Below are 115000 nucleotides of genomic sequence, written 5' to 3'. Positions count from 1 at the left end.
AATCGCATCATGGCTAAACTATAGGGTTCCTCCATTTCTGGGAAGCTATCAATGTCTGCAATTTGAGGAAGGGTAAGATTTTTTTGCGCGAATTCCTCGATTTTGGTTAGCGATAAACCCAACATTTCCAGTCCTTCAAACCCGGTGTCGAGGGCGCGGGGCATTTGAAAATGATTGATGTAAATTTGGGTTTTAATTTCCCAAACTTTAACAATATCGAGTTGCTGGATCGCTTGTTGTTGAACGATATCGGCAAGAGATTCGGCTTCCTGGATATTGCCTGTGATGTATTCAACCTCTAGGGTTTCTATATGGAGGTTTAATGTTAAAGCATATTGGGTTGTCCAACTATCGCTCTCTAACAGTTTTAATCCCGTTTGCAGGTAGGCGATCGCCCCTTGATATGCAGTAGATAGTTTGGCTTTTTGTCCGGCTTGTAAATTTAAGCGTGCCAATTCTTCCCGTTGAGCAGGTCGCTTGATTAAATCCGCACCATAGTTTAATTGATTGACAATGGCAAAAATCTTCCCGTCTCGCGAGCTTTCTGGGGTATTTTGCAGTAACAATTGTCCAATTTTTAGATGAGTCTTTTGCTTATGCTCTTCGGGAATAAGAGAATAAGACGCTTGTTGAACGCGATCGTGCAAGAAGTCATATTCCACTACAATTCCCTTGGCTTGATCTTTGTCTTGTCCCCATTCTTGGAAAAACTTGTAGGCTTGACTCCGGGGTAAAATAAGTCCTTCTCCCAGAGCGCTCCACAGAGTAGCGGCGACTTCCTCAGAACTGGTTTGGCAGATAATGGCTAAAGTTTCTAAGTCAAATTGATTGCCGATGCAGGCGGCTAATTTCAAGATTTTTTGCGTATCTTCAGGCAATTTTTGCAAACGCCCCGCCATAAACTCCACTACATCATCCGTCAGTGCTCGTTGCCTCACCTCGATAATATTGCACTCCCAATACCCCACTTCCCGATTAAACTGAATCAATTCATCCTCATACAAACCCAACAAAAACTGAGTCGTAAAAAACGGATTTCCCTTGGTCTTCTGATACACCAACTCTGTTAACGGTTTTGCCACCTCCTCATCACAACTCAGGGTATCTGCTACTAAACAATTAATATTATCCACAGACAAAGGTGCTAAGGTAATAGTATTAATCGTGGCTTGTGCTTTCCCCATTTCATCCAGGGTTAACATCAACGGATGAGCAGGAAATACCTCATTATCCCGATATGCTCCTATCATCAACAAATAGGAATTGGAGGCTTCACTCATCAACAGTTTCATCAAATTTAGAGAAGCTGAGTCTGCCCACTGTAAATCATCTAAGAATATTACTAAAGGATGTTCTTTTGTAGTGAAAACTTGAATAAATTTACCAAACAGTAAATTAAAACGATTTTGTGCTGCATTACCGGAAAGTTCTGGTACAGGAGGTTGCTTGCCAATAATTTTTTCTAACTCCGGAATTACCTCTATAATTACTTTTCCATTTTCTCCTACTGCATCCAGAATTTTATCTTTCCATTCCTGTAGTTGAGCATCACTTTCACTCAATAATTGCCCCATTAAATCTCGCAGAGATTGCACTAATGCTGAGAAAGGAACGGAGCGATTAAACTGGTCAAATTTGCCTTTGATGAAATAACCCCTTTGCCTGACTATGGGTTTGTGAACTTCGTTAACAACTACTGTTTTACCAATCCCAGAGAAACCTGCTACCAAGATTAGCTCTGAACCTCCCCCTTTGCTAAGGGGGGATTGAGGGGGGATTACTACTCTCTCAAATGCTCCTAATAACTGTTGCACTTCTGCAACTCTTCCATAGAGTTTTTCCGGGATACAGAAGCGATCGCTTATATCCCGCTCTCCCAACTCAAAATACTCTATTTCTCCCTTATACTCCCATTGCTGCCGACATTTTTCCAAGTCATATTTTAAACCCAAAGCACTTTGATACCTATCTTCCGCGTTTTTCGCCATCAACTTCAGGACAATATTTACCAGGGCCGTCGGTACTTGAGAGTTTGACTTCGCAGGAGTTTTTGTCATATGACAATGGACTAATTCCATAGGATCGGTAGTTTCAAATGGTAAGACTCCATTTAACATCTCAAAAAAGGTTACTCCCAAGGAATAAAAGTCGCTGCGATAATCTATGCCTCGATTCATCCTTCCAGTTTGCTCTGGGGAAATATAGGCTAAAGTTCCTTCTAGGACACTGTAGTTTTGAATAGTTTGAGTTTCTTTTGGCAGTAAGCTAGAAATACTAAAGTCAATAATTTTTACTTGCTTAGTTTCTGGATTAATTAGTATATTTGCGGGTTTAATATCTTTATGAATAATTCGATTTTGGTGTAATTTATAGACAATTTCTGCTATTTGAATAGCTATGTCTAAAAATCTGGATATGTCTTTTGCACCAGGTGATAATTTCTGATAATATTGACCTAAAGAAATGCCACCAAAGTCTGGCATAATTAAGGCATAGCGATTCTGATAATTTAACAGAGCTAATGGTTTGAGTATACCTTCAACAGATAGATTTTTAGCAATGGTGTATTGGTTGCGAAACTGGACTAATTCCTGAAAAGAAGGAAAGTCATTGCGCATCAGTTTAATAACTACTGGTTGAGTATCTACTTTAGCCACTCCGCGATAAACAATAGTGCGCTCGCTCTCATGTATTAAGTCGCCGATTTCGTAATCTGTTAAGGATGTTATATTTAAGTTCATGGCCAGTTATTCAAAACACTTTTTTATAACTTTACTCTAATTATAATTCTCAAGGTCAAAAATCTTCTCCTCCCTTCCAGCATAGTACCTTGAAAAATTCTCCTACTCCCTATTCCCTAAAATTTTTATTGTAGGTATTCAAACAGACATGATATTAGCCTGAATTTAAAGGTAAAGTAATGATAAATTTTGTGCCTTTACCGAATTGTGAAATACAATCAATTTTACCTCCATGTTTTTCTTCAATAATTTGCTTGGCGATCGCCAGCCCCAATCCAGTTCCTTTTCCTACTCCCTTCGTAGTAAATAAATGTTCAAATATCTTAGATTTGACCTCATCTGGTATCCCTTTGCCATTATCTGAAATCTGAATCTCCACGACATTTTGTTCCGTTAAATTCGCAGTTTGAATTGTGATTTTCTGAGGATTACTCTTCAAATCCTCCAAGGTCATTTGTTGAGCGACTTCATCGAACATATCAATAGCATTAGCTAGAATATTCATAAATACTTGGTTAAGTTGTCCCGGAAAACAGTTTATATCAGGCACATCACCATAGTTTTTAACCACTTCAATTCCCGGACGTTTCTCCGACGCTTTGAGGCGATATTTCAGAATTAACAGAGTGCTATTGAGTCCTTCATGCAAACTAGCGCTGACTTTATGTTCTGTATCAGCACGGGAGAAGGTGCGGAGACTGGTGCTGATGCCTTTGATGCGATCGGTTGCATTTTGCATTGAGTCCAGTAGCTTAGGCAAATCTTCCAGGATAAATTCTAGCTCAATCTCTTCAGCACTGTCTTGCACCACCTCATTTGGAGGTTGTTGGGATTGATAGGTATCTAGATGTTCAAACAGATATTGCACATAGTCTTTGGTGTTTTCGATGCTGCCGTTGAGGAAGCCAATAGGGTTATTGACTTCATGGGCGACACCCGCGACTAAGTTGCCTAGAGTTGCCATTTTTTCCCCTTGGATCATTTGCAGATTGAGTTGCTGTAGCTCAATATCGGCTTGGTGACGTTCAATAGCAATGCGCGCCAGGTAGGTGGCAACTTCTATTAACTGGCGATCGTGCAGGGTAAATTCACCAGGTTCAGGTAGGTACATAGCTAGGGTAGCTAGCACTTGCCCATCTGCACCTAAAATCGGCGTAGACGCGCAGGCACATAGGCCAAAATATAAAGCAACCTGTAAATTAGCCCACAGGGGATCGGTGGCAATATCGGTCACTGTGACCGATGCCTTGTAATAGGCAGCTCTTCCACAAGAGCCAACCTCCGGGCCAATTGCAACGCCATCAATCAAAGCACAGTAGTCGGCTGGTAAACTAGGAGAGGCGAGATTGCGCAGCCGTTCTCCGCCTTCAAGCAACAAGAAAGAACAATAAGCGGCATGGCGGCTCTGACTTTCAATGTATAGGGATGTTTCTTCCAACATTTGAGTTAGAGGTAATCCTTGGGCAATGAGTGCCAAAATTTGCTGTTGTCCTTTAGAAATAGCTACAGTTTCTATCAGTTCCTGGGAAGTTTTTTGAGCTTTTAGGAGGGAATGCTCCAACTCTTTGTAAAGCAAAGAGTTTTGGATAGAAATTGCTGCTTGGGTGCAGAGAAAGTTCAGGAGCAGGATGCGATCGCGTGTAAATACCCCACTGGTGAGGTGGTTTTCTAGGAATATTGTGCCGATGCAACGACCTTGGTTCAGCATTGGTAAGGCCAAAACACTCTTAGGTTGATGTTTCTTAAGATAATCGTCTACCACCGGCAAATCTGTCTCTAAGTCATCAATAACAACTGTTTCGTAGGTGTTTTTAACATACTGAATCAGTTTGACAGGCAGATGTCGATCGTTATTAAGTGGCTCAGTGCATAGCTGTATCTCCTTGGGTGTGGTGATCGCCTGTACCTGCCATTCTCCAGTTTCATCAGGAAGGATTAAGGCACAGCGATCGCATCCTGAATGTTGTAAGATAATTTGAGTTAGTTGGCGCAGTAATTCATCAAGCTCAATAGTTGCTGAAAGGGTTTGCTGGGCTTTGAGTACAGTAGCAAAGTCGAGAGCGCTATTGATACTGCTAGTAGAGGGATGGGTAGCAGTGATGGAATTATGAATTGAAATACTAGATTGGGTAAAAGTTGATAGAGTTTCAAGGAAATTGAGGCTTTGTGCTGCCTGTTTTAAAATTGGAGTGAGTAAGTCAGGATAGCGTTTTTCTAAGTCGTCGGTTTTAGCTTTGGCTCCCCAACGAGCATAACAGTAATAGGCTTCTTGCATGTAGCCCGCAGCAACTTTTTCTTTGCCCCAGTCGAGGTAGAATTTGGCTGCTAGTTCGTTGCCTAATGCTTCTTCTGGCAGGTATTCGTTGATTTTAGCTCCAGAAATTGCGCGATCGTACAGTTCGAGTGCTTGAGCATTTTGTCCTAATACGCGATGTTTTTCTGCTTCAACTAAATCATATTTATGTTGAAAATTCATTGGTGCATGATGCGCCCAATTTTTTATTTTATCTTGATTAGAATTTACATATTGGAAAATATCTATTTGCTCGTTCTCTGAAACTGATGTAAATTTTTGTAACCTAGACAGAGAGTCATAAAAATAAAATATGGATACAATGTACATCGCTGCGATCGCATACAAATACTTTTTGACATTTTCGGCATTTTCTATAGCTTGATGGAAATTTCCAAAAGTATAAGCTAAAAATAATTTATTAATAAATAAAAATGCTAAACCTTGTCCGTCATTAGCATTTTCCAGTATAGGTAATTGACTTTTTTCATCGCAAGCTTGACCAATTAATAAAACCGGATTTTCGACGTCACCCACTAAATTAAGTATCGTTTGTCGAAAAATTTCATTGTAGCTAAAAGTATTTATTTGATTAATTTTTTGCAAAACCTCGCTGTAATTAGCTGTCATCAAAGCTAATTCATCCAAAGGTTTACCAATGTACAATGCTTGACGAGTTCGGGTATTAGCACAATAGCCTGCAAATGCCAAATCTCCAACTTCCAAGCTATTAGAATAAGATAACTCTAAAGGTTGTAAACTTTGACTCAAATGCTGCTTCCAATGCATGGAAAAGCAATAAGCTACAAAGACTGTTCTTGGTTTTAAGTTGTTTTGTGGAGATCGCGATGATAACTCTAATCCCAAGCAAGCAAATTCGTATGCAGATACAATATCGCCAACAGCGTCCCATAATAGTATTGCATAAACCGTATAAGCAAAGCTCGAAGCTGGTGCATTACCGTAACTCAAGGATAAATAAATCAGCTTTAAGATAGTTAGAGGAAAAAGTAGGGGCTTTGCCATGTGAGTGCATGGTATTAAGTTCATCATAATTTGCATCCCATTGACATATTCAGCTTTTTGCATTTGTGGCAATTCTAAAAGTTCAGATGGTTTTCTATTTGCCATGGCGATTGCAGTTTCTTTAAATGCAGCATCAATATCAGCAGGGGATGGTTCATTGGGAAATTCTACTCCCAACATTTTTAAAATCTCTAATCCAGAATTAATTGCACCAAGCATATCTTTTTGAGCGGTCAGAGCTTCAATCTTGATTTCATAAATTTTGACTTTATCAAGAGTCGTTTTGCTTTTTTGTAAAACTTGCTTGGCTAATTTTTCCATCCCAATAAAATTACCAGTTAGATATGCTATTTCTGCTTGTAATTGATGTAATGAAAGAGTTAATTCATACTGATGATTCCAACTATTTTCGGGAAGTAAGCGTTGGCAATTATCTGCATACTTAGCAGCAGAAACATATGCAGTTGCATCCTTAGCTTTACGGCTAGCAATAAAATTTAATTTGGCTAATTCATCTTTTTGAGCAGGTTTTTTTATTAAATCTAATCCAAAATTTAATTGATTTACGATATCAAAAATTTTATTTTCTTGTTCCTGTTGTGGAATATTTTTTAATAAAATTCGACCTATTTTCAAATGCGTTTTCTGTTTATGTTCATTGGCAATCAAAGAATAAGCTGCTTGTTGAACCTGATCGTGCAAAAACTTATAATTAACAACCTGAGAATTTCCCTCTCGATTATCTTGTTTGTTTAGTCCAAGATAAAACTTATAAACCTGACTTTGAGGCAGTATAAAACTCTCCTGCAAAGCCCTCCACAAACTATCTGCTGTATCTTCCTTTGATTGCTCACAAACTACTGCTAATGTTCCTAAATCAAACTGATTACCAATACAAGCAGCTAACTTCAACACTTCTTGAGTTTCCGTCGGCAACTTCTGTAACCTCTGTGCCATAAACTCCACCACATCATCCGTCAGCGCTCGTTGCCTCACCTGAGCAATGTCACACTCCCAATACCCCACTTCCCGATTAAACTTAATTAATTCATCCCCATACAAACCCAGTAGAAACTGAGTCGTAAAAAACGGATTTCCCTTGGTTTTCTGATACACCAACTCTGTTAATGGTTTCGCCACCTCTCCATCACAACTCAGGGTATCCGCCACCAAATGATTAATATTATCTACCGACAAAGGTGCTAAAGTAATAGTATTAATCGTGGCTTGTGCTTTCCCCATTTCATCCAGGGTCAACATTAACGGATGAGCAGGAAATACCTCATTATCCCGATATGCTCCTATCATCAACAAATAGGAATTGGAGGCTTCACTCATCAACAGTTTCATCAAATTTAGAGAAGCTGAGTCTGCCCACTGTAAATCATCTAAGAATATTACTAAAGGATGTTCTTTTGTAGTGAAAACTTGAATAAATTTACCAAACAGTAAATTAAAACGATTTTGGGCTGCACTTCCTGATAATTCTGGCACAGAAGGTTGCTTGCCAATAATTTTTTCTAACTCCGGTATTACATCAACAATTACTTGCCCATTTTCCCCCACTGCATCCAGAATTTTATCTTTCCATTGCTGTAGTTGTGCATCCCTTTCGCTCAATAATTGCCCCATTAAATCCCGCAGAGATTGTACTAATGCTGAGAAAGGAACGGAGCGATTAAACTGGTCAAATTTTCCTTTAATGAAATAACCCCTTTGCCTGACTATGGGTTTGTGAACTTCATTTACAACCACCGTTTTTCCAATCCCAGAAAATCCTGCCACCAGCATCATTTCTGAACCCCCCCCCTTTCCCAGGGGGGATTGAGGGGGGATTGCTACCCGCTCGAAGGCATCTAGTAAAGTTTGTATTTCTATTTCTCTACCATACAACTTTTCCGGGATGAGAAAGCGATCGCTTATATCCCTACTCCCTAGCTCAAAATATTCTATTTCTCCCTTAAACTGCCATTCCTGACGGCATTTTTCCAAATCATATTTTAAACCCAAAGCACTTCGATAGCGGTTCTCGGCATTTTTCGCCATCAACTTCATCACTATCTGTGACAAGACTTTAGGAATCTCTTCGGTGTTACCTAATACAGGCATCTTCGCCAAATGACAATGCACCAATTCCATGGGGTCAGTAGTTTCAAATGGTAATGTTCCATTTAAGATCTCAAAAAAGGTTACTCCCAACGAATAAAAGTCGCTGCGATAATCTATGCCTCGATTCATCCTTCCAGTTTGCTCTGGGGAAATATAGGCTAAAGTTCCTTCTAGGACACTGTAGTTTTGAATAGTTTGAGTTTCTTTTGGCAGTAAGCTAGAAATACTAAAGTCAATAATTTTTACTTGCTTAGTTTCTGGATTAATTAGTATATTTGCGGGTTTAATATCTTTATGAATAATTCGATTTTGGTGTAATTTATAGACAATTTCTGCTATTTGAATAGCTATGTCTAAAAATCTGGATATGTCTTTTGCACCAGGTGATAATTTCTGATAATATTGACCTAAAGAAATGCCACCAAAGTCTGGCATAATTAAGGCATAGCGATTCTGATAATTTAACAGAGCTAATGGTTTGAGTATACCTTCAACAGATAGATTTTTAGCAATGGTGTATTGGTTGCGAAACTGGACTAATTCCTGAAAAGAAGGAAAGTCATTGCGCATCAGTTTAATAACTACTGGTTGAGTATCTACTTTAGCCACTCCACGATACACAACAGTGCGCTCGCTCTCATGTATTAAGTCGCCGATTTCGTAATTCGTTAAGGATGTTACAATTATACTCATAGCTATTTTATTAATTTTATTTAAACATTTTATCAAAAATTTTCTCTAATACCAATTACCGAATAATTAAGGTTTAAAGCCTCTCCTTAAACCCTATTTAACTTAAGAATGAAACACTTTTTCTGCTGAAATCCTTTGAGAGAAAGAAATGTCTGTCTCAATCTCAACTTAAACGACTATAGTTATAGTAAATGTTTGACTCTTGTCACCAGATGTCTATTGTACCGATGCTACCAGATTCGACCTAATTATTAATTATTTGGTAAACTAATCACAAACTCCGTTCCTGTTCCTAATTCTGAAGTGCAAGTTATTTTGCCTCCATGTTTTTCTACTACTATTTGCCGAGAAATTGATAAACCTAAACCTGTTCCTTTTCCTACTCCTTTTGTGGTAAATAAATGCTCAAATATTTTCTGTTTTACTTTCTCAGAGATTCCCTGGCCATTATCTCTAATCCTGATAATTACTTGTTGTATTTCATCCTCAATTTCTGTCGTAATCCTAATCTGATTTGGTGCGGCTTTGATATCGGCGAAATTTTTCCCTGAATTACTTTCATCTAAAGCATCAATAGCATTAGCAATTAAATTCATAAACACTTGATTTAATTGTCCTGGATAACAGTTAATTTCTGGCAAATTTCCATAGTTTTTAACTACTTCTATTTCGGGGCGAACTTCATTAGCTTTGAGTCGGTGTCTGAGAATTAATAAAGTGCTGTCAATACCATCATGGATATTGAATGGAACTTTCGCTATTGTATCGCCACGAGAGAAAGTTCTCATTGATTTACTAATCTCGGCAATACGTTCTGTTCCTTGTTTCATAGAATTTATTAATTCTGGTAAATCTTTTCTCAAATAATCTAATTCTATCTCTTCTATTTTGTTTTTAATTGTTTGACTATTATGTTCAAATCCTTGTTGATAAAGATCCAACAAATCCATTAAATCCTGAATGTATTCGGTGGGGTTGCACATTAAAGAATGATAATAGACATCTCCAGAAAAGAAGGAACAGGGAACACTTAACTGGGAACAGGGAGAAATAATTAATAATTTATCCATAATAATTGATTTTATTTTTGATTGTTGGAGATGTCTAATAGATTTTAAACTGTACATATATTAAGGAAAGAATTATCCAAAATATCAAATGTTCGGATTTCATCATTCCTGACTGTGCAACGCCATCCATCAAGTGCGTAATTATGAGGAGACTTCAGAATTTCAGCAATTAACAATGAACAATTAATAATTAATAATTACCCCTTCTTAAAACGGATAGGATTGACTAAAAGGAAAATTTTTGATTTATCCCCTATCCAAGGGGAGACTTCAAGGCTTGAATTGTTGAATGAATAATTAATTGACTATCAACTCTTAATTATTCATTATTAACTATTAATTATTAATTATTCGGTAAGACGCACTCAAGACAGTTAAAAATTAAAAGTAAGATTTTGTCGGGTCAAAACTTTGACACTACAGTAATTTCAGGAAATTATTTTACATAGGGGGTTTGAAACTATTTGTGATATCTCTAAAGTGAATTGGTATAATAGTAGGTAATAGGGATAGAAAACTATTAGACCTCTCCAGAAAATAAAATTGCTCTTTATTTACTATAAGCTAAAGTTGTAAAATTTTCTGACAAAATCATTTTCTGCCCATTTTTACTGCAAATATATTTTCTTTTCCCTGTTTCCTGCCTTGAAAAAAAGTCTATATCTTTTTCACACCTATGTCTATTTAAGACAAGCTAGAGTTGTCAAATTCACTCTCTGAAATCATTTTTCGTATCTTTTTCGTGAAAATATCTTCCCAGTTAAGTATTCCCTACTAGCCTCAAAAAATCTATATCTTTTTCACCAGATGTCTATTTGTGAAATCTATAAAGTGAATTGATATAAACTAGAAAAGTTTACCTAACACATAATACCTAATACCCTATGCAGAAAGTTGATATTGTAATTCTTTCAAATGGTCCGGGAGAATTAGTTACCTGGGTAAGACCTGTTGTACAACAGTTGCGACGACAGGCAAATGTCGATCTAAGAATCTCTGTTATTCTTTCTCCTTGTCCTCATGCTACAGGAAAAGAAGTAGCGATCGCTCGTTCCTATCCAGAAGTAGACCGGGTACAACCACCAGAATATTTTTGGCGGTTTTTGCTCTGGGGTAAGACGGCAGAAAATTGGCATTGGCATCCCCAAGGAGTAGTTTTATTTCTGGGAGGCGACCAATTTTTTACTGTTGCGGTGGGAAAACGTTTGGGTTATCGCACTGTTATCTATGCTGAGTGGGATGCTAGATGGTGGCGTTGGGTAGATAAATTTGGGGCTATGAAGCAGGAAGTAGTTGCTCAAGTGCCTCCAAAATATGCTGACAAATTTACAGTCGTGGGAGATTTGATGAATGAAGTCAGAATTCTAAATTTAGAATTCAGAAGTGGTTTTTCTACCGAGGAAAGCAACGTAGAGTTAATTGGGTTATTACCTGGATCAAAACCTACTAAGTTGTCTTTAGGTGTACCTTTAACTTTGGCGATCGCTCAACATATCCACAAAATTCGTCCGCAAACTAGATTTATTATTCCAGTCGCTCCGACTCTTGACTTACTGACTTTAGCTAATTTTGCCGACTATCGCAAAAATCCGGCAATTGAAAAAATGGGTGGTGTAGGAGCCAAATTATTAATGCCTTCTTTGGATAGGAAGGAAACACAGAGTAGGGAGCAGGGAGCAGGTTTTGAAATTAACAATCCCAAACTGGTGACAACTGAAGGAGTAGAAATAGAATTGATAACTAACACTCCTGCTTACGATCTACTTTCTCAATGTCGTCTTTGTCTGACTACTGTTGGTGCCAACACCGCTGAACTAGGTTCCTTGGCAGTACCTATGATTGTATTATTACCCACTCAACAATTAGATATTATGAGAGCGTGGGATGGTTTACCTGGATTACTCGCAAATTTACCAGGAGTTGGTGCTGCTTTTGCTGCCGGAATTAATTGGTTAGTATTGCGCAAGGGGCAACTGTTTGCTTGGCCAAATATTTGGGCAAAAGAGGAAATAGTCCCAGAGTTGGTGGGAAAATTAAAACCTGAAGTTGTAGCGGAGTTAGTGTTAGACTTTTTAAGTCATCCAGAAAAGTTGGTAGAAATGAGCGATCGCCTCCGAAGTTTACGGGGTAAACCAGGAGCTGCACAAAAATTAACAGAAATTGTATTATCATTAAAGAGGGAGTAGGGAGTAGGGGGAAATAATTGATGATTTATGTACGATAATTAAGGCGTTGCTGAAACACGGTATGATTTGATAATTTGGGATTGTTTGAACTACTTGTTAATATTAACTGTTCCCTCCATACCTGTTCCCTGTTCCCTATTACCTATAAACTTACTTTCATACCTTAATTCAGCAATACCCGATAATTAATTTGATTTTTTATTATTGGAGATGTCTATTAATGTAAGTTAGAAAAAATTAAAGTAATAGCAATTTCATTAACTTAGGCTATAGTATTCTTATACTGAAACGTGAAATAATTTCCTGAAATTACTGTAACGTTAAAGTTTTGAGCCTATAAAATCTGACTTTTGACTTTTGACTTCTGTGAAACGGTATAAACTATGGCATTAACAATAAACGAATTATTTGACGAACAATTCTATCTCGAAGCAAACCCAGGAGTAGCTGAAGCAGTTGCCAATGGTACTATCAGCGATGGTTTTTTCCACTTTATTAGGTTCGGTCAATTTGAAGGTCGTGACCCCAGTGCCATTTTCAATACCGACTTTTATCTCGCTAATAACCCTGGCGTTGCAACTGTTGTAGAACAAAATATTCTCACCTCGACAGAACACTTTATCAACTTTGGTCAGTTTGAACAACGAGACCCCAGTGCTTTACTCAACACCAGTTTTTACCTAGACCGTTATCCAGGTGTTGCTGAAGCAGTAGTAACTACCCCACTTACTGCCACAGAACACTTTCTTAATTTTGGTCAATTTGAAGGTCGGTTACCACGTCTATTATTTAGCGATATTTATGTATTTGGCGATAGTTTGTCTGATACAGGCAATGCTTTTGCAGCTACTGACGGTCTGTTGCCACCAAGTCCTCCCTATTTTCAGGGGCGTACCAGCAACGGTCCCCTATGGGTAGAAACTCTCGCGCCTCAGTTAGCAGTAAGATCTGACCCTAACCTCAATTTTGCTGTCAATGGAGCAACCACAGGAATTATCAATACTTCCAACAACTTATTACCAGAGGGATCGCCCCCAGTATTGATAGGTTTACAAACACAAATTGATAATTTTATTGGAGAAACTCCTGCCACCGATCCAGATGCTTTATATGTAGTGTGGGCAGGATCTAATGATTATTTAGGCAATGTTCCTCCAAATGTGCAGTCAAGTGTAGGTAATTTATCAGTGGCAGTAAATAAACTTGCTAGTATTGGAGCCAGAAATTTTGTTTTACCAAATATACCAGACTTAGGAGTAACTCCACTTGCACAGACTCTTCCTCCTGAACAACAACAGGCATTAACTTTATTAACTGAAGGTCATAATAGTGCCTTAGCAGCAGCTTCCCAAATATTAGAACAAGACCCAAATATTAATATTATTAATGTTGATATTCGGACTATAGTTGATAATATAATTGCTAATCCTAGTGATTTTGGTTTTACAAATGTCACAGATAGTTTCTTGGCTTCTGGTCCTAATAACCCTGATGATTTTCTATTCTTTGATCTGATACATCCTACAACTAATGCTCATAGTTTTGTAGCAGATGACGCAATAAAATCAATTACAGAAATTTCTGAATTGCTCAGTATTTTGGAAATATCTCCTGGTTTTTGACTGAAAAACATAGGATTCAAGTATCATCAGATAGAAACTTAGAGTTGCTGAAGCACGGGTATAATTTTTAAATTAGGGAGTAGTTCGTTCTCAATAGGAACGGGGACAAGTAGTAATATTATCTCCGGATAAACACTAACTTTAAAGTCCGCAGCGACTGGAACTCGTGGAAGGAAGTAATCTCATGGGTTTTAGATATTTGTTCTATTTATTCCTTATGATAACTATTCAACCGGACATGATATTATATGATGTCCGCTGGTATCGTTTGTGTAAAAGTTAGCGTGAATATCTACAGGAAATTTAAGTTTTTTCAAGCTTTTAAGTATTATTTTCTCTCTCCTAGATAACCAAAGCCTTCTTCCTTACTTACCGAAAAATTTTGGTTTAAAGTCTCCCCTTTTAAGGGGATAATAAATAAAAATTTTCATGATTAGTCAATCCTATCCGTTTTCAATAATTAATTATTAATTATTGAAAATACCGATGCTACCGGACTTGATATAAAAGGGGGTGAATATTTATAACTCATATCTTAGATTATCCTACACCAAATTTTGAGTAACTAGATAGTTAACTTTCTAGGCCGATCGCTACCAGGGAAAAACGAATTTCCATCACCTGTTTTCCCGCTGATCAAATACTTCAACGTTGCGATCGCTCTGATTTTTTTTTCACCACAACGAACCTGCTGATATTGTTATATCCTCCATTGTAATACCCAATGCCTCATCACGACATAGAAAAACAGCGAGTTCGCCAACTTCTTGTGGTTGTATGAGTCTCTTCTGAGGATAGCTTTCCTTGATTTCCTCTAAATATTCAGCGGCAGTTCGGCCTTCAGTTTCAGCAAGTCGCATAGCCACTTCTGTAGCCATCTTAGTTTCCACCCAACCAGGACTAATTGAGTTACAAGATACTCCGTGGGCTGCTCCTTCCAAGGCAACACAACGAGTTAACCCTAGAATTGCTGCTTTGGAAGTGCAATAGGCAGCGTGCAGTGGAACACCCACTGAAGCATAAGTAGAGGCAATATTAATAATACGACCCCATTTGCGTTCGATCATTCCCGGAAAACATAGTTTGGTAGTGCGATAGATACCGTTGAGGTTAATATCTATAACTTTATACCACTCTTCGTCTGGATGATTGGAGATTGTATGCTCACAGGCTATTCCCGCAGCATTGACAAGAATATCAACTTTGCCGAATTCCTTCATTGTCGCATTATAAAAAGCCTGAACTGAATCAGTTGAGGATACATCCAGGTTCATTACTAGAGCTTTGACTCCTTGTGACTCAATTTCAGCTTGGCATGAACTTGTGCTAGCGGAACGAGAACCGACTGCAACATTAGCTCCACTTTGAGCTAGTGCAATAGCAATAGCTTTACCTATGCCAGATGTACCACCTGTTACTATTGCTATGCGATTTTGAAGAAATTTTGTTTGACTCACATTCCTCACCAACTATAAGCCTAAGAAGCTAATTTTACAGAACTTTTGACGATAATCAGGTACACTTTAATACTAATCTTAGCGTTGCTGATTTTAGGCATGAAATTCCTATATTTAAGTGTAAATCAGAGCTTTTTCCGTGCCTTAAAGAGGGGAAACAGCTCCTTTCTAGCTCTTGACAATCTATTATATTCAGCAACGCCCTAATCTTCTATTACTTATTCCTTAAAGTCCTCAAATTTTGTACCCCATTAACTTGAAAACTGCCGTAATAATACAAATAGAAAATCAACTATAGCAATCCGCGCATAGGTTGCGGGTAATCAAAAAGTAGATAAAAAAAGCGAAACTCCCACCTGTTCCCAGTTAAGTGTTCCCTCTCTTGGTGCGCGTTCCCTTGCGTCTGTCGCCGACGCGGGGTCGCACCGCTGTTCCCTAAAAGCGGTGAGATTTTTATACACAAATATACAGGGGATTGCTATAGTTAGTATGTAGAGCGAAAAATTGTTATTCAATCCGCAGTCGATATTCATAAAGTTTTTGGTAGTAAGGTAAACAAAATTCATAGGCTTTCTTTAAATGTTCGTTATCTTCAATCCTCACATAATCTTTTTTTTCTCTTTCTTTAAATCCTTGACTAGATAATACATAATTATGCCATCCCCCTTCCCATTCATTGATTGCAGGTTGAGGTTCAGCTTTCCATTCTAGAGCTTTTTCAATAAATGGTATGCCTATAACATTACAATAGGCTTTAACAGTTGCTTCGGTTTTTTTTACTAGATCATCTGAATCAATTACTACTGGCAGTTTTCCACTAATTTCTTGAGCCATTTCAAACAGCTTATATAGTTCAGCATATCCAGTTTCTTCTAAGGTAAAATCAGGCCAATTATTAAAAAGAGATGGCAACATTTTTTCTGGATGTCTAATCAGAAAACTATTATTAAAATTAGACAAAAACTCTTGATTAGCGACAGGTGCAACCTGGTAACTCATATCTTTAATAAAAATTGGTTGCTTTTCATTTTCTTGCTTTAATTTTTCCAAAGTAAAATCAAAATTGTATTGGGGATCTGGCTCTATGTCTGGATAACGGGTAGTATTACGACGCTCTTGGGAGTAGTAAAAAGATTTTCCAAAAGGTTCGTCATGTACGCAAAAATCTCCTCTTTCCCGCATCATACGCTCAAATGCAGTGGAAGTTGAGCGTGGTACTGCCCATAAAGCTAATATTTTTTTCATTTTTTCAGTTCCTACTTAGTTTACTTTAGTTTAATATCTCTCAATTTTGTTTGTGATTTTTGAAATCCCTTTGCTTATATCATTTTTCTAACAGAGCAATTATCTTATTAATTGTGGGTATCTTTGCTGTTTGATCGAAGTTATAGTCTTTAAATTTGGCGATTATTCTATCATTAGGTTGATAGGAATTTTCATTATCAGACACCCAACTACTTCCACAACCCCAGCGAATAACATTAACTAATAAGTCTTGGGTTAATCCTATATTCTGACCTAATTTATAAGACTCCTGTAAAATGAGGTAATTGATATATGCCATAAACTCTGTCAGAGTTTGAGCAATTTCTTCTAGGCAATTTTGTAATTTCTGCTTAGGTCTATCATAGTTAAATTGATAGGGGTGAGGTTTGATTCGACCAAAATCATCTTTAACAAACTTATGAGAATAAACATAGTTCCGATTTAAACCGTAGGGGGAAGGTGCTGTAAATTCTGGTATTCTCAAATCTAAGTTATTCTCATCTTCAACTAATTTAGTCACAATGATGTAATTATCTGCAGATTTATATTTCTCTCCAGCTTGCCGATATCTGGCTTCAATGATTCTCCCCAAAGGTAAAGGAACATTGAATTCCTCAGCTAATTTCACAGTTAAATCAGTATCCTTAACTGCTATTTCTAAACTACAGGAATAGTCGTAACTACCATCAAAGACAAATGGAGATATTTGTTCGGCTGCAAAACTATTGCCTTGGGATGCTTTGATAAATTCCCACATCCAATCTAAGGGTATTTCATGCTTTTTAGCAATCACCAGTACTTCGCCCAAGATAACTATAGCAGTATAACACAGTAAGTTAGTCAACAGCTTAACCCCTTGTGCTTGCCCTATTTTATTGAGAACAAAAAATGAGATTTTACCGATGCCATTTAAAACTGGATGACAGCTATCAAACCCTTGTCGATCTCCACTAACATAAAAACTTATGTTACCAAAATCTACCCCCATGTGGGATAAATTACTCACAGGAACTTCTAGACTATAAACACCTTTTTTCTTAGCTTCCCCAGCAATATACTGGGTATTATGATAATCTGTGGTTGAAAAATCAATCCAAGTCGATCCAGTTTTCATTCCAGCCAAAGCCCCATTGTCCCCTAACATATTCTCTGTAACATGATGGGGTAAAGGTAGATTCGTCATCACAATATCAGCATCTTGAGCAACTTCTTTTGGACTATTATACCAAACTGCTCCTGCTTCAATTACTGTTTTAGCTGCTTTGACATATTTATCATAAACTTGCACGCGATACCCTAATTCTAAGAGTTTAAAAATCATGGGTCGTCCCATATAACCTGTTCCAATATAAGCAACTGTAGCCTTGTTTTTCATCTAATTTTTTTCCCTACAAAATAATAGACATCTTTGATAATAAAAAATAAAATCAATTATTGCCAAGAAATAATCAAATTTTTTCCCCTACTCTGTAGAAACGTTGCATGGAAGGTCCCTACCTACTCCCTCTTTTCCAGACAGGTCTAATAGACTTGTTGCTTTATAACTAAAAAACACTGGCAAACCATTGTCATGTAAGGATTTTAGCTATTCCTTGTTTAAAACGTCTGGAATTACTACTGTATCTTAATTTGAGCGATTTTTTCCATCTATTTAGCGACAACTCTAATATATCTAGAGAGTACAAAGTTCTGCTAAAAAACGATTTGCTTTCAAGACTGAAAGTATTACTGGCAAAGGCTTAGAGCACCTAAAGTTCGTTTGGGGAAAGTTTCTTACCTTAAGATCCCTGAAAGCCTGAGATAGCAATAGTTATTCCAAGAACTTTCCACTGTCTAGTAATAGATATAAAGATTGGTTAAGCAATAAAACTATTGGTTAAGTAAGTCACGAGCTAGCTCATCATTAGACAATTATTCATAAACAGCGATCGCTTCACCCAAAACATCCATTTTCGGTTCTACGTCAACCCTGGAGTGTCTGGGGCAAAAGTCTTACCCCCTTGATTCCTCGCACCACCTGTAGCTGTCTCCACAGTTAACATTTCATGGTATACAAAGTTGCCCCTAAGTGAGTTGCTAGCGACTTTGTCCTTTTTGATGCTTGCTATTGTTGCCATCTTGGTTTTGATCGTAAGCATAAGTTATCAACCATTCAATGGGAAAGATGCTCCGATGTGGAGGGTGTTCATCCCAGTCAATTATCAATTCCTTATCTGTTAACTCTACAAATTTTGGCTTTGGGATTTCTTTTCCTTTGTTGAAGTCATAGAGTTTCTGAAAATAGCTAGGATGGCGACTTTTCTCAGACAGACAATTATCGCGTAACCAAATGTAGTGAAAGCGTTTGTTTTTAACTGCCATCAAAGATTTATTTTCTTTCATTACTGGCTCAGATTAGATAATAATGTTGTCAAAAAAAGTTTACACTGAAAAAAACTTCTAAGGTTCAAACAAATAAAGTAGATCGACCTCAGATAATGAACTTAGGAGTCGTGTAAGAATAACCTGAACAGTTTTTTTGATGGAAGCTAGATTTCACAATCTATTTCAGATAAAATTTGTAGAACTTATTTTTACATGATGCCTTAGTCTCGCAAGCCTAAATACATATAAAAATTATTGGTAGTCCTGTAGATGTAGTGATATTTATAAGTGAACTCCTTTGACTGTCAGGAGCCTAACTGCAAAAATCACTACTTGTACACCACTACCAAATTATTTAAACTCGCTTCAAAATAGAGTTCCAGTTTTTAGAGCCATTGTAACCAAATAAATCTTGATAGTAAGTATCAACTAAGTATTCATCTTCATGGGAATACAACCATTTTTTCATATTTCTTAACTTCTCTAAACCTTCCTCCATTTCTTGCTTCTCTTCCCAAAATGGATTGTCCCAAAAAGTCCAAAGTGATGGATTAGTGTCTTCTACAATAAAGTAGTCCCCTGTTTGTAACCCATTCTGATGAAAGTAGTCACAAATTCCTATGGTATTAATATGGACATCATCAATTAACAGCCAAGGATGGGGTAAATTAGCTAGAAGACTAGGAGGTAAAGCTGTTTCTATATGGTTACAATCTCCTTGGATAAAGTGAATGTTAGGCATTAATTTGGCTTTTTCATCTAACAAGCTGAGATCAATATCCACAGCATAAATTTCTCCTTGAATACCAAAAATTTCCAAGTTATCTGCTAACCACAGGGCACTTCCTCCATTGAGTGCCCCCAGTTCAATAATTGTTTTAGGTTGCAACTCAGACAGAATCATGGGATAGGTGGCAATCTCAGTACACCCTTTATTCAAGATAATCCCTTTCCAGGTTTGCAAATAAGTATTTTTGAGCAAAGTTGGCCATACAGAACTAGGAATATCACTTCGTTCCTCTCGCTGTGATATTTTGACAAAGCGATCGCTTTTAGATAATACTGTTTGATGTTTGGCCTCTTTGATAATATCTGTATATTTCATATTATTATTCTGGGATAATGTTGTATACTTAAGGTTTTATAGACAAAAAAGTGACAAATCCAATTCTAGCATTTATGATTTCTATTTGAGAAAAACCAGTTTGAGTTAATAAATCTAGATTTTGTGTGACAGACAGAGGATTTAATACACCTTCTAATTGTTGTTTCTTCCGTTCAATTTCTTCATTACTTAATCCTTTGTCTTGTTTAAAAAGTATATATTTATTTTCTATTATTTTACTTTGAAGTGTTTTTTCTGTCAGGATAAATAATCCTTTACTAATTAGAGAATCAAAAATATCTTTTAAGTATTTTTCTCTTTCTTTGATGAAATGAAGAGTCCAATTACAAATTATAGCATTAAAACTCATATTTTCAACGAATGTTTTCGTTTGAAATAATCTGGAAGGAAAGTCTTTGTCAACTTTACTCAAGTTTTTATAAGCTACTTTTAGCATTTCTGGAGAATAATCTATCCCAAACAAATTTGTGAAACCCTGTTTGTATAAATACAACAATGTATTACCACTAGCACATCCCACATCAATGATATACCCATCTTTAGGTACATTATCTTTAAGTATATTAATTGTTAACTCTATTACTTTCCAATAATCAGGTATATGTTTTTCCGCCTCATCAGTAAACCTATTAGCTATTTCAGCACCAAAAATCCAATCTTGCACATCATTAGATTTTTTTTCTGGATCTTCTTTATTTTTGTGCATATAAAAAATATTGAACCTAAAAATTATAGGTTATTATACTATTTCTAAATAACAATGTGTTGATATTAACACTTAATAGTTTGCTCATTTTTTAATTAAATCATGTCCGGTAGAACAATTATAATTAGGCTTGTAGTTGGACTTTAGCCCAGACATAAATATTTTACAGCAGTTTTCATTTCAATAGAGCGCAGTAGGGACGTTGCATGCAACGTCCCTACAACGTTTTGGTTATGGCGATGTGGTTCATCAATTTGAAAAGGACTTTAGGGGCTAAAGCCCAACTACAAACAAAAAACTGCTTTTAACGACTCAGATGTGCCAGCATCTTTGTCATAACTGGAAGTTTCACTTTGTTTCCAAAATCAAAGGATTTAATCTTCTCAACAATCTCTGGGTTTGGTTGATAAGTATCAATATTATCAGATACCCAACAGGTTCCAACACTCCAACGAATCACATCCACTAATAATTCATCAGTTAAGCCCATATTTTTCCCTAGATCATTAGCTTCTCCTAAGACTAAATAATTAATATAAGCCATAAAATCTGTTAGAGATTTAGCAATATCCATTAACTTTTCATCTTCTAATGGTTCCGGTGCTGCATATTCCAGTTGATAAGGCAGAGGTTTAATGCGCCCAAAACTATCAGTTACTCTTTCTTCAGAATGAACGTAACTCCGATCTAAACCATAAGGAGAAGGAGCGGTAAAATCAGGCAACCGCAAATCTAAATTATTGTCTTCTTCAATTAATTTAGTGACTTTCACATGATTATCATGAGCATCATATTTCTGTCCAGCTTCTCGATATCTTTCTTCAACAATACGCCCTAACGGTAACGGAATCTTCAATTCGTCAGCTAATTGAACTGTTAAATCAGTATCTTTTACCGTAATTTCTAAGGAACAGGAATAATCATAACTGCCATCAAAAATAAAGGGACTTACTTGCTCTGTCACTACACTATTTCCTATGGAAGCTCGAATATAATCCCACATCCATAACAAAGGAATGCCATATATTTTGCAAATCATATAAACTTCCCCTAATATCAACATTTGTGAATAAAACAACAAGTTGGTTAACAATTTTACGGTTTGAGCTTCACCTATAGTTTTACTAACAAAGAAGGAAATTTTGCCTATAGCATCAAGGGTTTCTTTGCTCAGATCGTAGCCTTCCCGGTCTCCACTAATATAGAAACTGACATTACAAAAATCTATACCCATGTGAGAGAGATTACTCACGGGAGATTCTAAACTGAATAATCCTTTTTTGGCAGCTTCTCCTGCTATATGTTGGGTATTATGGTAGTCGGTTGTGGAAAAATCCATCCACGTTGCACCAGGTTTCATCCCTTCCACTGCACCAGTTTCCCCTAACATATTTTCTGATACATGATGGGGTAAGGGTAAATTGGTAATCACCAGATCTGCCCCTTGAGCTGCTTCCTTGGGACTATCTTTCCAAATTGCCCCTTTGGCAATGACTGTTTTTGCTGCTTCTGGATACTTATCATAAACTTGAACTTCATACCCATCATTCAGCAGTTTGTAGATGTGCTGTTTGCCCATTGCACCGGTGCCGATGTAGGCAATTTTCTGTTTAGTCATAATTTCCTTTTGATTTTTTAATCTGTACAAATATAGCAATGTGCTCTGGTATATTTACACATTATTTTTCGTACATCTTTATATAGACTGCACTTAATAGCTCTAAGTTGTAAATGCCCGATCGCGCATTGCTATAGTTTTGATGGTAAATTTAATTATACAAATCGAGTTTATGCATTCATTAATTATGTCATAATTGCTGTATTATTTGTAGCTGACTAAAAACTTGCCATCAATAATCTGATATTCTTGCTTAAATCCTGCATCAATCAGCGCTTGAGTTGTCTGTAGTTCATCAAAAACATAAAAACGGCAAAATTGTTTGCTCTTTATTTCTCCATTAGCTTCAGAAAACACGTAGCACTTATCAATATAATTTCCCTCCTTCTTAATTTTCTGCTCATAAAAAATCTCATCTTTAATTTCCTTTTTATAGTTGGTATGACCTCCCTGAATTCCCAATGCTAATAATCCACCCTCGTCTAAATGACTGTGTAACTTTGCCAGCAACTGCTGATTTTTTTCTGGATCAATTATGTGGCTAGAAATCCTATATTCTCCATCTTCTTCCAATATACAAATAACACCTCCAGTTGAAACTATAGCTTCAAACTTTTCCTTACTTTCAAATTCTATAATATCTTCACAAATCAACTTAACATCTGAATTTACTAATCTCTTCTTAGCAATTTCCAACATTCGGGGAGAAAAATCAACGCCAACAATGTTATAGTTTGCCAAGGAAAGCATTTTTTCAGTAAGTAATCCAGTTCCTATACCAATATCTAAAACTTTTCTTCTAACACCAAGTAAGTTGTACAAGATATTGCTAAGGTAATCAAAGTCAAAGTATCCACTTGTCAATAGGTTGTCATAATAATTGGCTATATCAACATACTCATTAATCATTATATTTTATTTGTTCTTATCAATTATGTTGAACCTAACTCAATTTATAGATAAGCATAGTCATCAAAGCCTTAATAAATTGGTTATCAAGTAATTTATTAAAGCTTAATTTGTGGCAATTATTGAGTTTTTGTCTATTTATAAATTAGACTATTTCTTTAGCCCTACCTGCCCCTTCACGGGTTTCCCAAATTGACACAAAATTCTTTAACATTACTTCTTTAGAACTAATTTTTTCAGTAGTATCAAATGGTTCAATTATTGCATCAATATTTGGATAAACAAAGAAGGGAATTGATATTCTAGTTGCTTCAGAATTACGATGAATTACTTCATGGGGCGTACTAACAAATAATCCTTTTGTCCACATTTGTAACATATCCCCTAAATTAATCACAAAGGCATCTTCTATACAGGGAGCATCTATCCATTCATCTTTAGTATGAACTCTTAAAGAAGGCTGGGGAAAATATTCTTGAATTAAAACTGTAAATATGCCATTATCCGTATGTTTTCCTGCTTTTCCCATCCCTGCTGGATAATAAATCGTGCGTTGGATTAATGTTGGCTCTGTAAAAAATCTATCGAACCAATTGGCTTCTAATCCTAACGCTAAGGCTAATCCTTTTAATAACTTAGGAGTTACCTTTGTCATAATTTCATTTTGTAGCTCATAATGAGAACCAGCAAAACCTGGAGCTACACTATCATCAGGTATAACTGTCGGACCGGTAAAAGGTTCCTCAGATAGAGGTCTTTCTATACCTAAATCGAAAACTTGTTTGGGGTCAAACCCAATTTCTTTATTCAGAAATTCTCCATACAAAGGAACGTAACCCCTGCAAGTTTTGGGATAAACTTTTTGGACGTCTTGACGGTAGTTTAATTTAACATCTTCAGGTAGTTCAAAAAAATTTCGGGATGCCTCAATAGTTTGATTGATTATTTCTGAGGAAACTCCATGTTCTTTTAGATAGAAAAAACCATGTTCATAGCAAACATCGTACAATTTTTTAATTTCTTCAGGGCTAGCTTTTTCTAATTCTGATAAGGAGATAATTGGCAGACTTCTCATGGCATCAATACCTATATATAGTTTAATTTCCCATCTAAAATTTCCGCAACAAAAACTATAGAGTTAGCTAATTTTTGCTTTCCTCTATTGGTAGAAAATAGTTAAAGTTTCGGTAAAACCTAGGGAGTTGATTCTATCAGGTTTTCTGTTTGACTCTTTTGCCCTATCGGGAAATAACAAGGGCTATTTTAAAATACTAAGACTAATTAAAAACAGTACCCAAGCAACACTTTTAACAACCTCTTGTTTGTAGAAAGAAACAGGAGTAGTGCTGCATAACTTTTCGGGGTGGAAAAATTATCAGAATCAACATCCTAGGTAACACTAGCTGCACCCGATCGCCTAAAACATAGTGAGCTTTTGCTCTTCGCTCACAGCAGCTTTATTAACAAACTGCAAAAGCCCAATAATGTGCCCCTTCTTCAGCAATATATGGACCATCTTTAACATGATTGACCAATTTGACTTTACCTTCTTGTTGGTAGCGATCGCAAACCTCTTGGAAATTAGTGCTGTCGTAATAGCTCTTGCGGGTGCTTACTACTACCCAGCCACCTGGTTTAGTAATCCGAATTAGCTCTAATAAAGCAGTTGGAGGCACATGACCTAAAGTAAATACCCCACAGCAGACTGTAGCATCATACTGATTGTCCTCATAAGCTTCATTTATTTTAGTGAGGTCAATTCCACTTTCGAGAACATTATAAGCACCTGTCGAACGAGCTTGTTCTACCATTCCTTCAGAGAGATCGCATCCATCTACATTCTGATAACCTTTTTGCTTGAGGACAATACCCACTAAACCTGTACCACACCCTGCATCCAGGATTTCCATATGGCGATTGCTTGCATCTATGGTTTTCAACCCATTATCGCTCTTGGACTCTGCCAAGAAATTGACAATGTATTTAGGACCTGTATACTCTTCGTTGGATACGTCACTATCATAGGCAGTCGCCCATTGATCGTAATATTCTTGTATCTTTTCAGGATCGCCTGACAGAACATGAGCTCCTTTGATGGCATCAAAACTATCCTTGCTTTTAGTTGTTACTGCTTGATTCATAATCTTTAATTGTTCTAAACTACTTTTTTTTGTTTTTCCTTGTTACGACTTTCTCCTAGCTTCTGTTGTTTTCAACAACATTCTGCTAGAAGCGTTGAGGTAATATTAAGTGTTCGAGCCTTAATTAAATTGCTCTCCCTCAAAAAATTTCAAGCTTCCTTAAGCTAAATGTTTAACTTATCCTAAAATTGACACCATTTTTGTTGTTATGTATGGTATCTTTCTACTCTTGTGTAAATCTCTCTGGTGAATTTTGGCTATTCTGGGAATATTTGGTTGATAACCTGATTCGTTATCGAAAATCCAAGACCATATTACCACATCTATAATAATATTTCTCTGTAGCGCCTTTGTTTATTCCTTCAATCGAACCATTTTTGCCAGACATATTTTCTGAGGGCAAACAAGCAATTAGCACCCGACAGTCTCTAGTTAGTTCTTTTGGGTAATCTTCCCGTGTTCCTCCTGATGCTACCACTCTTTCTTTTTGGTTATACTTATTCTGAACTTTGAGCGTGTAGCCTTTCTCAAGTAGTTTGAATCTCATTGGCCGACTCATTGTTTCTGTTCCAATGAATAAATCCTTAGTTTTATTTGTCATCAAAAATCTTTCTTGCTAAAGGTACAAAAAGTCCTATAAATTCAACATTAGTTGAGAAAGTAATTATAGTCAACAGTTAACTTTTGGCTTAATCCCTGAGAAATGGGAAGAAACTCTAGGATTACGCCAGTTGAGTTTCTATCCCTAACATTTTTGGTGTTATAGGTCAGTTTTCGCTAGTTTTATGCTATCACTAACTCTAATTTCTACCTTTTGGCCCTAAACCTATTGCACCTGCATAGACGGCGCGATCGCCCAATTCATCTTCAATCCGCAACAGTCGATTATATTTGGCCACCCGTTCGCTACGACAGAGGGAACCTGTTTTAATCTGACCTGCACGGGTGGCCACGGCTAAATCAGCGATCGTTGTGTCTTCTGTTTCTCCTGAACGGTGACTGATAACTGAGCGATAACTGTTACGAGTTGCTAAGTCAATAGTTTCTAGAGTTTCGGTCAAGGAACCTATTTGGTTGAGTTTAATCAAAATTGAGTTACCGCCACCCATATCAATACCTTTTTGTAGGCGAGAAGCATTGGTAACAAATAAGTCATCTCCTACTAATTGGATTTTGCTACCTAACTTTTGGGTTAGCTGCACCCAACTTTCCCAATCTTCTTCATGTAAACCATCTTCGATGGACACAATGGGATATTGATCGACTAAACTAGCTAAATAATCAATCAACTCACTAGGAGAATGAGTTGCCCCGTCATAAGTGTAGTTACCATCTTTGTAAAATTCGCTGGCAGCTACGTCTAACGCTAAGGCGATTTGTTCTCCTGGTTTGTAACCAGCTTTTTCAATAGCTGCAATTAATATATCTAATGCTTCTTGGTTGGAGCCTAAGTTGGGAGCGTAACCGCCTTCATCTCCTACTCCACCTAGTAGATCTTTCTCTTTTAAAACTCCACTGAGGGTGGCGAATACTTCTGCTCCCCACCGCAATGCTTCTTTAAATGAGGCAGCACCTACAGGTACAATCATAAATTCTTGAATATCTACGTTATTGGCAGCGTGAGCACCACCGTTAATGACGTTCATGAGGGGTACTGGAAGTAGACTGGCTTGAGGACCACCTAAATAGCGATATAATGGCATACCAACAGAGTTAGCTGCTGCTTTGGCTGTTGCTAGGGAGACTGCTAGAATTGCGTTTGCTCCTAGGTTGCTTTTGTTAGGGGAGCCGTCTATTTCGATCATTTTGCTGTCAACTAAGGTTTGGTTGAGAGCATTGATTTTGACTAGGGTGGGGGTAATTTGTTCTTCTACATTTTTGACTGCTGTGAGTACCCCTTTGCCACTGTAGCGTCCTTTGTCTCCATCCCGAAGTTCGTGGGCTTCAAAGCTGCCTGTTGATGCACCACTGGGCACTTGGGCTAATCCCATAATCCCATTGACTAGATGGACTTCTGCTTCTACAGTTGGACGACCACGAGAATCAAGAATTTCTCTGGCGTGGATTGATTCAATAGCTGTCTCCATACTTTTGATTCCTTATATTGTCAAGTTTAATGGCATTGGCTAAATTTAAGTGCTAGTTATGGTTGACTAGGATTCCAGAATGTTTATCGTCTCTGGAGTTATCAAACAGGATTGGGTCGCACAACCCTGCCTTGATTAGCAAAATGTTTTTGCAGGGTTGCTCAAAAGCCCCTGTGAAAAAAACAACTTCTAACTTATAACTTCTGACTTCTGACTTTGTTCAAGGGAGTTGTATTTTTGGACCATAATTAGCAATCTTTAGCTATTCCACTGACAGAATAAGGGTTAATTTTGCTTTTTAGCTAGAGATCAAAAATGTTTAATAATTTTATTACCACTGATACAAGGTAAACATTAAAAATTTTAGATTTTTTTTTATAATTTAGTTATTGTTTGATTTTGAGAAACTGTTTTAGTTGATAACTTATGTAGAAAGTCTGTCCTAGTATCTTGATAATTTGGCATGAAATTTAGCTATCATTAATCTTGCCCTTTCATAAAGTTTAGACCCTAAGATTTTCGGCGAGGGTTCAGACCCATTTTTTTGGCGATTAATTTTTGGTTTAAGCAGATTTAGGATTAAAGCTAATTGCTGATGATGCCCAACTTTGCAAATCAGGGGCTAAACGAATTAATTTTTGATGAATTTCATCTGTCACCCACAAGACTAAGGGAAAGTGAAAGTTTAGGAAGTTATTTCTGACTAAGTTAGCTGCAGTTAGTACTTTATCTAAGGTATTAACTGACTCTAAACTCTTAACCATTAAAGCTTTGGGTAAGCTATGACCTAGATTTTGGTTAATACTGGAGTAAAGTGTATCTGTAAAATTGTCTAATGCTAATTCTTGGTATTCTACAGGGTATTCTGCTTTGAATTTTTGGAGGATTTCTTCTCTTAATTCTGGAGAATTACAACGGACTAAAATTAGGGAAAAATCACCCTCAGATAGAGTTATCGCTCTAGCTAAGGTTTGTAGCGATCGATCGTTATGTCCAACTTTACTTTTCTTCATCTTAAGCATTTCTTATATATATTTTTATTATCAGATATTAGTGATGATTCAAAAGTTAATATTTTTAACTTATGGTTTAATACTTTCACTATATTTATTCAATAATGTAGTGAAGATTTCTGGCAAACTACCTATTACTTCACTACTATAGAATTTTATTATTATTAAATAATGATATATCTGTGATTATACAGTAAAAATTTAAAAATTTAGAGTTTGGGTTGGTACTATAAGTAAGTTTTATCACGCATTTTTTTGATGACTATGATTATATTTACGGACCTATATCTGCTTAAAAGTGATTACTTTTGTAATATTTATATCTTTTATCTAGTTAAATTTACTGATGTTTTTAGATTTAACTTACATTATATATCCGCAAAAATACTTATTCGCTATGTGATAAATATCATCCTATGAGTTAGAAGTGAGATTTAATAATTATTTAATATTTTCCCAAGCAAATATATTTTTTTTGATCTATGACAATATGATTTAAGTTTTGAGGTATTGGAGAGTTTTAGGGAACACTCAACTGGGAAGACGGAACAGAGAAGAATAAGAGAGTGAATGCACAAGCAAAGATTAAGATAGCGCTTAGTGCTTAATATTGGGTATGTTTGGTGGGTTGCGGCTCCCATTCCTGAGCATAGGTCTTGTCGCCTTTTCATGTCGGCGACAGCCGAAGCCCACCCTACGCCTGGATTTAATATTCCTTTTACAAACAGTCTCTAAAAAAACGTATATTTTATTCTATCCTTTTAAGGAACACCTCAATTCTCACAACTGATTCCTGATTGCTATAATACCAATTTCATAAACTTAGGGTTACAGTCGATAGGAGTATTTCGACCCCTCACCTCTGTTTCAAAACCGGACGTGAGAGTTTCCAACTCATCCAGCTCCTAATAACAAAGGTTACTTCGAGGTGAGGTTCACATAAGAAATATTCTTTGGGGACAAGTCAAAATTCCCCTAAGCTTTAAATACGATCGCTGGATCGATGCGAGTTACTTTTTGAATTGCAAAGAAAGCTGAACCCACACACATCACAACAGTTATACCCAATACCCCTAACGCAGACCAAGGTGTAATCAAAATAATAATTCCCTTACTGGCCACCCAACCACTCAATCCTAAACAAACCAACATCCCAGGAATATAACCTAAAACTGCCATCCAAATTGCTTGCTCCACAATTACTGCATATAATTCTTTATCCGATGCGCCCATTGCTTTGAGGGTGCCAAACTCCTTAATATGGTCAGATACAGAAGAATACAAAATCTGAGCTACCACAACTATCCCCACAATTACACCTACCACTGCCCCCATTCCCAAAACTAAACCAATATTTGTTCGTGCTAACCAAAAAAATCTGGTTTTCTCAGATAATTCCTTTTTCGTATAAGCATTAGTAGCTGGCATTGCTGCTTCTATTCTTTGTTTCAAGACTTGTAAATCTTCACCTGGTTTAGCTTTAATTAATATATAAGCGATCGGGTCTGCTATTTCTAACTGTTTGGGTGTGGGTATTTCCTCTAACTTTTGAGTGGGGTCTTTTTTCTCCACTACTTTTGTACATTGGAGATTTCCTGCTCCTACTACTTTACAGTTCACTTCAGCGTTAATACCTGCACTAATGTAGCTGTTGGCATTTTCGAGGGATGTAAATAATAAGGTACTTGATACAATTGACTGAGTACCTTTGGTCACTGCCACTAATTTTGCTGGTAGGGAACCGGCGATCGCTGTTGTTCCTATTCCTTCAGAGAGCATACTGGATAACCTGCTTTGGTCGGCCATCACTGCAAAAGGTTCTTTTAGGTCTTTGAGGTTACCCTCAATGATATTTCCCGGATTGAATAGTTGTCCATTGGGGTTAAATCCAATTACCATTAATGGACTCATTTCTCCATTCTGAGGCCGCCATCTGACCGATCCTAAAATTAAAGCTTCTGCTTGCTGGACACCCTCTATAGTTTTGGCCTGGCTTAATTGGCCATACAGTAGGGGATCTGTCAGCTCGAAGTTAACCATTTCATCAGAGGCGATCCAAATATCTGCATTGGATTTGTCTATTAATAAGGTTGTGGAACGAGCAAACCCATTTAATATGCCTGTTTGAATTGTTACTAAGCTAACTGCAAATAATATTCCTGCTTGGGCTACTATAAACCGAGGAATATCTTCTAATAAATTTTTGCGAGCTATAGAAGCCATCTTGTTTGAGTCAAAAGTCCTATAGACAGGTGTATCAACAATATAACAATAGTGTATAATTCTGAATTTAGAATTTAGAATTCAGAATTTAGAGACTGTTTGTCAAACAAATATTAAATCCAGGTGTAGTCGGGTGTCTAGACTAAAATTGTAGGTTGAAAAAAACCTAATTCCCCAACCCCACAACTATCCCCCCTGCCCCCCTTTGAAAGCTATCCCTGATAAGGAACTCCTGAAAACCTTGTGGTCTGTGTGGGGGGTGTGGGAAGTGAGAATCTTGTCTGTAGTTCTCAAAAAAATTTCTAATTCAATACACTTTTCTCCAGAAAAAGCATCTCGAAGGCTAATACATAACTTGTATATTTTGTCAAATTTTATGTTCAGAAAGATGTTGATAAAGCATAGCTTTGAAAGGGAGGAGGATGGAAGGGGGGGAAATATTCTCTCCTCTCCTGCGAGGAGAGGAGTCGGGGGAGAGGTCTTCATTTCGACTTACCCAAAAAATAAAGCTAGACGCGCTAGTAGTGGACCGACACACCTAAAATAGTGCATTAGCTTTTTTCGTAATCACCCCATCACCCCATCCCCCCATTTTCTAATGCACAAAATTAGCTGTGTCAGTCTAGTAGTGGACTGACACACCTTTTTATCAAGTTTGGATAATTTTATTATTATCAGGACTTATGCAGGGGTATTATATACTATATATAGAGTGTAAAAACTGTGGCGCTATAGTTTTTAACACTACATAAATTGTCTGTGCGTAAGTCCTAATTATTAAGAGTCAGTAGTTATTATAGCTGATTTATCTAAACGTTGGTTGAAGACCCGCACTCTCCGGTCACGGGAGCGTCGTATGGGAAAACCAATCAATGTTGCGGTTTTCCTGCTGAGTTTACTATAGTAAATAGCTTAAGGCTGCTGAGATAGTAGTTTCAGCGCCAGTCGTTCATGGGGGAGACCCCAAGACCGCCCTGGCAAGTGTTTAGGAGCGACCGTAAGACCGGAAAGAGGCTAGACCTTGGAGGCAGGTGCATTATTTTGCTGCGGGACATGAAAAGCCCAGCTCCTCTGCAAGAGGCAGCAGAAAGCCCCTATCAGCGATGTTTCGCTGCGCGACATGAAAAGGGAATCCCGCGTTGTCGCGTAAGCTCAACGTTGGGAGGATGTCTAATAGTAAATATTAATAGGCTGATTAATAGGCTGAATTACTACATAGGTAATACAATATAGCAATCCTATTTTATTTGTGTATAAAAATTTTACCGCTTTTAGGAAACGCTTAACTAGGAAAACTTAACTGGTTGGAGTTTCAGTTTTTTTTATCTACTTTTTGATTACCCGCAACCTATGCGCGGATTGCTATATCAATTTCATAAAATTAGGACTTACGCAGAGACCATGTATGTGGTGTTAAAAACTGTATCGCTATAGTTTTTCCACTCTATATCTATATATAGTACCAATGCGTAAGTCCTGAAAATATTGCTACAGTCATTTGATATGGTGGTAAGAATTTAGAGATTAATGCTGTAACGACTTTTTTTGAATTTGGTATTAGACTTTTCCTGCGGGATGCTGCACAAACAGCTAAGTTTACAAATTAGCTCTTCGTAAGGTAGATTTTTAATCTCTAAATCCTTACACAACTGATTCAGTTGAAACTTGTTTCCACAATTGCTTGAGGTTGAATCACCATACTCTTAAACCTAAGACATACAAGCTACAAACTCCTTTAATTATTGCTTTTTATTTTGTTGTTTTGCTAACTCTTCCTGATGTAATTCTCTATCTTTAATTGTTAGAAGTTCTGGTATTGTTACAAATTCATAACCTTGCTTTTTCAAACCAGCAATAATATTGGGTAGAGCTTTAACAACATGACCTCTTGGACCACCACCATCATGTAGCAAGACAATTCCACCATTACTTGCTCTATTCAAAACTTTTTTGGTAATTTCTGGAGCAGATCTATAATACCAGTCAACAGAATCAGCAGACCACAAGACTACAGTGTGTTTCCGTTCTTTCGCATAGTCAGCTAAACCATTAACTAGGACACCACCAGGAGGCCGAAATAGGTTAGTAGTCCTACCTGTGATTTTGTATATAAGATCTGCTGTACGTCCAATTTCACTTTTGATGCGGTCTGGATTCATTTTACTCTTTTTAGAAGGGTGGTTCCATGTGTGATTAGCAATAACGTGACCTGCTTCTACAATTTTTTTGCCTATTTCTTGACGTACGTTTAAATGTTGGCCGACTACGAAAAAAGTTGCTTGAATGTTATGTTTTTTCAGAATATCTAATATTTGTTCTGTCGTTTTGTTCCATGGACCGTCATCAAAAGTTAAGGCAATAACTTTTTGTTTGTTTTTCAGAGTAATATTTTTAACTGTTTTTCCTTGAAACCTTTTTGGCACACTAAAATTAAAGGTTTTTAATTCTAATTCCCTGAGTTTCTGTCGAGTTGTATTAATGTTTTTGGCAAGGACGGAACTAATTTTAATTACTTCTAATTGGTTTTCTTTGTTATTTGCTGGTTGATTAATTGTATTTGTAGTTACTGCTGTGCTTGCTGTTGTTGTTGCTTGTGGGTTCGCCCATATATCTAGGGGGAGTAGAATCCCTATTAAAAAACTGCCACTAGCTGCGATGATTGTTGCTAATGATTTTCCTTGCCTAGATAATACATTTAAGTTTGTCATTTTTTTCTATTTTCTACAGATATTTGAAATTTACTGAATTATTCATAAATTTTGAAAAGTTAATTTTTTTTCATTTTTGGGAGGATTATAAGTAGATTAAGCTCAAAAAAGAGGTTGGATATTTAGGCTTCAAGAAGTCATAAATCATAAGTGTTTTAGCTCCGCATTCTGCCGGAAAGTCAGAATTTAAAGTTAGTGGGAGATTGTTACTAGTAACTAATTTTCCACCGCTAAAATGAAATCTATAGCCGGAGTCTTAAACTCTATTTATCCATCTATAAGTAGAAAGTTTTAACCGAAAATTATAATAGAAAAAATTTCTGATTTATGACTTCCTATTCATGACTTCGAGTGCAGCGATAAAACGCCTTAAGGTATTTATATAACTGACTAGCCAATTTACGTTTGATACATAACTTAAAAAATCAATCGCGTTCTACTTACTTTCATTATTACTATTTAAGTAATAGCCCCTTTAATATTATTAAAAATATATATAATATTTTTATTTATTTGTCATAATTTTTTTCTCCTGACTTGAATTTAACTAATCTTATTTCCCGAATAATTAATAATTATTAATTAAATAATTCACCCTTTAAAGCCTTCCCCCATAGGGGAAAAAAAGTGCTAGGATATTTCCTTATATTCAATCAAGAAAGGTTTTATCCATTATCCATTAATGAATCAGTATTTTCTGGAGTTACTCAAATGTTTTGTTTGTATATATCGACAATTTTTTGAGTAACTTCAGCTATGCTTAAACCATCTGTGCTAATTTCAATAGCATCTGAAGCTTTTCGCAAGGGAGAAATTTCCCGGTTACTATCTTTTTTGTCACGACGAATAATATCTTTTTCTACTTCTTCTAAGCTGATGTTGGTTTGACCTTTCTGCTGTAACTCTAGTAGTCGCCGTCGCGATCGCTCTGTTACGGAAGCTGTTAAAAAAATCTTCAATTCAGCATTCGGAAATACATGGGTACTAATATCTCGTCCTTCTGCTACTATCCCTCCTTTAGTTCCAAATTTTTGTTGTTGTTTTACCATAAAATACCTGACAGTAGGCTGGGCTGCAATAGCTGAAACATTATTTGTAATTTCCCTACTCCGAATTTCTACTGTGACATCCTGGCCATTGATGATGACATGGTTATTTTCTGGCCCATTAAAGCTAATTTTGCATTGACTGACTAATTCTGCTATTTGGGCCTGGTCTTCAACTGGCACACCAGCTTGTAATACCATCCATGTTACGGCTCGATACATTGCCCCTGTGTCCAAGTACAAAAGTCCTAGATTTTGTCCTACTAATTTGGTGACTGTGGATTTACCAGCACCAGCAGGCCCATCAATGGCAATTATAGGTTTACGGTTTCTCAAGAGTATATTATCTATTAAACGGCAAGGTCCAACATCAGCAGCGATCGCTAATAAGCCTATATTTTGAATATTTTCTAAAGGTTGTAAACTGTCAGGGTCAACTATTTCCAAATACTCTAGTTTTACTGTTGGTTGAGACGCTAATTTTTCTTTAACAGCATTTTTGACTTTTTTGAGAATATTTGGTGTATCTCGATTCTCTAAAAATATTTGTCTACCATGACAAAGAGAAGTATAAAGTATGGAAGCTTGTTGTTTTTGTTCAGGAGTTAAATATTGATTGCGAGAACTAATAGCTAATCCTGAAGCTTCGCGAATTATTGGGCAAGAAACAATATTAATTGGCAAACTGAGGTCTTTAACTAATTGCTTAATAATTGCTAACTGTTGAGCATCTTTTTGACCAAAATAAGCATTATTTGGCTGAACTAAATTCAATAATTTAGTGACAATTGTTGCCACTCCCTGAAAAAAATCAGGTCGAGAAACTCCACACATAATTGATGTCATGTGAGATGGAGGAACAACTGTAGTTGTATGATTTTGAGCTTGAGTAGATAACTCATTTTCCATACCCATTATTTTAGGAGTAGGAGCAAAAATTACATCTACTCCTTCTTTCTGACAAAATTTTTTATCTACTTCTAATTGTCGAGGGTATTGTTGAAAATCTTCTGTAGGAGCAAACTGTAAAGGATTAACAAAAATACTGACAACCGTAATTTTATTCTCTTCTCTTGCACGTTTAATTAAGCTTAAATGTCCTTCGTGTAAAGCTCCCATTGTCGGAACTAAACCGATAGTATAGGGAGATTTTTGCTGCTCAGTTTGTAGTAAATTTAAATAGCAGCGCAAACCTGCAATAGTGGTAAATAAACGCATTTTTTTTTGACAAATATAATAAGTTATAAATCAGAAGTCTGTTATCAAAATAATATGGGTCTAAAACCCCGCCTTTTAAGGCGAAATATTTTTGGAGCGGGGCTTAAATCCCCGTTACAAAAATCACTGTCTTGAGTGTGTCTTACATTCTGAGGAGACCTCAGAATTACACACTCGCTTCTGACTTCTGACTTCTGACTTCTGACTTCGTTAAACCAATTACCATGAATTTTTCAATACTTAAATTTTCTATTTCTAAATATTATTTTTTCGAGCAAATACTCGATATTTCCTAACTTTGGTTATGAAGGAAAGTTATTTTTGCCAGCTTCCAAGTATAGGAAGACTTTTGAGAATTGGTATTAGCTGTGCAAACGAGCAGACCAATCAAACCGATGTATGTTTTTTTTGGTAGTGGTGTACAAGTAGTTATATCCTAAAAAAAGTCAAGTATTCAAGGGAATACTATCTCTTTGAAACTAATAATTTAAGGTACTTTATGTTTCCTGTTGCCAGTTAATTGTTCCCTACCTCTACCATAAATCACTACATCTACAAAACCAGCGTTTTTTTTAATTGAAATCTTTTATTTATAGCAATTCCTATACTGTTAAGGTACAAAATTCGTTTGTTTGAGAGAATAGGAAATAGAATATACAGCGAATTCCACTGTGGTGAAGTACACCCTAAAGCGGGCAATATGCCCGCACTTGCATTCATTTAATTGTTAATATCTGTACTTCATGTACTTGGAATCTGCTGTAAATAAATATCGGTGTACTTCATTAGCCTCATAAATGCTATATTATGATGTCCGATTAAATAGTTATAAATTAATTGCGTAAGAACATTACCAGTCCTAAAAAAGAAAGTAAAGGATAGTAAGGAATAGAATTTTTTTTAATCGCTAATTATCCGGATACGATATTATCAACTATTCACTCTGAGGCAAAGTTGAACAGATTAAGATGTTAAATATTTCAACTATGATTAGGAATTATGAATTAGCTGATAGGTTAAAAGCCTTTTTCTCTTTACCGAAAAACTAAGGTTAAAAGCCTCTCCTAGGATGGGATGGTGTTTAGCTAACGCACAACGCGCGTTAACGCTTCGCGACATGAAAAGCTCAGCAGCTTTGCAAGAGCGGGTTTCCTCGCCATATCCAATCAACCAAGAGAAGAAAAAATTTTCCTTTTAACCAATCCTCTTCTTTTTAAAAAGAGGTAATTATTAATTATTAATTGTTAATTATTAATTATTAATTATTGAACTACATCCTTTCCACTTATTTGAATTTAACTATTTTTTTGAATCAAGTATAGAGAATAGCAGAAAATAAATTATCCCAATTTTTGTAATCTATCGTTACTAGCTACTTCCTACTCCCTTACTTTTTCAATTTATTCTCTACTTCCTACTCCCTTACTTTCATCAGAATGGGATAATTTTTTATTTGGAACTCCCATAATACAATCCATGTCAAAAAAATGTTAAAAATAATCGGATCAGATGGTAGGAAACTTAATTTCCAATTCTGATAACATGAAGATTTACTTACCGAAAAATTGTGGTCTAAAGCCTCGCCTTGGATAGGGGATAAAAAAAGAGAATATTCCTTATGTCAAGCCTCCTTATTGCAGAGTTACTGTTAACGCAGTTCCTCCGATAGGAGGCTAACTGATAACTGATAACTGATAACTAAAATGACTACCCAATACCTAAATGTTTTTTCTAGTAAACATTTATCAGACCTGATATTAAAATCTAAAAAAATAGAGGAAAAGATAGACTTTTCCCCATCCCAATTTTTGGTAATTACCACCTTCTGAATCATCTGATTAATCAATTGAACATAAAGCCGATCGCCTATCACCTCAAACCTTATTTACGATCCACGAGATTCGATAACTTCTACTTTGACAGGAGCAACTCCACTTTGAATCATACCTAAAATACGAGCCGCAGCAGATGATACATCAATAACTCTACCTGGAGTAAATGGACCACGGTCATTAATCCGTACAATGACTGAACTACCATTCTTTAGATTAGTCACTCGTACTTTTGTCCCAAAAGGTAGAGTTTTATGAGCAGCAGTCATTGCATATTGATTAAAACGCTCACCACTGGCACTTAAACGACCATGAAATCCAGGGCCATACCAAGATGCCCAACCTTTAAATTGGAAAGTAATTGGTCCAACAGCAACTTTTTGTGGTTCCGGTTGTGTTTTAGGTTTTGGTTTACCTGCTATTTCTTTTAAAGGAGGAGCATTATTAACTTGTCGCCGTAGGCGGTTAGTTGCTTGTAAAGTATCTGTTGCTAAGTCGTTGGTAGTATCTGGCAGAATAGTTTGCTCATTTATTTCTACTAACTTTTGCTCATTGACCAAAATCATGTAACCTTCTCTGTTTGCATCCCACTTTGCTGTAATGTCTAGATTGGGACTTTCCTGAATAAGTTGATTTAGTCGGGAGGCAACTACTGATGCTCGCCATACGGAATCTTTTTGTTGGTGTGAATTGTAAGATTGAGTCGCTACTTTCACCGAAGAGTCTGAAGTTTGATTATCAGCCTTCTTGTTAGTTTTCTGAGAGTCAAGAAAAGTAAGAACTGGTATATTACGAACATACAGAGTTGCAGCTTGGCGACCAACCAGTTCATGGGCTAGAATTTTAGTAAAGGTATTTTGCCCTTCTTGTGTGTTTGACTGGTATTCTCCAACTTTTAGAACATCTGTTTCCCTATTGGCAATGGCTTTATTTGAATTATCATTTGTTTCTAAACTTCTGTCTATTGGTTCGTTCGCCTGATAAATTTTGCCTTCCTGGAGAGTATTGGCATAACCATAGGCTACACCGACACTAGAAAATATCAGGAAAGTAGTAAGACCAGTCCAAATTTGGAGCTTCATAAACTTATTTTTTTAGTAGCACTCGTTGAGTTGGATTTACCTTAGATATAGTCCAGCAATGACTATTCCGGATAACTCAGACTCTTCGATGTTTAAGTATTATTAAGGAACTGCAATAGGTTATCACAAACTTTGAAAATTGGGAACCAAATCTTAAAAATTTTTTGGTTGATTTTCTACAAACAACGCTGATGGTAGACTTATAGAAACTAGACATGGTTAAAAAAAGGGGGGCTTGTAACTGTTGGCTAAAATCTGGTATTATCTATAATTTGAGCTGCGACCGAGACTTAAATGCAGCATTAAATTTAGCTATGGCGGGTAGTTCGCCCGTGACAGCTTGTGGACTGGATGACGCCGACGTTGCCAGAATGAAGCAAGAATGGAACAGATAATCATAGATTTCTATAGATTATCGTAGGTTTCTAAGAACGGATGTGCAGATTGCTTTTGCCAGAAAATAATCTTCAGGAAATGGGGTTGCATATTCACGGGATGAATTGTAGGTTTGGAGAAAGAGGAAGTACAAGAAGGATTACCTTTTCTGCAAAGATTCATCCTTTGATTCAGCAATGCCGAGGAAATAGTTCTTTGTATAGCAGAACTCACAACTGACAACTCACAACTCAGAATTTAAATTATTGCTGTGACTAAATTTTAGGGTTTGAGAATGTCCTAACCACCGTGGTGACTGCTGTATTTTGTTTTCTAGAACACAATCAAAGTTTTGGTCTAAGACATGATGGATTATAAAGAAGCTGGTGTTGATGTTGAAGCTGGTCGTGAATTTGTTAATAATATTCGCAATATGGTGATTAGTACCCACCGACCAGAAGTTTTAGGAGGGTTAGGTGGGTTTAGTGGATTGTTTGCTTTACCAAGTGGTTACAAAGAACCTGTTTTGGTTTCTGGTACTGATGGTGTGGGTACAAAATTAAAACTAGCAAATACTCTGAATTTTCATCATACTGTTGGTATTGATTTGGTTGCTATGTGTGTCAATGATGTATTGACATCGGGGGCGGAACCTCTATTTTTTTTGGATTATTTGGCAACAGGAAAATTAAATCAACAACAGTTAACTGAAGTGGTTTCTGGTATTGCAGAAGGATGTCGTTTGGCGGGGTGTGCTTTAATTGGGGGAGAAACTGCAGAAATGCCTGGTTTTTATCCACCTGGTGAGTACGATCTGGCTGGTTTTTCTGTAGGAATAGTGGAAAAAAGTTTGATTTTGGATGGGTCTCAGGTAAAAGTAGGTGATGTGGCAATTGGATTAGAAAGTAGTGGAATTCATAGTAATGGTTTTAGTTTGATTAGAAAGATTATTGACGAATGCAATATTTCTCTACAAGATAGCCCAGATTTTTTGGAGCAAAAAAGTTTGGGAGAGGCGTTATTAACTCCAACAAAAATTTATGTTAAACCAATTTTAGCAGCACAACAATCTGGCTTAGATATTCATAGTATGGCTCATATTACTGGGGGTGGTTTACCAGAAAATTTACCTCGTTGTTTACCAGAGGGAATGTTTATTGATATAGATAGAAATAATTGGGAAATTCCTCCTATTTTTAGGTGGATTTCGGAAGTTGGTAATGTGGATGAGGAGGCGATGTTTAATACTTTTAATATGGGGATTGGTTTTGTAGTTTTAGTGTCACAAAATCAGGTAGAAATGGCAATTAATTTTTTTGTTTCTCAGGGAATAAAATCTTATTGTTTGGGTGAAGTTAATTAGTTTTTGATAATACATTGAGGAGATTATAGCTTGGGATTTATTATGGGAGCTTAGGCGATAGTGCTACCGTTTCCTGTAGCGATCATCAAGACAAAATATTTTCTAAATTATGAAGACAGATTAAACTTTCATGTCTAGGGAAAATCAAACCTTTCAATTATCCTTTTATATCCCGATTGTCCCAAATAAGTCTCATATCATATCTGTCTAAATAGTCATTGTAAAGTCCACAAGCATTCAAAATTTTAAGCAGTTTTTAGGATGGGAATTCTAGGGTATAATAGATTTTTATTCAGTTGCAGCGATCGCTATTTAACTAAGCAGGTAAACAAAATAAATTACACATTGAGCGAAGCTGAAATTATTACTGTGTAAATATCACTGGTTTCAACAATTAATAATTAAATAATTCTGGTTTAAAGCCTCCCCTTGGATAGGGGAAAACAAAGACAATATTCCTTATATTCAATTCCCGTACGGTTTTAACCAGAGGTAATTATCAATTATCCATTATCAATTATCCATTATCCATTAATGAACTCTCCTTTAAAAAAAGAGGATTGACTCAAAGGAAAATTTTTTCTTGTTTTTCCTTTAAAGGAGAGGCTTTAAAGCTTAATTATTCGGTAAATAATTCTGTGTAGGTGCTTATATTTGATATAATAATGTGTTTAGCTTAAATACTTATCAATAATAGGTAATAGGAAAAATAACTAGAGATTAAATTTTACCTGATATACTTTTCTACTTGAAAAATAGTCTAAATCTAATCTATCTAATTTTTTATACAGCGCTTTTCAATTTGATGAACCACATCGTCACAACCAAAACCCAGTAGGGACCTTCCATGGAAAGTCCCTACTTTGGTCTACCGAAATGAAAACCGCTGTAAAGAAAATGTAAAATATACTAATTAATATAGTATTATAATCTCAGAATATAGACTGAAAAAAATATTGATTAAAGAGAAAGAGATAGTTTACTATTTATATATGCAGATAAACTAAGTTTATATATTAGCCTATATGGCTGTAGAAAAAGTTATTTTACTTGCTCAATCTGGTCTAGTTAATTCTAATATCTTTGACGAAAAATTATGTCTGAGTATTAAGTAAGTAAGCGTTAAAAATTATCCTGATGACAAGGCACAATCAGAAAAGTTTGTTTTGCAGTTTATTACTTTAGATGTAACTTGTCTATAGTTTAATACTCACCAAATTCTGTTGTGAATATTTTTTTAGCTGTCTTAAATCCTGAGTGCTTTTGATGTAAAATTGGAGTAATTTTTTTGATATTTTAATCATCAGTAAACCTAATAATTATCCTGCTGAAATGAAAAGATTACACCATTGATAAACAGTTTATCGGTATAGTTAAAAGATGATCAATAAGAAGTATATCCCTACACCTATAATTGAGAAAAAAAACCGAAAAAAAGTAAAGGTAGTAGAGAATCTGGAGAGCCGTCGCTTATCAACCCCCTATGTTGTTTGGCGATTCATAGTTTATTTTGCAAGAATACAATTTCGCAAATTTACTGGTAAGTCAGATCTGCAAAAAACAGCGACCCAATTACGAGAAATCTTTGAAGAGTTTGGTGGTTTTTGGGTAAAAGCAGGTCAGATACTAGCACTACGAACAGACCTTTTTCCGCAGGAGGTATGCGATGAATTACGAAGTTTGCAATATGAAGCTGTTGGGTTTCCTTTTGAGATAGCACGGTCAACTATTGAATCAGAATTGGGATCCCCTATAAATAAAATCTTTGAGAGTTTTGATGAGCAACCTCTGGCAGCTGCCTCTATTGCTCAAATTCATAGGGCAGTTTTGCTGAAAAAGAAAGATAAAAAGAAAAAGAAAATTTCTGTAGTTGTTAAGGTTCAGCGTCCTGGTTTGGCAGATGCTTTCAAGCGAGATTTAGATCTAATTAAGGTTTTTGTTAATTTCTTAGTATCTTTAAATGTTGCTACTTATCTGCGCTGGGATGAGTTTGTAGCAGAACTGGACAAGACTTTCACGGAAGAATTGGATTTCCGCTATGAAGCTGCTAATGGTCGTCGCATGAAAAAGAACCTCAAACTCCATAAAATATATGTTCCAGCAGTATATCAGAAATATTGCAAACGCAGAGTTTTGGTAATGGAATTTATAGACGGTGTTTTGATGTCCGACTATATTAAGACATTACTGAGCGATCGCGCCAGAGTAAAGCGCTGGGATGATGAAAACGATGTAGATCGCAAAGAAGTTGGCGAAAAGCTCTACGTATCGCTATTACGACAAATTTTTGAAGATAATCTTTATCATGGAGATTTACACCCTGGTAATATAATTTTGTTACGCAAAAGCAAGTTTGTATTAATTGATTTGGGAAGTACGGGAACTCTGGACACAGAATTGAGAAAAATTTATTTGAGTTATGTAAATGCTCTGTCAGAGGGGGATTTTACTAAAGCTTCTGATTATCTTATCCGGTTAGGTGTAGATGTTCCAAAAGCCAACATTTCTAGAGTAAGAGTGGAGATGGCTCGTGGATTTGATTCTTGGTCAGCTAAATCTGAACTCAAGGGATTATCATATCGGGAAAAGTCCTTAGGTGGGGCTACTCAAGAAGTGAATAATGTAATCTTTGGGTACAAAATACCAACTAACTGGACATTTTTGAAAGTTACTAGGTCTTTCTTCGCATTAGATGGCTCACTCCAATATCTCGTGCCAGAACTAAATACATTCAAGATTATCAAAAAGTACAATAAGGAAGCCGATCGCCGTGCTTTGATTAATAGTCTGCGTCCTGAGAATATCAGGGCATCGCTTCAGAAGTTATCGGATACTGTTAGTCAGTATAACGATCTGATTCTGCCTCAAGTCCGACAACAAACTGTACCTTTTGAGTTAACAGTTAACAGATCTGCTATGACGTTGGCATTGATTTTGCGTACTTTGTCATCTGTATTGCTGATGGGTGGGTTTGGAACATTATATGCCTTCCTCTATCAGCAATATTTTGAGATTATTCAACCTATTAATGTTGAAGTTGTTGATGAAGTTGTGAGACAGTTGCCATACATACCATATTTAGAATGGGTAGGCATATTAATTGCTGGGGGATTAACTTTCAGGATTTTATTAGCTTGTGTAAATATCCTGGAGCGTAAGGAGTTTGGTAATTAGAAAAATTTATTAATTTTCTTAATTAGATAACAATAAAATATTGATTTAAGTGAGAATGAGTATGTTATGGTTTTACTGTCATGGGTAAATAATCCAAGACATTAAGCAGGATTAAACTTAATGAAGAAGCCGAATTTTATGAAGAAGCTAGCAACTATATTTGTTGTACTCATTACCATCCTGTCCATGGCAGTGATGCCAGCAGCTCAGGCTTGTAGTCGGTTAGTCTACCAAGGTAGTTCAAACGGAGCAATTACTGCGCGCAGTATGGACTGGCTTAACCAACCCGATGCTAAACTCTGGGTATTTCCGAAAGGCATGGAGCGCGATGGTGGGGCTGGTGAAAACTCCATCACATGGACTTCAAAATATGGAAGTATCATTACCTCAAGCTATGACATAGCCACTGTTGATGGTATTAACGATCAAGGTCTTGTTGTCAATCTCCTCTTTTTGGTAGATACGGATTATGGTGATATTGAATCAGGTGAGAAAACCTTATCAGTTGGAGGCTGGGGTCAATATGTCCTTGATAATTATGCAACTGTTGAAGAGGCAGTCACAAAACTGGAAGAAAAACCCTTCCAGGTCGTCACAGCAACCATTGAAGGTCTCGAAAAGCTAAGACCTGGCTCCATGCCCGGCATACTTCTAAAAAATCAAGAGTTTAGAGAGTCGAACTTTGCACTTCACATGTCCCTCTCAGATCCAAGTGGGGACTCAGCGATCATTGAATACATTGGAGGTAACCAAGTAATTCATCATGGTACTGAATACAATGTACTGACCAACGACCCGACCTTCGACCAACAGCTTGCTATCAATAGCTATTGGGAATACCTCTACACAACAAATAATCTGTTGGGAGAAGAGAAGGCGGTTACAAGTAAGTTTTTTCTGCCAGGGACTAACAGTGCCTCTGATCGGTTCGTCCGGGGTAGCTATTACTTGAAAGAAATGAACAATCTGTTGAATCAGGTGATAACTGGAGTGAAGAGGAATCGGCGGAATGAGTTGGCTGCAGCATTGGGCATCATCCGCAACGTTTCCGATCCTCTTGGTTTGGCTAGTTTCGCCTTGAGCACTACCCAATGGCGGACTCTTGCGGATCAAAAGACAGACAGTCTCGCTTACTTTTTTGAATACACCAAGAATCCGAGTCTTGTCTGGCTTAAGATTAACAATCAGAACCTTGAAGAGGGTGCACCTGTGAAGGTACTCAAAAATGATGATATTATTTCTGGGGAATTAGCAGGCGAGGTATCACAAGATTTATATGCGGAAGAACCCTTCTCCTGGGATATATCCTCTATCATGGACTGATGATTCTTTGTAGATTTTTGATTACTGAATAATCAGGGGACAACCTTTGATATCCTCCCCTCAATCTTGCAGTTTTTCCAATAGTTTGCTTTAGTACCTAAAGGCTGCTGGGCTAGCAGTGTCAGCGCCAGTCGCTTATGGGGGAGACCCCCAAGACCGCGCTGGCTTGTCTGTGGAGCGACCTTAAGACCGGAAAGAGGCGAGGGCCTTGGAGGCAGGTGCATTGTTAGCGCAGCTCCTCTGTAAAGAGGCAGCAGAAAGCCCTAATCAGCGATGGTTAGAATCCCGAGCTGTCACGCAAGTGTAGCGTCGAGAAGATGTCAAAAAGCATGTATTGAACTTAATGATGAAATGATGAAGAAGCATAATTTGACCATCAAAAAGCTAGCAACTATATTGGTTGTACTTATTACTATCCTGTCCATGGCAGTAGTCCCACAGGCTCAGGCTTGTAGCAGGTTAGTCTACGAAAGTTCAAATGGACCAATTACTGCGCGCAGTATGGACTGGTTTCAGGACCCCGATGCTGAACTCTGGTTCTTTCCGAAAGGCATGGACCGTGATGGTGGAGCTGGTGACAACTCAATCACATGGACTTCAAAATATAGCAGTATCATTACCTCGAGCTATGGCCTCGCCACCGTTGATGGTATTAACGATCAGGGTCTCGTTGCCAATCTCCTCTTTTTGGAAGAGACGCAATACGGTGATGCTAAACCAGGGGATTCAACCTTGTCCGTTGGAGGTTGGGGTCAATTTGTCCTTGATAATTATGCAACCGTTCAAGAGGCAGTCACCGGTCTGCAAGACCTGCATGACCAGAACAACTTAAAGATCGTCACAGCCAGCTTTGGTGAGCTCATAGATCAAGGGCTTATGGACCCGCTGGAATCGAAACTGCTTCAAGCAACCCTGAAAGACGTGGATTTTTCACTTCACCTGTCGCTCTCGGATAAAAGTGGGGATTCAGCTATATTTGAATACATTAAGGGTGAACTAACAATCCATCACGATCACGAATACGATGTGCTGACTAATGACCCAACCTTTGACGAACAGCTTGCCCTCAATCAATCTTGGCTTACCCTCAATAACTATTGGGGTCAGCAGACCAAAAATGGGTCGTCATTTCTGCCAGGGAGCAACAGTGCCACATCTCGGTTCGTCCGGGCTAGCTATTACTTGACAACCATGGAGGATAATGTTGTTAAATCTAGACTGGAGCAAGATCGGCGGAGTGAGTTAGCTGCAGCGTTGGGCATCATCCGCAATGTCTCCGATCCACTCGGTCTTGATGGTTTCGCCTTCACCACCACCCAATGGCGGACTCTTGCGAACCAACGTACTTCGACCCAAAAGATTACTAATGAGCCAGCTACCTACTTTTTTGAATATACCAAGAGTCCGAATGTTTTCTGGGCTGATATAGACATACTGAAGGATAAAGGGGCAGGTGTGATGGTGTTTGACAGTGTTACCGATCCGAGATTGGCAGGCAATGTGTCAGAACAGTTCCATGAAACAGAACCTTTCTCCTGGGATATCTCCTCCACCATGGACTGATGATTCCTTGTAGATTCTTGATTACTGAATAATCAGGGGACAACCTTTGATATCCTCCCCGGCCTAAAGGCACGGGGATTCCTACTGAGCCGTAACTCTTCGGCAGGTTTACCCTTCATAGGCTGCTGCTACTTTGGCAGTAGTCTTATGCTTGCCTCTACGTCTGTTTAATGTCTCCGTTTCGCTATCCTACGGAATGCTAACGCAAACGCGACCTGAAAAGCGTTTGCGGAGTATTCCGTAGGATAGCCCCTCTGCAAGAAGCAGCTCCTCTGGAAGAGGCATGTCCTCCGGCTACTAATATATTTATCTCAACGTTTGCCCTTGACCCGCCCTCTCGGTCAGGGGAGCGTCGTATGGGAAAACCAATCAATAAGAGCGGTTCTTACAATAGTGTGCTATCCTCAATAGGATAAGGCTGCTGGGCTAGCAGTCTCTAGGGGAGCGGTCGGATTGGCGACGTACTGTGGAGCGACCGTAAGACCGAAAAGAGGGAAGGGCCTCGGAGGCAGGTGTGCGAGAAGCAGAAAGCCCCTATCAGTGATGTTAGGGAATCCCGCGCTGTCACGCAAGTGCAGCGTCGGGAGGATGTCAATAGTCAGACATTCCTTTATAGGCTTTGAATAATAACTAATGACTTTCGCAGCGGGGCGGCATTTCCTCCAAGCCCTTTAAGAAGTTAGCTTACCCGTCGCTTTTTGTGAGGCAAAGTTGGGGGCGACAACTAATACCAACTATCGAAAATAGCTGTAGACTTAGTTGCCCTGAATACTGGCCTTCCTGAATCAAGGTATGAAAATAAAAATCAAACAATCTCAAATACAGGACTTACGCAAAGACACTATATTATAGCGTATGATAAATAGATAGATCGCTAGTTAAATTTTCATCCGATCCCCCTAAATTTTCTAACCAAAACTCAACTTTTAACAAGTTAAATAAGTGTGATTTTGATAGTTGTTATAGCAATTCTCATAGTCATGAGTGACATTGCTTATCCTTTTAAAGCAAAAGGCAATATTTAAGAGGATTGTAAGAGAATCAACCTGAAATAAGACTGTACCTCATAAATTAGATAAACGCTATATTCAATAGTTTAGCAATTACCAAAAAATACAAATCATACCCACGCATCAGCAACGCCTAAAAATTTTTTGGTTGATTTTTGAGAAACTATGGTTTAAAATAAACTAGACAGGACTTACGCAAAACCGCCATATCTAGGCGAATGGCATTCGCCCCTACGGATAGTCTGTTTTCTAAGAATTTGCGTAAGTCCTGCTAGAATGAAAATTAAGCAATTTGAACTGAAAAATGGCAACACCAGAAGAGAATATACAGGTAGTGAAGAAATTCTTCGACACACTAATGGAAACATCCATATTTGATATGGATGAAGTATCAGATAATATAGAATGGTTTGTGTCTTGTTCTCCAGATTCACCATTCTATGGTAACTGCCAAGGGAAAGAAGCAGTAAACAAGTGTTTGCAACTGATATCTCAGATATGTGATGAAGACAAGATGGAAGTGGGCACGAGCGATTTTGTGGCCTTAGGCAACAAGGTTGTGGTTACTGGCTGGGAAAAAATTTATTTCAGGGTGGAAGAGGGGATAAATGAGCATATGCAGTCATACAATTGCGTCTGGGTATTTACCCTAGAAGATGGTATAATCTTAAAGTACGAGGAAATCACGAATGTTGCCGTAGATGGAATGTTTAACTATCCAAACCCATAAAAAAAATTGAGGATAGATAGATGGGGGGTTTGTAACTGTTGGCTAAAATCTGGTATTATCTATAAAAATCTGGGATTATCTGTTTTATGCTACTAGGATTCAAAACTGAACTGCATCCCACAAACCAGCAAAAAACGCTGCTGGCTAAACACGCGCTTTGTGGCTCGCCATGCTTGGAATTGGGGATTATGGTTAACTAGAAATATCCTTACTCACAATTCCAATAATCCTGATAGTAAACTATTTTTTCCTACTGCAATTGACCTGCATAAACTTTTAGTAGCAATAGTTATTAGGTTTAACTATTGCTACTATGAAGTATCTAAAACAGCGCCTCAATATGCTTTAAGGCATTTATCTTTACTCTTGGAAGCGTTGTTTTAGTAAAGTGTCGGGAGTACCTAAATTTAAGAAAAAAGGTAAAGACGATAGCTTCACTTTAGATGGTTCAATATCAGTAGGTTTTAATTCTCATTACCAGGACTGACGCAAAGACACCATACACAGCGCCTGTTAATTTAGGCGATCGCTTAAGAAATTGTGGAATTATTCTATTTTTCATCTGGTTTGTGACTCAAATTCTATATCATCTGTAGAAGATTGGATCGGGTCATTAGTAACAATATATTCTGTTCTTTTGGCAGAAACAAAAGTTTGATTTTGGATGGGTCTCAGGTAAGAGTAGGTGATGTGGCAAATGGAAGAAAAATTGTCAATGATTGATAACAGAAAACTCTGTGGCGCAGAGCAAGTACCCGAAATATTGAATCGCCTTACTAGTTCATCCAATGTATTGGTGATCGGACGCATATTGGGTCCTCTGAGTAAAGAAGTTGTCAGACAAGCACTTGATCTTATTCAAGACCATCATGCTCGACTCAATTCTCGAATCGTCGGTGATTTGGATGATCTTCGTTTTGAAACTGGTGCAAAAAAAATTCCTTTGCGAATTGTGGATAAGCAGCATGAGGGACAATGGCAAGAAACAGTTATCGAAGAACTAAACACCCAAATTGAGAGTAGTGAAGTGCTGTTGCGAGCTGTACTTGTCCAAGAACAAGAGCTTAGTAAAAACAGTGCTAGCTATCTGATTATCACAATACACCATACCATCGCGGACGCTTTATCAAGTATCCAGTTATATTCAGAACTCTTGAGCTACTGCTCGAAAGTTGCCTCTGGCGAACCGCTCGTTCCAATGTCCAGGTTACTGGCGCTTCCATCTATAGATGAGTTATTTCCCCCATCAACAAAAGGCTTCAGAGCTAATATCAATATCCTGTTGTCTTTGCTGCGATCTCAGTTCAAACTGCTTTGGTATCGACCAGAAAGCTTGGGCATTGAAAAGTCTGTACCTGTTGAGTTACGGCGTTGTGGCAATGTTTATAGACACTTAGATGCTGAATTTACTCAACAGCTGGTCAATCGTTGCCGTCAAGAAAAGACAACAGTACAAGGTGCTTTATGCGCAGCAATGATGTTTGCTGTAAGGAAAAAAATTAGGCCAGAGCAGAAAACGGGTATGTCTTGTCGGAGTTATATTGATTTACGCAAATACTTGAAACCAGTAGTCTGCCATGAAAACATGGGGTCAGTGGTTTCTGGTGTAACTTCATTTCACACTCTAAGTACAAATACATCCTTTTGGGAATTAGCACGGGATGTGACCCAACAGCTAAAAGTTGGTTTAAAGCGGGACGATATCTTCATCGAAATGCTGTTTTTGAGGAAGATTACCGAGGTTATGATCTCACGCCCTAGCCAAGTACCTGTAACAGTGGGACTCTCCAATGTTGGTCGAGTAAACATTCCCAAAGTTTATGGTCAATTTGAACTTTCAGACATCAGTTTCGTTGCTTCACTGGCTATATTGGAGGATTTTTTTATAGCTTATGTTGCAACCTTTGAAGGCAAAATGTTTTTACATTTTCCCTTTTCTGTGCCTGCAATCAGCCAGGAGACAATGGAAACTCTTGTAGATAGTGTCCTGTCCTGTCTAGTTGATGCTAGCAAAGGTTGATAGCTAGGGCTTGCTGAATAAAGCTGTAATATCATGTTCGGATAACCACTTATAATAAAGTATATGGTTTGTAGTAGGGCTTCAGCCGTATCTACAGTTGGGGCTGAAGCCCTACTACGAACTTTAATTATAATAACTATTTAACCGAACATAATATAACTCAGACTCGAAAAGGGTTTTGGCCTAATATAAGCAAGCCTTGTGCAAGTTTTTGCTGTTCTTGGACTCAAAATCGAAGCATTTGGTGGAGGGTTACTGCTTGGAGTCTCCTGCTAGACCGACAGTGTAGTAAGCTGTGTGGCGTCTAGATTCCCCCTGTAGCCTTTTTCAGAAAACCCTAGCTAGTTAATTATTCTGTTCAAGGCAAACTTTGAGTTTTTCTGCTATAACCTGAACGTGGGGGTCATAATTCATGGTAATATGAGTGCCACTAACTGTGTGGATCTCTATACCTGAAGCAGCTAGCTCAATCCAGGGGTATTCTGGATGTGCTGGGTCGTATTTTTCACGCCTGTCTTGGCCACGGAAAAAGATAATTTTTCCAGGATATATACGTGGTTTGTAGTCCCACATTGCCTCCATATTTGCCTTGAAGAGTCGGATGATTTGACGAGTTTGAGGGATATCCAAATTATTGGGCAGCAAGTTGGCAATCTTTGCTTGCTCTAAAGCATACATTACTTGTTCTTCAATATTGCCAACTTGTGGGAAAGAGTTGAAAGAAAATAAACTTTTGTCTAACTCGAATAGGGTATCAAGAATATAAGCAGCGATCTCTTGTTCATCTACTAATTTCACGCCCATGTTACCGGGACCAGGGGTATCGATCATGGCTAGCAATGCTACCTTTTCACCTTCTGCATGGAGTTGCTGTGCCATCTCAAAAGCTAAAGTACCTCCTAAAGAAGCACCTCCGAGAAAATATGCACCATTAGGTTGAATAGTGCGTATCGCTTTAATATATTCAGTTGCCATTTCCTCAATAGAGGTCGGCAATTCTGTTTTTCCATCTAAACCCAGTGCTTGGATAGCGTAAACTGGTATATCTGAGCCTAAATAACGAACTAAATCCCTGTACATATAGACTGTTCCACCAACAGCGTGTAATAAGAAAAGAGGCTGTTTGTTATTGTTCCCAGCTTGAAATTCAATTATCAAAGAGGAACGCCCTTGTGCTGTTTTCTGACCCAGAATATTTTGAGATGAAGTTGTGGCCTGAATTAATTCAAAAAGCTTGGCAATAGTACCAGAATTTAATATGCTCTCTAGAGGCAGCTCAATTTGCAAGGTTTCGCGTAATTTATAAATTATCTGAACTGCTATGACCGAATCTCCTCCCAAATCAAAAAAATCATCGTGAATACCTACAAACTCAATTCCGAGAAATTTTTTCCAACTTTCGGCAATCTGCTTTTCTAGTTGATTGCGGGGAGCTACATAAGCGTTAATTAGTTGCGGTCGTGGATGTTCTGGTTGGGGTAAATGATCCTGTACTCTTTTTTTTAAGGAACTCAAAAATTGATCGCTATTGTCGAGTTTGAGGCGAGACTGTAAATGTCCGGTTGAGACAAGAACTTGAGGTAGTTCATTCCCGATAATGCGACTAAAAACATCTACGCCTTCTGTGGGTAATAAACCGAGATTATGGTCGTATGATATAGTCCCCGATCTTTGCTGGGCTGCTTCTTCTGCCATTCCAACTTCTTGCCAAGTATCCCAATTGATTGCTATAGTAAGCGCGCCATCTTTTGTACTTTTATACTGAGCAAAAGCATCCTCAAAGGCATTGGCTCCACAGTAGTCTATCTGCCCAAATACACCCATCATCGAATTGAGTGACGAACACAGAACAAAAAAATCAAGTTGAACATCTTGGAAAATAGTATTCAAAACTAGTGTCCCCTTGACTTTAGGTTCTAGAATGGTCGCTGCTCTTTCCCGTGTTTTTTGAAAAATCGTGCCTCCACCAGGAACTCCAGCGGCATGGATTACACCATTAATTGAGGCAAATTGCTCCCTTGATTGAGTTATAGCAGCTTGCATTTGTTTTAGGTTGGTAACATCTGCACTAACAATTAAAACTTCGGGACTAAGAGCTTCGATATCTCCCAATTTACGCATCTTTCTACTTGTGGCATCCATTTCATCGTGATTAGCCAGCCATTGTTCCCACTCTTCTCTTGGAGGAAATTTTGATCGCCCTATAAGGATCAGTTTTGCTTGTACGGTTTTTGCCAAATGTTCTGCTAGAGTAAGACCAATACCTCCTAGTCCACCTGTAATTAGATAAACTCCCTCTGGTTTTAATCGTAGGTTGGTTTTGTCTCCTTCCTCCAATCTGACTGGCTCAAAAGTTTGCACCCAGCGATCGCCCATTCGGTAGGCAACCATTTTCTCCGATTGCTCGATCGCCAATTCCAATCCGATTTGCTCTATCAGTATTTCTTCCTCTGGAGTTCCAGAATCTGGAAGCACCACATCAATACCCTTACAAATTATATTAGGATATTCTTGGCCGATAGTTAGAATTGGTCCTGTTACAGTTGCTTGCTCTGGGTTTAACAAAGCTTCGTCGCCAATTTTCTGCATATTGTTGGTCACTACCCCCAGCAGCAATTCGCCACTAATCTGCTGTCTTCCCAGTGCCTTGGCAAGGAACAACAAGCTGTAAAAGCCTAGATTTTGTGACTTTTCCACCCACTCAATTTCTAATTTATCCTTACTCTTAGCCGCGACACTCCATAAATGAAGGATAGTTTTTGGGTTCTCGTTCCGTTCACACAGTTCTTGACATAAGGCGTGATAGTCATTCTCTTCTTCAGGATTGACATTATAGAGGCGATCGCTTATTTTTTTAAACTCCGTCCCGACTCTGACTGTAATAACATTCTGACCATCCCTTTCCATTTTTTCCACTATTTTGTCACCCAAACCAAACTCATCAGCAAACACGAGATGGGTAGTGGGGATAATAGGCTTAGTATTATTACTATTAGAGCGTTTCCAAGATGGAATATAAAACCAGTCTGCCAGATCTGTTTTTTTCTCAAGTATGGATGGCTTGGGTTGTACATTCTGCTTTGGAGTTCTTCCACCAATCCAGTAACGCTGGCGCTCGAAAGGATAAGTAGGTAAGGGAATGCGGTAACGTTGTTGATGGCTGTAAAATCCCTCCCAATTTACCCGTACCCCAGCTAACCAAAGTTGACCCAATGTGTTGAGCAAGAAATCTAGATCGGAGCGCTTTTCTTGCGGATGACGCACTGAAGTTAGTAAAATCTGCTCATCTGCTTTATCTGGATGCCGTTTAGCTAAACTACTCAATGTCCGTCCTGGTCCAACTTCCAATAAGATTTGGGAACGATTGCGCAAAAAATTCTGTATACCTTCACCAAAGCGTACCGGTTGACGTAGATGTTTTGCCCAATATTTGGGATCTGTTGCTTGCTCTGCTGTAATCCAAGTACCAGTAACATTGGAAATATAGGGAATTTCTGGAGGATGCAACGGTAGTTGTTTAATATACTCTACAAATGGCTCTACAACTGCCTCCATCATCTGAGAATGAAAAGCATGGGAAGTATGGAGACGACGGGACTCTATCTTTTGTTCCGACAACTGCTGCTGCAAACTATCAATCGCGTCTATTGGACCTGAAACTACACATTGGGATAACCCATTAATCGCAGCCACAGAAAGTTGATTATCCAGCAGAGTTTGCCACTCTTGCTCTGAGAGAGATACAGCTAGCATTGCTCCTGGAGGCTGTTGCTGCATCAGTTGTCCCCGTTTCGCCACCAAAGCAAGAGCATCTTCTAAGGAAAGCACACCAGCAAGAGTAGCTGCTACATATTCACCAATGCTGTGTCCTATCATTGCTTGAGGAGACACGCCCCACTCTTGCCATAAAATAGCTAAAGTGTATGAAACTACAAATATTGCTGACTGAGCGATCGCTGTCTGTTTAAGTTGTAACGATGCTGTTTCTGTCTGTTCTGGTTGTGGATAGAGGATATGACGCAGGTCAATTCCTAAATGTGGAATCAGTAGTTCTGAGCAACTATCTACCTGAGCGCGGAAAGTTGGTTCTGTTTGGTATAATTCCTGCGCCATATTTACATATTGAGAACCCTGACCTGAAAACATAAACACTACAGGCCGTTCGGTAGACTCTTGGTAGTGAGTTAAAACTGGTTGGAATTCCGGATTAGAAAGTGCTTTGAGGGCATCATCTATATTTTGGCAGACTAACATTCGGCGATGCTCGAATGCTGTACGACCTACTTGCAGGGTATAGGCAACATCTGCAAGGTTAATTTCTGGATGCTGTTTTAAGTGTGCTGCGAGGTTAGTCGTTGCCGTTTCTAAGGCGGAATTTGTTTTGGCAGAAAGCATCAACAATTGCCAGGGTCGAGATGTTGAGGATAATTCTAAAGTAGGAGGTTCTTCAAGAATTACATGAGCATTTGTGCCACCAATACCAAAAGAACTTACTCCAGCGCGACGAGGTGTTCCGTTGGTGTTCCATTCTGAGAGAGTAGTATTAACGTAGAAAGGGCTATTAGCTAAGTCAATTACGGGGTTTGGTGTTTCAAAATTCAGGCTTGGTGGTAGTTTTTTATGTTTGAGGGCTAAAACAGTTTTGATCAAACCAGCAACCCCTGCTGCTGCATCTAGATGCCCCATATTAGTTTTCAGGGAACCAATGGCACAAAAACCTTTTTTTTCAGTAGTCCCTCTAAACACTTTAGTTAAAGCTGCAATTTCAATTGGGTCTCCTAGAGGAGTTGCGGTTCCATGAGCTTCTATATAGGAAATTGTTTCCGGGTCAACTCCAGCTATTGACTGTGCTTCAGAAATCACTGCTGCTTGACCTTCTACACTAGGAGCAGTGTAGCCAACTTTTGACGAACCGTCATTGTTGATAGCAGATCCTTTAATCTGAGCATAGATGTAGTCCCCATCTGCGATCGCATCTTCCAATCTTTTCAAGACCACAATACCTAAGCCAGAACCAACTAAAGTACCTTTGGCTTTAGCATCAAAAGTACGACAATGTCCATCAGGAGAAAGAATCATTCCCTCTTGATATAAATAACCTGTTTTTTGGGGAACTTGAATGGAAACACCACCTGCTAAAGCCATATCACATTCACCACTGAGTAAGCTTTGGCAAGCTAGATGAACGGCAACTAAAGAAGTAGAACAAGCAGTTTGAACAGTAATACTTGGCCCTGTTAAATTTAGTTTGTAAGAAACCCGCGTTGATAAGAAATCATTACCATTCCCCAGAAAGAATTGATAAGAATTTCCTGGTTCTAAAGTTTCTATATAGGGATATAGATTGTTGCGTGCATAACTATTTTCACTCAGACCTGCATAAACTCCAATAGCACCAGAATAAGTTTGTGAATCATAGCCAGCAACTTCTAGTGCTGCAACCGCACTTTCCAAGAATAAGCGCTGTTGTGGGTCGATTATTTCAGCTTCTCTGGGATTATAGTCAAAGAAATTAGCATCAAATAGATCAATACCTGAAATTACAGATCCTGCTTTAACATAATTCGCCTTTTTTAACAAGGTATGGTCGATCCCTTCCTGTAATAATTCTTCTTCAGAGAAAAAATCAATAGACTCCACACCCTGTTGTAAATTTTTCCAGAAAATATCAATGTCTTTAGCCTTGGGAAAACGACCAGAGAGGCCAATGATGGCTATCGCTGAATCATCAATAATATTAGTAGTAATCATTTGATTTATCAATTTATTTATTTCTACGATTCTGCTGTCTTTGTAGCCTTTGCTGTTTTATCGAAGTTTTCCTATCAGTACGAGCCTTTGCTTGACCAGTAGTTAAAGAATCAGTTTCTTGTTCCCTTTCTAAATCTATTAAATATTTTGAAAATTCCGATATATTGGGGTATTGAAACAGTTTGACTATTGAGATATCTTGTGCATATACTTCTTGTAACTTTTTGTGAACTTTAATTATTAGTAATGAATGACCTCCTAGTTCAAAGAAATTATCATAAATTCCCACTTTTTCTATCTGTAGAACCTCTTGCCAAATCTTAGCAATAAGTTCCTCTGTTTCCGTCTGAGGCATCACATAAGCTGTTGATAAACCTGAAGGAACAGTTTCAGGAACTGGCAACGCACGACGGTCAATCTTGCCGTTGGGAGTTAGAGGGAAAGCATCTAGCAAGACGAAAGCTGCCGGAATCATGTATTCAGGTAGCTTTTGCTTGAGGAATTGGCGAATTTCAGGAATTAGGGAGGTGTCTTGAGTAGATTCCTGCTTAGGAACTATATAGACTACTAGGCGTTTGCCTCCTACAGGGTCTGACTGAGCAATAACCACATTTTCCTTGACATCAGGGTATTGTGAAACGAAAGCTTCGATTTCTCCCATTTCAATGCGGAAACCTCTGATTTTCACTTGATGGTCAATGCGACCAATAAATGCTATGTTGCCATCAGAAAGATAACGTACTAAGTCTCCTGTTTTATATAACCTTGTGGATTTTGAGTTGTCAAAGGGGTTGGGAATAAATTTCTCAGTTGTGAGTTCGGGGCGGTTATGGTAGCCTCTTGCTAGTCCATCTCCTCCAATGTATAATTCTCCTACTACTCCTATCGGTACTGGTTGTAAATGGAAGTCTAGTATATATACTTGGGTATTGGCAATAGGGCGACCAATAGTGGGTTGAGTTGTAGTTCCCTTTTTTAATAAAGTAAATGTGGTATAGGTTGTGTATTCCGATGGTCCATAGAGATTATATACACCCTGAATGTTTTCTTGCTGATAGAGTCTTTGCACCAGTTGATTTGAGAATGGTTCCCCTGCTAAGTTGATTACTTTAACTGAATCAGGTATAGCATTGATGCTAGAAAGTTCTGTAATTACCGAAGGAACTGTATTAATTAAGGTGATTTCACTTTTAATATTAGGTAGAGCCAAAGCATTCTGAGCCAAAATCACTTGACCACCTTGACTCAAGGTAACAAATATTTCAAAAACAGATAAATCAAAACATATAGAGGTTGAAGCTAATACAGCAGCTAATTCTTTACTTGTAAACACCTGGGAAGCCCAGTAACAGAATGCTACTGGGCTATGATGTTCAATAGTAACCCCCTTTGGCTTTCCTGTAGACCCAGAAGTATAAATCACATAAGCTAAATTTTCTGGAGTTATTTGACTGTCAGGATTATCAATAGCTTCATTGGTAATAGTCTCCCCTATAGTATCCAAACACACTGTCTTTGCTTGATGCTCCGGTAAAGAATCCAAAACTGATTCACTTGCCAACAAAACTGTTGCTGCTGCATCCTCCAAAGTATAAGCCAACCGTTCTGATGGATAACTGGGATCAAGGGGTACATAAGCACCTCCTGCTTTCAGGATTGCTAACATTCCTACTATCATTAATGGCGATCTCTCTGCACAGATCCCCACTAGCACTTCTGGTCCTACTCCCAACTTTTGCATGTAGTGAGCTAGTTGATTGGCTTGTTTGTTCAACTCAGAATAAGTCAGTTTCTCCTCTTCAAAAACCACTGCTACTGCATCTGGTGTTTTCTCTACCTGTTCTTCAAATAACTGATGAATACACTTGTGATGAGGATAGTCCACCGCCGTATCATTCCAATCAACCAAAAGCTGCTGTCGTTCTGCTGCTGTCAGCAGTGGTAACCGACTAACTGGTTGTTGTGGATCGGCAACAATAGCCTCCAACAATGTCTGGAAATGACTCTGCATTCGATTAATCGTGCTCTGCTTAAACAAGTCTGTGTTATACTTGAATGCTCCACCTAAGCTATAGTCAGTTTGAATTATTTCCAAGTCCAAATCAGATTGCCCCTCCAATAGCATTATTGGGTAGGGGATTAAGCTCAATCCTCCCCAATTCTTAGAGGTATTGTCTTCACTAACATCACCCAAATCTCCTATTTGAAGTTTCTGTAGTAAAAATTGCGTTTGAAAAATTGGGGAATAACTTGAATCTCGTTGTGGCTGTAATTGCTCCACCATCAATCCAAAAGGAAAATCTTGATGATCCAGAGCTTCCAGAACAGTTTCCTGTGTCTGCATCAACAGATCAGTAAAACTGACTGTGTCTTTCAAAATGCTTCGCATAGGCATCATATTGACTAAATGCCCAACAATTCCTGTGAACTCTGGGTGACTTCTACCTGTCACTGGTGAGCCAACAATGATGTCTTCCTGGAGAGTATATCGATGAAGTAAGACCTGATAGACTGTCAGGAGCAGGGTGTAAAGTGATACTTTTCTCTTCTCAGCCAGATCCTTTAAGTGCTTGACCAACTCTGGGGATAAACCAAATTTACACGAATCACCTCTATAGGTTTGGACTGAGGGACGTGGATAGTCAGTATGTAGTTGCAGAACAGACAAATTTCCCCCTAGTTTTTCACGCCAATAGTCCAATGAATGTTTTCCCTTGGCACTAGCCAGTAGCTCTTGTTGCCAACGAATAAAGTCTTGATAAGTATGACTGGGAGGAACAAGTGAAATAGCCTGCTGAGTCTGTTGTTGCTGATAAAGAATAGGCAACTCTTCGAGCAAAAGATTTAATGACCAACCATCACAAATGATGTGGTGCATGGTCAGTATCAGGGTAAGCTCCTCTGCCCTCTGTGGGAAACATCTAACACGCACTAGAGAACCCTTTTCTAGGTCAAAAGGCTCTTGGTGAGCAGCAGCCAACCTTTGCCGCAATTCTGACTCACTCCAATCCGTAGCCTTGATTACTTGAAAGTCCAGGACAGGGGTTTCCACAATCTGTCGATAAGGTTTGCCATCCAAGTTTGGGAAACAAGTACGAAGATTTGCATGTCGCTTAAGTAAATGCTCAAATACCTTCTGCCAAGTTGAGATATTACTGGCGTTAAGCAGTTTACCTGCGAAGGAAACATTATAGGCATAACTATCTGGGTTTAGATACCATACAAACCATAGGGACTGTTCATTTATAGATAAGGTATCCTGGTTAGTTTCCTGATGAGGAGTATTTAGTGATTTTGAATTATTCTCAGAAGTAGCACTAATAGAATTGCGCTGAAGTAATCCCAATAATTCAGTTTTGTTTTTGGTAATAAGCTCCCTAGTTTCTTCAGTTAATTTCCCCTTGGTAACACGAATTTTTAGTTGATCGCCGTCAGCCAATAATTGGATACCTTCACTAGCGATTTTCGCTAAAACTTGATTTATGTTCATAAGGTAATTTCCTCTATATCTTCAGGTAAATATTCAGTATCTGAAGGAGCAGTAGAATAAGCAATTTGTTCCAACCAAATCTGTTGATTCACATGCTCACTTACCAAATTTGTGATGTTGGCAGTACTTGCTCCTCTTAATATGGTTTGGAAAGGTATATCTAATCCCAGTTGCCTTTTTAATAAATTGCGGATATCAGCTGCGCTCAAAGAGTCTACCCCCATATCTATCAGGGATTGATTTACATCTATTTGAGAAGCAGTCATTCCCAAACTTTCAGCTATTTTGCTTGTGACGTACTTCATCAACGTTCTGTCCCGTTCTTCTAATGAAAGAGCTCTGAGAGCCTCTAAAAAGCTATCATCCTCCCTTTTCACTGCTACCGAAGCAGTTAGGTCTTGCCAATCTGCCAAGAAAGGCCATTGGGCTACTCTCTCCTGCCACTCTGACCACTCCAGGGGAACTACTCCTACTTCTATATCCGAACCACTCATCAGTAGCTCTAGGGAATCTAGCATTTGAGTTGGATATATCGCACCCATTCCCTGCCTCTCTAGGCTAAAATCTGCATCTCGTTCTGCTACCTCTCCCACTTGAGTAACAGGTCCCCAATGAATACTCAATCCCGGCAATCCCATAGTTCTACGATAATGGGCTAAACCATCAAGAAACCCACTCGCTACAGCATTATTTCCTTGACCTGGTGAACCCAACAGAGATGCAACTGAAGAAAACAGTACAAAAAAGTCCAATGGTTGGTTTTGAGTCAATTGATGCAAATGCCAAGCACCTTTAACTTTGGATGCCATCACTTGCTCAAAGCCAGACCAATTCTGGTTTTGTAGCACTCCATCCGACAACATCCCTGCTGAATGGATTACTCCTGCCAGTGGTATGTTTGACTGCTCAATCTTGTGCAGTACTCTGGTCATTGATTCGACATCAGACACATCGGTTTGTTCGACTATCACTGAAGCTCCAGCTACTTCTAACTCAGTTATTTTTTTACTGGTAACATCATCGAGTGAATGACTTCCCAGCAACACCAGATGTTTGGCTCCTTTATCTACCATCCAACGAGCCACCAATAAGCCTAAACCTCCCATACCTGTAATCAAGTAGGTAGCATCCTCGCGGAAACTCAGAGGTTTTTGAGTAGTAGGATCGGCTTGTTGTTGTGTAGCTTGCTGATGAGAACTAGCCACCAATCGAGCCACATAACGCTCATCTCCACGCCATGCTACCTGGTCTTCCTTATCCTCCGACCAAATTTCCTGGAATAGTACCTCAGCTTGAGTCTCTATCGTCTGCTGTGGGTCTAAATCTATGCGCCCACACTTTAGCTCAGGATTTTCTAAGCTAATCACTTTCCCCATTCCCCACAGTGAAAATTGGGCTACTCCTGGTATGACTGGATTATTTGACGGTACTGGTTGAGCACCATTCGTCACTAACCATAACCGGGGCGATTGAGATAACTTGGCTTTGACTAAGGCTTGTACCAAAGATAAGGTAGTTCCACACCCTAGCTTCGATAAATTTTCTAATTCCTCAGAGCTAATATTTTTATCCACCCCTGCTTCGGTTGTCCAACATTGCACTACTCCCGATAACGATGGTGATTTGCTAGCTACAGCTTCTATGAGTTGCTCAAATTCTTCGGGATTATGAGGATTAATGCTAAATTCTTCCGGTGCAAGCTTTTGATACTTCTCTCCCGCGAATACTAAGGTACAAACGTCTCCTGCTGAACGCAGTTGACTAGCCAACTGTTGAGCAATTCCTTGTTTGTCTGCTAGTATCAACCAGCCCTTCGGTCTTGATGATGTTGATTCTGTTGTTGGAGCTGCTTGGGCAACAATTACGCCTTGTTGAGCGAATACTTCTGCCATTCCCTCCACTTCTGGCAGAGTAACTACTTGAGTAAAACCTGTTTCATTCAAAATCTGTTTCCACTGCTGGCGACTCAACAGAGGGTAGTCTGGTCGCAATTCATCATCAGTGAATCTCCACCATCCTTCTAATAGTCCAAAGATTAAATCCGAAAATCGAGATCGAGTTGTTGTTTCATACAAAACCAACATTCCCCCTGTTGCTAACAGTTTTCGCACATGGGACAATGTCTGCTTCATATTGGTGGTAGCATGAAGGACGTTGGCCGCAATAATTACATCATATTGATGAGATGCAAATCCTTGGCTGGTTGGATCTACCTCAATATCTAAAGTTTGATAGGCTAGGAATCGATAATCCTTGAATTTATCTTGGGCTTTACTGGTAAATAATGCACCAATATCAGTGAATATATATTCCGTTTGGTTAGGATTTAGATGGGGCAGAATATAACTTGTAGTTCCTCCTGTTCCTGCTCCGATTTCCAACAACCGTATCCCTCGACTCGATGGTAATTTCTCAATGGTTTGAGTGATGGTTTTTTGCACTATCGTGTTCATCACTTTCGTTACTTGTGAGTCTTGATAGAATTTAGTTGCTGTGGTCAAATCCCCTTGAGGGAACACCAGTTCTACCGGGTCTATTGCTCCTCGTAGTACGACCGCTAGTTGAGATGCACAACGGTCTAATAGTGTTAATCCTGCTGCTTCTTCTGGATATTGACTCAGTAAACTTTGGCTTTTTTGGGTAGGATTAACTTGCTCTAAGATTTGTTGCACCTGCCACTGTTGTTGATTAGGCTGGAGTATTCCTACTTCTGCTAGGATTTGTAGCAGACGCCCGAATAGTCGTCGCTGACTCCGAACTATACCTAAACGCTGGACTGCTGTCTCCAAGTCTAAGCTCTCTGTTGGCTTATATGACCAGCCCATTGATACCAATGCTTGCACTATATAATCTACGCTTAATTCTTCCACGCTCCTTCCTATTTCTGAGGTACGAGCATTATCTACTTGGGTTACTAATTCTGTTAGACTGGGAGTTAATTTTTGGGAAACTTCTACGGGAGCAAGCAAGAAATCAGGAGGTAGCAACCTGCCTAAAAGACCTTTGCTTCTCCATTCTACTTCATACAACCAATTAGTTATTGATTCTACTTCTGTTCCTAGTAAGGTCTGTTTATTCGCCTGTTTTACTTGTAAGCCTTTGACTGTGGCAATGATTTCTCCTTCTGGACTCACTAGCGTCAATTGAGCGGTTAAACTTTTTTCACTTTCCACTACAGGCGTGAGAACCGATGCGTAGGCCCACAGGGAAAGCCCTGGACTACGATATACTTTGAATTCCTCTACCCCTACTATCAGATAAGTTTTATCGCTGTCTACTTCTGGCAATGTATGAGCAATTATCTGCAAGGCTGCCTCTAAGAATGCAGGATGGAACTGATAGTCGGTTATTTGTGCTATCAATTCTTCGGGTAACTTAATCTGAGCCAATGCTTGGTTTTCACCAGACCATAACTCGTAGATGCCTTGGAAACTGCTACCATAATCAATCCCGAATTGCCTAGATTGTTGATAATGTTGTTTTACTTCTATGGATTGACTACACTCTGCTTTGTATTTTTCTAGATCTACTTTGGTTGGAGTTACATCTGTTTCGGCAGTTCGGATTTTTCCTGTGGCATGGAGTGTCCACTTCTGTTCCTCTTGGTTTTGTTGTTCCTGTTGAGAAAATATTTGGAATTGGTAGCTTTGATTTTCTAATGGGGTGAGTATGGTTTGGGCATTTGTCAATTCTCCTGCTGGTAGTATCCATCCTTTACTGATAGTTAGGTCTTCTATTACTATATGGGATGTTTTTAATTGGTGATTTCCTGCTGCTCTTGCTATTTCTAGGTAGCCTGTTGCGGGAAATACTGCTTGATTAAATATTCGATGGTGGCTCAGATAATTGGGTGAATTTTCTCCTATTTGTGATGAAAATATTTTTTGTTCGCTTGCACAATTTAGTTTTTGACCTAATAGTGGATGGATATTTTGGTCTGTTAACAATTGTTGTTTAGGCCAGAAGTTGAAGTTGTTGTTGGTTTCTATCCAATATCTTTCTCGTTGGAATGGATATGTGGGTAATGCTACTTTCTGACGACTATAGTCTGAGTCAAATCCTGACCAATCTATTGTGGCTCCTTTGACATACAATTGTCCTAAGCTATAGAGCATTTGTTGCCATTCATCTACTCCTGGACGTAATGATGGCAACCATTCTCCTACATCTTCTGTTACACATTGCCTTCCCATGGATAACAATATTGGTTTGGGTCCGATTTCCAGAAACGTTTCATATCCTTCCTCTTCTAGAGTTTTCATACTCTGGGCAAATTTTACTGGTTGACGCACATGAGCTACCCAATATTCAGCAGTGGTTATTTCTGCACCTACTTCTGTACCTGTGACGTTTGATATTAGTGGTATTTTCGCTTGATTATAGGCTATCTCTTTTGCTACTGCGGCAAATTCTGTTAACATTGGTTCCATCAATGTGGAATGGAAACCATGGGATACTTGTAGTTGTTTTGTCTTGACTCCCACAGATTCAAATAAACTACAAATATTTGTTATGGCTGCACTTTCACCTGAAATTACTATACTTTCTGGTCCGTTAACTGCTGCTATTGTTACTTGAGAACTATATTCTTTTATGGCTTCTGTTACCTGAGATTCTGATGCCATTACCGATACCATCTTACCTCCCGATGGTAGCTTTTGCATCAACTTGCCCCGCATGGCTATTAGTTTGAGACCGTCTTCTAGGCTAAATACTCCGGCAATGCAAGCTGCTACATATTCTCCTACGCTGTGACCCATAACTACATCTGGTATGACTCCCCATGATTCCCATAATTTGAAAAGGGCGTATTCCAGGGCAAATATAGCGGGTTGGGTATAAGCTGTTTGGTCTAATATATCAGAAGTTGACTTTTGTGCATCTTTAGGGTAAATGACTTCTAATAGAGGTACTTCCAGATAGGGTTGTAGAATTTCATTACATTGGTCTAAAGCTTGACGGAAAGTTGGTGCTTGTTCATACAGTCGCCTTCCCATATTCACATACTGAGAACCTTGACCTGTGAATAGGAATGCTATTTTGGGAGCTTCACTATTGGCTTTTCCTGAAAATACTCCTACTAATTCTGCCTGAGTTTTCCACCCAAGCAGTTTCTCTATTAATTCTTTGGTCTCAGATGCAATAACCCCTAGTCGATGATTAAAATGTGCTCTGCCTGTAGAAGCTATATAACAGACATCTGCTAGTACTAACTCAGGATTAGTTTCTAGATAACTTTGATAACTACTGACTAACTCATCGAGAGCCTTTTCTGTTTTAGCTGATAGAGTTAATAGATGAATCGGACGTTCAACAACATTCTGAGTTGTTACTATTGAGGGAGCCTCCTCCAAAATTATATGAGCATTAGTACCACCCATACTAAAGGAACTAATTCCTGCTAGTCTTGGTTTGCCCTCACAAGACCAAGGAATTAATGAAGTAGGAATTTTTATTGGTAATCTATCCCAATCTAGAAGAGGGTTAGGTTGTTTGAAATGTAAATGAGGAGGGATTTCCTGATGCTGAAGGGCTAAAATTACCTTCATCAAAGATGATACACCTGCTGCTGCCTCTAAATGCCCAATATTAGTCTTTACTGACCCCACAATTAAAGGGCGATCTGCTGGACGATTTTTACCGTATACTTCTGCCAAAGCTTCTATCTCGATGGGATCTCCTAAAGAAGTTCCTGTACCGTGAGCCTCCAAATAACTAATTTGATGAGGTTCTAACTTGGTATTTGTCAGAGCTTGTTGAATTACCTGTTTCTGAGCCATTTTATTTGGAACTGTCACCCCACTACTTGGCCCATCGTGATTAACAGCAGAACCTCGAATAAGGGCTAAGATTGAATCTCTATCAGAAATAGCATCAGACAAACGCTTCAAAACTAGGACACCACATCCTTCTCCCTGAGCATAACCATTTGCACCAGCATCAAAGGTTTTGCAACGACCATCTGGAGATAGTGCTTTCAGTTGGCAACGACCAATAGTACTGATGGGCGATAATATTAAATTTACTCCACCCACTAATGCTAAGTTGGATTCTCCTAAACGTAAGCTCTGACAAGCTAGATGGGTACCAACTAAAGAACTTGAACAAGCTGTATCTACCTGTATATTAGACCCCTGCAAACCCAAGAGATGAGAAATACGACCTATACCAACACTTCTATTATTGCTAACAGTTATATTATTGCCAATTTGATTTTGGTGCATTAGACTTACAGCAGAATAGTCATCTGTGGAGATGCCCATGAATACACTTGTCTGACTATTCTTAAGGTTTGCCCATGTTTGTCCGGCATTTTCTAATGCTTCCCAGGTTACTTCTAAGAGTAATCTATATTGAGGATCTAAAATAACTGCCTCTCTAGGAGCAATACCAAAAAATAAGGGGTCAAATTGGTCAACTTGCTTGATAAACCCACCTTCTTTAGTGTAGGCTTTCCCGGAAACTTCTGGGTCGGGATCGTAATAAGCATTCACATCCCAACGATCCGGAGGAACTGGTGTAATTGTATCTATACCATCATGTAATAAATTCCAGTATGTTGATGGGTCATTAGCTCCTCCAGGAAATCGACAGGCCATACCTACAATTGCGATAGGTTCTGTTTGGGCCTTGTTTACGGCATCGAGCCTACTGCGCATTTCTTGGAGAGCTTTTAGGACTTGTTGAGATGAGAACTTTTGTTCCGTTGTTTGAGAAATTTTGTTCATTTTAGTTACCTTCATCTAGAGTAGTAAAAATTTCTTCTAACTCTTGTGCTATTCTGTCCTCAATTTCAGTTTCTGATTGAGTTTCTTCAGACTCAACTATGTTTGGAGACTGTATATTTTTCCTGTCACCGCTCTCTATTTCTCCGCTTTGCTCCTCTGGGAACAGGTCATTGATTAGGTATTTAGCCAACTTTTGAATATTGGAAGCCTCAAACAATGTAGCCGCACTAATTGAACTACCCAGACTATGACTCAAAATATTTCTCAGCTCAACTGCCATTAATGAATCCATACCCATATCAAAGAATCCTAATTGTGTATTGGGAAGTTGAGATTGAGAAGATCCTAGTAGTTTACCAACTTTAATCTGAAGATAATCAACCATCCGTTGATGGCGTTTCTTTTCTGGTAGTACTGCTAGCTCTCCTAAAAACTCTTCGCTTTTGGATTTTTTGGCCAGTCTACTTGAAGCAAAATCCTCTAAAAATAATGGTGTCTGCACACCCTCAGACAGTTGCGCAAAAAATTGAGACCAATTTACCGGAAATACTCCTACTTGGCTAACTGATTGTGATAATAATTTTCCTAATATCTCTAATCCTTTTTCTGGAGCTATTGAACTTATTCCAGTATTCTGTAGTCGATTTTGATGTTGACTTGTCAGACTAACCGCCATTCCTCCTTGACTCCATGCTCCCCAGTTAATAGTTAATCCCGGTAATCCCATGGCTTGACGATAGTGAGCAATTCCATCCATAAAGGCGTTTGCTGCTGCATAGTTTCCTTGACCTGGTGAACCAAGAAAAGAGGTTATGGAGGAAAAACAAACAAAGAAATCTAAATCCAGATTTTGAGTTAGTTCATGCAAATACCACGTCCCTTGAACTTTTGGTGCCATCACCTTAGTAAATCGATCCCAACTCATCTGTTGCAATACCCCATCATCCAAAACCCCTGCAGCATGAATCACACCTTTGAGTGGAGGCAAAGAATTCTGAATACTATCAATAATCTTAGCCACATCTTGCTTATGAGAAATATCTCCTAATAATACAGAAACTTGGGTTCCTGTTTGTTCTAACTGCTTAATAATTTCAACTGCCTTTTCTGATGGGTTACTACGTCCTGTCAATACTAAATGTTTGGCTCCCTGTTGAACCATCCATTGGGCTACTTCTAATCCTAATGCTCCCAGGCCACCAGTAATTAAATAACAGCCTTCTTGTTCAAGTTTCACCTGTTGCTGCTGCTCTAAGTAGTTATGTGATGGTCGCGCTAGTCTGGGTGCATAACGTACTCCCTGACGAATTGCGATTTGGTCTTCAATATCAGGGTCTAATAATTCCTTTGCTAATGCTTGTAAGGCTTCAGATGAATTAGATGTTTGGTCTAAATCAACACGTCTACATTGTAGTTCTGGGTGTTCCGCAGCAATTACCCGACCTAATCCCCATAAAGGAGCTTGCTGTACTTGGGACACCTGTGAATTCTGTCCCACACTCTGGGTTCCTTGAGTCACTAACCATAGAACAACTTGGGATTCTGGGTTAGACACCAATCCTTGAACCAAATGAAGCACACTACCACAACCAAGTTCTTGAGCACTTTCTAAATCTTCAGTTGAGCTATCAAGACTCCAAAGATGAACTACCCCTTCTAATTTTTCTTGAGTCGTTAACAGAGTCTGTAGTAGCTCTTTAAAATCTTGCGGATTAGTTGGATTAATTTGGTAATGCTGTTGGTCTAACTGCTTGTAGTTATCACCTGGAGAAACCAAAACACAATTCTTGTTATCTTTCTCTAACATTTTTGCTAACTCTTGACCATTCAAATCATGACTCACAAATAAAACCCAAGTTCTCGGTTTCTCTTGATTAGTATATGTGCTTGATTCCTTTTTGATAGCTTCAGTTGCTTTCCATTCTAATTCGTAAACCCATTGTTTGGTAGCAACCTCAGAGTAAGATAAAAGTTGATCCAAAATCTCTTGGTTCAACTGGGAAATATTCTGTTTGGTTTGATGTTCTTGTTTTTTAGCAGTCAGTAGTACATAGCTAGCTAATCCTTTTTGAAGTAACTTCCCAAGCTGATTATAGGATTCAAAAGCATATTTGACACGATCATCATTATTCTTCTTATACAGAGCATCCTGACTTTCCTCAAAGTCAGGATCGTATAAAAAGTTGGCTATTTCCTGACTGACATCTATTGCACTGATGAGTTGAAGATGATTCTCGGATAGTTTCTCAACCCAGTGCTGTTTGGTAATAAAGTAGGAAGATGTTTCCTCATGGTCAATATCAACATCACTATTAGCAATGAAATCAGCCAATACTAATAATCCTTCTTGCTCAAGATGCCTACTAATGTTTGAGAATAGATTATTTTTATTTTTAATATGATGAGCTACTTCAAATCCAAATACCAAGTTATAGTTATCAGGAAATTCATCTTGGGAACTATCTCGATTCAAAACTTGTATTCGATCCTGAAATTGATAAGCACTAACTTGCTTAGTCCCAAATTTCGCTTGTTCGCTAGAAATTGTATAACCGGTTAGCTGCAGATGGGGGTGCTTTTGAGCTAGATCAATTAAATCTGAGCTATATCCGCAACCAAAATCTAATACATTTTGACAAGATAAGAAATTGACTTGTGCAAAACACAACTCCCTCAACTCTTTTTGTGCATCTGAAACAAGTTTACTAAATTCTTTTTGGTTAGGTTGGTTAGGATTAGAGAATATTTTAATCCAAGAAAAACCAGGAACGGTTTCTGGTAATATTCCAAAACTTAGGAATTGTAAGAAACCTACTTGTTCCTCTCCATATACTTTTTCAAATGCCTCAGCAGAAATGTCCGTGACCGAATTATAAAAGTCATAAACTATATTTCCTTTGAATTGAATATAACTTTGGTGGCGACTGACTAGGGTATCTAATAACTTCGGTAAAATTTTTTGTTCATCTTTTGTTAACTGTGTCGCTAGGTTTAACTCTTGAATTAACCCCTCACTATTTCCTTGATTTAGTAAGTTGACAATTGGACTTAAGCTAGATTCTGGGATAAGTTTTTGGTGTTGGTCTTCGGGAGTTTCCACCCAATAACGTTCTCGTTGGAATGGATAAGTCGGCAATAACACTTTCTGACGACTATAGTCTGAGTCAAATCCTGACCAATCTATTTTTACTCCTTTTACATACAACTGTCCTAAGCTATAGAGCATTTGTTGCCATTCATCTACTCCTGGACGTAATGATGGCAACCATTCTCCTACATCTTCTGTTACACATTGCCTTCCCATGGATAACAATATTGGTTTGGGTCCGATTTCCAGAAACGTTTCATATCCTTCCTCTTCTAGAGTTTTCATACTCTGGGCAAATTTTACTGGTTGACGCACATGAGCTACCCAATATTCAGCAGTGGTTATTTCTGCACCTACTTCTGTACCTGTGACGTTTGATATTAGTGGTATTTTCGCTTGATTATAGGCTATCTCTTTTGCTACTGCGGCAAATTCTGTTAACATTGGTTCCATCAATGTGGAATGGAAACCATGGGATACTTGTAGTTGTTTTGTCTTGACTCCCACAGATTCAAATAAACTACAAATATTTGTTATGGCTGCACTTTCACCTGAAATTACTATACTTTCTGGTCCGTTAACTGCTGCTATTGTTACTTGAGAACTATATTCTTTTATGGCTTCTGTTACCTGAGATTCTGATGCCATTACCGATACCATCTTACCTCCCGATGGTAGCTTTTGCATCAACTTGCCCCGCATGGCTATTAGTTTGAGACCGTCTTCTAGGCTAAATACTCCTGTAATGCAAGCTGCTACATATTCTCCTACGCTGTGGCCCATAACTACATCTGGTTTGACTCCCCATGATTCCCATAATTTGAAGAGGGCGTATTCCAGGGCAAATATAGCGGGTTGGGTATAAGCTGTTTGGTTTAATAGATCAGAACTTGACTTTTGTGCATCTTTAGGGTAGATGACTTCTAATATAGGTACTTCTAAATATTCTTTCAGAATTTCATTGCATTGGTCTAGAATTTTCTGAAATGTGGGTTGAGTTTCATATAATTGTCGTCCCATATCTACATATTGAGAACCTTGCCCAGTAAAGAGAAAGGCTATCCTAGTACCAGATATTTCTCCAGACAACATTTCTGTTACTGCTTCTGTTGATTGGTGAGCTTTTAATTTTTCTAGTAATTCTTGTTGGTTGGAAGCAATAACAGCTAGGCGATGATTGAAATGTTTCCGTCCTGTGTTTGCAGTATAACAAATGTCTGCAATTTCTAATTCCTGATGAGTTTCTATATAGTTTTGATAACGAGCTACCAATTGTTCTAGTGCTTCTGGAGTTTTTGCTGCGAGGGTTAATAGATGAAGTGGACGCTCTGGGGAATTTTCTTTCTTAATTAGTTCTGGAGCTTCTTCCAAGATTACATGAGCGTTTGTTCCTCCAATACCAAAGGAACTAACCCCTGCTCTACGAGGAGTTCCATTGGTTTTCCATTCGGAAAGAGTAGTATTAACATATAGTGGACTATTAGCAAAATCTATTTTAGGGTTAGGTTCTTCAAAATGTAGGGTTGGTGGTAATAATTTATGTTTGAGAGCTAAAACAGTTTTTATCAGTCCTGCTACTCCTGCCGCTGCATCTAAATGACCCATATTGCTTTTTAGGGAACCAATGGCACAAAAACCTTTCTTTTCTGTGCTATAGTTAAAAGCTTGAGTCAGAGCTGCGATTTCCACCGGATCTCCCAACTCTGTCCCTGTGCCATGAGCCTCTATGTATGAAATTGTCTCTGGATCTACTCCAGCAACAGCATGAGCTTCTGAAATAACAGCTGCTTGACCTTCTATGCTAGGTGCGGTGTAGCCTACTTTCAAAGATCCATCGTTATTAATCGACGACCCCTTGATAATTGCGTGGATAGAATCACCATCTGCGATCGCGTTATTGAGTCGCTTGAGAAGTACAATCCCAACACCATCACCTGGTATTGTACCCTTGGCTTTAGCATCAAAAGTTCGACAGTGTCCATCAGGAGAGAAAATCATTCCCTCTCGATATAAGTGTCCAACTTTCTGGGGAATATGGATAGAGACACCACCAGCAAGAGCCAGATCGCATTCCCCATTGAGTAAACTTTGACAAGCCATGTGGACAGCTACCAATGAGGTTGAACAAGCAGTTTGAACGTTTACTGCTGGACCTCTTAAATTTAGCTTGTAGGCGACACGAGTTGCCAGGAAATCTTTATCACTGCTGATCATTAACTGATAAGAGTTCACTGGATTATCAGGATCGTGGTTGGGATAGAGATTTCTAAATAAGTATTGGTTCATGCCAATACCAGCATAAACTCCAATTAAACCTTCATAGGTATCTGGATTGTAACCACCTCTTTCTATAGTTTCCCAAGCACATTCAAGGAACAAACGTTGTTGCGGATCCATGTCTTCAGCTTCCTTGCGACTATAGGCAAAGAAATTAGCATCGAACATATCGATGTCTGACATCACAGCACTCGCTTTTACATAGTTAGGATCATTCAGTAATTCAGCTTTAACACCAGATTCTAGCAGTTCTTGCTCTGAAAAAAAAGAGATAGATTCAACACCATCCTTAAGATTCTGCCAAAATTGATTGGTGTCTTCAGCTTGTGGAAAACGACCAGACATGGAAATAATTGCTATACCAAGATCGTCTATTAAATTTTCTTCATCTTGTCGATTCATTTTTTTTGATCCTCACTTGTCTTAATAAATTAATTACGCAGCTATTTTGAGACTTAATTAAATACAATACAATATAATTAATCTCTGATTTGATACCGAGAACGATGTTTTTGTCGCCTTTCTAGTCTTTGCTTCATCATGCTTTTACCTTCTTTTAAGTTAGTATCGCGAATATTCCGCGCTTCCTTGGAACCATTGTTACTAATACTTTCACCTTTTATATGTTGACTTAAATAATAAATAGTTGGATATTTTAAAAGAGTGACAACTTGCAGCTCTATTTTAAATATTTCTCGAAGTTTACCACTTACCTGTATCAAGAGTAAAGAGTTTCCTCCTACTTCAAAAAAATTATCATAAATTCCTACTTTTTCTAGTTGGAGCACATCTTGCCAAACCTTAGCAATCTGTTGTTCTGTTTCTGATTTAGGTACAACATATTCAGTATGAGAACGATTAATGTTGGGGTTGGGCAACTTTTTCCGGTCTACTTTGCCATTGGGTGTTAATGGCAGGGAGTCTAACAGGACAAAAATTGATGGAACCATATACTGAGGTAGTACCTGTTCCATAAAAGTGCGTAGTTTAGGAATTAGCTGCTGAGATAATTTACTTTGTAAAGGATTGTTGCTGTAAACAGTCCAAGGTTTTTGGTCCCTATTTTCTCTTGGTAGTGGGGGTAATCCATTATTTATTGGTGCAGATGATTTTTGCCACAAGACAACATCGTAGCAATCGAAATTGAGAGCTGACCAAGTAATGTAGCTTTTATAAGCCAACTCATCATCCAAATTCCAAAAATCTTCAGGTTCTATCCCTTTTTCTGGGGTGTTTTTTGGTAAAGCTTTGCGTAGGTCTTCAAGCTTAACAAATTCATTTTTTGTTGTCAAGAGTTGATTGAGTTTTACTTGGGTTTGGAGGCGTGCATTGGGAACATCTTTAATGATGAGCATCTCTGGCTGTTTTTGTGCCAAAATTTGCTGGACAGATGATAATGTCAATTCCTCCTGCTGCCAGTTCAGCAATTCAGGGCTGCAACTAGGGGATAAAACTTCCTTTCCTATATGAAGAATCACATCATACCGGAACTTGGTAATCTCATTATCAGCACGACTACGCTTGAGCTGAATCTCTACCTGACTAATTTGGGGTAAATACTGCTGTAGAGCTTGGAAAAACTCTGGATCGATTACCAGTTCCTCTTCTTCTTTTAATTTTTTTTGCACCCGCTGCCATAAATCTTCTACTTTTTGCTCGTCCGTAGCTTGGCTCAATAATAGATCGGTATGGAATGTTTCTAGTAGTCGTAAACTCCGCACATCTCCGATAAATATAGTGCCACCCGGTGCCACTAATTTGACTGCATTTTCCAATACCCCTACTAAATATTCAATACTAGGAAAATACTGGATAACTGAGTTGAGAATTACAGCATCGAAAGATTCTTTCTCTAAGACTTGAAAATCTTGGGCAGGTTGGTTGTAGACTTTTACATGAGACCAATCTCCCTCTAGTGTTTTTAATTGTTCCTCAATATAGGAGATAGCTTTGTCGGAAATATCTGTACCGCAATATTTGGAAGTTTGGGGAGCAATCTTGAATAGCAACATCCCAGTACCACAACCAATTTCCAACACACGCTCAGGTTTGCCACAGATAATTCGTTCAATTGTGTAATCTAACCATTGAGACATATCTTCTTCAAGAAATGGCTCACCCGTATAGCTATCTCTCCAAATAAGAGGGTTGAAATTTGAAGATCCATCAACTATGGTTTGTTCATATATCTTATTTCTGAGTTGCTGCCACAATAATAGTCGCTCGTTCTGGGCCTGATTTATAGATTCACGAGAATTTTGGTCTTCACCTTGGAAGTTGGGAACGATGTATGCGATGAGTGGCTTGTCAATCAAGCGATCGGGGTGGGTAATGACTACTGCTTCTTGTACCTCTGGATGCTTAGTCAGTGTTGATTCAATTTCTCCCAGTTCAATACGGAAACCCCGAATCTTGACTTGGTTATCAATTCTACCCAGATACTCAATATTACCGTCTGGTAAATATCTAGCTAAATCCCCTGTTTTATATATTCTTGACTTTTGACTTTGGGTTTGTAAATTCCCAAAAGGATTAGGGATAAATCTCTCTTGGGTTAATTCTGGTCTGTTGAGATACCCACGGGCTAAACCAGTTCCACCAATGTGTAGTTCTCCAGGTATCCCAATGGGGACTTGTTGCAGGTAGCTATCTAATATATAAATGTCAGTATTGGCAATGGGACTACCTATTGGTGTAATTACATGACTATCTTTTGTTGATTTTAGCCGATCGCCTACTTTGTAAATTGTTGACCAAATTGTAGCTTCTGTCGGGCCATAAACATTCCATAGTTCCTTGCCTATCTCCAGTAGTTGATGAGCTAATTCAGCAGGTAAAGCTTCACCTCCAGACAATAATTTCACATCTAACTTATGATTTGATAAGCCTGCTGTTAACAACATTTTCCAAGTAGCAGGGGTTGCCTGCATCACTGTTGCTCCAGATTCTAATAACTGGGGTAACAGTCTGTTGCCATCTATAGCAATTTCACGAGGAACTAATGCTACTGATGCTCCTACTATTAGTGGTAGATAAAGTTCTAATGCTGCAATATCAAAGGAGATGGTAGTAATGGCATTAAAAGTATCCAAGTTAGTCAATTCTAGATAACTATTCATGGATACTAGGAAATTGACTAGAGAATAATGGTTGATTTCAACTCCTTTTGGTTTACCTGTGGAGCCAGAAGTATAAATTACATAAGCTCGATTCTCTGGAGTAATTACCCTTTCCAGATTTTCCTGAGAATGTGAAGCGATGGCTTGCCAATCCCTATCCAAACATACGGTTTTGGCCTGATTTTCTGGTATAATTTCTAATAATGATTCTGTTGTTAGCAATACCGGCAAAGCAGAATCTTCTAACATATAAGCCAACCGTTGTTGGGGATAACTAGGGTCGATGGGGACATAACCTCCTCCAGCTTTCAGTATTCCCAAAAGTCCCACTAACATTTCGATTGAACGGTCTATACATAAACCTACTAGCACTTCTGCTTTGACTTCCAAAGTTTGTAGATAATGTGCTAACTGATTTGCTCGTTCGTTCAACTCTTTATAAGTCAATCGTCGATCGCCAAAAATCAATGCCACAGCATCAGGAGTTTGTTTGACCTGTTCTTCAAACAATTGATGCATACATTTATCTTCTGGATATTCCGTACCAGTGTTATTCCATTCCCCTAGTAATTGCTGCTTTTCTACATCCCCCAATAAAGGCAATTGCCCCACATTTTCCTGGGGATTATTAACAATTCCTGCTAATAAAGTCTGGTAATGACTAGCCATCCTGGCAATAGTCTGCTCATCAAATATATCTGTATTGTATTTGAGGAATCCCTGCATAGATGAGTCTTCCTCAATCAGTTCTAATGTCAAATCGAACAGACTTTCATACTGAGCTAATGCAAAAGGTTCTACTTCCCATTCTCCCCAATTTACTACAGTTTTTTTCCTACTTGATAACAGCTTTTGCACATTTTGAGCACCTTGGAAATTTTGCAGGATAAAGTAAGCCTGAAATAGAGGGGAGCGACTGGAATCTTGCTCTACCTGTAATCGCTGTACTAACAAAAAAAAGGGATAATCCTGATGAGCTAACCCTTCAATAACAGTTTGGCGTACCTGAGAAAGGAAGTCTTTGAAACTGGGATTTCCGGAAAGATTTCCCCTCATCACAACTTGATCCACAAAGTAACCAACAATGGGTACAAACTCAGGTTTAGACCTACCAAAAGTAGGAGAACCGACTAAGATATCTTCTTGACTTGTGTAACGAGATAGAAGTATTTGAAAAGCTGCCAAGAAGACCATGTAAAGAGTCGCCCCTGCTTCCTGAGCTAGTGCTTTGAGTTGCTCAGTTAGTTCTTGAGGTAATTTTAAAGGGTAAGCAGCACCGTTATAAGTTTGTATTGGTGGGCGCGGTTTATCTGTAAGTAAATTCAAGACCGGCAAATCTCCTGCCAGTTTTTGTTGCCAATAATTCCAGAGGCGCTCTCCATCAGTTCCTGCTAATAAATTCCTTTGCCAATTAACATAATCTTGGTAATAACCTATTTTAGGAAGAGATATCTCAACACCAGCTTGTTGAGCTTGGTAAATTTCTGGTAGCTCGTTGACAATTGAACTCATAGACCAACCATCCCAAGCGATGTGATGTATTGTTAATAATAGGATGTGGTCTTTTTCTGAGTGGCTAAACCATCTGATTCGCATGACTGGTTTTGTTTCCAGAGCGAAAGGTAGACGATGAGTTTCCAGAACGTTTTTGTACAACTCATCCTCATTCCAACTCGAAGCATCAATCTCCAGGAAGTCCAATGGTTGATTTTGATGTACTTGTCGAACCATTTCTTGACCCAATTTTGGGAAAGTGCTGCGCAGCATTGGATGGCGAGTCTTTAAAACTTCAAAGGTTTGCTGCAAAATAGCCAGTTCTACCTGAGAGTAAATACGAACGGCAAATGACAAGTTGTAAGTATAGCTTTGTGGAGCTAGTTCCCATAAAAATCTGAGACCTGTTTGGCCATAGGATAGAGGGTATACTTGCAGGATATCTGGCTGTTCCTGCAATAATTGCACAATTTGAGTTTTGTACTGCTTCAGTTGAGAAATCACATCGGGAGTTAATACCTCTTGGGAACCTCCAGTACGCAATTTTTCTCCATCAGACCATAACTTTACCCCTTTGAGAGAGATATCTTGCAAAAACTCCACTAAGTTCATAGTTCCACCTCTATCCAATTATTATCTTGATTTTGATCGAGTTGCTCTTGACTATCTGACTTCCCATCCTTCAAAAGCGCAGCATCCTCTGTCTTCCCACTTTCCAAGGGGGACGAGAGGGGGATTTGATTTTTATCTGTTTGAATTATCAGTTGTTCCTTAACCTCAGTTGCTAGAAGTTGAATAGTTATTCCTTCCATAAATCTGGTAGCTGGAATATCCGCCCCTAGCTCAGTTTGTATCTGATTTCGCAATTCCACAGCCATTAATGAGTCAAGTCCCATCATAATTAGAGATTTTTCTAACTCTATTTGAGAAACTGTCATACCCATAATATGAGCAATTTTGCTTTGGAGATAAGAAGTCAATAGCTTTTCTTGTTCCCCATCTGAGGCTAGATTTAGCTGCTCTAAAATCTGGTAATTCTGATTCTGTTCTACGGATTTTGTGGTAAAAGCTTCTAAATATCGGAGTTTTGTTAATCCAGGCATCTGTCTAAAGAACTCAGACCAATTAACCGGGAATACCCCTACTTGGCTTTGAGACCCTGATAACAATGAACCTAATGCTTGCATTCCTGGTTCGGGTTCAATTGCCACTACTCCACTACTATGCATTCTGTTTTGATGTTCCCTTGCCAAACGAGCAGCCATTCCTGCTGTCGCCCATGCTCCCCAGTTAATACTTAATCCTGGTAATCCTTGGCCTCGACGATAGTGAGCGATCGCATCCATAAAGCCATTGGCCGCAGCATAGTTTCCTTGGCCAAAATTCCCCAACATTGAAGCCATGGAGGAGAAGCACACAAAGAAATCTAAAGGTAAATCCTGAGTTAGTTGATGTAAATACCAGGTTCCTGAAACCTTGGGAGCCATTACTTTTGTAAATTTCTCCCAGGTCATTTTTTGTAATACCCCGTCATCCAACACCCCAGCAGCATGAATTATTCCTTTGAGTGGAGGTAAGGAAGTAGAGATTTCTTCTAAGATTTTCATCACAGATTCTTGAGTAGAAATATCTCCTAACACAACACTAACTAATGCACCGGCTGCTTCTAACTCCTCTATAACTTTTTGTGCCCTTTCATTTGGGTTCCGACGCCCAGTTAATACTATATTTTTAGCTCCTTCTTTCACCATCCATTGGGCTACTTCTAACCCTAAAGCTCCTAAACCTCCTGTAATCAAATAACTGGCTTCTGATTTTATAGATTTTTGCTCATCTCCTGTTTCTGGGAGAGAAACTACCACTTTTCCTATATGTTTACCTTGCTGCATATACCGGAAAGCAGCTTTTACTTCTGTATTCGGGTATACTTTATGAGATAATGCTTTGAGTTTTCCTGACTGACACTCCCGATTTAATTCCTCTGAAAATTCTGCCATTAAACCTGGTTGTTGTTGGATCATCAGTCCAATATCGAAAGGCAAGTAATCAACATCTGGGCGTTTCTCCATCACTTTTTGTTGATCCCAAATTCCGATTTTGCCAATTTCTACAAATCGCCCTTTAGTCCCTAAAACTGCAAAACTCTTATCAATGAAGTCTCCATTCAGACTATTTAAAACTATATCTACACCTTTTCCCTGAGTTATACTCATAATTTCATCGGCAAACTCTAAAGTACGGGAATTCATTATGTGTTTTATCCCCATAGACTTGAGAAACTCCCACTTTGGAGGACTCGCTGTCGCGAATACTTCTGCTCCTACCCCCAGTGCAATTTGAACTGCTGCTTGCCCGACACCACCAGCAGCAGCATGAATTAATACTTTATCTCCTGGCTGAATTTTCGCTAAATTTTGTAATCCATAGTAAGCTGTAGCAAAAGTTAATGGTAAAGTTGCTGCTTCTGTAAAACTCAGATTTTTCGGTTTAGCCATAACTAGATCGGCACGGGTAGTGACAAAGCTACTAAACCCATTATGAACTATAGCCATCACCTCATCTCCCACCTGCCATTGAGACACATTTTTTCCTACAGATGCAATAACCCCTACACATTCCAACCCAAAATTGAGTTGAGCTACATCAGTAATACCTAATACCTCAGCATAATAGTCTTTCAGTAACCCCAGGGAATTGAGGACATCTCGGAAGTTTAAACCTGCTGCTTTGACTTGAATTTCTACTTCATTCTCTTGTGGAGGACGGCGCTCCATTACCTGCCAGTTGAGCTTATCTATCAGTCCATATTCAGATAACTTCAATTCTACTGGTTGATTTTCTAATCCTAATTCTTCTTCAGAGCTAATTTTCTGCTTTTGTTGCCGTACTAATCTAGCTATATAACGAACTCCCTGACGAATTGCTATTTGATCTTCATTATCTTCAGAAAATAGTTCATCTACTAAAATTGGGACCATTTCCGCAAAATTAGATGTGGGGTCTAAGTCTATTCGTCCACACCTTAATTCTGGGTGTTCTAGACTAATAACACGCCCTAGTCCCCATAAACTTCCTTGTTGGGGTTGCACCACTTCTGCTGCATCGAATATATTCTGAGTCCCTTGAGTCACTAACCACATTGGTATTGAACTACTTAATCCAGCTTGAACTAAAGCTTGCAGTAAATGTAACGTTGTAGCACAACCAAGTTCTTGAGCTGTTTGTAAATCTTTAGGTTCATTTAGACTCCATAAGTGCAAAATCCCCTGAATATCTGAATTATCTTGGAGCAGTTTGGAGAATTCTTCAGCAACAGTAGGATTAATTTGATAATGTTGAGCATCTAATTGTTGATACTCGGAACCTGGAGATACCCAAATATAGTTTTGTCCTCTTTGTTGTAAATGCTGCCATACCGACTCTACCAATTCATCAGTAAGGGCAAATATTAACCATTTACCAGAATTTTCACTAGATTTTGCAGTTTCTGTTAAAGGTTGAGGTTCCCAGTTAATTTCATAATACCAATCGCTCAAATCTGCATCCAGTGTCATTAGTAATGCTTTGGGATTAGCTTTCCTACCCTCAAAACCATTTACTTCAGCTACTAATTTTCCAGTTTTGTCAAATAATTGGATTTCGGCTTTCAGCAGTTTTTCCTCCGATCCCCCTTCTTTCAATCCACGGGTATAACACCAAAGCAAACCATTCTCAGGGCGTTGATAAAAAGTAAACTTCTCAATACTGAAGGGCACAAAAGTTTCACTTTGGTCTCCAGAAAGACTGAGATTCAGTGCAGCTACTGACTGGAAACATGAGTCAATTAAGGCTGGATGTATTTGGTACTTCAGAGCATCTAAGATTGTCTCAGGTACTGTCATTTGACAGAGAATTTCTCCCTCTCCTAACCATACCTGGTGTATCCATCTAAAACTCTGCCGTAATTGAACTTGTCTATCCCATAGACTTTGGTAAATTTCTGTGCTTTCAATTTTTTGACTACAACGAGATTGAAATTCAGCGATAGTTTTTACTGTCTGTATTGGTGAAGTATAGTCTAATAATTGCTCCACATTATTAATAGGAGAAATCTTACCTGTGGCATGAACAGCCCAAGAATTAGGCTCGGAGTTATCAAAACTAATTACTTGAAATGAATATGAACTATCCTGTGGAGTGAGAGCTACCTGAACATTACGCATTCCTTCTTCGGGAATTGCTAAAGCTTGGGGAAATAGAATATCCTCCAGTTGACATCCGGTTGCAGAAAATGTGAGAGAAGCACTTCCTAACAACAAAGAAATGTGACTAGCACCAGGAACTACTAATTTTTCATATATTCGGTGATCTGCTAAAAATGGTAGAGCATTGGTGCTAAACTCTGATTCAAAAAAGATATCTTTTGATAATGGAGATTGAAACTTGCGATTAATCAGAGGATGAAGTTTGCTGGCAGATATACTTTGAGAATTGGTAGTTTCCACCCAATATTTCTCTCGCTGAAATGGATAAGTTGGCAAGATTACTTTTTGACGAACGTAATCTCGGTCAAAATCTGACCAACTTACTTTAACACCCTGTACATATAACTGTCCTAAACTTGAGAGTATCTGTTGCCATTCATTGTTCAAAAGCGAAGCATCCTCTACCTTCCCATCCTTAAAAAGCGAAGCATCCTCTGGCTTCCCCCTTTCCAAGGGGGACTGGAGGGGGATTTTAGGGGGACGTAATGACGGCAACCAAATACTACTTTCTTCTGCCACACATTGACGTCCCATCCCTAGCAATATTGGTTTTGGTCCTATTTCCAGGAACAATTCATATCCTTGTTCATTTAGACTTTTCATACTCTGAAAGAATCTTACTGGTTGCCGGACATGACGCACCCAATATTCAGAAGTAGCAATTTCTGCACCTACTTTTTCACCAGTGACATTAGAAATGAGTGGTATCTGAGGTTTACTGTAGGTTACTTCCTGAGCTACTGTTGCAAATTCTGCCAACATTGGCTCCATCAAAGGAGAGTGAAAAGCATGGGATACCTGTAATTTTTTAGTCTTAACTCCTTGGGATTCTAACTTACTGCAAATATTTGCTAGAGCTTCACTCTCACCAGAAATTACTATACTTTCTGGTCCATTAATTGCTGCTATTGCTACTTGAGAACTATACTCGCCTATAGCTTCTATAACTTGAGATTCTGACGCTAATAAAGATACCATTTCACCACCGGAGGGTAACTTCTGCATCAACTTACCCCGCATCGCGATTAATTTCAGACCATCTTCTAAACTGAATACTCCTGCTACTGTTGCTGCTACATATTCACCCACACTATGACCCATCACTACATTGGGTTTAATTCCCCATGATTCCCATAACTTAGCTAGGGCGTACTCTATAGCAAATAGAGAAGGTTGAGTATAAGCTGTTTGGTCTAATACACTTGACTTTTGTGCATCTTTAGGGTAGATAACTTCTAATATAGGTACTTCTAGATAGGATTGTAAAATTTGGTCGCATCGATCTAAAGCTTGACGGAAAGTTGGCTGAGTTTCATATAGTTGCCTTCCCATATTAATATACTGGGAACCTTGGCCTGTGAATAGGAAAGCTATTTTCGGACTTTGGCTACCCCCATCTACTTGTCCAGAATATACTCCTACTACTTCTTTCTTAGTTTTCCAGTCCAGCAGTTTTTCTATTAATTCTTTTGGCTGAGAAGCGATAATTGCTATTCGATGATTAAAATGCGCTCTACCTGTATTAGCTGTATAGCATACATCATGTAGAGACGTTTCGGTAAACGTTTCTACATTAGTTTCTAAATAATTTTGATAACTACTGACTAAATCTTCTAAAGCTTTTTCTGTTTTTGCCGACAGAGTTAACAAATGCAATGAACGCTCTAAATTATCCCCCCTTTCAAAGGGGGGTAGGGGGGATTCTTCTGACTTCTGATTTATGACTTCAGTTGTAGCCTCTTCTAAAAGAATATGAGCATTGGTACCACTAATAGCAAAAGAACTTACTCCTGCAATTCTTTTATCTCCTGATGACGGCCAAGGTGTGAGTTGAGTAGGTACTTTTAAAGGTATATTCTCCCAATCAATATAGGGGGTAGGATTAGCAAAATGCAGATGAGGAGCAATTTTTTGATGTTGCAGTTGCAAAACCACCTTAATCACACCTGCAATTCCAGCGGCAGCTTCTAAATGACCAATATTAGTTTTAACTGAAGCGATATGCAATGGATTTTCCACATCGCGTCCCTCCTCAAACACGCTAGTTAAAGCTCTCACTTCCATCGGATCTCCGAGGGAAGTTCCCGTACCATGAGCTTCCACATAACTAACTTGACCTGATTCTACTTTTGCTGCTTTGAGAGCTTGTTGAATAAGTTTTTCCTGAGCTAGTTTATTAGGTACTGTCAGTCCGCTACTCGGTCCATCATGATTAACAGCGGAACCACGAATTACTGCCTGGATATTGTCTCCATCCCTGACCGCATCCGATAAACGCTTCAGTACAACAATGCCACATCCTTCTCCCCTACCATAACCATCTGCAGCAGCATCAAAAGTTTTACACTTGCCATCAGGTGATAGAGCCTTTAATTTTGATAGTGCAGTTGTTACTTGAGGAGATAGAATTAGTTGGACTCCTCCAGCTAAAGCCAAATTGGACTCACCCTGACGCAGACTCTGACAAGCTTCATGTATAGCTACCAGAGATGATGAACAAGCTGTATCTATTGCTATTGATGGGCCTTGCAATCCTAAAAAGTAAGATAACCTACCTGCTGCAAAACAAAACCCATTTCCTGTAGCATCGTAAGGGCTAATATTTTCTACTTGGCTGAAACCCAAATTAGCATAATCATTTTGACCAATACCCAGAAACACTCCTGTCTGAGTGTTTTCTAATTGCTGGGGATTAATACCAGCTCTTTCTAAAGCTTCCCAAGTTACTTCTAAAATAAAACGTTGCTGTGGGTCAAGGCTATGTGCTTCTTTGCCAGAGATACCAAAAAATTGCGGATCGAACCGATCTACCTGATCAACTAATGCTGCGTGACGGATATACATTTTCCCAGGAGTATCAGGGTTGGGGTCGTAGTAAGAATCTATATCCCAACGTTCTTGTGGAATCTCTATCACAGAGTCTTTACCATTAGATAACAATTCCCAGAAACTTTCTGGTGTGTTGGCATTTCCAGGAAATCTACAGCCCATACCAATGATGGCTATCGCTTCACTTTTTGAACGCTCCATCATTTCCAATTTAGTTTCTGCTTGCTTTAAAGCTAAAAACATTTGTTTGGATAATGATAGTTGCTCTTTTTTAGTAGTCGGTTCCATAAATTTCTAGCCTCAACCTAATTTGTTTTCAATAATTTTTATAGTTATAAAATCCACCTAATTGATCATTTTTCATGCCTTTTTCCTCATTTTCTAAATTTTCTAAATCCCAAAACATATAGAAATAGATTTTTTTAAGATTAATTATTAGAGCATATTCTTAATTTTTTCCAGTTGTTGAGCTGCCAGAGCTTCAAAATCTTCTTCTGAAATATCTTGGATAACAGGCAATATCTTACCATCCGTTTCTGATACATCAGTCTTACTCAGATCGTCAGATAATGCACCATTTTCTGTTGTCTTCCATTCCATCAATTCCTGTATATGTAAAGACAACTTTGCAATTGTTGGATATTCCATAGCTATCGTCTCAGGTAAATTAACTTCTAGTTGATTTTGCAGTCGATTTTTTAATTCCACCACCATTAAAGAATCCATGCCCATTTCCATAAAGCCTAAATTTAGTTCTGGTAATTGAGATGAATTTAAACCTAATACCTGAGACACCTGCCCTCGAATGTGCTCGGTTAAAATTTCTTGACGTTCCTCTAATGAAGCTGTCTCTAATTTGGCTAAAATTTCTATTTTGACTTTTTGTTTCAGTGTATCACGTTCTGTCAATTCCTCCTTTTGTAATAATTCTCGTAGTAATGAACTTTTTTTGATACCACTCCAATGTTCTGCTAATAGCGACCAATTTACAGCTATTACACCTACCTGTCCAGGAAAAGCAGAGCATCCCCTCCCGTCCCCCTTAGAAAGGGGGACGGGAGGGGGATAGGCAGATTGATTTCCTAACAGTAAATCCAAGGCATACATTCCTTGTGTGGGGGGAATTTCACTTATTCCACTGGCCTGAATGCGGTTTTGATGCTCCACTGCTAAACGAGAAGCCATCCCCCCAGATGCCCATGCTCCCCAATTAATTGCCAATCCTGATAATCCTTGGCTGCGACGATAACTAGCTAAAGCATCCATAAAGGCATTGGCTGCAGCATAATTTCCTTGGCCAGGGGAACCTATTAGGGAAACCATTGAGGAGAAACAGACAAAGAAATCTAGTGGTAAATTTTGAGTTAATTTATGTAAGTGCCAAGTTCCTATTACTTTGGGCGACATTACTTTAGTAAAACGTTCCCAATTCATTTGTTGTATAGTTCCATCATCTACCACTCCTGCTGCATGAATTATTCCTTTCAGTGTTGGTAAAGATGCCTGAATCTCTTCCAGAATTTTTTCTATCTCTTCTTCAATGGCAATATCCCCTAATAAAATCTTGACTTGACATCCTTGTTTTTGTTCTAACTCTTGTATAGATTCTTGGACGTTTTCTGATGGAGGACGACGCCCAGTTAAAACAATATTTTTCGCTCCCTTTTCTGCCAACCATTGGGCGGTATGTAATCCTAAAGCTCCTAATCCTCCAGTTATCAAGTAACTACCATCGGATGATAATGTCAGGGATTGAGGAAATTCTGGAGTATCTTGGTTTACCAGACGAGCTACATAAGTATTTTTGCCCCGTAAAGCTAGATTATCTTCTTCGGGTTCATTAACTAACAATTCCCATAGCATTTCTACCTCGTCCGCTTCTGCTTCTGAAGCTTGTGGAGCCATATCTACTAATCCTCCCCATAATTGAGGATGTTCTATAGACAGCGCTCTACCTAATCCCCACAAAGATGATGCTGCTAATCCTGGTATATTATTTTCTGTTTTAGATAATACTGACTGAGAGCCACGAGTTATCAACCATAGTTGAGCAGTGCTTATATTTTTGAGTAAAGCCTGTAATAAGTACATGACACTACCACACCCCCATAGTTGAGTTTCCTCTAAAGTGCTAAGGGTTAAATCTTTGGATTCGGGAGCATCTAAACTCCACAAATGAATTAACTTTGATAGTGGAACTTGACTACTTTCTTGCACTTCTTGATACAGCTTTTTAAATTCTTCAGGAATAGCAGGATTGAGCTGATATTTTCCGGCTGCTAGTTTTTGATAGCTTTCTCCTCTATAAACTAAACTATATTGATGACCTTCTTGTTGTAATTTTTGGGCTAATTTTTCGGCAACTCCTGTGTTATCGGCAAAAATCAGCCAATTACTTAACTGAATATTTGTTTTTGATTGAGTTTGAGCTAAAGGTTTCCACTGAATTTCATGGAACCAATTTTTAATAGTTACTGCTGTTAATTGTTCCTGTTGTTGTTTAGCTAATACATCTAATATTTCTGGTAAAACTTTAAGCTGTTCTGGTGAAAAATTTACCGCTTTTTCTAATTGCTGAGTAAGTGCTTCTGTTTTTCCTTGAGTAAGTAGTTTAACAATTGAAGTCTCACTAATATTTTCTGACTTTTGATTTTTCTGATGTTTGTTTTCTGTTATTTCTACCCAGCAGCGTTGTCTTTGGAATGGATATGTGGGCAATGCTACTTTCTGACGAGTATAATCTTGGTCAAACCCTGACCAATTTACTGTTATTCCTTTAACATACAACTGTCCTAAACTCAATAACATTTGCTGCCATTCATCGTTCAAAAGCGAAGCATCCTCTGGCCTCCCCCTTTCCAAGGAGGACGGGAGGGAGATTTTATTCGGACGTAATGATGGCAACCATACTCCTGAATCTTCCGATATACATCGACGTCCCATGCCTAACAAAATTGGTTTTGGTCCGATTTCTAAGAAAAGTTCATTCCCTTGTTCGTGCAATGTTTTTATACTTTGAGCAAACCTGACTGGTTGTCGGATATGATTTACCCAATATTCTGCCTTAGTTATTTCATTTCCTGCTTTTGTACCAGTTACATTGGAAACAAGTGGTATTTTCGGCCGATTATAGACCACTTCCTGAGCTACTGCTGCAAACTCAGCTAACATTGGCTCCATCAATGGGGAATGAAAAGCATGGGACACTTGTAATTTTTTGCTCTTAATTCCCATTTCTGTCAATTTACTAACAATGGTGGCGATCGCTCCACTTTCACCAGAAATTACCATACTTTCTGGTCCATTAACCGCTGCTATGGTTACTTTTGAACTATAGTCTCTTATCATTTCTGTCACCTGAGATTCTGTAGCCATGACTGCTACCATCTCTCCACCGGAGGGTAACTTTTGCATCAACCTTCCGCGCATAGCAATTAATTTCAGACCATCTTCTAGACTGAAAACTCCTGCTACTGTTGCTGCCACATATTCTCCTACGCTATGCCCCATGACTACAGTTGGTTTAATTCCCCAAGACTCCCATAATTTGAACAAAGCATATTCAATGGCAAATAGAGCCGGTTGGGTATAACCTGTTTGGTCTAACAAATTAGAACTTGACTTTTGTTCCTCTTTAGGGTAAATAACTTCTAACAGGGAATGTTCTAGATAGGGCTGTAAAATTTCGTTGCATCGATCTAAAGCTTGACGGAAAGTTGGTTGAGTTTCATACAGTTGCTTACCCATATCCACATATTGGGAACCTTGACCTGTGAATAGGAAAGCTAGCTTAGAACTTGCGCTACCACTATCAAATTCTCCACAACATAGTCCAACTACTTCCTTTCCTGTTTTTTGGTCAAGTAGCTTTTGTGCTAATTCGTTTTGGTCAGAAGCAATAACTGCTAGTCGATGCTTAAAATGTTTCCTTCCTGTATTAGCTGTGTAACATACATCTGCTACTGCCAAATCTGGATATGTTTCTAAATGCTTTTGATAACTACTGACTAAATCTGCTAAAGCTTTTTCTGTTTTGGCTGATAAAGTCAATAAATGCAGCGGACGCTCTAAATCATGCCCCTTTTCCCCATTTGTGTTAATTCTAAATTCTGAATTCTGAATTCTAAATTCTACAGGGGCTTCTTCTAAAATTATATGAGCATTAGTACCACCCATACCAAAGGAACTAACTGCTCCTATTCTTGGTTTTCCCTCGCTAGACCAAGACATTAAAGAAGTAGGAATTTTTATTGGTAACTTATCCCAATCTACAAGAGGATTGGGTTGTTTTAAATGTAAATGAGGAGGGATTTCCTGATGCTTAAGGGCTAAAATCACCTTCATCAAAGATGATACCCCTGCTGCTGCTTCCAAATGTCCAAGATTTGTCTTGACCGAGCCCACAATTAAAGGGGAATCTACTGGACGTTTTTTCTTGTATACTTCTGCTAGAGCTTCTATCTCAATTGGGTCTCCCAAAGAAGTTCCTGTACCGTGAGCATCCAAATAGCTAACTTGATGTGGTTCTAACTTAGCATTTGTCAGAGCTTGTTGAATTACCTGCTTTTGAGCCATTTTATTGGGAACTGTCATCCCACTACTGGGCCCGTCGTGATTAACAGCAGTTCCTCGAATAACGGCGGAAATTAGATCGCCATCACTAATTGCATCAGACAAACGCTTCAAAACTAGGACACCACATCCTTCTGCCTGACCATAACCATTGGCAGCAGCATCAAAAGTCTTGCAACGACCGTCAGGGGATAGTGCTTTTGCTTGGCAACGACCAATAGTGCTGAAGGGGGATAATATTAAATTTACCCCACCCACTAATGCTATGTTGGATTCTCCTGAACGCAAACTCTGACACGCTAAATGGGCAGCAACTAAAGAACTTGAACAAGCTGTATCTACCTGTAGATTAGATCCTTGCAAACCTAAGAGATGAGAAATACGACCTACACCAATACTTCTATTAATGCCAAGAGTAGGGTAACTATTTGCTTCACGGAGAATGACGCTAGTATAGTCATCTGTCGATGCGCCCATGAATACACTTGTCTGACTATTCTTCAGATTTTCCCATGTTTGTCCAGAGTTTTCTAATGCTTCCCATGTAACCTCTAACAGTAGTCTGTATTGAGGATCTAAACTAACTGCTTCTCTAGGAGAAATACCAAAAAATAAGGGGTCAAACTGGTCAACTTGATCGATAAACCCACCCTGTCTAGTGTAGGATTTCCCAGGAACTTCTGGATCGGGATCGTAATAAGCGCTCACATCCCAACGTTCAGGAGGAACTGGTGTAATTGCATCTATACCATCATGTAATAAATTCCAGTATTTTGATGGGTCATTAGCTCCTCCAGGAAATCGACAGGCCATACCAACAATTGCGATCGGTTCTGTTTTCGCTTTGTTTACAGCCGCGAGCTTACTGCGCATTTCCTTCAAAGTTTGAAGTACTTCTTGCGATAAGAAGTTTTGTTGATTTGTTGAATTATTACCCATTTTAGTCCTCCTCCTTCAGTAAAGCTTGGATTTCTTGTAATTCTGAAGCTATTGCACTATCAATTTCTCCTTCAAATTCTGTTTCTATCTGTTTGGGAGGAGTTACTTCTTGACTATCTTGAACATCAATTTCCTCTTCCTCCCCTTCTAGGAAAATTTCTTCAATTAAGTATTCAGCTAAGTCTTTGATATTAGACTTTTCAAACAATGTTGCTGTGCTGATGGAAGAACTAAAAGTAGAACTCAACAGATTTCTTAGCTCAACTGCCATCAAGGAATCCATTCCCATTTTAAAGAATCCTAACTCAGGATCTGGAAGTTTAGATTTCGATAATCCTATAATTTTAGCTACATCATTTTGCAACTGCTCAATGAGTATTTCGTTCCGTTCACTTTCTGGTGCTTGATGAAGTTCTTGTAACAATTCCGATTTACGTCCGGAAGTCTGTTCTCCGTCTGTTGCTTCTGAGTCTCGTGAAATTTCTTCTAGAAATGATCCTTTACCTCCTAGTTCATAGAGTTCCTTAAATAAATCCCAATTTATATCTGCTACTACTGTCTGAGGATTATTGCTTGCTAATACTTTCTCCAAAGCAGCTATTGCTTTTTCAGGATCTAGTGGTTGAACGCCCATTTTGTTTAACCAATTCATGGCCTCTCCTGCTGCCATTCCACCTCCTGACCAAGGCCCCCAATTTATGCTATAGGTTGGTAATCCCAGAGATTGCCGATAATAAGTTAATCCATCTAGAAAATTGTTGGCTGCTGCATAGTGAGCTTGACCTTTTGAACCCCATACTGATGCAATGGAGGAGAAATTCACAAAAAAGTCTAGCTCAAGGTTCTGGGTTAATTGATGTAGCAACCATCCTCCTATTACTTTTGGACGGAGTATGGCTTCGAGTTGAGAAAGTTCCATCTCCTGAAGCAGGTTCAATCCGACAAGTCCTGCTGCATGAATTACTCCTTTGAGAGGTGGTATTCCTTCTTCTACTTGCTTGAACACTCTCTCCATATCTTCTTGAACAGATACATCTGCTTGAGTTACAACTACTTCTGCTCCTTGTTTCTCTAAACTATTAATCTTCAATTGTGCTTGCTCTGATGGTTGAGAGCGACTGGTTAATACTAGATGTTTACACCCCTTCTCTACTAACCATTGAGCTATGCTCAATCCTAACGATCCTGTTCCCCCAGTAATTAAATAACTTCCTGACTCACTGAAAGATAGTTGCTGAGACTCTGCTAAGAGTTTTCTTTCTAAACGAGCTACATAGATTTCTCCATTACGAATGGCTAGTTGATCTTCTTTTTGCTCATCTTCTAGTAGCTGTAGTAGTATTTCTGCTTCATTTTCATTTGTGGATGATTCCCGGTCTAAGTCTAGTAGTCCTCCCCATAGTTCAGGATGTTCCAGAGATATGACTTTTCCTATTCCCCATAGTGGGGTTTGAGCTATTGCTACTTCTTCTACAGACAACACGGACTGGGAACCTTTGGTAATTAACCACAGTTGAGATGAGGGTGAGTTCAAATCCCAGTGTTTTTCTATAGCTTGCACTAGATGCAATACACTACCACAACTATACTTTTGTGCTGATTCTAAAGCTGACTGAGTTAGTTGTTGAGAAGCTGTAGTTTCTAGACTCCACAAATGAATTATTTTCAGATTTTCCCCAACATTTACCTTTGCATCTTGGCAAAAACTGTCAAAATCTGCTGGACTAGATGGGTTTAACTCCCAAGTTCCTGTTTCCTTTTGGTTATAGGTTTCTCCTCTAAATACCATGGAACAGCGATCGCCTCTTTTTTCTAGGAGGTTTTTCAGTTTTTCTCCTACACCATCTCTATCGCTGAATATGATCCAGTTTTTCGACTGTAGTTGTTTTTTCTGCTGTTGTCGAGGTCCTGCTTTTTGCCATTCTACTCCGTAGAAAAGTTTTTGTAATGAAACATCAGAGTAATGTAGTGGTTTCTGTAGAATTTCTTGGTTCCACTTGTAAATTTCATCTACTGACAACTGTTCTTGTTTTTGTGCTGTCATTACTACATAGCTGACTAGCTGTTTACGCAACATTTTGTATAGGTTGTCGTAAGATTGAAGTCCTACTCTGGCATTTTCGTTTAGATTACTTTTCTTGCATACATAGTTGAGATTCTCTGGGAAATTTGGATCGTGTAGACCATTTCCAATTTCCTTACTAATATCTACATATTGTATGATTTTCAGGTGACTTTCTGATAGTAAATGTAGCCATTCTTGTTGAGTTATCAGATAAGATGAGTGAGCATCATAATCAATATTAAATGAGGCGTTAGAGATAAAATCTGACATGACGAAATTACCTTCATTATTTAAGTGATTTCTGATGTTTAAAAATAGTTCTTGTTTCTTCTTAATGTGACAAATTACTTCAAATCCATATATCAAATCGTAATTATCTGGAAACTCATCCTGAGAACTATCTCCATTAACAATTTTTGCCCGATCTTCTAGGTTTAATTGACTAATTTTTTTATTTCCTAATTCTACTTGTCGGTCTGATATTGTATAACCACAAAGCTCTAAGTGATTATATTTCTGACCTAAAGCCATTAAGTCTGTTCCATGACCACAACCAATATCTAGTACTTTCTGAAAAGAAGAAAAATCGACTTTCTGCCAAGCGATATTTCTAATTTCTTGCTGGGCTGTTGATGCTAATTTCTGATATTTTCCTTTTGTTTTTAATTTGGCAAATAGAACCCAGGAAAATCCTTTCACAATTCCTGGCAAAGGAATATAGTTCAAAATTGCTTCTTCATCCATAAAAGAAGCTAACTCATCATAAAAGTTACCTACTATATCACCTTGATTTTGCAGATTTTTTTGATTCCAAGTTGTTAAAATATTTAACAACTTAGGCAATAGTTTTTGTTCATCTTCTGTTAATTCTTCAGATAATTTCAGCTCTTGAATTAATTCCTCTGTATCAACTCTATCTAGTAATTTAAGAACTGAATTACTTTGATTGGTAGTATCCTTTTCTTGATTTTCAGAGGCAGTATCTATCCAATATCTTTCTCGCTGAAATGGATAAGTTGGCAATTCTACTTTCTGATTAGTATAACCTCGGTCAAATCCTGACCAATCTATATTGAAACCTTTTATATACAATTGTCCCAAGCTTGAGAGTATCTGTTGCCATTCATCTGACTTCCCCCTTATAAAGGGGGACTGGAGGGGGATTTTATTCGGACGTAACGACGGTAACCATGCTCCTACATCTTCTGGTAAACATTGCCTTCCCATTCCTAATAATATTGGTTTGGGTCCTATTTCCAAGAAAACCTCATAACCTTCCTCATGCAGAGTTTTCATACTCTGGGCAAATTTCACTGGTTGTCTGACATGATCTACCCAATATTTAGCGGTAGTCATTTCTGAACTCACCTTTTGACCAGTCACATTTGATATAACTGGTATCCCAGGTTGACTATAGGTCACTGACTCAGCTACTTCGGCAAACTCGGCCAACATTGGCTCCATTAGTGGCGAATGAAAAGCATGGGATACCTGTAACTTTTTAGTTTTTACTCCATGGGATTCTAACTTACTACAAATAGTGGCGATCGCCTCACTTTCACCAGAAATTACTATACTTTCTGGTCCATTTACCGCTGCTATTGTCACTCTAGAACTATATTCTCCTATGGCCTCTTTCACGAGAGATTCTGATGCCATTAAAGATACCATTTCTCCACCGGAGGGTAACTGTTGCATCAACCTACCCCGCATGGCGATTAATTTCAGACCATCTTCTAAACTGAATACTCCTGCAATACAAGCAGCTACATATTCTCCTACACTATGACCCATCACCACATTGGGTTTAATTCCCCATGATTCCCATAACTTAGCTAGGGCGTATTCTATGGCAAATAGAGCAGGTTGAGTATAAGCTGTTTGGTCTAATACACTTGACTTTTGTGCATCTTTAGGGTAAATAACTTCTAATAGAGGTACTTCTAGATATTCTTTCAGAATTTCATTGCATTGGTCTAGAACTTTCTGAAATGTGGGTTGAGTCTCATATAATTGTCGTCCCATGTCCACATATTGAGACCCCTGTCCTGTGAACAGAAAAGCAATCTCCTTCTCTTCAGTTTCTGCTTTTCCTCTTACCACTCCGTTTGTCTGATTATTCTGGAGAAAATCTGTTAATTTTTCCTGTAAATCACTGTTTGACTCTGCTACTATTGCTAATTTTTCGGCAAAATGTGTCCGCCCTGTATTAGCACTGAAGCAGATATCTTGTAGCGATGCCTCAGTTTTTGATGGTAAATAAGTTTTATATTTTGTTGCTAGTTCTATGAGTGCTTTCTCTGTCTGTCCTGAGAGTGTTAAAATCTGTAGCGGACGCTCTATACCATCTTCCTTTTTGACTTCTTCTAGAGGTTCTTCTAATACAATATGAGCATTAACGCCCCCAATACCAAAAGAACTTAAACCTGCACGTCTAGGAATCTCTTCTCCCGATCCATTTTTTAATCGTTTCCACTCTTGAGTTTCCTCTATAAAATAGAAAGGACTATCTTTAATATTAATACGTGGATTTAATTCTTTGAAGTTGACAATTTTGGGCAGCTTTTTGTACTTCATTGCTAATAATACTTTGATTAATCCAGCAATTCCTGCTGCTCCTTCCAAATGCCCTATATTACTTTTAACTGCTCCTATACCACAGTAGGGTTTCTCAGTTTTTTCTACTCCATGCTGGTGATAAAGTTGTCTGTAGGCTCTTTTCAAAGCATTAATTTCTATGGGGTCTCCCAATGGTGTGCCCGTTCCATGAGATTCTATGTAAGATACTGTATTGGGAGAAATATTGGCGTTATTATACGCTGCACGAATTACTTGAGCTTGTGAATAGACGTTAGGAGATGTTATAGTTCTGGCTTGACCACCATGATTAATTGCACTTCCTTGAATTACACCATAAATCCGATCGCCATCTTCTATTGCTTTTGTCAGAGGTTTTAATAAAACTACTCCTGCTCCTTCTCCCCTCACATAACCATCAGCATCACTACTAAATGTTCTACATTGTCCAGTAGGCGATAACATCCCCAGTTGACTCATCTGGATGTATGTTGTGGAGGTGAATAACACACTAAGCCCACCTACCAATGCCATTTCACATTCTGATTCTTTGAGGGACTTCAGCGCGTAATGAATAGCTACCAGTGAACTTGAACAAGCGGTATCAATTGGAAGACTTGGACCATGCAGGTTAAAAAATGAAGATATGCGGTTGGGAATCATACAAGTCCAAGTTCCTGTCCCACTATGACCCTCTACATTGTCTTGATTTTGGTTCATCAACAGAATAGAATCATAGTTACACGCTCCTATAAAAACACCTACGTCTTTTCCCGAAAGTTGAGATGGTGAGTAACCTGCATCTTCTATACAAGACCAACTCAATTCCAACATAATTCTATGTTGTGGGTCTACTTTTCCTGCTTCTCTGGGAGAGATACTAAAAAACTCTGCATCGAACTCATCTATCCCTTCTACTAATCCTCCCCACTTACTTATTGTCTTATTTGGTTGATTAGGAATCGGAGAGTAATACTTTTCTACTTCCCACCTTTGGCGAGGAATTTCACTGATGCTATTTACTCCTGCCTCCATATTTTCCCAGAATTGATTATAGTCATCTGCTCCTGGAAACTTACAAGCAATGCCAATAATCGCTGTTAGGTCGCTCTTTTGTTGTTGCTTCATAAAATCAACCAATATAATATATAAGTATTCATTACTCTAGGTTTTAGGGTCTGATTTCTAATCTTGATAAACCTTAACTTGTATTTATGGAAAGATGGGTTTAAATTTATCCTGCTTCCTTATCTTGCTCTATTTGTCCGAGTGTTTCTAAAGACGAAGACATTGATGTTGAATCATTTATAATACTTAAAATATCCCAAGCGACTCTTGACCAACTATAATATAGTTCTGCCAACTCACGACCTGTTCTTCCCATTTCCTCACTTTCGTTTGGTCTAGACAATAAGTAATCTATCTGTTTTGCAAATGCATCCGGATTTTCATAATCTGTGATTACAATACCATTCTTCCCTGGAATAATTACTTCAGGGTTCCCTCCTCTAGCAGTAGTAATAGTACATAGTCCAGTTGCCATGGCTTCATAATGTACCCTGGCTAGAGGCTCTTCCCATTGAGATGCACATATAAATATATCACCTAAGAGGAAATAATCTGCAACTTCAGATGGCCGAATAAAACCTGTCATCTGAACTGCTTGTCCTAATTTTTCTGCCTCTGCTTTAATTTCACGGACATAATCATTTTCTTTGTTATTTCCATACCATTTACTGCCTACTAGCAATAAGACAGCAGATGGGTGTTTTTCGATTACTTTGGCGATCGCAGAGATTAATAAATGAGGTCCTTTTTTATCGGTTAACCTGCCCACACAAAGGATTACTTGTTTATCTTCTAAACCATGAGCAACCAACATTTCTTTTCGTTTTTCTTTTGCTCCTTCTGTCCACTTAGGCTGAAAGCGCTTGAGGTCTACTCCGGCATATACAGGTTGTAGCTTGTGTTGATATTCTGGAAATAACTTGGCTATCCCATCAGCAATAAATTTACTGACTGTCACTACTTTTTCTACCCTTTCCAAACAGATAATTGCCTCTTGTGGGTCAATTTTCTTATCATGGAACATTTCGTTGTGCATACTAAGTAGAAAGCGACTATTTGGAGCTGCTTTCGCCACCAAGGATAAATACTTAGGACGATTGTAAATTATTACCCAATCAAATTCTTGCCCTTCTACAAAGGAAGCTACAGCTTGATAGTATTCTTCTGAAGTTTTTGCTATAGCACGCTCGTAGCGAATATTGTCTTTAATTTCCCGATCTGGCAAGTCTGGGTCTGCTACTGAGAATACTGTAATTTCATGGTCTCGCTTTAGGTAAGGCAGGATACCATCTATGTATGTCTGAATAGCTCCACCTCGGATACAAGGCACTGGCAATTTTTCTGTGCAGACTAGTAGTATCTTCACGTTATCAATTTTAACTCAGTAATTCTTCTAGGAGTATAGGATATTTTGAAACATTTTGTCACGAAGTTGCAAAAATTTTTTTTAAATATTAGATATTCAAATAATAGCCCTTGGTTTTCAAAATGATACCTATGATCTATGGGCTTGTGGAGCCTTTCAAAAAGTCTAGACGTTTCTTTGTGTTGTATGTTGTCCTTTTTTTATTTCTTGTGGCTTTAAGGAAATAGGGTAAAAATAACAGTGCGTAGCATAAAAAAGCTACACCAACCTAGATATGAGTAATTCCAAGTCCAAGTCTCTCCTCAGCAACTGGTCTAAATATGATGCTTCCTTAAAGCCAAGAGCAAGTATAACATTTTTACTGACTATAGAAGTGGGTAAACAAGGAGAAAACTGGACTTATATCATGTCCGGTAGCATCATTTGTGTATAGAATTTAAGTGACAATTTTCAGAAAACCTTCAGCATAAGTGCCTCTCTTGGTGCGCATTCCCTTGCGTCTGTCGCCGACGCGGGGTCCACCGCTTCTACCCTCTGCCTTCCTTACACCAAAGTATAAGTATTCAAGCGGACATGATATTAGGGGAGGATCGAATACCTATAGTGATGTGGCTATTGAATTAATGAACTATCGCAATTTTAATACAACAAAGCCATTTCTTGTAACAAAAACAAAGCCATCGCTATCAGGCGATGGCTTGATATTTTAGGCGTTGGTAAATTACAGAGATGAAACTTTAAGAGTAATCTGTTTTTAATACCTCTAAATATTTAACTAGAGTAAGTGATGGGTATAACTCCTACTAGAAAATCATCCCACCAATTACCAACCCCATATTTTATTATTTTCTTAGTTACCAATTGATAATTGATAATTAATCAATTTGGTTTAAAGCCTATCCTAAATAATTAATAATTGATAATTGTAGAACACTTTCTGTTTGTCATGCTCCGCATTCATGTTGGCCAAAGCCGAAACACTTTTCATGTCGCGCAGCGAAACAAAAATAATTATCCATTATCCATTATCCATTGTTCATTATCAATTAATGAATTAGTCTAACAATCCTTTCTTGCTACTCTTTTTCCTAACAATTACAATTATAGGTTGTGCATCCTCTGGGGTCTCACCTTCTTCCTTAAGTTTTTCCATAATTCTGGCTACTCTTTTGAAGATTTTACCATGACCGCCACGCAAATCACGAATATCTTCACTTTTCGTACCAGTCATTTCCATAATAATGGTGTTTGCTTGTTGATTCATTTTTTTTCTCCTTAATTTTCACTATTTTTATTACTACCATGGGAAGATTTTATCATCTTTGTTTCCCACAAGCTTCAGTTATGCTGAATTTACCTAAACTTACCTGTACCGAGACTTATATATATTTCAGTAGTAGATTTGGGCAAGATTTCAACTTCTATTTTTACCAATGTTTATTCTTTGACTCGAACACTAGGTTCTCCTTTTAAACCAGTCAGTATACATTGCCAACCCAGCAATATTTTCACTAAAACATCAAGTCTTCACTATGGGGTGAAGACTTGATGAAATTATCATTTAGTTAGTCTAAAAGTCCTTTCTTACTTCTCTTTTTCTTAGTAATTACTATTATAGGTTGTACATTCTCACTTGCTTGACCTTGTTGCTGTAACGTTGCTATTGTTCTACCTATTCTTTGAAATATCTTGCCCTCACCCCGACGCAGATCGCGGATATCGTCACTGCTACCACCACTGAATTCTAGGATAATGGTATTTGCTTGTTGCTTCATTTTTTTTTCAGAGGAATCTGGTGTCATTACCATTTTTTTAGTTCTCCTTAATTTTTACTATTTTTATTGCTGCCTCGGAGATATTTTACCAAAAGCATGGATTTTTTTCTCGTATCTTTTAAGTTGGTGGGTAGGTTTTCTTAGTTTTCTTCCAATCCCTGGATTTCACCCAAACCGACCTACCTATCCTATATATTTTATAGATATGGCTTATTTGACATCTCCAGGGGTTGAAACAGAGAAGACTTGCCAGCGCGGTATTCGGGTTATCCCCATAAGCAACTGGGGCTGACACTGTTAGCCCAGCAGCCTTAATCTATTTAGTATAGGAAACTCAGCAGGAAAACCGCAAAATTGATTAGTTTTCATCCATCCCCCCTAACCCCCCTTTCAAAGGGTGGAATAAAACGAGGGATCAAGAGCGTGGGTCTTCAACCAACGTTTAGATAAACTTTACTCCCGTCGATTTTTATGCTTATGTTGAGCTAGTTAGGAGGTGGGTAAGTGACTATTTTGATTATACAACAAGATTTATTGGTCTTTATAGTAGCGCTCCCATAACAGAGAGCGCAGGTATTAGACCAATAATAAAGTTTTAATTATTTATTCAAACAACTTAATACCAGGCATGCCTAGTCCTAGACCACCTGTTCCCAGCTTGTTAGCAGCCTTGTTATAGTTTTTGGAAAAATCTTTAATCCAGCCATTTTTCTTCTTGCGGTTGGATTTTTCGTGACGATCGCGATACTCTTTACTAGCCTTGTCATATCTTTTGGCCATTGAGAAGACCATTTTTTCAAATGGCTTCAAAGCTCTTGCCTGTTTTTTCTTTTTCTTTTTCCGCTTGCCAGGTGAACTTCCATAGAGGGTTTCTGGTACACCACCAAAATCCTCATCGCTCTGCAAAACAGTAACGCTTTTAATTTTTTCTGTGGACATTTTTTCTCCTGATTTTTTGTATGATTGATGCTTCTATATTTACTATCCTAGCAGATAATTTTTGAAAAAAATATAGTTTTTTTGACATTCCCTTGATGTGCCAGAATATCTCCACAGACATTTGAGTTCTTAGTCCATAGAGAGTCCCGATAGAAAATTATTTGATCTCAAAATTTTGATCCACTTTGGTTCACACCGATTCGTTTTGGTTTGTTAATGTATAGTTCTCAACAAGTCTTAGTTAATGAAAAGTCCAAATCAATTGCACTCTTTAGAAATATTCTTGTATAAATAGTCCCACTAGCTCACTCAAATAGGCATAATGTATTATAGTAAGAAATTATTTTTATCAGTTAACCAAATATATTGACCAATTTGACCTACTAAAAGGTAGAGAAAAACAACCATTATTATATATTTTTATATTCACGATACCCACAATAAATAATAATGATTATAGCTGAATAATTTAGGTATTATTATAGTCTTATTTAAGAATTTGAATAAAGTAAAATTACAGATATACTGAGAATATCAAACTACAAAAAAAAGGGTGTTCATTAATTGATAATGAATAATGGATAATTACCTCTGGTTAAAACTGAGAGGATTGAATAACGGGAAATCACAAGTTCTTTTCTCTTGAAATAGAAGGCAATAAAGCTGAATTGATTAATTCTTAATTATCAATTCTCAATTTCAAATTATCCATTAATAATATTTTTTCATAATGAAATGAAAGATTTTGGAAAGAGAGAATATTAATCCATAATCATTTATACCTGAAATTTATTTTTATAAAATAACTCAGGATATTACCAATAAACCGATGCTTTTATTCGGAATTGGTGTATTAAAAAGAAGTAGTTATTGCATTTCTAAAATTGGTGAGATACACAAATTTTCGATTTTAGGCAACAGCGAATAGGGAATAAGGAATAGAAAAAAATACTGTACCTCATTAATATGAGAACTGCTATATAACTCAATTAAATAAAGAGAATATATTAGGTCTTGACTCTGGTTTAAATAATTGGTTTACCTGTGTATCGAATGGTTGAAAATTCAACACTATTTATAGTACAGTCCTCAAAAGCAATAAAATTATTACTACTTATATTTTTCAGATACTACTCAAATGCACGCAGAAAAGCTACCACCCCAGACATTTCGTCGAGTTCGTCCACCATATCGGGCAGTCAAGCAACGGCCAGTTAAAGTCCGTCGGCGAGTTAAAACCAAAAATCTAAAAGTAATATTATCACAGTTAAAATATAAAAATATACTAATTGTAGTTGCTGTATTAATGACAGTAAGTTGGGTTATTACCCTACCCTTTAGGGGTCGCCCAGCTTCAGAAACACCTCTAACTATTCCTGAATCTTCTGTATCACCCACCCTCGTACCACCCTATGTACCCCCTGCTCCGGAACCAACTCCAGAAAATTTAGGATTTGCCTATAATGTTCGTAGACAACCATACCAACGTTATAGCCCACAATTACAAGAAATAGTTGATGAGTTGGTTAATATTGCTCAAGAAAAAGGGCTACCTACAGAACCTTTATCTATTAGTTTAATAGACGTTAGTAACCAAGATATTCACACATTTGCTGGATATCAAAGTCAAGTTTTGAGATATCCTGCTAGTGTATCTAAATTATTTTGGATGGCTGCATTTTATGGGGCAGTTGAAGAAGGTTTAATTGATGATGAATCTAAGTTTCATCAAGACTTAAGATTAATGATGCAGAAATCTCATAATGATTCTGCTAGTAAAATTTTGGATGCAATTACTGATACTAAATCAGGGGTTAAATTGGAAGAAGAAAATTTAAATACTTGGTTAGAAAAAAGAAAATCAGTCAACGAATTTTTTCAAAAAGCAGGTTATCAACGTTTAATAGTTAGTACAAAAAATTATCCTAGATATTCTCCTAGTCAAACAGGTCCTGTAGGTCGCGATCGCCAACTACGGAAGGAAGATGGTAAGTTTCTGCGCAATTTGATTTCAACTGATCATGTTACCAGATTAATGTATGAAATATACACCAGGCAGGCAGTTTCACGCAAGTATAGTACGAGAATGGCTTATTTGTTAACTAGAGATTTAAGACCGGAAGCATGGCAAAATGATCCCTACAATGGAGTTAAAGGTTTTCTTGGTGAATCTCTACCTGCTAATATTTATTTCGGTTCTAAAGTTGGTTTTACTACTAAACATCGTATGGATGTGGCGTTTGTCAGAACTTTGGATGATAAAGCTATTTATATTTTGGCAATTTTTGCAGAAGATGCTGCTTATGCAAAAGATGAAGAAATATTTCCTAAATTGTCTCGTCATGTTTATGATCGGATGATGGCGATGGGGAGCAAGTAGGTAGGATGGGCAAATATAGCCCTACGCTTAAGTTAAAAGTTAAAATTAATCTCTGAGGTAGTGCTATATCTATTAATATTAATAATACTAATTTGCCCATCTTTTTTCGGTTGTGCAGAGCGCAAACTGTGGGATTCATCAAGTAGGGCTGTTCAATAATTAATAATTAATAATGAATAATTAATAATTACCCCTCCTTGAAAACGGATAGGATTGACTAATCATGAAAATTTTTATTCTCTTGGTCGATTGGATATGGCGAGGAGACCTCGCCATCCCATCCTAACGGACTGCTCCGCAAACGACCGCTTATTATCCCCTATCCAAGGGGAGGCGCATACCCAAAATTTTTCGGTCAATATACTGATATATAGAGGTTTTAGCATTTTTGGAGCGAAAAGAGTGCAAATTTTTAAGCTTGAGTGACCAAAAAGTTAGGACGAAAGGTAGAATTCATCATAAAAATTCGGTAAGTGGGAAACCACCGTCTTTTAAGCGGTGGATGGAAGCGACTCGACGGGTTTTAACCCGTAGTCAAACAAAATGTGTTATTATCAATTAATAACTTAAAAAGTAGCCTCAATGGCCTTTTAGCCGGAGAGAGTAGTGGCAATTGACACCGCCTAGTGGACTGCTGCTGTATACGTACTACGGTACGGTACTGGCAATGTGGTTGTCTCGAGTAATGTGGAAATCGTGGTTTTAACCCGATTTACAGCTCCTCTAAAGAATCCACGCGACTTTAGTCCGTGGAGTGTCAAATAGAATATCTCGGATAATTTTCTATTTGGTATTGTAAATATCCAAAAAATAATGTAGGGAAGTTCCATGAAACTTCCCTAACATAAATTTGAAAAAATTTCTATGTAATTGATGTCTAATTACTTACTGTTTTAATTTCTATCCCCAAATCCTGCTACTTCAGATAAAGTATAAAGCGGTCTACCTTTTACTTCTTCATAAATCCTGCCGATATATTCTCCTAAAATTCCAATACTCACTAATTGTACGGCTCCTAAAAAGAAGATTGCCATCATAATAGTTGCTAAACCTGTTAATGGTGAATCTGGATAAAAAATCCGCCAATAGAATACTAAAAAAGCCATCAATAAAGCTACGCAAGCTGCAAATAATCCTACATAAGTAGACAGTCGTAAAGGTACTTTAGAAAAAGAGACTAAACCATTAATTGCTAAGGCTAAAGATTTAGCAAAAGTATATTGAATATCTCCAGCAAAACGAGGTTCCCTCTCAAATTTTATTCCTGTTTGTCGAAAACCGATCCATGCTCTTAAACCCCGAATATAACGATTAGTTTCTGGCATTTTATTTAACATATCTACTACACATCTATCCATCAAACAAAAATCACCTGTATCAATAGGAATTTCTACATCTGCTAAATTTTTTAAAATCCGATAATAAACAAAAGCAGGCAACTTTTTTAACCAACTTTCTTGATGTCTTTTTGTGCGTTGAGCATAGACAACTTGATAACCCTGTCGCCACTTTTCAATTAAGTCTGGAATTAATTCTGGTGGGTCTTGTAAATCGCCATCTAAAACTACAATAACTTCTCCTCTAGCAAAATTTAAACCAGCAGTAACAGCAATTTGATGTCCGAAATTACGAGCAAAACTTAAATAACAAATTCGAGAGTCTTGTTGATGAAATTCTCGTAGAATTTGGAGAGAGCGATCGCGACTGCCATCATTAATCAAAATTAATTCTACATCTCCATCCATTCTATTCATTATTGTACTGATGCGCCGATATAATTCTGGGAGATTTTTCTCCTCATTATAAATAGGAATTATTAAAGAATATTTCATTTGGGAATGATTAATTATAATATTGTAGGTTGTAGGTTGGGTTAAGCGCCAGCGCAACCCAACAGATATAGTTGAAGTCAGAAGTTAAATTATTGCTGTGACTATATTTCAGAATTTAAGAATGTCCGCCCCAGTAATGGCGACTACTATATCTATAGAACGACCTAGATATGTTGGGTTTCGTTCCTCAACCCAACCTACATCTGTTGTCTACCATGAAAAATATTATGATATCAAACAATCTCTGGAAAACTAATCAACAGTTAGCAACAACTTGTTTATCTCACCCTTTTGTACAAGGAATTGCTGACGGTACACTGTCTCAGAAAAGTTTTGCCTATTATGTAGGGCAAGATGCTTTTTTCCTGAGAGCGTTTGCCGGTGCTTATAGTATTGCTGCTGCGAAATCTGCTGATTGGAAAACATTTGAATTGTTTCATACTCTCGCGGGTGGAGTGAAAGAAGAATTAGAATTGCATCAAAGTTATGCTGCTAAATGGGGAGTAAATTTAGAAAATGTTACCCCAGGATTTGCCACACGGCGTTACACAGATTTTTTATTAGCGACTGCTTGGGGTAATAATATTGGGGCGATCGCTACAGCAATGACTCCTTGTATGCGACTGTATGCTTTCTTGGGGCAGCAGTTAGCTACACCGAAAATTCCAGAGCATCAATATTATGATTGGATTTTTACTTACAGCAGTCAGGAATTTGAACACTTAGCGCAAAAGCTAGAGAAAGTGATAGACAGTTACGCAGACAATATTCAAGAAGCAGAATCAATTTATTGTTATGCTATGCTCTGCGAAAGAGATTTCTTTCAAGCAGCTTGGGAAATTGGAGCTGAAGTTAATTGATAATTGATAATTGATAATTATGAAAAATAATGTAGTTAAAGAAAAAACATTTGTATTTGCACTACGAATTGTTAAATTCTTACAGTATCTTAACCAAGAGAAACAGGAGTATGTTTTATCAAAGCAGTTATTGCTGGTACGGGAATTGGAACTTTGGTGCGCGAAGGTGAACACTCTGAAAGTCGGCACGACTTTGTACATAAAATAGCTATTGCTCTGAAAGAAGCTAATGAAACTCTGTATTGGTTAAAGCTATTACCTATACGCAAATTATATTGATTTCAGAGGATTTAACTCAATTAATCAAGACTGTATAGAACTCTTAAAACTCTTGACAACTATTATCAAATTGGCAAAATCAAACAACCAATAAAAAGTTATCAATTATCCATTATCAATTATCCATTATCCATTAACGTCCTAATTTATTTGGAATACCTTCACAACCACCGGGTATAGTTTTTCTACTTTTTTCCCCAGACCAAGCACAACAATAATAAAGTTGTTCATCAGACAACCGCTTGACTCCTGTAAAGTCAACATTTTCTACCACTGCACCAGTGCAACCACCAGTCTGGTAGTTAGGTACATGAGTACGACTTCGGGGAGTAGCATTTTCAGCAGTCCCATAGAAAAATCTTGCTCCCCTCAAGTCAGCACCTACCAAACTTGCTTCATACAAAATGGTACGAGAGAAATTCGCTTTTACCAGATCGCAACCGTCAAGATTAGCTTTTACCAGATTAGCATCACTTAATTCTGTCCACCGTAAATCTGTTTTTGTCAGGTCAGCACCTGCTAACATTACTCCTAAATCAATAACACGAATACCATGTTCTCTATCTTCTGCATAACCACCTTGACCATCAAATATCGGACGACCTAGCAGTCGATCGCGCTTAATGGGTGTCACAAGTCTAGACTGAGATAAAAATCTGAGAATTTTTGCTTTACCTTCTCCATCTACACTTTTAATAATAGCTGCTGTACGACCTTCAGCGATCGCCCGCTCTTGTGGCCAATCTTCCAAGAAACCTTTTTCATCCATTGCTAGATCGGAAACTCCTTGAAAGTAAGCATCAATAGTTTGTTGTTGAGTAATGCGGTTTTGTTGAATTGTCAAATCTTTAGAAATAACGTATTGTCGCCAAGCTACATATACAGCAATAATTGCAATTAAAATTTGACCCAACGCACCAATAAGTTCCCCCACCGCTCCAATGGCATCCCAGTTAATCTGGATATTCCGACTACCAGGTTCTTGGTTTGCCCCACTTAACATCAGCAAACCGACAATAGCTGCCAGGATACCAAAGCAGGCAATGATTAGGTTCCGCCAAACTGGAGGAATCAAAGTTTTCCAGACTTTACCCCAACTAGGCCAAATCATTCGTACTGAAGCTGCCATTGCCACCACGGCACTGGTATAACCAAGCAGCACATTATCTATAGCTAACCCCAGAATCATTGTTGCGATCGCCGTCAGAGTGATAATGGATGCTAATCTATTTTTTGGCCCTCTATCCTTTTGATTGTCCACTAAACTATTGTGTGTGGCAGATGCGGGAAGCATTTGTTCTATTTCATTGTCAATGAAATTTACCTGCTCTATTGCTGTTTTTACAGGAGTAATTGCTTCCTGGGTACCATTTGGACTTTCTAATATAGGGCTGGAATTAGGATTATTAGCTGGAGAGGAGTTAGAATTATTATTCATAGAATTTCTGATTTTTTGCTTTTTTAAAATATAATCGTAGGGACTTGGAAACCAAGCACAGACGATATGTAAGAATTTGCCATGATTATGGCAATAAATTAGGGGAACAATATGTAAGGCTTTTAGCTAGAGATTAGGATTTATATCAATTAAATGGGGACTAAGTCTGTACAGAAATAAAAGCCAGAAAATATTAGGTTAATCAAGAAGTAAGGCCAAATCAAATAATTTATCGGGCGAATTTGAGAGCTTGAAAACCATGTCGCTTCAGCGCATGGATGAAAAGCTCTCCGGGCGACTTCAGTCGCCTGTAGAAAAATCTAATTTTCCCTTGACATTTTCTCACCTGGTTATGCTATAAAATATAGCATCAAGATCAAAAGGTGGGTCGAGCCAAAGTGATAATTTACGAGTTTAAAATTAAAGCTAAACCTGAGCAATATCAATCAATAGATGAGGCCATTAAAACATCTCAATTCGTCCAAAATAAATGTTTAAGATATTGGATGGACAATAGAGGCGTGAGTAAATATGACCTTAATAAATATTGCAAAGTGTTAGCTAAGGAGTTTAAATTTGCTAACGAACTCAATTCAATGGCTCGACAATCGGCTGCGGAAAGAGCTTGGTCTGCAATATCTAGATTTTATGATAACTGCAAAAAACAGGTTAAGGGAAAGAAGGGTTATCCTAAGTTTAAAAAGCATTGCCGTTCTGTAGAGTATAAAACTTCTGGTTGGAAATTGTCATCAAACAGAAAAGCAATTATTTTTTCAGACAAGAAAAATATAGGCACTTTGAAATTAAAAGGTACTTATGATTTAAACTACTATCAACTGAACCAAATAAAACGAGTAAGGTTAGTTAAACGTGCTGATGGTTATTATGCCCAATTTGCTATTCAAACAGATTTAAAAATTGAAACTCAACCAACAGGAAAAGCAGTAGGTTTAGATGTAGGAATTAAATATTTTTTAGCTGATAGTAATGGTGACACTATAGAAAATCCTCAATTTTACAGAAAGTCGGAAAAGCAGTTGAATAGAGCAAATCACCAGAAGTCTAAGAAGTACAGAAAAGGAGCTAAACCGCAGTCAAACAACTACTATAAAGCTAGAAATAGATATGCACGGAAGCATTTGAGAGTAAGTAGGCAGCGTAAAGAATATGTAAAGAGAGTTGCATATTGCGTAATCCATTCTAAAGATTTGGTGGCATACGAAGACTTGAATGTGAAAGGCATGGTAAGAAATCGAAGGCTAGCTAAATCAATTAGTGATGTTGCATGGTCAACTTTTCGTGGTTGGTTAGAATATTTTGGTGCAAAGTATGGAAAAGTAACAGTAGCAGTACCACCTAACTATACAAGCCAAAATTGCTCTAACTGTGGGGAAGTTGTCAAAAAGTCTCTATCTGTGAGAACCCATGTTTGTCCTCACTGTGGCTATGAAGCAGATAGAGATGTTAATGCTGCAAGAAACATCCTGCAAAAAGCACTATGTACGGTGGGGCACACCGAAACCTACGCTTGGGGAGACTCACCCTATGGCTTAGTTGGAGACATCCTGCTAGGTGATGGTGAGTCGTTGAGCCAAGAATCCCCGTATCTTTAGAGCGGGGAGTGTCAATATACTCGACTAATTAATTTAGGGATTTTGGGTGTGGTAGATAGTTGGGCATAAATATACATAGCAGTCGCCATTCATGTTAGGACATTCTCAAATGCCAAAACTTAGTTACAGCAAGAATTTGACTTTTGACTTTTGAGTTGACCTATATATTGATAATAAAATTAGAACTTATGCAGGCAAACCCAGAAACAGGGTTTTTCGTAGATGTCTATTTCTTGTACCAACCGGGTTTCTTTACTTAATTTCTCAGAATTTAAGGACAAGGTCATTTCAGTTATCAGTTATCAGTTATCAGTACCGACCGCTGAACCATTGGGATTGAAATAATGAACCAAATATTTTCTCTTGGTCGATTGGATATGCCTAGGTTTCCTCAGCATCCCATCCTACTCCAAGCTCCGCAATTCAAGTCGCCCAGAGAAACGACCGCTTTTCTATCCCCTTCAAAGGGGAGGCTAGTGACCTGATTTTTTGGTAAGAGATTTGAGGATTTATTTTTTTCTGTTCCCTTGTCAATCCCATTTTCTAATTGATTAATTGATAGTCAGTCTAACTGTTCATGGACAGAAACCTGATATTTTCTATTAAAATAGAGCAATAGGTAGAAAAAATACCTATAAACAAATTAGAAATGTAGCGATTTTGGTAAGTTAAGACTCTATGAATTCTGAAATTATAGTTAATAAGGAAAAACTGAAGAACCCACCCTTGGAAATACATTATTTAGGCGATCGCTCTTTACGCCAGTCAGCCAAGCGAGTTGCTAAAGTAGATGATGATATTAGACAACTGGTGCGAGAAATGCTCCAAACTATGTATACTGCTGATGGTATTGGTCTGGCTGCACCCCAGGTTGCTGTCCAAAAACAAGTTATTGTGATTGACTGTGAGCCAGATAATTCGGCTACCCCTCCTCTGGTTTTGATTAATCCTACAATTAAAAGGTATGGCACTGATATTTGTCTGTTCCAAGAAGGATGTCTGAGTATTCCTGGGGTTTATTTGGATGTTAAACGTCCTTCAATTATTGAAGTTGCCTACAAAGATGAAAATGGCCGTCCTCAAACTCTTCAGGCTAAAGAATTATTATCTAGGGCAATTCAGCATGAAATGGATCATCTTCAAGGAGTGCTTTTTGTAGACCGAGTAGAAAATAAGTTGGCACTTAATGAAGAGTTGGCCAAGCATAAGTTTTCCCCCAAAGCTGTTAAGTCTGTTGCTTAAGTCTGGTGGAAACTAATATCTAGAGGCTGGAAAACTTAGCCATGAAATGTTTTTATTATCACAAAAAACAAAAAAAGTCAATAAAAATTTGGTGAAAAATATGGTAGGAACTCCTAAATCAAGTTTGTTTTTGGGTGGGTCTTGTATAGCAGCGATCGCAGCAGTTGGCTCTGTTTTTGAGTTATCCTCTGGGGAACCAGAACTAGGTAGTTTAGTAACAGGGGTAATTCTGAGTTTGAGTATACCTCTAGCAGCCTTACTTTTTTATTTAGCAATTCAAGACGCTAAAGCAAATCAGTAAAAATTCAACAATGAACAATGAACAATTAACAATTTTCCATTGATAATTGCTCATTGCTCATTAATAATTATTTTGACTACCAAGTATCTGAAAAAATGGCATTTTTGCGACAACTGTCTACAAAAAGGTTATATGAGAAAAGACTCATCAAGAAGTACCTATCTGAGACAGAAGAGGTAACCCTAGGACGGGATCCCACCTGTCAAATTGTCCTAGAGACAAAAATCTATAGGATGGTTTCTCGCCGTCATGCACTAATTCGTCTTCAGGCTGAACAGACCGCAAATAATGGTTTAAGATGGGAGATTTGTGACTTAAATAGTGTCAATGGTACTTATATTAATGGACAAAAATTACAAGAATGTCAAATTTTACAGGTAGGCGATCGTATTCGTCTTGGCTACAATGGGCCAGAATTTATCTTTGATAATCTATCCAACCAAAAATCAACCCCATCAGTATCACCTCCACCAGTAAACCTTAATCCACCTCCTGTCAATTCTGTTGCTAATGTTGAAGTTGAAGATACTGACTCGATAACTTTAACACAGTTATTTCCGATTGCCTCTACAGGAAAACAATTAGCTAAAAAAGCTTATCTTTATCCGGGTATTATCACTGTAATTTTTGTTGTTTTAATGTTTTTAACAGTGGGTAATGCAGGAGCTTTTAATGTACTGCTGGCAGCTTATATTGCTAGTGCAGCTTATTACTTCGTTTATCAACTTTGTGGCAAACAAAAACCTTGGTGGGTATTATTTGGAGTAGCTTTAACAACTGTTTTAATTTTATTGAGTCCAATTCTCACAGTTTTTATTGGGGTATTTCGTATAATACTTCCTGGTGATATATCAGTAAATCCTCAAGAATTGGGATTTTTTAATTTTCTAATCAGGATGTTTTTTGGAGCAGGATTAATGGAGGAATTGCTAAAAGCATTACCTGTGTTTTTAGCATTATTAATAGGTCGTAATTTACATTCTCCTTGGCGAAATAAAATTGGTGTTTGGGAACCTTTAGATGGAATTTTATTAGGAACAGCTTCAGCATTAGGATTTACTTTATTAGAAACTCTTGGGCAATATGTTCCAAGTATTGTGGATAGTGCTAGTCTACAATTGGGGGTGGATGCGGGTGAATTGGTAGGATTACAATTGTTAATTCCGAGAATTTTAGGTTCAGTTGCCGGGCACATGGCTTATAGTGGTTATTTTGGTTATTTTATTGGATTAAGTGTTCTAAGACGTCGTAATAGTTGGTTAATTTTAGGAGTTGGTTATTTGACTGCCTCTATTCTTCATGCTTTATGGAATGCTTCTGGAGTTTTAAATATATTTCTTTTGGCATTTGTGGGAGTAGTTTCTTATGCTTTTTTAGGAGCTGCTATTTTAAAAGCAAGAGTTCTTTCTCCGACAAGAAATGAAAATTTTGCGACTCAGGCTATAGTTAATAAATGAATAATGAATAATGAATAATTTATTTACTCAACTGGTGTCATAAGACCTGGGAAAAAAAATCATTCAAAATATCATTACATTGGAAAGCAAGTTGATATTTATCTAATTCATCTTTACTAAAATAAGCTAAACGCTGACCTTCATTAAGTTTAATTTGCGTTAATTCTAAATCTATTTTTTTCCAGAAAATATAATGTTCCCGCTCGTAAACATTGTACTTTTGAAAGAATTTAATATTTCCTAATTCAATTTCTATTTCTTCTTTTATTTCTCTACGAATACACTCTTCTGGAGATTCACCATTTTCTAAAATACCTCCTAATAAATTCCAGGTATTAGGAAAGGGAATAGAATCTTTATCATCCCTCAGTACCAGCAAAATTTTCTTCTCGCTATTAAATAAAATAATTACACAGCCTTGAATTTTGTTCATATTTATCTCCTATTAGAATATTTTCATCGTAAAAATTCGGGTAGTTGGAAACCAACCAGTTTTAACGGCTGAAAGTTTGTACAAATACCACACAATATTTTTAGATTCAAACTAAAAGCTATGTGTGATAGGTATGGGTTAACTTACCGAAAAATTAAGGTTTAAAGCCTCTCCTTTAAAGGAGAAACAAGAAAAATTTTTCCTTTGAGTCAATCCTATCCGTTTTCAAGGAGAGGTAATAATTAATAATTAATTATTAATTATTAATTATTGAAACTGAACTTGAGGAGTCTTATACTTCCAAGGCTAGTTTTTTAGATTCTGAGCTGAGAAACTGTACCATTCCTGGTTGAATAAAAAGTCATGCGTACAGGCGAGTAACTCCAGTTAATATTTATGATATCAGAAAAATTCTGAGGATACAACCGAAAATCCTTTGACGCGCGATTTTTTTGGGAAGCTTCAGAGAATGAAAATGTTTGTGGCTTTGCACTGAAGAGCGATGGATGGAAAGATTTGATGAGGGAAAAACCAGTATTTGTGGAAAGCTCCACAAGATGAAAATATTTCTGGTTTTCCGAGTATTGCTCTATAGGGAACAGTCAATACATTTCCTTAAGCACCCAGACTGGAGAGATGAATAGTGAAATTTTCCGACTATTGCTCTATACGCAACAGTCAATACATTTGTTGAAGCACCCCAGCCAGAGACTTTTACATTAAAAAAGCATAAATCTTAGAACCTACATTCCGCACGACAAAATGTAGCATGAAAAACGGAGACAGGAGACAGGAGACAGGAGACAGGAGGCAATTAAAGTGGTCAATAGGAGTAAGTAATTGAGTATTTATGCTTAATATTTTCCTGAGAATCTGACTCCTGAGAAAGGTCAATGAATAGGATTTATAGAGTATAAATACGAACCCGCGCTACCATTTTTTATACTACTTTTAATATTACAACTTGACGTGCGGAATATGGGTTAGAAGACAAAAGGTGAAATTAGAACTAACTCCAGGCAAATAATTATCAGTGGTTATCTCCAGGAAATATTCTCTACTCGTCAAGGACTAGATTATTAATTATCCATCCACATTTATCAGTTAACTTATCACTTTCGATACTCAGATTTTCCAAAAGTAGATAAATAGCACTTTTACCTCTAAGAGAAAAAATCAAATCAGAAGTAATTCCCGGAAAATAATTCTTAGCAGTTGTATCAAGGAAATTTCCTTGCTCATCTAACAGAGAAAACCTAACAGATAAACCATTACATTCTTGATTAAGAAAATCCAGCTTACCAGTAATTTTTACAGGAGAAGATAACTCTCCTAAATAGAGAAAATATTGAGATGTCTGTTTAGTAACATCCGCAGGGTTTGTCATTAAATTATAACCATCATCAGAAACTTGAGTAACTGCCGAATAATTATAAGTAATATAAGGAGATTGATTGAAACTCATCCAGTCTAACTGTCTACCCGGACGTTGGGGAACTTCTTTTTGCATTGCTGATAAAGTTTGTACAGCAGTCGCGATAGAAGTAGGACGAATTCTTTGGTAAAAACTAACAGTTACTCCTCCATCTAAAACAAATTCTTCTGGCAATTTTTGGAAATCTTGACTAATGGGTAAATTTTGACTAAAGGCGTCATAAACGAACTTGACTAAATCTTGTTGCCCTGGTTTTAATACTTGTTCATCAGTTAATAATACTTTCTGAAATGGATGAGCAATAACTACATATTGTGCTGCTAATAATTCTGGCAATGGGTAAGTATCGCGCGTGTCAATATGTGGTTTACTTATTGCTCTTAAGTTAGACGAATTTTCAGGATTAATTATCCGGTTAGAGTTTCTAATAATATTGGCATTAAATTGATTTGAGGAAGCAGCTACATATACTAATTCTCGATTCGGTGCTAAGTTACTTAGATATTCAGTCAAACGCAAAATTTCATCGTAGTCGGAACGAATTAATGGGGAAAAATTACTGGCAAATAATGGCCGTAGGGGGTTATTGAATTTGCCGAGGGGAGTTAAACCAAAGATGAGATTAACAATTAAATATATTCCGGTAATGCTGAAAATGATTAATCTAGTTTGGCGTCGAAATATATGAATACTTATCCAGATAAATGAGGTTAGTCCTAAAACTACTATCGGCGTCAAATGTAGAGAGTAATGAATATTGCCATAGCGCAACAAAATTAACCATTCAGCTACAGAAAACATTCCGAATAATAAGAGAAAAATAGTAGTAGATGAAATTAAAAATTTTCTCATAAGACCTGCAAAAAATCCTATGGCAACTAATAGTAAAGTTACTAACCCATAGAAACAGCTATAACGCCAGAATATGTCAGGTATTGATAAACTCCAAGCAGCATAAAGAGTTCGATAATTTTCTGTTAAAGAACTTTCGATAAAACCCCAGGCAAAGATTGATATAGTTAGGAAAGAAGTTAGGGAAATAAGGCTAATTTTTATGGCGCTTTCTAGAAGTCTTTTCCCAGAAATTTTGCCTGACTTGAAAGTAATTAAAAAGTTAATCATATTTTGGCAACTAACAGCAGCAAGAAAAGCTATTGCACTATAAGCAAAATGTCGTCTTAAAACTATAGATATTCCCAAACAACATCCAATAATAGGAATTTGCCACCAAGCAGTTAGTCTAATATTTTTTAAGTAAAACAAAATTGCCAATAAAATAAATAAGGTTGCTCCTATATCGGGATATCCTCTTAAACTCGGACTCCAACTCATAGGTACAAGTAAAGCGATCGCTACTGTTGACCAAAATACCCATCCAGAATTAACCGGAATTAATTTTTTAGCTATTGCTCCTACCAATAAACTGAAGGGTAATAGATAAACAAGGTTAATACTCAGGATATAAATAATTCTTTGGTTGCCAAAAATATAGATAAATGGGATTAATGGTAGTGTAATTAGATAATTTTTCTGTTGAGATAAAGAACCTAAAATATCATCAATAGCTCTTTGGGTAGATGCTCGAAATAAATTTGTTAAATTATTCGCAGCATTCTGATATCCCACAAAATCCCACCAATAAATTGTATGTTCATTAGATATATATATTGATGTGATAGAAATAATTATCAAAACTACAGTCAAGAAAAGAATTACATTAATCAAAAAACTAGACTGTGAATTAAACTTAGTATTTAATGATTTGAAAAAAGATTTATTTTTCATATTTATGATTATTCCTGAAACAAAATTTGGTTTGTCAAGATATTCATATTAAATTCTGATACCAAATCCGGTTATAAAAACCTACTTTTTCCAAATCCTTCTAACCCTTTTTTCTTCTGCCTTCTGTCTTCTGCCGTACCCCCACAATAAACCTTCTTTATAAACTGGATTTAGTATGATAAGTGCATTCTGAGGTTTGAGGATTTATTTGACAGGAATTTAATTTAGAACTACCCTAGACAAAAATAAATTATGATTTAATCAGGGGAGTTAATTAGACCTCTCCGGAAACTAAGTTTTAGCCTAGTAAATTTAAACGTTTGAGATTAATTTTCGGTGAAGTCTATTAGTTTCTCTGATTTTATGATTTCTTTGCTTACTCTATTCTCTGATTTTTTTGCATATATCCTAATCAATATACAATGAAAAAGAAATCTCAATTAAATATTGAATATGATTTAGCCCTAGTTTTAACAGCAACTATAGATATTAAAGGTATGCCAAAAGCTTATCCAACAGTAGCTGAACAAAGACAAAATGATTACTATAATAGTATCCAATATTATGTTAACCATCAACCTCAAATTCGGAAGATAATTTTTATTGAAAATTATGGATGGCCTCTCGAACCTTTAAAAGAAGCTATTCAGGACAATCCTTAGGATAAACAAATTGAATTTATTTCTTTGAATTGTAATGATTTTCCAAGAAATTTTGGCAAAGGATATGGCGAGTGTTTATTAATAGAAAAAGGTTTGGAAAAATCTAGATTGATTAATACAGTAAGTCATTTTGCTAAAATTACAGGTCGGATTTATTTAAAGAATATGACCCAGATATTAGAAAGCGTTAGGGAAGATTATGATTGTTTATGTAAATATAAAGATCAAGGTTGGAGAATTAGAAAATTATGGGGAGTAAAAGGTGCTAACCCCTATTGTGATACTAGGTTTTTAGTTTTTAGTAATAAATTTTATCATCAATATATAAGGCCTCTACATCAATCACACCAAGAAGGATGTTTTTATATTGAAACTAAATTTTACGAAGCTTTCAAGCAATTAGAAAAAGAACATATGATTATATCTAGATTTTTAGTAGAACCTGATTTTCAGGGTATTGCTGGTCATTTCGGAGGTAAAAATTATAGTAGTACAAAAGAAAGAATAAAATTTCTTCGTAAGCATTCAGGTGTAGGGGTTGACAAAAAGGGAAAGGTCTGTATTACTGATCAGAAATGAAATTCAAGCCACCAGATATCCCACAAGACCGAAAAGACCTAGAACTACTGTCCAAAGAAGCTCTAGAAGAACTGGTTTGGCAACAGCAACGCCTCATAAAAAAACTGATTGAAGAGGTAGAATGGCTCAAAGAACTATTTCAATAATGAATAATGAATAATTAATAATTAATAATTACCTCTCCTTGAAAACGGATAGGATTGACTAATCATGAAAATTTTTATTTATTATCCCCTATCCAAGGGGAGGCTAATTACCAAAATTTTTCGGTAATTAAAGATAGTCAAAC

General features: G+C 37.8%; 58 protein-coding genes (1 of these 58 cut by a window edge). 22 read left to right on the top strand and 36 right to left on the bottom strand.

Going from position 1 to position 115000, the window contains the following annotated elements; translation table 11 throughout:
- The 3 genes from ACP6PM_RS10605 to ACP6PM_RS10595 all read right to left on the bottom strand — a co-directional run.
- On the bottom strand, positions 1-2741 hold the 5' portion of the coding sequence (locus tag ACP6PM_RS10605; protein ID WP_426584388.1) for an ATP-binding protein. Its footprint begins 1336 nt before the window's first position; 2741 of the gene's 4077 nt are visible here — the first part of the coding sequence; the start codon lies at positions 2739-2741; the stop codon falls past the left edge of the window.
- A 154-nt stretch (positions 2742-2895) separates the two neighbouring features.
- The gene (locus ACP6PM_RS10600) at positions 2896-8862 is read right to left on the bottom strand and encodes an ATP-binding sensor histidine kinase (protein WP_426584386.1); all 5967 of its coding nucleotides are present in this window, start codon (positions 8860-8862) and stop codon (positions 2896-2898) included.
- 251 nt (positions 8863-9113) lie between these two features.
- Entirely contained in the window at positions 9114-9932 is an 819-nt protein-coding gene (locus tag ACP6PM_RS10595; protein ID WP_426584384.1) for a sensor histidine kinase, read from the bottom strand.
- Between the two features lie 884 nt (positions 9933-10816).
- On the opposite strand from ACP6PM_RS10595, the gene ACP6PM_RS10590 reads away from it, so the two are divergent.
- Positions 10817-12118: a glycosyltransferase family protein gene (locus ACP6PM_RS10590; protein WP_426584382.1), complete on the top strand. Its 1302-nt coding sequence runs from the start codon at positions 10817-10819 to the stop codon at positions 12116-12118.
- Between the two features lie 383 nt (positions 12119-12501).
- Positions 12502-13740, top strand: a complete 1239-nt coding sequence (locus tag ACP6PM_RS10585) for an SGNH/GDSL hydrolase family protein (RefSeq protein ID WP_426584380.1) — start codon at positions 12502-12504, stop codon at positions 13738-13740.
- Positions 13741-14414: 674 nt separating this feature from the next.
- Here the strand turns inward: ACP6PM_RS10585 and ACP6PM_RS10580 are convergent.
- The 16 genes from ACP6PM_RS10580 to ACP6PM_RS10505 form a co-directional block, all read right to left on the bottom strand.
- Positions 14415-15197 carry an SDR family NAD(P)-dependent oxidoreductase gene (locus ACP6PM_RS10580; protein ID WP_426584378.1) on the bottom strand — a complete coding sequence of 261 codons (783 nt, stop codon included), beginning with the start codon at positions 15195-15197 and terminating at the stop codon, positions 14415-14417.
- A 507-nt stretch (positions 15198-15704) separates the two neighbouring features.
- Positions 15705-16442, bottom strand: a complete 738-nt coding sequence (locus ACP6PM_RS10575) for a sulfotransferase-like domain-containing protein (protein WP_426584376.1) — start codon at positions 16440-16442, stop codon at positions 15705-15707.
- Between the two features lie 79 nt (positions 16443-16521).
- On the bottom strand, positions 16522-17838 hold the full coding sequence (locus ACP6PM_RS10570) for an NAD(P)-dependent oxidoreductase (RefSeq protein WP_426584374.1): 1317 nt from the start codon (positions 17836-17838) through the stop codon (positions 16522-16524).
- 701 nt (positions 17839-18539) lie between these two features.
- Positions 18540-18845 carry a gamma-butyrobetaine hydroxylase-like domain-containing protein gene (locus ACP6PM_RS10565; protein WP_426584372.1) on the bottom strand — a complete coding sequence of 102 codons (306 nt, stop codon included), beginning with the start codon at positions 18843-18845 and terminating at the stop codon, positions 18540-18542.
- A gap of 337 nt (positions 18846-19182) precedes the next feature.
- Positions 19183-19932, bottom strand: coding sequence for a CmcI family methyltransferase (locus ACP6PM_RS10560; protein WP_426584370.1), 750 nt, complete (start codon positions 19930-19932; stop codon positions 19183-19185).
- 28 nt (positions 19933-19960) lie between these two features.
- Complete coding sequence (locus ACP6PM_RS10555) at positions 19961-20659, bottom strand: class I SAM-dependent methyltransferase (RefSeq protein ID WP_426584368.1); 699 nt, start codon at positions 20657-20659, stop codon at positions 19961-19963.
- Positions 20660-20963: 304 nt separating this feature from the next.
- The gene (locus ACP6PM_RS10550; RefSeq protein ID WP_426584366.1) at positions 20964-22277 is read right to left on the bottom strand and encodes an NAD(P)-dependent oxidoreductase; all 1314 of its coding nucleotides are present in this window, start codon (positions 22275-22277) and stop codon (positions 20964-20966) included.
- A gap of 204 nt (positions 22278-22481) precedes the next feature.
- Positions 22482-23186, bottom strand: a complete 705-nt coding sequence (locus ACP6PM_RS10545) for a class I SAM-dependent DNA methyltransferase (protein ID WP_426584364.1) — start codon at positions 23184-23186, stop codon at positions 22482-22484.
- A 145-nt stretch (positions 23187-23331) separates the two neighbouring features.
- On the bottom strand, positions 23332-24261 hold the full coding sequence (locus tag ACP6PM_RS10540; protein WP_426584362.1) for a 2-oxoglutarate and iron-dependent oxygenase domain-containing protein: 930 nt from the start codon (positions 24259-24261) through the stop codon (positions 23332-23334).
- Positions 24262-24646: 385 nt separating this feature from the next.
- On the bottom strand, positions 24647-25327 hold the full coding sequence (locus ACP6PM_RS10535) for a class I SAM-dependent DNA methyltransferase (RefSeq protein ID WP_426584360.1): 681 nt from the start codon (positions 25325-25327) through the stop codon (positions 24647-24649).
- Positions 25328-25619: 292 nt separating this feature from the next.
- Entirely contained in the window at positions 25620-25928 is a 309-nt protein-coding gene (locus ACP6PM_RS10530) for an NAD(P)-binding domain-containing protein (RefSeq protein WP_426584358.1), read from the bottom strand.
- 199 nt (positions 25929-26127) lie between these two features.
- Positions 26128-27414: a phosphopyruvate hydratase gene (eno, locus tag ACP6PM_RS10525; RefSeq protein ID WP_426584356.1), complete on the bottom strand. Its 1287-nt coding sequence runs from the start codon at positions 27412-27414 to the stop codon at positions 26128-26130.
- Positions 27415-27977: 563 nt separating this feature from the next.
- Positions 27978-28427, bottom strand: coding sequence for a hypothetical protein (locus ACP6PM_RS10520; protein WP_293104798.1), 450 nt, complete (start codon positions 28425-28427; stop codon positions 27978-27980).
- Between the two features lie 975 nt (positions 28428-29402).
- On the bottom strand, positions 29403-30650 hold the full coding sequence (locus ACP6PM_RS10515; RefSeq protein ID WP_426584354.1) for an FtsX-like permease family protein: 1248 nt from the start codon (positions 30648-30650) through the stop codon (positions 29403-29405).
- A gap of 1739 nt (positions 30651-32389) precedes the next feature.
- On the bottom strand, positions 32390-33358 hold the full coding sequence (locus ACP6PM_RS10510; RefSeq protein ID WP_426584352.1) for a polysaccharide deacetylase family protein: 969 nt from the start codon (positions 33356-33358) through the stop codon (positions 32390-32392).
- A gap of 707 nt (positions 33359-34065) precedes the next feature.
- Entirely contained in the window at positions 34066-35622 is a 1557-nt protein-coding gene (locus ACP6PM_RS10505; RefSeq protein ID WP_426584351.1) for a bifunctional pantoate--beta-alanine ligase/(d)CMP kinase, read from the bottom strand.
- 1703 nt (positions 35623-37325) lie between these two features.
- Here ACP6PM_RS10505 and ACP6PM_RS10500 point away from each other — a divergent pair.
- Positions 37326-37451 (top strand): hypothetical protein, encoded by a 126-nt coding sequence (locus ACP6PM_RS10500; protein WP_426584349.1) that lies wholly within the window; start codon positions 37326-37328, stop codon positions 37449-37451.
- A 56-nt stretch (positions 37452-37507) separates the two neighbouring features.
- Here the strand turns inward: ACP6PM_RS10500 and ACP6PM_RS10495 are convergent, their stop codons facing one another.
- Positions 37508-38536, bottom strand: a complete 1029-nt coding sequence (locus tag ACP6PM_RS10495; RefSeq protein WP_426584348.1) for a septal ring lytic transglycosylase RlpA family protein — start codon at positions 38534-38536, stop codon at positions 37508-37510.
- Positions 38537-38751: 215 nt separating this feature from the next.
- Here ACP6PM_RS10495 and ACP6PM_RS10490 point away from each other — a divergent pair, with 215 nt between their 5' ends.
- The 8 genes from ACP6PM_RS10490 (at position 38752) to ACP6PM_RS10455 (ending at position 50094) form a co-directional block, all read left to right on the top strand.
- Positions 38752-38931: a hypothetical protein gene (locus tag ACP6PM_RS10490; RefSeq protein ID WP_426584347.1), complete on the top strand. Its 180-nt coding sequence runs from the start codon at positions 38752-38754 to the stop codon at positions 38929-38931.
- Between the two features lie 347 nt (positions 38932-39278).
- Complete coding sequence (gene purM / locus ACP6PM_RS10485) at positions 39279-40274, top strand: phosphoribosylformylglycinamidine cyclo-ligase (RefSeq protein ID WP_426584398.1); 996 nt, start codon at positions 39279-39281, stop codon at positions 40272-40274.
- A 1380-nt stretch (positions 40275-41654) separates the two neighbouring features.
- Positions 41655-43448 (top strand): ABC1 kinase family protein, encoded by a 1794-nt coding sequence (locus ACP6PM_RS10480; RefSeq protein ID WP_426584345.1) that lies wholly within the window; start codon positions 41655-41657, stop codon positions 43446-43448.
- Between the two features lie 120 nt (positions 43449-43568).
- Positions 43569-44771: a linear amide C-N hydrolase gene (locus ACP6PM_RS10475; RefSeq protein WP_426584343.1), complete on the top strand. Its 1203-nt coding sequence runs from the start codon at positions 43569-43571 to the stop codon at positions 44769-44771.
- Positions 44772-45122: 351 nt separating this feature from the next.
- Positions 45123-46334 carry a linear amide C-N hydrolase gene (locus ACP6PM_RS10470; protein WP_426584341.1) on the top strand — a complete coding sequence of 404 codons (1212 nt, stop codon included), beginning with the start codon at positions 45123-45125 and terminating at the stop codon, positions 46332-46334.
- A 1368-nt stretch (positions 46335-47702) separates the two neighbouring features.
- Positions 47703-48074, top strand: a complete 372-nt coding sequence (locus ACP6PM_RS10465) for a nuclear transport factor 2-like protein (protein WP_426584339.1) — start codon at positions 47703-47705, stop codon at positions 48072-48074.
- Between the two features lie 86 nt (positions 48075-48160).
- The gene (locus tag ACP6PM_RS10460; RefSeq protein WP_426584337.1) at positions 48161-48274 is read left to right on the top strand and encodes a helix-turn-helix domain-containing protein; all 114 of its coding nucleotides are present in this window, start codon (positions 48161-48163) and stop codon (positions 48272-48274) included.
- Positions 48275-48771: 497 nt separating this feature from the next.
- Positions 48772-50094 carry a phthiocerol/phthiodiolone dimycocerosyl transferase family protein gene (locus ACP6PM_RS10455; protein WP_426584335.1) on the top strand — a complete coding sequence of 441 codons (1323 nt, stop codon included), beginning with the start codon at positions 48772-48774 and terminating at the stop codon, positions 50092-50094.
- Between the two features lie 345 nt (positions 50095-50439).
- Here ACP6PM_RS10455 and ACP6PM_RS10450 read toward each other — a convergent pair whose 3' ends face one another.
- The 12 genes from ACP6PM_RS10450 to ACP6PM_RS10395 form a co-directional block, all read right to left on the bottom strand.
- Positions 50440-55845, bottom strand: coding sequence for an SDR family NAD(P)-dependent oxidoreductase (locus ACP6PM_RS10450; RefSeq protein WP_426584333.1), 5406 nt, complete (start codon positions 55843-55845; stop codon positions 50440-50442).
- A gap of 13 nt (positions 55846-55858) precedes the next feature.
- Positions 55859-59335 carry a non-ribosomal peptide synthetase gene (locus ACP6PM_RS10445; RefSeq protein WP_426584331.1) on the bottom strand — a complete coding sequence of 1159 codons (3477 nt, stop codon included), beginning with the start codon at positions 59333-59335 and terminating at the stop codon, positions 55859-55861.
- Complete coding sequence (locus ACP6PM_RS10440; RefSeq protein WP_426584329.1) at positions 59332-66063, bottom strand: SDR family NAD(P)-dependent oxidoreductase; 6732 nt, start codon at positions 66061-66063, stop codon at positions 59332-59334. Before ACP6PM_RS10440 ends, ACP6PM_RS10445 begins: the two co-directional genes overlap by 4 nt.
- Before the next feature lies 1 nt (position 66064).
- The gene (locus tag ACP6PM_RS10435) at positions 66065-71830 is read right to left on the bottom strand and encodes a type I polyketide synthase (protein WP_426584327.1); all 5766 of its coding nucleotides are present in this window, start codon (positions 71828-71830) and stop codon (positions 66065-66067) included.
- Positions 71831-71907: 77 nt separating this feature from the next.
- Positions 71908-76653 (bottom strand): amino acid adenylation domain-containing protein, encoded by a 4746-nt coding sequence (locus ACP6PM_RS10430; RefSeq protein WP_426584325.1) that lies wholly within the window; start codon positions 76651-76653, stop codon positions 71908-71910.
- Positions 76650-83402 carry an SDR family NAD(P)-dependent oxidoreductase gene (locus ACP6PM_RS10425; RefSeq protein ID WP_426584323.1) on the bottom strand — a complete coding sequence of 2251 codons (6753 nt, stop codon included), beginning with the start codon at positions 83400-83402 and terminating at the stop codon, positions 76650-76652. The genes ACP6PM_RS10430 and ACP6PM_RS10425 overlap by 4 nt, the downstream gene beginning before the upstream one ends.
- Before the next feature lie 147 nt (positions 83403-83549).
- Entirely contained in the window at positions 83550-88625 is a 5076-nt protein-coding gene (locus tag ACP6PM_RS10420; RefSeq protein WP_426584321.1) for a type I polyketide synthase, read from the bottom strand.
- A 1-nt stretch (position 88626) separates the two neighbouring features.
- Positions 88627-94395, bottom strand: coding sequence for a type I polyketide synthase (locus ACP6PM_RS10415; RefSeq protein ID WP_426584319.1), 5769 nt, complete (start codon positions 94393-94395; stop codon positions 88627-88629).
- Between the two features lie 106 nt (positions 94396-94501).
- Positions 94502-95701, bottom strand: coding sequence for a glycosyltransferase family 4 protein (locus ACP6PM_RS10410; RefSeq protein WP_426584317.1), 1200 nt, complete (start codon positions 95699-95701; stop codon positions 94502-94504).
- A 1054-nt stretch (positions 95702-96755) separates the two neighbouring features.
- On the bottom strand, positions 96756-96965 hold the full coding sequence (locus ACP6PM_RS10405; RefSeq protein ID WP_426584315.1) for a DUF6200 domain-containing protein: 210 nt from the start codon (positions 96963-96965) through the stop codon (positions 96756-96758).
- 301 nt (positions 96966-97266) lie between these two features.
- On the bottom strand, positions 97267-97509 hold the full coding sequence (locus ACP6PM_RS10400; RefSeq protein WP_426584314.1) for a DUF6200 domain-containing protein: 243 nt from the start codon (positions 97507-97509) through the stop codon (positions 97267-97269).
- 570 nt (positions 97510-98079) lie between these two features.
- The gene (locus tag ACP6PM_RS10395; RefSeq protein WP_426584313.1) at positions 98080-98415 is read right to left on the bottom strand and encodes a DUF6312 domain-containing protein; all 336 of its coding nucleotides are present in this window, start codon (positions 98413-98415) and stop codon (positions 98080-98082) included.
- A 1138-nt stretch (positions 98416-99553) separates the two neighbouring features.
- Here ACP6PM_RS10395 and ACP6PM_RS10390 point away from each other — a divergent pair.
- Entirely contained in the window at positions 99554-100795 is a 1242-nt protein-coding gene (locus ACP6PM_RS10390) for a serine hydrolase (RefSeq protein ID WP_426584311.1), read from the top strand.
- 893 nt (positions 100796-101688) lie between these two features.
- Here the strand turns inward: ACP6PM_RS10390 and ACP6PM_RS10385 are convergent.
- Positions 101689-102627, bottom strand: a complete 939-nt coding sequence (locus ACP6PM_RS10385) for a glycosyltransferase family 2 protein (protein WP_426584309.1) — start codon at positions 102625-102627, stop codon at positions 101689-101691.
- 121 nt (positions 102628-102748) lie between these two features.
- Between ACP6PM_RS10385 and ACP6PM_RS10380 the strand changes: the two genes are divergently transcribed.
- From ACP6PM_RS10380 to ACP6PM_RS10370, 3 genes are all read left to right on the top strand, one after another.
- Positions 102749-102883 carry a hypothetical protein gene (locus ACP6PM_RS10380; RefSeq protein WP_426584307.1) on the top strand — a complete coding sequence of 45 codons (135 nt, stop codon included), beginning with the start codon at positions 102749-102751 and terminating at the stop codon, positions 102881-102883.
- Positions 102855-103487: a TenA family protein gene (locus ACP6PM_RS10375; protein ID WP_426584305.1), complete on the top strand. Its 633-nt coding sequence runs from the start codon at positions 102855-102857 to the stop codon at positions 103485-103487. The genes ACP6PM_RS10380 and ACP6PM_RS10375 overlap by 29 nt, the downstream gene beginning before the upstream one ends.
- Positions 103488-103643: 156 nt before the next feature.
- Positions 103644-103766 carry a four helix bundle protein gene (locus ACP6PM_RS10370; RefSeq protein ID WP_426584396.1) on the top strand — a complete coding sequence of 41 codons (123 nt, stop codon included), beginning with the start codon at positions 103644-103646 and terminating at the stop codon, positions 103764-103766.
- A gap of 133 nt (positions 103767-103899) precedes the next feature.
- Here ACP6PM_RS10370 and ACP6PM_RS10365 read toward each other — a convergent pair whose 3' ends face one another.
- The gene (locus ACP6PM_RS10365; protein ID WP_426584303.1) at positions 103900-105204 is read right to left on the bottom strand and encodes a pentapeptide repeat-containing protein; all 1305 of its coding nucleotides are present in this window, start codon (positions 105202-105204) and stop codon (positions 103900-103902) included.
- A gap of 398 nt (positions 105205-105602) precedes the next feature.
- On the opposite strand from ACP6PM_RS10365, the gene ACP6PM_RS10360 reads away from it, so the two are divergent.
- The 4 genes from ACP6PM_RS10360 (at position 105603) to ACP6PM_RS10345 (ending at position 109817) form a co-directional block, all read left to right on the top strand.
- Complete coding sequence (locus tag ACP6PM_RS10360) at positions 105603-106817, top strand: RNA-guided endonuclease InsQ/TnpB family protein (protein ID WP_426584394.1); 1215 nt, start codon at positions 105603-105605, stop codon at positions 106815-106817.
- 678 nt (positions 106818-107495) lie between these two features.
- Positions 107496-108059 carry a peptide deformylase gene (gene def, locus ACP6PM_RS10355; RefSeq protein ID WP_293110699.1) on the top strand — a complete coding sequence of 188 codons (564 nt, stop codon included), beginning with the start codon at positions 107496-107498 and terminating at the stop codon, positions 108057-108059.
- A 100-nt stretch (positions 108060-108159) separates the two neighbouring features.
- The gene (locus tag ACP6PM_RS10350; RefSeq protein ID WP_426584392.1) at positions 108160-108360 is read left to right on the top strand and encodes a hypothetical protein; all 201 of its coding nucleotides are present in this window, start codon (positions 108160-108162) and stop codon (positions 108358-108360) included.
- 95 nt (positions 108361-108455) lie between these two features.
- Positions 108456-109817 carry a PrsW family glutamic-type intramembrane protease gene (locus ACP6PM_RS10345; protein WP_426584390.1) on the top strand — a complete coding sequence of 454 codons (1362 nt, stop codon included), beginning with the start codon at positions 108456-108458 and terminating at the stop codon, positions 109815-109817.
- Between the two features lie 37 nt (positions 109818-109854).
- Here the strand turns inward: ACP6PM_RS10345 and ACP6PM_RS10340 are convergent, their stop codons facing one another.
- Together ACP6PM_RS10340 and ACP6PM_RS10335 are read right to left on the bottom strand one after the other, a co-directional pair.
- Entirely contained in the window at positions 109855-110250 is a 396-nt protein-coding gene (locus tag ACP6PM_RS10340; RefSeq protein ID WP_426584301.1) for an NUDIX hydrolase, read from the bottom strand.
- 1057 nt (positions 110251-111307) lie between these two features.
- Complete coding sequence (locus ACP6PM_RS10335; RefSeq protein ID WP_426584299.1) at positions 111308-113470, bottom strand: glycosyltransferase family protein; 2163 nt, start codon at positions 113468-113470, stop codon at positions 111308-111310.
- 422 nt (positions 113471-113892) lie between these two features.
- On the opposite strand from ACP6PM_RS10335, the gene ACP6PM_RS10330 reads away from it, so the two are divergent.
- From ACP6PM_RS10330 to ACP6PM_RS10320, 3 genes are read left to right on the top strand one after another with little or no spacing between them, the layout of a single operon-like run.
- Positions 113893-114132 carry a hypothetical protein gene (locus tag ACP6PM_RS10330; RefSeq protein WP_426584297.1) on the top strand — a complete coding sequence of 80 codons (240 nt, stop codon included), beginning with the start codon at positions 113893-113895 and terminating at the stop codon, positions 114130-114132.
- 24 nt (positions 114133-114156) lie between these two features.
- A complete protein-coding gene (locus ACP6PM_RS10325) occupies positions 114157-114711 on the top strand; it encodes a hypothetical protein (RefSeq protein ID WP_426584295.1) in 555 nt (184 codons plus the stop codon).
- Positions 114708-114857, top strand: coding sequence for a hypothetical protein (locus tag ACP6PM_RS10320; protein ID WP_426584294.1), 150 nt, complete (start codon positions 114708-114710; stop codon positions 114855-114857). The genes ACP6PM_RS10325 and ACP6PM_RS10320 overlap by 4 nt, the downstream gene beginning before the upstream one ends.
- Positions 114858-115000 lie beyond the last annotated feature (143 nt).

Source organism: Dapis brunnea BLCC-M229 (assembly GCF_050015995.1).
In the GTDB taxonomy this organism is placed as follows: Bacteria; Cyanobacteriota; Cyanobacteriia; order Cyanobacteriales; family Microcoleaceae; genus Trichodesmium.
The sequence above is the reverse complement of the archived record's forward strand: the minus strand, read 5'-3'. Positions and strand labels throughout refer to the sequence as shown.

Coding starts and splice junctions, on each gene's coding strand:
- ACP6PM_RS10600 (WP_426584386.1), bottom strand. CDS start 8,862: ATGAGTATAATTGTAACATCCTTAACGAATTACGAAATCGGCGACTTA.
- ACP6PM_RS10595 (WP_426584384.1), bottom strand. CDS start 9,932: ATGGATAAATTATTAATTATTTCTCCCTGTTCCCAGTTAAGTGTTCCC.
- ACP6PM_RS10590 (WP_426584382.1), top strand. CDS start 10,817: ATGCAGAAAGTTGATATTGTAATTCTTTCAAATGGTCCGGGAGAATTA.
- ACP6PM_RS10585 (WP_426584380.1), top strand. CDS start 12,502: ATGGCATTAACAATAAACGAATTATTTGACGAACAATTCTATCTCGAA.
- ACP6PM_RS10575 (WP_426584376.1), bottom strand. CDS start 16,442: ATGAAAAAAATATTAGCTTTATGGGCAGTACCACGCTCAACTTCCACT.
- ACP6PM_RS10570 (WP_426584374.1), bottom strand. CDS start 17,838: ATGAAAAACAAGGCTACAGTTGCTTATATTGGAACAGGTTATATGGGA.
- ACP6PM_RS10565 (WP_426584372.1), bottom strand. CDS start 18,845: ATGAAAGAAAATAAATCTTTGATGGCAGTTAAAAACAAACGCTTTCAC.
- ACP6PM_RS10560 (WP_426584370.1), bottom strand. CDS start 19,932: ATGAAATATACAGATATTATCAAAGAGGCCAAACATCAAACAGTATTA.
- ACP6PM_RS10555 (WP_426584368.1), bottom strand. CDS start 20,659: ATGCACAAAAATAAAGAAGATCCAGAAAAAAAATCTAATGATGTGCAA.
- ACP6PM_RS10550 (WP_426584366.1), bottom strand. CDS start 22,277: ATGACTAAACAGAAAATTGCCTACATCGGCACCGGTGCAATGGGCAAA.
- ACP6PM_RS10545 (WP_426584364.1), bottom strand. CDS start 23,186: ATGATTAATGAGTATGTTGATATAGCCAATTATTATGACAACCTATTG.
- ACP6PM_RS10540 (WP_426584362.1), bottom strand. CDS start 24,261: ATGAGAAGTCTGCCAATTATCTCCTTATCAGAATTAGAAAAAGCTAGC.
- ACP6PM_RS10535 (WP_426584360.1), bottom strand. CDS start 25,327: ATGAATCAAGCAGTAACAACTAAAAGCAAGGATAGTTTTGATGCCATC.
- ACP6PM_RS10530 (WP_426584358.1), bottom strand. CDS start 25,928: ATGACAAATAAAACTAAGGATTTATTCATTGGAACAGAAACAATGAGT.
- eno (WP_426584356.1), bottom strand. CDS start 27,414: ATGGAGACAGCTATTGAATCAATCCACGCCAGAGAAATTCTTGATTCT.
- ACP6PM_RS10520 (WP_293104798.1), bottom strand. CDS start 28,427: ATGAAGAAAAGTAAAGTTGGACATAACGATCGATCGCTACAAACCTTA.
- ACP6PM_RS10515 (WP_426584354.1), bottom strand. CDS start 30,650: ATGGCTTCTATAGCTCGCAAAAATTTATTAGAAGATATTCCTCGGTTT.
- ACP6PM_RS10510 (WP_426584352.1), bottom strand. CDS start 33,358: ATGACAAACTTAAATGTATTATCTAGGCAAGGAAAATCATTAGCAACA.
- ACP6PM_RS10505 (WP_426584351.1), bottom strand. CDS start 35,622: ATGCGTTTATTTACCACTATTGCAGGTTTGCGCTGCTATTTAAATTTA.
- ACP6PM_RS10500 (WP_426584349.1), top strand. CDS start 37,326: ATGACTACCCAATACCTAAATGTTTTTTCTAGTAAACATTTATCAGAC.
- ACP6PM_RS10495 (WP_426584348.1), bottom strand. CDS start 38,536: ATGAAGCTCCAAATTTGGACTGGTCTTACTACTTTCCTGATATTTTCT.
- ACP6PM_RS10490 (WP_426584347.1), top strand. CDS start 38,752: ATGGTTAAAAAAAGGGGGGCTTGTAACTGTTGGCTAAAATCTGGTATT.
- purM (WP_426584398.1), top strand. CDS start 39,279: ATGGATTATAAAGAAGCTGGTGTTGATGTTGAAGCTGGTCGTGAATTT.
- ACP6PM_RS10480 (WP_426584345.1), top strand. CDS start 41,655: ATGATCAATAAGAAGTATATCCCTACACCTATAATTGAGAAAAAAAAC.
- ACP6PM_RS10475 (WP_426584343.1), top strand. CDS start 43,569: ATGAAGAAGCCGAATTTTATGAAGAAGCTAGCAACTATATTTGTTGTA.
- ACP6PM_RS10470 (WP_426584341.1), top strand. CDS start 45,123: ATGATGAAGAAGCATAATTTGACCATCAAAAAGCTAGCAACTATATTG.
- ACP6PM_RS10465 (WP_426584339.1), top strand. CDS start 47,703: ATGGAAACATCCATATTTGATATGGATGAAGTATCAGATAATATAGAA.
- ACP6PM_RS10460 (WP_426584337.1), top strand. CDS start 48,161: ATGCTACTAGGATTCAAAACTGAACTGCATCCCACAAACCAGCAAAAA.
- ACP6PM_RS10455 (WP_426584335.1), top strand. CDS start 48,772: ATGGAAGAAAAATTGTCAATGATTGATAACAGAAAACTCTGTGGCGCA.
- ACP6PM_RS10450 (WP_426584333.1), bottom strand. CDS start 55,845: ATGATTACTACTAATATTATTGATGATTCAGCGATAGCCATCATTGGC.
- ACP6PM_RS10445 (WP_426584331.1), bottom strand. CDS start 59,335: ATGAACATAAATCAAGTTTTAGCGAAAATCGCTAGTGAAGGTATCCAA.
- ACP6PM_RS10440 (WP_426584329.1), bottom strand. CDS start 66,063: ATGAACAAAATTTCTCAAACAACGGAACAAAAGTTCTCATCTCAACAA.
- ACP6PM_RS10435 (WP_426584327.1), bottom strand. CDS start 71,830: ATGAATCGACAAGATGAAGAAAATTTAATAGACGATCTTGGTATAGCA.
- ACP6PM_RS10430 (WP_426584325.1), bottom strand. CDS start 76,653: ATGAACTTAGTGGAGTTTTTGCAAGATATCTCTCTCAAAGGGGTAAAG.
- ACP6PM_RS10425 (WP_426584323.1), bottom strand. CDS start 83,402: ATGGAACCGACTACTAAAAAAGAGCAACTATCATTATCCAAACAAATG.
- ACP6PM_RS10420 (WP_426584321.1), bottom strand. CDS start 88,625: ATGGGTAATAATTCAACAAATCAACAAAACTTCTTATCGCAAGAAGTA.
- ACP6PM_RS10415 (WP_426584319.1), bottom strand. CDS start 94,395: ATGAAGCAACAACAAAAGAGCGACCTAACAGCGATTATTGGCATTGCT.
- ACP6PM_RS10405 (WP_426584315.1), bottom strand. CDS start 96,965: ATGAATCAACAAGCAAACACCATTATTATGGAAATGACTGGTACGAAA.
- ACP6PM_RS10400 (WP_426584314.1), bottom strand. CDS start 97,509: ATGGTAATGACACCAGATTCCTCTGAAAAAAAAATGAAGCAACAAGCA.
- ACP6PM_RS10395 (WP_426584313.1), bottom strand. CDS start 98,415: ATGTCCACAGAAAAAATTAAAAGCGTTACTGTTTTGCAGAGCGATGAG.
- ACP6PM_RS10390 (WP_426584311.1), top strand. CDS start 99,554: ATGCACGCAGAAAAGCTACCACCCCAGACATTTCGTCGAGTTCGTCCA.
- ACP6PM_RS10385 (WP_426584309.1), bottom strand. CDS start 102,627: ATGAAATATTCTTTAATAATTCCTATTTATAATGAGGAGAAAAATCTC.
- ACP6PM_RS10380 (WP_426584307.1), top strand. CDS start 102,749: ATGTCCGCCCCAGTAATGGCGACTACTATATCTATAGAACGACCTAGA.
- ACP6PM_RS10375 (WP_426584305.1), top strand. CDS start 102,855: ATGATATCAAACAATCTCTGGAAAACTAATCAACAGTTAGCAACAACT.
- ACP6PM_RS10365 (WP_426584303.1), bottom strand. CDS start 105,204: ATGAATAATAATTCTAACTCCTCTCCAGCTAATAATCCTAATTCCAGC.
- def (WP_293110699.1), top strand. CDS start 107,496: ATGAATTCTGAAATTATAGTTAATAAGGAAAAACTGAAGAACCCACCC.
- ACP6PM_RS10350 (WP_426584392.1), top strand. CDS start 108,160: ATGGTAGGAACTCCTAAATCAAGTTTGTTTTTGGGTGGGTCTTGTATA.
- ACP6PM_RS10345 (WP_426584390.1), top strand. CDS start 108,456: ATGGCATTTTTGCGACAACTGTCTACAAAAAGGTTATATGAGAAAAGA.
- ACP6PM_RS10340 (WP_426584301.1), bottom strand. CDS start 110,250: ATGAACAAAATTCAAGGCTGTGTAATTATTTTATTTAATAGCGAGAAG.
- ACP6PM_RS10335 (WP_426584299.1), bottom strand. CDS start 113,470: ATGAAAAATAAATCTTTTTTCAAATCATTAAATACTAAGTTTAATTCA.
- ACP6PM_RS10330 (WP_426584297.1), top strand. CDS start 113,893: ATGAAAAAGAAATCTCAATTAAATATTGAATATGATTTAGCCCTAGTT.
- ACP6PM_RS10320 (WP_426584294.1), top strand. CDS start 114,708: ATGAAATTCAAGCCACCAGATATCCCACAAGACCGAAAAGACCTAGAA.